98 protein-coding genes, 2 tRNA genes and 1 pseudogene (2 of these 101 running past the window's edge) are annotated in these 115,343 nt (G+C 35.9%); 40 read left to right on the top strand and 61 right to left on the bottom strand.

Annotation, left to right across the window (positions count from 1 at the left end):
• On the bottom strand, window positions 1–860 hold the 5' portion of the coding sequence (gene pepN / locus RICGR_RS01050; protein WP_006034845.1) for an aminopeptidase N. It extends 1,780 nt beyond the left edge of the window; only the first 860 of its 2,640 coding nucleotides appear in the window; the start codon lies at window positions 858–860; the stop codon falls past the left edge of the window.
• A 286-nt stretch (window positions 861–1,146) separates the two neighbouring features.
• Here pepN and dapB point away from each other — a divergent pair, with 286 nt between their 5' ends.
• The 3 genes from dapB to RICGR_RS01035 all read left to right on the top strand — a co-directional run bounded on the left by dapB (window position 1,147) and on the right by RICGR_RS01035 (window position 3,907).
• Window positions 1,147–1,878: a 4-hydroxy-tetrahydrodipicolinate reductase gene (dapB, locus tag RICGR_RS01045; protein WP_006034747.1), complete on the top strand. Its 732-nt coding sequence runs from the start codon at window positions 1,147–1,149 to the stop codon at window positions 1,876–1,878.
• 30 nt (window positions 1,879–1,908) lie between these two features.
• Window positions 1,909–2,553, top strand: coding sequence for a 16S rRNA (guanine(527)-N(7))-methyltransferase RsmG (gene rsmG, locus RICGR_RS01040; RefSeq protein WP_006035348.1), 645 nt, complete (start codon window positions 1,909–1,911; stop codon window positions 2,551–2,553).
• 106 nt (window positions 2,554–2,659) lie between these two features.
• Complete coding sequence (locus tag RICGR_RS01035) at window positions 2,660–3,907, top strand: hypothetical protein (protein WP_006034742.1); 1,248 nt, start codon at window positions 2,660–2,662, stop codon at window positions 3,905–3,907.
• Between the two features lie 255 nt (window positions 3,908–4,162).
• On the opposite strand, the gene RICGR_RS01030 is transcribed toward RICGR_RS01035, so the two are convergent.
• The 5 genes from RICGR_RS01030 to RICGR_RS01015 form a co-directional block, all read right to left on the bottom strand.
• Window positions 4,163–4,459, bottom strand: coding sequence for an integrase core domain-containing protein (locus tag RICGR_RS01030; RefSeq protein WP_240992173.1), 297 nt, complete (start codon window positions 4,457–4,459; stop codon window positions 4,163–4,165).
• 21 nt (window positions 4,460–4,480) lie between these two features.
• Entirely contained in the window at window positions 4,481–4,627 is a 147-nt protein-coding gene (locus RICGR_RS07825) for a hypothetical protein (RefSeq protein ID WP_240992172.1), read from the bottom strand.
• A 306-nt stretch (window positions 4,628–4,933) separates the two neighbouring features.
• Entirely contained in the window at window positions 4,934–6,238 is a 1,305-nt protein-coding gene (locus RICGR_RS07370) for an MFS transporter (RefSeq protein WP_006035062.1), read from the bottom strand.
• A 272-nt stretch (window positions 6,239–6,510) separates the two neighbouring features.
• Window positions 6,511–7,734, bottom strand: coding sequence for an IS256 family transposase (locus RICGR_RS01020; protein ID WP_006034850.1), 1,224 nt, complete (start codon window positions 7,732–7,734; stop codon window positions 6,511–6,513).
• Window positions 7,735–7,751: 17 nt separating this feature from the next.
• Entirely contained in the window at window positions 7,752–8,765 is a 1,014-nt protein-coding gene (locus tag RICGR_RS01015) for a formyltransferase family protein (RefSeq protein WP_006034701.1), read from the bottom strand.
• 371 nt (window positions 8,766–9,136) lie between these two features.
• On the opposite strand from RICGR_RS01015, the gene RICGR_RS01010 reads away from it, so the two are divergent.
• The 7 genes from RICGR_RS01010 to asnB all read left to right on the top strand — a co-directional run bounded on the left by RICGR_RS01010 (window position 9,137) and on the right by asnB (window position 18,069).
• Window positions 9,137–10,465 (top strand): PLP-dependent aminotransferase family protein, encoded by a 1,329-nt coding sequence (locus tag RICGR_RS01010; RefSeq protein ID WP_006035675.1) that lies wholly within the window; start codon window positions 9,137–9,139, stop codon window positions 10,463–10,465.
• Window positions 10,452–11,831, top strand: a complete 1,380-nt coding sequence (locus RICGR_RS01005) for a hypothetical protein (RefSeq protein ID WP_050763957.1) — start codon at window positions 10,452–10,454, stop codon at window positions 11,829–11,831. Before RICGR_RS01010 ends, RICGR_RS01005 begins: the two co-directional genes overlap by 14 nt.
• Entirely contained in the window at window positions 11,809–13,554 is a 1,746-nt protein-coding gene (locus tag RICGR_RS01000) for a carbamoyltransferase family protein (protein ID WP_006035058.1), read from the top strand. Before RICGR_RS01005 ends, RICGR_RS01000 begins: the two co-directional genes overlap by 23 nt.
• Window positions 13,544–14,338: a class I SAM-dependent methyltransferase gene (locus tag RICGR_RS00995; protein WP_006035827.1), complete on the top strand. Its 795-nt coding sequence runs from the start codon at window positions 13,544–13,546 to the stop codon at window positions 14,336–14,338. The genes RICGR_RS01000 and RICGR_RS00995 overlap by 11 nt, the downstream gene beginning before the upstream one ends.
• Before the next feature lie 7 nt (window positions 14,339–14,345).
• Window positions 14,346–15,410 carry a pyridoxal-phosphate dependent enzyme gene (locus tag RICGR_RS00990; protein WP_006034936.1) on the top strand — a complete coding sequence of 355 codons (1,065 nt, stop codon included), beginning with the start codon at window positions 14,346–14,348 and terminating at the stop codon, window positions 15,408–15,410.
• A gap of 148 nt (window positions 15,411–15,558) precedes the next feature.
• The gene (locus RICGR_RS00985; RefSeq protein ID WP_240992174.1) at window positions 15,559–16,176 is read left to right on the top strand and encodes a hypothetical protein; all 618 of its coding nucleotides are present in this window, start codon (window positions 15,559–15,561) and stop codon (window positions 16,174–16,176) included.
• A gap of 6 nt (window positions 16,177–16,182) precedes the next feature.
• The gene (asnB, locus tag RICGR_RS00980) at window positions 16,183–18,069 is read left to right on the top strand and encodes an asparagine synthase (glutamine-hydrolyzing) (RefSeq protein ID WP_006035178.1); all 1,887 of its coding nucleotides are present in this window, start codon (window positions 16,183–16,185) and stop codon (window positions 18,067–18,069) included.
• Here asnB and RICGR_RS00975 read toward each other — a convergent pair.
• From RICGR_RS00975 to RICGR_RS00955, 7 genes are all read right to left on the bottom strand, one after another.
• Window positions 18,041–18,814, bottom strand: a complete 774-nt coding sequence (locus tag RICGR_RS00975) for an aldo/keto reductase family protein (protein WP_006034737.1) — start codon at window positions 18,812–18,814, stop codon at window positions 18,041–18,043. The genes asnB and RICGR_RS00975 overlap by 29 nt on opposite strands.
• Window positions 18,815–18,830: 16 nt before the next feature.
• Window positions 18,831–19,589, bottom strand: coding sequence for a phytanoyl-CoA dioxygenase family protein (locus tag RICGR_RS00970; protein WP_006035881.1), 759 nt, complete (start codon window positions 19,587–19,589; stop codon window positions 18,831–18,833).
• Window positions 19,590–19,883: 294 nt separating this feature from the next.
• Window positions 19,884–20,297, bottom strand: coding sequence for a group II intron maturase-specific domain-containing protein (locus tag RICGR_RS08105; protein ID WP_420806099.1), 414 nt, complete (start codon window positions 20,295–20,297; stop codon window positions 19,884–19,886).
• Window positions 20,298–20,357: 60 nt separating this feature from the next.
• Window positions 20,358–20,654, bottom strand: coding sequence for an integrase core domain-containing protein (locus tag RICGR_RS00965; protein WP_240992173.1), 297 nt, complete (start codon window positions 20,652–20,654; stop codon window positions 20,358–20,360).
• Window positions 20,655–20,675: 21 nt separating this feature from the next.
• The gene (locus tag RICGR_RS07820) at window positions 20,676–20,822 is read right to left on the bottom strand and encodes a hypothetical protein (protein WP_240992172.1); all 147 of its coding nucleotides are present in this window, start codon (window positions 20,820–20,822) and stop codon (window positions 20,676–20,678) included.
• Between the two features lie 166 nt (window positions 20,823–20,988).
• Complete coding sequence (locus tag RICGR_RS00960; RefSeq protein ID WP_040615070.1) at window positions 20,989–21,201, bottom strand: hypothetical protein; 213 nt, start codon at window positions 21,199–21,201, stop codon at window positions 20,989–20,991.
• Entirely contained in the window at window positions 21,176–21,451 is a 276-nt protein-coding gene (locus RICGR_RS00955; protein ID WP_006034714.1) for a transposase, read from the bottom strand. The genes RICGR_RS00960 and RICGR_RS00955 overlap by 26 nt, the downstream gene beginning before the upstream one ends.
• 830 nt (window positions 21,452–22,281) lie before the next feature.
• Here RICGR_RS00955 and RICGR_RS00950 point away from each other — a divergent pair.
• On the top strand, window positions 22,282–23,157 hold the full coding sequence (locus RICGR_RS00950; RefSeq protein ID WP_006034886.1) for a DUF4351 domain-containing protein: 876 nt from the start codon (window positions 22,282–22,284) through the stop codon (window positions 23,155–23,157).
• A gap of 13 nt (window positions 23,158–23,170) precedes the next feature.
• Here the strand turns inward: RICGR_RS00950 and RICGR_RS00945 are convergent, their stop codons facing one another.
• Window positions 23,171–23,431 carry a P-loop NTPase family protein gene (locus tag RICGR_RS00945; RefSeq protein ID WP_040615068.1) on the bottom strand — a complete coding sequence of 87 codons (261 nt, stop codon included), beginning with the start codon at window positions 23,429–23,431 and terminating at the stop codon, window positions 23,171–23,173.
• Between the two features lie 242 nt (window positions 23,432–23,673).
• Between RICGR_RS00945 and RICGR_RS00940 the strand changes: the two genes are divergently transcribed.
• Window positions 23,674–23,750, top strand: a tRNA-Arg gene (locus RICGR_RS00940).
• Between the two features lie 403 nt (window positions 23,751–24,153).
• Here the strand turns inward: RICGR_RS00940 and RICGR_RS00935 are convergent.
• A complete protein-coding gene (locus RICGR_RS00935) occupies window positions 24,154–24,858 on the bottom strand; it encodes a beta/gamma crystallin domain-containing protein (RefSeq protein ID WP_006034688.1) in 705 nt (234 codons plus the stop codon).
• 428 nt (window positions 24,859–25,286) lie between these two features.
• On the opposite strand from RICGR_RS00935, the gene RICGR_RS00930 reads away from it, so the two are divergent.
• The 3 genes from RICGR_RS00930 (at window position 25,287) to RICGR_RS00920 (ending at window position 34,410) form a co-directional block, all read left to right on the top strand.
• Window positions 25,287–32,528: an NB-ARC domain-containing protein gene (locus tag RICGR_RS00930; protein WP_006035667.1), complete on the top strand. Its 7,242-nt coding sequence runs from the start codon at window positions 25,287–25,289 to the stop codon at window positions 32,526–32,528.
• A gap of 118 nt (window positions 32,529–32,646) precedes the next feature.
• Window positions 32,647–33,609: a hypothetical protein gene (locus RICGR_RS00925; RefSeq protein ID WP_006035623.1), complete on the top strand. Its 963-nt coding sequence runs from the start codon at window positions 32,647–32,649 to the stop codon at window positions 33,607–33,609.
• Window positions 33,610–33,747: 138 nt separating this feature from the next.
• The gene (locus RICGR_RS00920) at window positions 33,748–34,410 is read left to right on the top strand and encodes an HAD family hydrolase (RefSeq protein WP_006035462.1); all 663 of its coding nucleotides are present in this window, start codon (window positions 33,748–33,750) and stop codon (window positions 34,408–34,410) included.
• On the opposite strand, the gene RICGR_RS00915 is transcribed toward RICGR_RS00920, so the two are convergent.
• On the bottom strand, window positions 34,402–35,082 hold the full coding sequence (locus tag RICGR_RS00915) for a riboflavin synthase (RefSeq protein WP_006035856.1): 681 nt from the start codon (window positions 35,080–35,082) through the stop codon (window positions 34,402–34,404). The genes RICGR_RS00920 and RICGR_RS00915 overlap by 9 nt on opposite strands.
• A gap of 7 nt (window positions 35,083–35,089) precedes the next feature.
• Window positions 35,090–36,361: a lipid IV(A) 3-deoxy-D-manno-octulosonic acid transferase gene (gene waaA, locus RICGR_RS00910; protein WP_006036016.1), complete on the bottom strand. Its 1,272-nt coding sequence runs from the start codon at window positions 36,359–36,361 to the stop codon at window positions 35,090–35,092.
• Between the two features lie 262 nt (window positions 36,362–36,623).
• Between waaA and djlA the strand changes: the two genes are divergently transcribed.
• From djlA to RICGR_RS00885, 5 genes are all read left to right on the top strand, one after another.
• Window positions 36,624–37,439 carry a co-chaperone DjlA gene (gene djlA, locus RICGR_RS00905; RefSeq protein ID WP_006035047.1) on the top strand — a complete coding sequence of 272 codons (816 nt, stop codon included), beginning with the start codon at window positions 36,624–36,626 and terminating at the stop codon, window positions 37,437–37,439.
• The gene (gene rpe / locus RICGR_RS00900) at window positions 37,439–38,101 is read left to right on the top strand and encodes a ribulose-phosphate 3-epimerase (RefSeq protein ID WP_006035783.1); all 663 of its coding nucleotides are present in this window, start codon (window positions 37,439–37,441) and stop codon (window positions 38,099–38,101) included. The genes djlA and rpe overlap by 1 nt, the downstream gene beginning before the upstream one ends.
• A gap of 9 nt (window positions 38,102–38,110) precedes the next feature.
• Window positions 38,111–38,497: a hypothetical protein gene (locus RICGR_RS00895; RefSeq protein ID WP_006034854.1), complete on the top strand. Its 387-nt coding sequence runs from the start codon at window positions 38,111–38,113 to the stop codon at window positions 38,495–38,497.
• A gap of 177 nt (window positions 38,498–38,674) precedes the next feature.
• The gene (locus RICGR_RS00890) at window positions 38,675–41,167 is read left to right on the top strand and encodes an LPS-assembly protein LptD (protein WP_240992171.1); all 2,493 of its coding nucleotides are present in this window, start codon (window positions 38,675–38,677) and stop codon (window positions 41,165–41,167) included.
• Between the two features lie 21 nt (window positions 41,168–41,188).
• Window positions 41,189–42,484 carry a peptidylprolyl isomerase gene (locus RICGR_RS00885; RefSeq protein WP_006035502.1) on the top strand — a complete coding sequence of 432 codons (1,296 nt, stop codon included), beginning with the start codon at window positions 41,189–41,191 and terminating at the stop codon, window positions 42,482–42,484.
• On the opposite strand, the gene mfd is transcribed toward RICGR_RS00885, so the two are convergent.
• Both mfd and mnmG read right to left on the bottom strand, forming a co-directional pair.
• Entirely contained in the window at window positions 42,477–45,926 is a 3,450-nt protein-coding gene (mfd, locus tag RICGR_RS00880) for a transcription-repair coupling factor (RefSeq protein ID WP_006034804.1), read from the bottom strand. The genes RICGR_RS00885 and mfd overlap by 8 nt on opposite strands.
• 16 nt (window positions 45,927–45,942) lie before the next feature.
• Window positions 45,943–47,811, bottom strand: a complete 1,869-nt coding sequence (gene mnmG, locus RICGR_RS00875) for a tRNA uridine-5-carboxymethylaminomethyl(34) synthesis enzyme MnmG (protein ID WP_420806098.1) — start codon at window positions 47,809–47,811, stop codon at window positions 45,943–45,945.
• An 89-nt stretch (window positions 47,812–47,900) separates the two neighbouring features.
• On the opposite strand from mnmG, the gene RICGR_RS00870 reads away from it, so the two are divergent.
• Window positions 47,901–48,656 carry an FKBP-type peptidyl-prolyl cis-trans isomerase gene (locus RICGR_RS00870; RefSeq protein ID WP_006035020.1) on the top strand — a complete coding sequence of 252 codons (756 nt, stop codon included), beginning with the start codon at window positions 47,901–47,903 and terminating at the stop codon, window positions 48,654–48,656.
• A 142-nt stretch (window positions 48,657–48,798) separates the two neighbouring features.
• Window positions 48,799–49,008, top strand: coding sequence for a CsbD family protein (locus RICGR_RS00865; protein WP_006035401.1), 210 nt, complete (start codon window positions 48,799–48,801; stop codon window positions 49,006–49,008).
• A gap of 63 nt (window positions 49,009–49,071) precedes the next feature.
• Here RICGR_RS00865 and rsmA read toward each other — a convergent pair whose 3' ends face one another.
• The 9 genes from rsmA to RICGR_RS00820 all read right to left on the bottom strand — a co-directional run bounded on the left by rsmA (window position 49,072) and on the right by RICGR_RS00820 (window position 61,467).
• Complete coding sequence (gene rsmA, locus RICGR_RS00860; protein WP_006034715.1) at window positions 49,072–49,881, bottom strand: 16S rRNA (adenine(1518)-N(6)/adenine(1519)-N(6))-dimethyltransferase RsmA; 810 nt, start codon at window positions 49,879–49,881, stop codon at window positions 49,072–49,074.
• A 6-nt stretch (window positions 49,882–49,887) separates the two neighbouring features.
• Window positions 49,888–51,048, bottom strand: coding sequence for a dihydrolipoamide acetyltransferase family protein (locus tag RICGR_RS00855; protein ID WP_006035454.1), 1,161 nt, complete (start codon window positions 51,046–51,048; stop codon window positions 49,888–49,890).
• Window positions 51,045–52,028 (bottom strand): alpha-ketoacid dehydrogenase subunit beta, encoded by a 984-nt coding sequence (locus RICGR_RS00850; protein ID WP_006035235.1) that lies wholly within the window; start codon window positions 52,026–52,028, stop codon window positions 51,045–51,047. Before RICGR_RS00850 ends, RICGR_RS00855 begins: the two co-directional genes overlap by 4 nt.
• Complete coding sequence (gene pdhA, locus RICGR_RS00845) at window positions 52,021–53,115, bottom strand: pyruvate dehydrogenase (acetyl-transferring) E1 component subunit alpha (protein ID WP_006035952.1); 1,095 nt, start codon at window positions 53,113–53,115, stop codon at window positions 52,021–52,023. The genes RICGR_RS00850 and pdhA overlap by 8 nt, the downstream gene beginning before the upstream one ends.
• A gap of 44 nt (window positions 53,116–53,159) precedes the next feature.
• Entirely contained in the window at window positions 53,160–54,203 is a 1,044-nt protein-coding gene (locus RICGR_RS00840; RefSeq protein WP_006035013.1) for a Glu/Leu/Phe/Val dehydrogenase family protein, read from the bottom strand.
• Window positions 54,204–54,387: 184 nt separating this feature from the next.
• On the bottom strand, window positions 54,388–55,587 hold the full coding sequence (locus RICGR_RS00835) for a multifunctional CCA addition/repair protein (RefSeq protein ID WP_006035810.1): 1,200 nt from the start codon (window positions 55,585–55,587) through the stop codon (window positions 54,388–54,390).
• Between the two features lie 92 nt (window positions 55,588–55,679).
• Window positions 55,680–57,860: a hypothetical protein gene (locus RICGR_RS00830; protein ID WP_006035520.1), complete on the bottom strand. Its 2,181-nt coding sequence runs from the start codon at window positions 57,858–57,860 to the stop codon at window positions 55,680–55,682.
• 77 nt (window positions 57,861–57,937) lie between these two features.
• Window positions 57,938–59,857: a glycoside hydrolase gene (locus RICGR_RS00825; RefSeq protein ID WP_006034933.1), complete on the bottom strand. Its 1,920-nt coding sequence runs from the start codon at window positions 59,855–59,857 to the stop codon at window positions 57,938–57,940.
• A gap of 14 nt (window positions 59,858–59,871) precedes the next feature.
• Window positions 59,872–61,467 (bottom strand): FAD-dependent monooxygenase, encoded by a 1,596-nt coding sequence (locus RICGR_RS00820; RefSeq protein WP_006035482.1) that lies wholly within the window; start codon window positions 61,465–61,467, stop codon window positions 59,872–59,874.
• Window positions 61,468–61,558: 91 nt separating this feature from the next.
• Between RICGR_RS00820 and asd the strand changes: the two genes are divergently transcribed.
• From asd to pssA, 6 genes are all read left to right on the top strand, one after another.
• Entirely contained in the window at window positions 61,559–62,395 is an 837-nt protein-coding gene (gene asd, locus RICGR_RS00815; RefSeq protein WP_006034772.1) for an archaetidylserine decarboxylase, read from the top strand.
• Between the two features lie 61 nt (window positions 62,396–62,456).
• Window positions 62,457–62,954, top strand: a complete 498-nt coding sequence (locus tag RICGR_RS00810; protein ID WP_006034986.1) for an acyl-CoA thioesterase — start codon at window positions 62,457–62,459, stop codon at window positions 62,952–62,954.
• Window positions 62,955–63,020: 66 nt separating this feature from the next.
• Window positions 63,021–63,794 carry a hydroxyacylglutathione hydrolase gene (gene gloB / locus RICGR_RS00805; protein WP_006035715.1) on the top strand — a complete coding sequence of 258 codons (774 nt, stop codon included), beginning with the start codon at window positions 63,021–63,023 and terminating at the stop codon, window positions 63,792–63,794.
• A gap of 196 nt (window positions 63,795–63,990) precedes the next feature.
• Complete coding sequence (locus RICGR_RS00800) at window positions 63,991–64,356, top strand: dihydroneopterin aldolase (RefSeq protein ID WP_006035215.1); 366 nt, start codon at window positions 63,991–63,993, stop codon at window positions 64,354–64,356.
• A 176-nt stretch (window positions 64,357–64,532) separates the two neighbouring features.
• A complete protein-coding gene (gene mutS / locus RICGR_RS00795; RefSeq protein WP_006035962.1) occupies window positions 64,533–67,127 on the top strand; it encodes a DNA mismatch repair protein MutS in 2,595 nt (864 codons plus the stop codon).
• Window positions 67,124–67,966, top strand: a complete 843-nt coding sequence (pssA, locus tag RICGR_RS00790) for a CDP-diacylglycerol--serine O-phosphatidyltransferase (RefSeq protein WP_006035427.1) — start codon at window positions 67,124–67,126, stop codon at window positions 67,964–67,966. The genes mutS and pssA overlap by 4 nt, the downstream gene beginning before the upstream one ends.
• Window positions 67,967–68,037: 71 nt before the next feature.
• Here the strand turns inward: pssA and RICGR_RS00785 are convergent, their stop codons facing one another.
• The 8 genes from RICGR_RS00785 to RICGR_RS08010 all read right to left on the bottom strand — a co-directional run bounded on the left by RICGR_RS00785 (window position 68,038) and on the right by RICGR_RS08010 (window position 78,512).
• Entirely contained in the window at window positions 68,038–69,429 is a 1,392-nt protein-coding gene (locus RICGR_RS00785; RefSeq protein ID WP_006034844.1) for an L-serine ammonia-lyase, read from the bottom strand.
• 73 nt (window positions 69,430–69,502) lie between these two features.
• Window positions 69,503–71,557, bottom strand: a complete 2,055-nt coding sequence (locus RICGR_RS00780; protein WP_006035651.1) for a primosomal protein N' — start codon at window positions 71,555–71,557, stop codon at window positions 69,503–69,505.
• Between the two features lie 74 nt (window positions 71,558–71,631).
• Complete coding sequence (gene waaC, locus RICGR_RS00775; RefSeq protein ID WP_006035050.1) at window positions 71,632–72,609, bottom strand: lipopolysaccharide heptosyltransferase I; 978 nt, start codon at window positions 72,607–72,609, stop codon at window positions 71,632–71,634.
• A gap of 33 nt (window positions 72,610–72,642) precedes the next feature.
• Entirely contained in the window at window positions 72,643–73,098 is a 456-nt protein-coding gene (locus RICGR_RS00770) for a lytic transglycosylase domain-containing protein (protein ID WP_240992170.1), read from the bottom strand.
• Window positions 73,073–74,530 (bottom strand): amino acid permease, encoded by a 1,458-nt coding sequence (locus RICGR_RS00765; RefSeq protein ID WP_006035194.1) that lies wholly within the window; start codon window positions 74,528–74,530, stop codon window positions 73,073–73,075. Before RICGR_RS00765 ends, RICGR_RS00770 begins: the two co-directional genes overlap by 26 nt.
• Window positions 74,530–75,051, bottom strand: coding sequence for a signal peptidase II (lspA, locus tag RICGR_RS00760; protein WP_006035327.1), 522 nt, complete (start codon window positions 75,049–75,051; stop codon window positions 74,530–74,532). The genes RICGR_RS00765 and lspA overlap by 1 nt, the downstream gene beginning before the upstream one ends.
• Complete coding sequence (ileS, locus tag RICGR_RS00755; protein ID WP_006035621.1) at window positions 75,044–77,890, bottom strand: isoleucine--tRNA ligase; 2,847 nt, start codon at window positions 77,888–77,890, stop codon at window positions 75,044–75,046. Before ileS ends, lspA begins: the two co-directional genes overlap by 8 nt.
• Before the next feature lie 172 nt (window positions 77,891–78,062).
• A complete protein-coding gene (locus RICGR_RS08010; protein ID WP_006034654.1) occupies window positions 78,063–78,512 on the bottom strand; it encodes a pilin in 450 nt (149 codons plus the stop codon).
• A 297-nt stretch (window positions 78,513–78,809) separates the two neighbouring features.
• Between RICGR_RS08010 and RICGR_RS00745 the strand changes: the two genes are divergently transcribed.
• The 5 genes and pseudogenes from RICGR_RS00745 to RICGR_RS00725 all read left to right on the top strand — a co-directional run.
• Window positions 78,810–80,198 carry an ankyrin repeat domain-containing protein gene (locus RICGR_RS00745; protein ID WP_006034906.1) on the top strand — a complete coding sequence of 463 codons (1,389 nt, stop codon included), beginning with the start codon at window positions 78,810–78,812 and terminating at the stop codon, window positions 80,196–80,198.
• 242 nt (window positions 80,199–80,440) lie between these two features.
• Window positions 80,441–81,691: an HBL/NHE enterotoxin family protein gene (locus RICGR_RS00740; protein WP_006035665.1), complete on the top strand. Its 1,251-nt coding sequence runs from the start codon at window positions 80,441–80,443 to the stop codon at window positions 81,689–81,691.
• Between the two features lie 47 nt (window positions 81,692–81,738).
• Window positions 81,739–83,073, top strand: coding sequence for an HBL/NHE enterotoxin family protein (locus RICGR_RS00735; protein ID WP_006035943.1), 1,335 nt, complete (start codon window positions 81,739–81,741; stop codon window positions 83,071–83,073).
• Between the two features lie 11 nt (window positions 83,074–83,084).
• Window positions 83,085–83,858, top strand: a complete 774-nt coding sequence (locus RICGR_RS00730) for a hypothetical protein (protein ID WP_006035025.1) — start codon at window positions 83,085–83,087, stop codon at window positions 83,856–83,858.
• 316 nt (window positions 83,859–84,174) lie between these two features.
• A pseudogene (locus RICGR_RS00725) lies at window positions 84,175–84,619 on the top strand (transposase); the annotation flags it as partial.
• A 44-nt stretch (window positions 84,620–84,663) separates the two neighbouring features.
• Here the strand turns inward: RICGR_RS00725 and RICGR_RS00720 are convergent.
• From RICGR_RS00720 to RICGR_RS00665, 12 genes are all read right to left on the bottom strand, one after another.
• Window positions 84,664–84,739 (bottom strand) — tRNA-Thr (locus RICGR_RS00720).
• Between the two features lie 545 nt (window positions 84,740–85,284).
• The gene (locus RICGR_RS00715; protein ID WP_006035464.1) at window positions 85,285–86,502 is read right to left on the bottom strand and encodes an aminotransferase class I/II-fold pyridoxal phosphate-dependent enzyme; all 1,218 of its coding nucleotides are present in this window, start codon (window positions 86,500–86,502) and stop codon (window positions 85,285–85,287) included.
• Between the two features lie 19 nt (window positions 86,503–86,521).
• A complete protein-coding gene (locus RICGR_RS00710; protein ID WP_050763953.1) occupies window positions 86,522–87,328 on the bottom strand; it encodes a methyltransferase in 807 nt (268 codons plus the stop codon).
• A 208-nt stretch (window positions 87,329–87,536) separates the two neighbouring features.
• The gene (locus tag RICGR_RS00705) at window positions 87,537–87,920 is read right to left on the bottom strand and encodes a response regulator (protein ID WP_050763951.1); all 384 of its coding nucleotides are present in this window, start codon (window positions 87,918–87,920) and stop codon (window positions 87,537–87,539) included.
• Window positions 87,921–87,940: 20 nt separating this feature from the next.
• Window positions 87,941–89,194 carry a PAS domain-containing sensor histidine kinase gene (locus tag RICGR_RS00700; RefSeq protein WP_081441652.1) on the bottom strand — a complete coding sequence of 418 codons (1,254 nt, stop codon included), beginning with the start codon at window positions 89,192–89,194 and terminating at the stop codon, window positions 87,941–87,943.
• A gap of 233 nt (window positions 89,195–89,427) precedes the next feature.
• On the bottom strand, window positions 89,428–89,808 hold the full coding sequence (locus RICGR_RS00695) for a hypothetical protein (protein WP_240992169.1): 381 nt from the start codon (window positions 89,806–89,808) through the stop codon (window positions 89,428–89,430).
• Between the two features lie 11 nt (window positions 89,809–89,819).
• On the bottom strand, window positions 89,820–90,053 hold the full coding sequence (locus RICGR_RS00690) for a response regulator (RefSeq protein WP_040615060.1): 234 nt from the start codon (window positions 90,051–90,053) through the stop codon (window positions 89,820–89,822).
• Between the two features lie 291 nt (window positions 90,054–90,344).
• Window positions 90,345–91,229, bottom strand: a complete 885-nt coding sequence (locus tag RICGR_RS00685; RefSeq protein WP_006034672.1) for a hypothetical protein — start codon at window positions 91,227–91,229, stop codon at window positions 90,345–90,347.
• 109 nt (window positions 91,230–91,338) lie between these two features.
• Window positions 91,339–92,118, bottom strand: a complete 780-nt coding sequence (locus RICGR_RS00680) for a DUF4304 domain-containing protein (protein WP_006035484.1) — start codon at window positions 92,116–92,118, stop codon at window positions 91,339–91,341.
• Between the two features lie 26 nt (window positions 92,119–92,144).
• The gene (locus RICGR_RS00675; RefSeq protein WP_006034725.1) at window positions 92,145–92,552 is read right to left on the bottom strand and encodes a hypothetical protein; all 408 of its coding nucleotides are present in this window, start codon (window positions 92,550–92,552) and stop codon (window positions 92,145–92,147) included.
• The gene (locus tag RICGR_RS00670) at window positions 92,515–93,126 is read right to left on the bottom strand and encodes a hypothetical protein (RefSeq protein ID WP_006035649.1); all 612 of its coding nucleotides are present in this window, start codon (window positions 93,124–93,126) and stop codon (window positions 92,515–92,517) included. Before RICGR_RS00670 ends, RICGR_RS00675 begins: the two co-directional genes overlap by 38 nt.
• Window positions 93,127–94,437, bottom strand: a complete 1,311-nt coding sequence (locus RICGR_RS00665; protein ID WP_240992168.1) for a hypothetical protein — start codon at window positions 94,435–94,437, stop codon at window positions 93,127–93,129.
• A gap of 33 nt (window positions 94,438–94,470) precedes the next feature.
• Between RICGR_RS00665 and RICGR_RS00660 the strand changes: the two genes are divergently transcribed.
• The gene (locus tag RICGR_RS00660; RefSeq protein WP_006034785.1) at window positions 94,471–95,691 is read left to right on the top strand and encodes an IS256 family transposase; all 1,221 of its coding nucleotides are present in this window, start codon (window positions 94,471–94,473) and stop codon (window positions 95,689–95,691) included.
• Window positions 95,692–95,696: 5 nt separating this feature from the next.
• Here the strand turns inward: RICGR_RS00660 and RICGR_RS00655 are convergent, their stop codons facing one another.
• On the bottom strand, window positions 95,697–96,476 hold the full coding sequence (locus RICGR_RS00655; protein ID WP_006034752.1) for a PAS domain-containing protein: 780 nt from the start codon (window positions 96,474–96,476) through the stop codon (window positions 95,697–95,699).
• Window positions 96,477–96,526: 50 nt separating this feature from the next.
• Window positions 96,527–97,432: a tRNA-dependent cyclodipeptide synthase gene (locus RICGR_RS00650; RefSeq protein WP_240992167.1), complete on the bottom strand. Its 906-nt coding sequence runs from the start codon at window positions 97,430–97,432 to the stop codon at window positions 96,527–96,529.
• Between the two features lie 561 nt (window positions 97,433–97,993).
• Here RICGR_RS00650 and RICGR_RS07805 point away from each other — a divergent pair.
• The gene (locus RICGR_RS07805; RefSeq protein ID WP_006035266.1) at window positions 97,994–98,146 is read left to right on the top strand and encodes a hypothetical protein; all 153 of its coding nucleotides are present in this window, start codon (window positions 97,994–97,996) and stop codon (window positions 98,144–98,146) included.
• Window positions 98,147–98,162: 16 nt separating this feature from the next.
• Here RICGR_RS07805 and RICGR_RS00645 read toward each other — a convergent pair whose 3' ends face one another.
• The 3 genes from RICGR_RS00645 to RICGR_RS00635 are packed head-to-tail and all read right to left on the bottom strand — an operon-like array spanning window position 98,163 to window position 101,664.
• Window positions 98,163–98,543, bottom strand: coding sequence for a GtrA family protein (locus RICGR_RS00645; RefSeq protein WP_006035704.1), 381 nt, complete (start codon window positions 98,541–98,543; stop codon window positions 98,163–98,165).
• A 41-nt stretch (window positions 98,544–98,584) separates the two neighbouring features.
• Window positions 98,585–99,727: an MFS transporter gene (locus RICGR_RS00640; protein WP_006035712.1), complete on the bottom strand. Its 1,143-nt coding sequence runs from the start codon at window positions 99,725–99,727 to the stop codon at window positions 98,585–98,587.
• 53 nt (window positions 99,728–99,780) lie between these two features.
• Complete coding sequence (locus RICGR_RS00635; RefSeq protein ID WP_006035577.1) at window positions 99,781–101,664, bottom strand: IucA/IucC family protein; 1,884 nt, start codon at window positions 101,662–101,664, stop codon at window positions 99,781–99,783.
• A 179-nt stretch (window positions 101,665–101,843) separates the two neighbouring features.
• Between RICGR_RS00635 and RICGR_RS00630 the strand changes: the two genes are divergently transcribed.
• A complete protein-coding gene (locus RICGR_RS00630) occupies window positions 101,844–102,599 on the top strand; it encodes a YdcF family protein (protein ID WP_050763949.1) in 756 nt (251 codons plus the stop codon).
• Here RICGR_RS00630 and RICGR_RS00625 read toward each other — a convergent pair.
• Complete coding sequence (locus tag RICGR_RS00625; protein WP_006034836.1) at window positions 102,596–103,387, bottom strand: type III pantothenate kinase; 792 nt, start codon at window positions 103,385–103,387, stop codon at window positions 102,596–102,598. The two genes, RICGR_RS00630 and RICGR_RS00625, sit on opposite strands and share 4 nt — an antisense overlap.
• Before the next feature lie 63 nt (window positions 103,388–103,450).
• On the opposite strand from RICGR_RS00625, the gene hisC reads away from it, so the two are divergent.
• From hisC to RICGR_RS00610, 3 genes are all read left to right on the top strand, one after another.
• Entirely contained in the window at window positions 103,451–104,512 is a 1,062-nt protein-coding gene (hisC, locus tag RICGR_RS00620) for a histidinol-phosphate transaminase (protein ID WP_050763947.1), read from the top strand.
• A gap of 65 nt (window positions 104,513–104,577) precedes the next feature.
• Complete coding sequence (locus RICGR_RS00615; protein WP_006035461.1) at window positions 104,578–105,135, top strand: class I SAM-dependent methyltransferase; 558 nt, start codon at window positions 104,578–104,580, stop codon at window positions 105,133–105,135.
• Window positions 105,132–105,923 (top strand): class I SAM-dependent methyltransferase, encoded by a 792-nt coding sequence (locus RICGR_RS00610; RefSeq protein WP_040615058.1) that lies wholly within the window; start codon window positions 105,132–105,134, stop codon window positions 105,921–105,923. Before RICGR_RS00615 ends, RICGR_RS00610 begins: the two co-directional genes overlap by 4 nt.
• Here RICGR_RS00610 and RICGR_RS00605 read toward each other — a convergent pair.
• Window positions 105,907–107,640 (bottom strand): hypothetical protein, encoded by a 1,734-nt coding sequence (locus RICGR_RS00605; protein ID WP_240992166.1) that lies wholly within the window; start codon window positions 107,638–107,640, stop codon window positions 105,907–105,909. The two genes, RICGR_RS00610 and RICGR_RS00605, sit on opposite strands and share 17 nt — an antisense overlap.
• Before the next feature lie 552 nt (window positions 107,641–108,192).
• Between RICGR_RS00605 and RICGR_RS00600 the strand changes: the two genes are divergently transcribed.
• Entirely contained in the window at window positions 108,193–108,993 is an 801-nt protein-coding gene (locus RICGR_RS00600; RefSeq protein WP_006035849.1) for a Dam family site-specific DNA-(adenine-N6)-methyltransferase, read from the top strand.
• 17 nt (window positions 108,994–109,010) lie between these two features.
• Here RICGR_RS00600 and der read toward each other — a convergent pair whose 3' ends face one another.
• The 6 genes in view from der to rlmN are tightly spaced (at most 22 nt apart) and all read right to left on the bottom strand, a layout consistent with a single transcriptional unit that may run on beyond the window.
• The gene (gene der, locus RICGR_RS00595) at window positions 109,011–110,354 is read right to left on the bottom strand and encodes a ribosome biogenesis GTPase Der (protein ID WP_040615056.1); all 1,344 of its coding nucleotides are present in this window, start codon (window positions 110,352–110,354) and stop codon (window positions 109,011–109,013) included.
• Entirely contained in the window at window positions 110,351–111,508 is a 1,158-nt protein-coding gene (bamB, locus tag RICGR_RS00590; RefSeq protein ID WP_006035261.1) for an outer membrane protein assembly factor BamB, read from the bottom strand. Before bamB ends, der begins: the two co-directional genes overlap by 4 nt.
• An 11-nt stretch (window positions 111,509–111,519) precedes the next feature.
• Window positions 111,520–112,146, bottom strand: coding sequence for a YfgM family protein (locus tag RICGR_RS00585; RefSeq protein ID WP_006034745.1), 627 nt, complete (start codon window positions 112,144–112,146; stop codon window positions 111,520–111,522).
• Window positions 112,139–113,422 carry a histidine--tRNA ligase gene (hisS, locus tag RICGR_RS00580; RefSeq protein WP_006035551.1) on the bottom strand — a complete coding sequence of 428 codons (1,284 nt, stop codon included), beginning with the start codon at window positions 113,420–113,422 and terminating at the stop codon, window positions 112,139–112,141. Before hisS ends, RICGR_RS00585 begins: the two co-directional genes overlap by 8 nt.
• Window positions 113,423–113,424: 2 nt before the next feature.
• A complete protein-coding gene (gene pilW / locus RICGR_RS00575) occupies window positions 113,425–114,222 on the bottom strand; it encodes a type IV pilus biogenesis/stability protein PilW (protein ID WP_006035080.1) in 798 nt (265 codons plus the stop codon).
• Window positions 114,223–114,244: 22 nt separating this feature from the next.
• Window positions 114,245–115,343: the 3' portion of a dual-specificity RNA methyltransferase RlmN gene (gene rlmN, locus RICGR_RS00570; protein WP_006034771.1), read on the bottom strand. Its footprint extends 20 nt past the window's final position; 1,099 of the gene's 1,119 nt are visible here — the last part of the coding sequence; its start codon lies beyond the right edge, outside the window; it ends in the stop codon at window positions 114,245–114,247.

Genomic DNA, 115,343 nt, shown 5'->3' with positions numbered 1-115,343 from the left:
GTCGCTGAATTCGGATCCGCTAAAAGCGTTTGTGCATTAAAAATATTAAGGCCTTTATTCTCCATAGCCCCCATATTGAAATCATCAATGACAGCAATCATAAATAGTTTTAAATCATATTCACGTCCGTACGCTTCTTCATCCCAACGCATTGCTTTTTTTAGAGAATTCATCGCATGATAGCATTTATTTTTTTGGCCTTTTTCAGAAAAAATTTGTAAACAAATTTTTCGTTGTGATTGGGTCACAAATTGATCTTGTAAATATTCTAAATCCCCTGCAACTAAGGCAAATAAGTAGCTTGGTTTTTTGAAGGGATCTTCCCACGTGACCGAATGTAGATTATTTTTCAAATCGTGTTCTGCCATTTTATTTCCATTGGACAACAAAATAGGGTATTTTGACTTGTCAGCAATGATCGTTGTGGTATAGCGGGCTAATATATCAGGTCTATCTAAAAAGTAAGTTATACGTCGGAATCCTTCGGCTTCACATTGTGTACAAAAAATCCCTCGTGAAACATATAAGCCACTGAGCGCGGCATTTTCTTTCGGTTTAATTGTATTTTCAATCTCAAGGCTAAATTGTTCAGGGACATCGAAAATAATTAACGTATTTTCTTTCAGTTGATACTCATTTTCTGATAGACGTCGGCCATCCCGTTTAATCGCTATCAATTCACACTGTTCACCTTGTAAAATCAACGGTTCCTGCTTATTTTCTACTGTCGCTCGATGAAATGTTATCCGTGTATTAACGCGCGTTAATGCCTCATCCAGCCGAAACGTAAGTTCTACGTGCTTTATTAAAAAATGAGGTGGCGTGTAATCTTTAAGAAAAGTTGTTTTGATATCAGTCATTTTTCACCTATTATTTTATAAAAACTATAAACAAGCTTTGCCCACTGTACAAGCCTCCTATCCCTGTCGTTTTGGGTGGGGCCTGTTTTTGACCGTTCCCGTTCATAATACGCCACAGGATTAGCAATGACCGGTGGAAAATATAATATCAACGTGGTTTTCCATTTAAAGTCATTGAAATCGACTTTATTACTAAAATGAACTCAAGAACAACTTTATTGGATCATTTCATAAAATATAGCGTATAGTCAGCTCAAAACCTTTGTAAAAACAGGAGAATTTTACAGTGTCCATCCAGGTTATTATTAATGGTGCTCTCGGTCGAATGGGTCAAGTCACTGTTAAAACGATCCAACAAGAACCTCATTTTAATTTAATCGCAGAAACACAAACCACCCACGAATTAAAAAATGCCATGCTATCGAATAAAGTGGATATTGCTATAGACTTTACGCATGCGCGGGCTGTTTATAAAAATACGAAAAGTATTATACTCGCGGACGTACACCCTGTCATCGGAACCAGTGGTTTACATCCTCAACAAATTAAAGAATTGCAAACACTTTGTGCTGAAAAAAAACTAGGAGGAATTATTGCACCTAATTTTTGTATCGGTGCTTTGTTAATGATGCGACTTGCAGAACAAGCGGCACACTATTTTTCAGAATGTGAAATTATAGAAACGCATCATGAAAAAAAATTAGATGCGCCTTCCGCAACGGCGTTAAAAACGGCAGAATTACTGAGTGCCGCTCGAAAAACACAACCGAGTACAAAAAAAATTCACGAAACAATACCCCGTGCACGGGGTGCACTTAAGAATAAAATTCCAATACATGCCTTACGTTTACCTGGGTTTCTTGCTAAACAAGAGATTCTTTTTGGTCATCCTGGTGGAAACTTAACCATCTCGCATGAAACCATTGATCGTAATGCGTATATGCCTGGAGTACTATTGGCCTGTAAAAAAGTGATGGCATTGAAAAAACTAGTTTATGGCTTAGAAACTTTTTTATAAAAAGTTAATTTTATACAAAACCCAAACACGATGATCGATTTTAAATCCTTACATACTCAACTTTTGAAACTACTCAGCGGAAATCGGTTCGAGGTTTCTAAAAAAACAAGTCAACAGCTCGTCGATTATGTCTTATTACTGCATAAATGGAATCAAATTCATAATTTAACGAGCATACGTAATCCTTTGCAGATGCTTTCCAAACATATTATGGATAGCCTTGCTATTAGTCCCTATTTGCGAGGTCCTCATATTCTCGATGTGGGAACCGGGGCAGGCCTACCGGGCTTACCTTTAGCACTGACCCATCCCCACTATCATTTCACATTATTAGACAGTAATGGAAAAAAAACGCGCTTTTTAACCTACATTTTACAAACGCTCATGATATCTAACGTTGATATCATCTCACTACGCGTCGAAAAATATGACGTTAAAAAATGTTTTAATAGCATTGTCAGTCGTGCCTTTAGCCAACTCAATAATTTTTTACATAAAACGCAACATTTATGTTGTAAAGATGGTGTATTTTTAGCGATGAAAGGACGATATCCTATCGAAGAAATTAATAACCTTGACAATCAGTTTCAATTAATAGATACCCCCGCTTTACGTATCACAGGGCTTGATGAAAAAAGACACTTACTCATCATTGGTTTTAATCGCTCGTTATAAAATTTAGAACTTATTTTTTTATCCATTCCTTGTTAATTTCAAAAAGATTAACTATTCTAGTTATTTAAAAAATCGGATAGGATACCTTTTGTCTAAGGATAATAAAATGCTTGATAATACAGAAAATTTGCCTTTAATTGCACCAACGAATTCTTTCAATTTTTTTCAAAAATCAATTCAATCCGCTAAACAGATTACTTTTAAAACGGTTGCTATCGTTTCCGTCTCTTTAGTCAGTGTTGTCACGTATTATACCCCGGCCTACCAAGCAGGCGCTTCGGTTTCCAATGGATTAAAAGAAATTGCAGCCCTCAGTGGTATCGGAACTAATTTTATTTTTAATCTACAAGCTTATCGAGATTTTTTCGATCAGTTACCTCAATTGTTTAAGATGCCCTACCGACTTTCAGTCGCACTTTTTTTTTCCATGATGTGTGTTGCACCCAATCTATTAATGAACCTCGTCGATAAAGAGGGAAATTATAATGATACATCAACTATCTTATTACAAACTATTTCTGCTTTTTTTAATATTGGTGTTAATGTGATAGGATCCATAGAATTAATTAATTACATCACTTCTTTTCTAAAAAATAAAATCGATTTGCAAAAAGAAAAACTGATTGAAGAAATTAATTTTATGATTGAAAAAATTTCACGATCATCTACCCAACATCATGACAGTGAATTATTCGCTAACTCTCAAATTAATTTATGTCAAAAATTAAGCTATTATTTTTTAAATAGTACTATTGCTTTATTCAGTATTCCGCAATTGAGTGCTTATTTATTGATTAATTATTTTGGAATGCGCGATTTAGTAGAACAAAAATTATCTACTTCCCAATCTATCAGTTGTTTATTCGGTGTCTTCGCTGCACTAGGTAATGGAATACCCGGCGCAGGGTTTTCAATAAAAGGGGTAAATAGCATCAGTAAAAAGCTTATACGCTTTAAACGACCTTCTTTATTGACGGTATTGATGCTCATCCCCGCTTTATTTTCAGGTTTTACTACACACAAAGCCATGGCAGATAGTTTAAAAAAAATGGACTATTCGGGAGACATTGCTGAAGCATTAAAATGGATAGCCAATCTCGGCGCGGCATTGATTTATAATTTACCTCAAATGCTTGCTTTAACAAATGTGGATACGCCTCAATTAAGTCCTGAACTTACTGTTCTTAAGCAAACACTCGAAGATCATGTTCAACATTTAGATACGTCCACGTTAGAGGATTTTAAAACTAACTTATCAAGCAAACTTAGTCATTTTTTTAACACGTCTATTGAAGAAAATAACTTATCCGATCATTTGTCATTGCACACGGATAGTATTGATTTAAAACTTTAAACTTGTCATAAAAAATTCTAAGAAGTTTTGGATAATTTTAGACGTCAATGAATACTATCCGTTCAGAAAACGAGCGTTAAAAAATAAGGTGTTTTCCAAATGCTTACAAATTCCTAACTTTGCAAACTTAATAACCTACTAAAAACCACGATAGTTTACGTAGATTAAATCTCAGTCTGGTAATTCTGGTACACAATTTTCTAGCAATACTTTCGGTGTATTTCAGATGTAAACCTCCCAAACTTCCCCCAGTTTTTAAATAGAGTAGTTTTTGTTTAGGGATTGAAAATAGTATAGGGGTGTTTGATTATTTAAAGCTTCATGGGGTCTTTCCTCGTTGTAATGTTTAAGCCAGTTATCAGTTATGTTCTGTATTTCTTGTATATTTCGAAATAAATACCTATCTAAAACAGCTTCACGATAAGTTCGGTTAAATCTTTCGATAAATGCATTCTGTGCGGGTTTTCCAGGTTGGATATATTGAATTTCAATCCCCTGTATTTTCGCCCATTGCTGGAAGTGACGTGAAATATTTTCTGGGCCGTTATCCACTCGAATACGCTGAGGGTAGCCCTATTTCATGGCGAGTTGATCCAACCATCGGGTAATCCGCTTGGAAGGTAAACCATAAGCCACTAATATTCCTAATCCACCGCGATGATAATCATCAATGATATTTGCTGTACGAATGCGTCGCCCATTGACTAAAGCGTCGCTCATGTCGTCTAACGACCAGCATTGATTGATACCCTCAGGTTGCTGTAATTTAATAGCGGTTCGAGGGGGTCGTCCAGTTTATAAAAATATTGTTTTTTCAATTACTTATGATTTAAGTGTGCGACTGAAAATCTTTGTGTCGGTGGTTCGATTCCACCTTCGGCCACCAGATCAAGCACACTTACACCCTTTCAAACCATCACTTCTTTGTTTATTTGCATACTAAACTCTAGCTCAACTAGCACAAAAAGTTGATGTGGACGTATTATTTATTTGCATGAAAAAGTTGTTCTTAATCAATTAGCGCTCTTAAGAAGAATTTCTATTTATAATTAATTGGAACGACTTTGCTGTTTTAATGTATTTTAATAACTGATAAAAAGCACAAACGCAGAATGCCATCATCAATATGAAACAAAAGCTGTAATTTGCAGAAAAAATACTACTCAATATTAACGCTATCAACCAACCTGCTGACGTAAATGATAAAGTAAGTCCTATTATTTGTCCTTGAGCACTTTGATCTGTTGCATTTGAAATTAATACCAATATCGTATTGGAAGATATCCCAACTCCTATTGCTATCATGATGCAAGCATAATAAAAAGTATGGTAATTTTTAGCCATAATCAAAATTGAGGCGGACAATATTATCGAAACTAGTCCAACTATAATTAAATAGTTTGAACTTAAGTACTGCATTGCTACTCGTATGAGTATCGTGAATGTAAGTGCAAAGGTAAACGCCATAACTAAGAAAAAAAAACTAATTGCAACAGGAGGGGGTATGAATACATTGACAAAGTATGCAGAAGCTGACTGAAAATAAATTCCCCATGCCACTTGTATACAAAAGAGTATGCTAATCATCGATCTAAGCTGCCTTGACTTAATCGCAATTAAGCAAGCTTGAATAAAATTCGAAACTATCTTTTTCTGATTATTCCTTCTTTGTGTTTTGGGGATTTTCAGAAAACATAAAATAAATATAAACCCAAAAAAAAGTATTAATGTGGACATATAAAATGGTAGGGATGGCTCCATCAAAAAAAATGGTTGTCTGATTCGATTTAAAATAGTAGAAGCTAAAGGGCCTAATATGAATCCTAGTGAAATCGCTAGCGAAACATAGCTCATGTTGATTGCTTTTTCTTTATTATTGCTGAGATCTGCCATGCAGGCTTGAGCAACTGCTTCATTTCCGTCCATAATTCCCATCAACACTCGTCCAATTAGAAACAATATAATGTTGTGTGTTTTAACTCCTATAGCAGAAAAAAGACAAGCTATTGCGACTCCGAGCAAGCCAATCAGTAAAACCATTTTTCTACCGATCAAATCTGATAGGGCTCCTAGGATTAATGCACCCATACAAACAAATATAGTGGGCAAACTAATTGCCAAATTATAATAAAAATGTCTTAAGAGCAAAGAGGTCTGTATTTTAAGAAATGATTTTTCTGGATTCAATAAAAGATCAGCTAATGAAGGCATGATGCAGCCAATGCAAAAAGAGTCAATGAAAAGTACAAGGCATAGTGAAAACTTTGTTAAGATATATTTTCTATTAATGCTATCTATTGACTTTCTGATTAAAGTCGCAGCTCTTATCATGTTTGTAAAATTTTATTTGTATTGGTCAGAATCAGATAAGTCTTGGATATCGTTTGCATAAATTCCATCTGTTGCTTAGATCAAGTCAAAGAAAGTTTTGATCCTATAATCTTTGGTTAAATCAGATTCAGAAACCAACAGTTAAGGTGTATATAATATTGAACAAAGCTTTTTCATAAGTTTTATTAAGATTTTAGATTATTTTGTAAGTAACCGTTGAAATCTGAAGCTTTTAAATTTGAGAGTGTTCACCAAACTGTGTCATTAATAATTTATCGTAACTGTAAATTTAGCCTGCCATCAAAAAATATCTGCAGTTGAGAAGCAATTAAAGCCCAATTATGCAGGGGCTGGCACCACTTTTCTAGTATTTTTTGACAGGCACAGTAAATTAATTTAAGTAAGGCATTTTCACTGGTAAAAGCCCCTTTATTTTTTGTATATTTGCGTACTTGCCGGTGAAACCCTTCAATAATGTTGGTTGTGTAGATAATACGCCTTAATTCTTCAGGATACTTAAAATACTGGGAAAGCTTATCCCATTGAGTTTGCCAAGACTTAATCACAGCAGGATATTTTTTACCCCATTTTTCATCGAGTTCTAATAGGTGATGCTCGGCTAAGTCCTTGGAACTCGCACGATAAACCAATTTTAAATCAGCCATAAAGGATTTTTGATCTTTGCTGGTCACATACTTTAATGAATGACGGATTTGATGAATCACACAAAGCTGAATTTCTGTCTGGGGGAAAACCTCAGCAATGGCTTCGGGAAAACCTTTTAATCCATCGATGCTGGCAATGAGAATATCCTCAACTCCCCGAGCACGTAAATCATTTAAGACACTTAACCAGAAACGAGAACCTTCATTTTCAGAAAGATACAGCCCTAAAATTTCTTTACGACCCTGGTTGTTAACCCCTAAAACCGAATAAAAAGCACGGCTACTGACTTTACCTTCAATACGTACCTTAAAATGCATGGCATCGAGAAATACGATCGGGTACACAGATTCTAGCGGTCTATTTCGCCATTCCGTTATAACCGGCATTAACTTATCGCTTATCAGGCTTATTTTAGCCGCTGAAACCTCAAGACCATACATATCCGCCAGATGGTCTTGGATCGCCTCATAGCTCATCCCAAGTGCATACAGCGATAGTATTTTGTTATCCAAGGATTCGTTTAAAACCGTTTGACGTTTTTTTACCATTTGCGGTTCAAACGTTCCTAGACGGTCTCGGGGTGTTTCCAGCTCAAAACTTTCTGTCTCCGTTTTTAATACTTTACTTGTTTTTCCATTGCGTCGGTTCGATAACTCAGGCGTTTTCGATTCTGATAATAAATGGGATTCTAATTCACCTTCTAACGACGCTTCGATAATTTGTTTTATTAACGGCGTTAATATTCCGTCTTTTCCTGTTAACGATTCTCCTGATTTTAGTCGGGCTATCGCTTCAGCTTCAAATTCTTTACTCAGTATCGCTTGTTTCATGTCAACTCCTAAAATTCTTAATTTAGTTTAGCGTTGACACAGTTCCTTGAATACTCCCTTAAATTTTCCTTAAGTGAAAAATGATCTTGATAAAGTTTATATATTTTTTTAATCGAAATGTTGTTTGGTAGATTGGGTTCGAATCTAGGTGACACAGGCGACATGCTTGTATCGAAAATACTAATGAACCTATCGGCGCTAATGTAACCATAAGATTCAACATGCAATACATTAATTTGTAGTTTATAATCGACGGTATTTAATATTAATTTATTATCTATTATTTCAATAAAGCCTGGGGGTTTGGTTGAGGTTTTTGGCAATGCTATAGACTCAAGTAGTATAACTTGATACTCTTTAAATCTTACAATAACGCTAATTTCATCGTTACAGGCACGAATAAGTCTATCAATAAAAATTGCACTTTCATCAAGATTCAAATAGAAGTGTTTTGTTTTTGGTTTCGGATAGTACTTTCCATTAGTTTGAAAAATTATTTTTCTATTTTTACTTTCTAGTGCTGCTTGAAATCGATCGGCATTATCTCTCATATAATAGCGAAAATCATCAATCATAGAAGATTTTGTCGCATAAGATTGAAGTTTGCGTTTATCTGAGAAAATAATATCACCACTATCCCAGTGTTCAGTTAATTTATGCATGGTTACTGTATAGGTTTCACTTTCTAAAAGAATATTCCAAAATGATGAATCTCCCGTTCTAATTTCCGGCAGTGCCGAAGGGTGAATATTAACCGCTAAAATCTTAGCTTGTTGAATATGCTCATTGGGTATTTTCTCACTAAATACACAGGAGACTATAAAATCCGGTTGAAACGCGTTTATGGTGCCCCATAAAGTGGGATCTTTGATATCCGAGAATAAATATAATTTATCTTTAAATTTATGTTTATAGAGTTGTTTAAAAGGTGAATTACAGGGCGAAAGAATTAGTATTTCCCTTTTTTTTCTGATTTTACATGCAAATTCAAAACCTGCTGAGTAAGACGAATAAATGATATATTTATACATATTCCCTTTCTCTCTTTCTCATCATTCAGTATTAAATTGAGAAGTTAATTCCATATATTTAAGATTAAGATTCTGTTTAATGACTTTAAACCAGGTAAATATTACCATAAATATTACCATGATTTTATTTTCTATCTAAGTCATTCAATCAATAGTTGTTCATGATGTTATTTGTATTCTATTTATATTTTTGAATCGTGATATTAAGATTGCAAAGTTTATGTCAGATATGTAATAATAGTTCTTCATGGGTGTTAAAAGTCATGTTGCTATCAATAATTAGATTAAGGATATATACAAATTGTGTAATTAAAAATCCTAATAAGACTGTTTTCTAAGTACGCATTTTAATCTCAAGGAATAGAGAAATCATGGATAAGCACTTATTAAACATCAATAAACTTTTAGAACTTTTGCTTGAGCATGAAAAATACACAAAGCAAACCATTAGTTTAGTTCCGAGCGAAAATGTTCTTTCGCCACTAGCTCGTATACCTTACCTTTTGGACAATCAATCGCGTTACTTTCTTGATGATTTACGACTATTTGGTAAATGGGTTTTCCCCAGCGGTCAACATTTAGCTAGCATCGAACAAACTATCTTGAAACCTCTACTTATCGAATTAGCTAAAGCAAAATATATAAATGTTCGACCCATTTCAGGTATTAATTGTATGACGGTAACACTTGCTGCTTTAACCAAACGAGGAGATTCAATTCTTACTGTTCCATTGACTTGCGGTGGACATCCAAGTAGTAGTGTAGTTGCAGAAAGGCTTGCTCTAAAAGTAAATGATATTCCAATGTCTAACTGCCATGAAATAAACTACATTGCATTTGAAGATATATTGAAAAAAGTTAAACCTTCGTTAGTTTATATCGATCAAGCTACTTTCTTATTTCCAATTTCTGTAAAAAAAATGCGTGAAATTATTGATATAGTTTCACCATCAACCATCATTCACTATGATTCTAGTCATATTAATGGACTTATTTTCGGTGGTGTATGTAATAACCCTCTTGATGAGGGCGCACATTGCTTTGGCGGTTCAACCCATAAGACCTTCCCTGGCCCTCATAAAGGTTTTTTGGCCACGAACGATCCTATACTTTCAAAAAAAATTGAGTCGGCAACGGATCACTTCGTCAGTCATCATCATGCGGCAAGTGTCATTTCGTTAGCTATTACGCTGATTGAATTTAAATTTTGCAAAGGAAAAAAATATGCAGAAAACATTGTCATTAATACTCGCTATATGGGAGAGTTATTAAATAAATTTGGCTATCATGTAGTAAAGCATGGTAAAAAATATACAGAATGCCATCAACTATGGGTGGCTTTTGAAAGTGAGAAAGAAGCTTGCATTTTATTTAGCAAGCTTTGTGAAGCAGGTTTGTATCTAAATTATTTTCAAGAATTACCAGGCATTCATTCTCCAGGTTTCCGATTATCATTATCTGAATTTACGCGTTATGGGGCATCAATGAATGATGTTGAGGAGCTTTGCCAAGCATTTATTGCTATTGATAATGAGGCACTTGATGTGGGTAAATCAAAAATAAGGAAAATCAGACAACTTAGGAATCAACCCAATTTCTGTTTTAAATTTGAATCTTTACCTAATGGGCAAATAAGCGAATTTTTAAGAACATATATTAATGCTACTTCAGCCGAAGCTTTTATTTATGATATCTGCTGAAGCATTAAATTTGATCAATCAGTTTGACTTAGAAAATTTCAAATTAGCCAAACGTATAAAAGCTAGTTTAAATTTATCATTAAGGCAATATTTAAAAAACCTAATCCCTTCGCCTAATAAAAAAAACAATCGTTATTTTTCATATCTTCAAAAAGCAATTGCCATTTATCTGCATCAGCATGCACAAACTAACATTGATAATCAATGTGCTTTATTAGAAAAAACGCCCGTAATACAGCAAGCCGATCATGCGAGTCTACTTTTAGATTCAGAGACATTTTTAAATAATTTTATGTATGCGATTGCTTGCCAAGAAAATGACATTGACAAAATGTTTACATCGCAATGTACAACCGTAAGTTGTTTGTCGAAACGTAATCCTATTCAAGGCCCTACTTTTTTACGTACTATGAGCTCTCTTTTTTCTATACTTCCATTTTCAAAGCGCACGCTTAAAAACTCAAATTTTTGCTGTCTTCCAAAACCAACTAAAGTTCAGATTAAATTAATTTCAGGTGAACAACTATTCGCAAAATCTTCTCTGTTAAATAGCATAAATGACAGAAATTATCCAAGTCCTTCTTTTGGCTATCATCAAAGTAATAAAATATTATGGGATTTATTAAAGATACCCGGAAAAGTAGAACGGATAGCCTTTGACGAAAGTATGGTTTCCCGTTTGACAGAAATTCATTTGAGGGATACTTATAGCCCTGTTTATACCTTACTTTTTGATCCCAACGTAAGAGACGCATTTATAGATGTAAAACGTAGTTTTGTTAACTCAAATGAAAATAAGGTTATCAATAAATCAACACCAGATTTTTTTTGGTACAGAAAAAATACGCGTCTTTATCCATTAAAGCTCGTTGGGTTTGGTAATAATGCAAAATATCATATTGAGGACATAGATATTCCACTTCCGTTTGTTTTCTCGGTTGAATCATTAACAAACGCACTAAGAAATGAAGATATTTTTGCCGATAAATTTTTGGCCTATTTAATGCGTTGTTTGCTTCCTGGAGTAGTAGCAGTAGGAGGCACTTCACAACAAGATTATGTAGATCATTATCAAAAAATAATTGCCCTAACCAATACAAGAGCTCCTTTTTTATCATCTGCGGATTTAGCAGTAATTATAGACGATAAATTGAGTCAATTAGGTGGTAGTCCGTTGCTAGAAATGAATATAGAACAAAAAAATCTTATTGCCTATTTAAATGAAAAAACTGATTTAGATGCGTTTGCAACTCAATTTCTTGACTTACCTTTGTCAGAAACAATTGGTACATTGCATTGTTCGCGTTACATAATTGATTGTAAACCGAAAGAGATAAGGAAAAATGAATATTTTAGGAATAAATAGCTTCTTTGAACATCCCGCTGTTGCTTTAATCGCAAATGGGAAGTTGCTATTTGCAATGGAAGACGAACGCTTAACTCGGATTAAACATGGCAGAAAATACAGTCCATATCAAACCTATGTGCCATTTCAAGCAATATATTCTGCCTTAAACTCTCAAAACATGACCTTTAAAGATATTCATGAGATTGCCTACTCGTATGATAGATGGGCTCATTTGAAAAGTCTATGGGGTTGTTTAATTAACCGCAGACGCTCCTCACTCAAACAGGAGATTTCAGCATTTCGAACTGCATCGAATGTATTTCCATCGATAAAAAGTGGCTTTGAAATACCACATCGCACAAAACAGATTATGTCCCCTAAGTATTTATTAAATGTGCGTTACAAAGAATGGGATCACCATTTGTCACACGCTGCATCCGCATTTTTTTGTTCAGGTTTTTCTGAATCACTCGTGATTGTTTCAGATGGTAGTGGCGAAAATGCGACTACATCCATCTATTTAGGAAAAGAGGGTTATTTAAAAAAAATAGCGTCAACAATTTTGCCACACTCGTTGGGATTTTTTTATTCATGTATGACACAACACTTGGGGTTTGAACCTTTCTCTGATGAATATAAAGTCATGGGAATGTCTGCTTATGGAAAAGATTTATATCGTCAACAAATGCAACAGCTTGTTTTAATAAAGCCTAATGGGTTATACGCTATTGATGCTAAGAAGCTGTTTAATTTAAGCTCATTTTTAGGTACTGAACGTAAATACAATTCTGTTTTGGATCAAAAGCATTTCGATATGGCACGATCGGCTCAAATCAGACTTGAAGAAATCCTAGAGCATATAATGCTGCATTTTATGAAAAAATATCACGCTGCCAATCTTTGTTTAGCGGGTGGAACATTTCTCAACATACTCGCTAATAGCCGCTTAGTAAGTAACCCTGTTGTGAAAAATTATTTTATTCAGCCCGCATCACATGACGCAGGGACAGCCATTGGAGCTGCGGCGTTAAGTTGGGTGCAATCAGGTGGTTGTCCACAGTTATCTTGGGAATCAATGTTTTTGGGCACTGAGTATTCAGATAATGAAATTGAAACATCGCTAAAACAAGCAAACTTATCCTATAAAAAACTTTCATTATCTGAGTCTATTCAGACGTTAGCCAAGTTACTCTCTAATGAGAAAATTGTTGCACTTCATCGGGGTAGAATGGAGTTTGGTCCTCGCGCGCTTGGCAATCGCAGTTTGTTAGCTTCCCCTCGATCAGAAAAAACTCGCACTAAACTAAATTCATTAAAAGTGAGAGAACAATTTAGACCTTTAGCACCTTTGGTGACCTCTGATTCTTTTGAAACCTATTTTGAAGGCTTACCCAATCGATATATGATGTTAATTGTAAAAGCTCGAGATATTGCAAAGGCTAAAATACCTGCTGTCGTGCATCATGATGGAACTGCAAGAGCACAAGTTATATATAAAGAACAGGATAGTTATCTTTATGACCTGCTTAAAGCATTTGAAGCATATTCGCAAGTACCTGTTTTGATCAACACGTCATTAAATGTTCGTGGAAAACCTATTGATGAAAGCCCTTACGATTCGCTTTCTTCATTCTTTATATCGGGAATTGATTATCTCATGATGGGTAGTTATTTGGTTAAAAATCCTGTTCATGCAACACAAAGTGCATCCTTAAAAAAGGTGTTTGAATATGAAATTTGAAATTAAAACAAATCAACATGGATGGAATCTTAGGACAAGTGTTCACATCAACTCTAGTTTTTATGATGTTGAAGGTTTTTTGAAAGGAAAATCGACTTTAAATTTTCCAGAGCGGGAATTTTTATCAGATGTTTTTCGTAAAAAATTACTTCATCTCCAATGTCATTTCGGGCTAGATACATTATCATTTTCTCGAATGGGAGCTGAGACTGTTGGGGTTGACTTATCATCAGAAGCAATAAATTATGCTAAAATCTTGTGTAAAAAGTCCAATATTAACTCTCAATTTATTATTGGAGACGTCCATCAGTTAAGTCAATATATAGCAGCAAATACATTTGATATTATCTATTCATCTTATGGTGTTATTTGCTGGTTATATGATTTGGATATCTGGGCAAAAGAAATTTTTAAAGTTTTAAAAAAAAACGGAGAATTTGTTTTAATTGAGTTTCACCCTATACTAGACTATGTCTACAATGGAAATATAAGCGGCAAACTGCAATACTTTTCAGACGGTCAAACAGTGTGTGAAGAGACAACCGGAACTTATACTGATCGTGAATCACCTATTAAATATTCTGAATATAGATGGAAACATAATCTTGCTGATGTGGTAAGTGCATTGCTGAACACTACCATGAAGCTTGAAAAGATGAAAGAATACCCCTACACACCATTTAAGCTGTTCGAGGATTTAGATATAAATAATAAATTTGGTTGGTCTAACTCATCAAATAAAAATCAATACCCATATTTATATGCTCTAAAATTTAGAAAATGAGTTCGTTGTGAATTATTATCTAAAAATTTTCAACAAATTGATTTCTGATTATGCTAATAAATTTTCAGGATATAATAAGAATCGTTTAACACCCCTCCTTTACAATCATCAAATGTCCATGGATTTTAATATTAATTTATATATTAAGCGTGAAGATACTATTGACAATATAGGATCAGGTAATAAATATCGAAAAATATCCTATATCATTGATGATGCCGTTTCTAAAAAATCAACCGTTTTGGTTACGACGGGTAGCGTGGCATCTAATCAGTGTAAAGCGGTTTCTTATTTTGCAGCCGCAAACCAACTGAAAGCTCATGTGGTTTATGGTGGTGATACTCAAAAGAAGCCTCACCATGCACAAGGGAATTATTTGCTAACGAGTTTGTTTAATCCTTCAGTAACATGGTTCGAAGAAAGTAAATGGGAAGATATCTCCAATAAGATGGATGAAATAGTCGATGCGCTTTTAGATAGAGGCGAGTCTGTTTATAGAATAAATTCAGGAGCTTCTGAATGGCCCGGTATAGTAGGCAGTATTGAGCTAGGTTTTGAACTTGCGGGTCAATGTTTTGAAAACAATATTGATGGTGAAGTGAATATTGTCCTTCCATTTGGCTCAGGTGGTACTTGTTTAGGACTACATGTCGCAGCAGATATTCTAGGCTTGTCTTGGAATATTTATGGCATGTGTATTGGTGATGAGCCCGATATAGGGATGAAACGATTAGAAAATATGAAGTTTGATCTATTAAAAAGAATACCTTTTCTTTCTAATAACATTCAAAATGTATTTCTTTTAAAACTTCCGTCTAATGGTAAATACGATGAGCCGAGCAAAATTGAGCTAGATGCAATGCAAAAAGCTTTGCAAAATTATGCTTTATTACTAGATACCAATTATATGATAAAAGCATATCTTGGTTTAAATTTTTTAACTTCATTAGATCAATCCACTAGAAAAAAAGTAACCATTCTGCTGCATACGGGTGGTTCAATAGGGATTTTTAATCTAAATAATAATATGATGAATTGGCATGCGAACCAATTCAAGGATTGGGTAGTTTGAATGTATGAATAGATAAATCTAAACGTTGACAGGGAGCATAAAGTTAATGGAGATTATTCAAGCGTCAAATGGGGTTTCGGGGTCTTTGATGAGTCTCTCATCTGATATTTATCAACTATTTTATACATTTAATAGTACGGAATTGCTTATGAACAATCTTGCTATTTATTTGAAAAAATTTGGTAGAAGCGGCATCATCAAAATGATTCATGATATAATGAATAATCCTAATGAGCTTAAAAGAATTGCTTCAGATTCCTATTTTCAAGGTAATGGTTTCTACAAAATTGTTCTTTTAAAGAATGAATATTTTACTTTACGGTTTCATATCTGGTTTCCAGATAACTCATCGCAAGAAAATCTACATAGCCATCGGTGGCATCTTGCCTCAACTATATTAAATGGTAATCTATATTATGAATTATGGAAAGACTCTGCTGTTTTTAACGCCATGGATTATGATGAATATCATTATAGAAATAAATACACTCAAACGACTCTAATTGGTAAAACCAAAATGGAACTTTACGAAAAAAAACATTATAAAACGGGTGATTACTATTATTTAGAGCCGGATGTGCTTCATCGTATTGTTCAAAATGCAAAAGAAATGGTCGCAACACTCATGTGTCATCCGTCAAAATCTCGTGACTGGTCAAGAAATATAGCGCTCAATGATAGAGCACCCGAAGTAATGCCTGAGAAATATATGTCTAATGATGAACTTAGAGGCGTTTTAAACAAATATTTAAATTTTATCGTTTGAGCAAACATGTGTGGCATTGTAGGGATACTTAGTAATTTAGACAAATCATTTCATATAAGCAATTTATTAAATAGCATGAGTGGAACCTTAACCCACAGAGGACCTGATGGCAGTGGTGTTTATTTGGATGATAACATTGCGATGGCTCACCGTAGATTAAGCATTATCGATCTTTCATCCAATGCAAATCAACCGTTTTCAAGTTATGATAAGTCACTCGTACTTATTTTCAATGGTGAAATTTACAATTATAGTAAAATTAAAAACTTAGTATATAACTATCCTTTCAAAAGCACTTCTGACGGAGAAATTATTTTACCCCTATATCAGAAATTTGGTCCCGATTTCATAAAACATTTAGAAGGAATGTTTGCATTTGCACTTTATGATAAAAAACAAAAACTATTATTTTTAGTGAGAGATCGGGTTGGTGAAAAACCTCTTTATTATACATGGTATAAAAATTGTTTATTTTTTTCTTCTGAACTTAAATCATTTTGGGAAATTACAGATTTTAGACCACCGTTATCAAAAATAGCAATTTTGAATTACTTAGCCTACACGCAATCACCCGCACCCTATTCTATGTATGAAAATATTTATAAGGTTATACCTGGACATTATTTAATAATTGATTGCAAAAATAAAGTCACGCAAAAAAATTACTGGAATATTGATTTTACAAACAAAACCAAAATTACAGCGTACGAGGCAACTGAACAGCTAGATACATTATTACGCGATACCATGAAGAAAACATTAGTAAGTGATGTTTCTATTGGTATTACCTTATCTGGAGGAATTGATTCATCTGTTTTATTGGGACATATGTCCGGTATCTATTCTGAAGCTATAAATAGCTTTACGCTGGGTTCTAATCATCAACCTAACTCAATAGACCCTGAGTTAGATCGGGCTAAAATTGTGGCAAAATTATATCAAACTCACGAACATTTCTGCGATTTTAAAGATATTTCCTTCAAAGATTTTCTAAAGGCTAATAGTTATTATGACGAGCCCGTAGGCATATTAGATACAGTTCATTCAATGTTCTTGAGTCAATATATAAGTCAATACCACAAAGTCGTAATAACAGGTAATGGGGCTGATGAGGTTTTCGGGGGTTATAAGTCATATAGCAATTTTCTTAGGAAAAATTTCTTGAAGCAATGTCTTATCCAAGCTTCTAGGAAATATGCAATAAAAAATATCCAATCTTTTTTTACCAAAACTGTGCTAAAGACAATTTCAAATTATAGCTTAAAGTTTTTGACCAATGATATGATTTTATTTTCTAATAATCCCTATTTAATTGAATATCTAGATGTATATTACAAGATGTCAAACTTTGATAATTTGCTTGATGGAAAGTTATTTTTTGAATTATTGGTTACATTAAATCATTGTGCTTCAATGTCAGACACATTAGGAATGACACATTCACTCGAGATAAGATCGCCTTTTTTGAACCATCATATTGTCGAGTTTGCAGCATCGTTACCGGTTTATTATAAGGTTAAATTTTTTTCACCTAGCAATAGAAATAAATATATTCTCAAACGTCTGGCATTAAAATATATGCCAAAAGAATTAATTTTTATAAAAAAATATGGCTGTGGTAGCTTTATTAATTATCACGGTAAATTTAAGACTTCGTGGAGAGCTGATATTGAACAAATCTTATTTCATTCAGCTGCGGGAATATATGAATTTTTCTCAAAAGAAAAAACAAGGTGTTTATGGATAAAATTTTTATCGGGCGTATTGTCTCCAAATGAAAAAATGCTTTTAAACAAGCTTATCATACTTTTTGCATGGTATAATTCTGTTTTTTTAAAAAGAAAAAGCTCTTTTCAGCTTGCTTCTAATCAAATTCAGCCCAATCTTCACTGAAGCAAATTCTACTGTTAGAATTAAATCCATCAAGTAATTTTATTGTTTTATCCTCAAGCGATATTAATTTACTTTCACTATTTTTTTTAAGATGTTCCTTTTTAAGCGTGCTAATTATTGGTAAATATTTACGATGCAAGGCCCATGAAAGGACCAGTTGGGAAATCGAACAGTGATTATCCCTAGCAATTTGTAAAAGATTTTTATCTTTAAATACTTTACCGTGTGCAAATGCACTGTGTGCCATTAATTCAATCTGATTATTATGGCAATATTGAACGAGCTTATCTTCATTCAAGTAAGGATGTACTTCAACCTGTAATGTATCTGGTAAAAGATAATCCGATTTAAGTTTCTCAAGATGTTTTATCGTGTAATTACTTAAACCCCATTTAATAATTTTTTTTTGATCTTTTAATTTTAGCATTTCCGGTATAGTCGTATGATGGTTAATACCTTTTGGTGCGTGAATAAATAAGTAGTCTAAATAATCAACTTTTAGTTCTCTTAAAATCAATTCAAAACAAGCACTAAATGAGTATTTTTCAATGAACGGCTTTGATACTTTTGAGGTAATCTGTATCGTTTCTCTCTTTTGCAGTTTCTTAAAAGCCCTTCCTAATAGAGTTAAGTTGTTGTATGCCTGAGCAGTATCAAATTTCCGATAGCCTAAATCATAGCTGTAATAAATTAGATTAATTAAAGATGTATTTGTTAAGCGCTCAGTACCGAAAATAACGTTCATTAGATATTTCAACAAGCTAATTATCGGTATTTAAGTTAGAAAAGAGTGGCTGCAACATTGAATTAATATTTTTTATTTTTATGGCATCATATTCTGTCACTGGATGCAATGGGGCAGCCCATCTTGGTCGATAGGTCATTGCTAAAACGCGTCTACTCATTTTAGTTTTGTTTGGACCCACTCCATGGAATACTTTTGTATTCAATATCACAAGATCTCCCGCTTTGCGGGTGACTTCAATATACCCTTTGGGCGGATGAACAAATTCAGTAGAAGGTCTTAGTGATTTATTTAGAGAATTGTGTGATCTTGGAAGCACCCATAGCGGGGCTTTATCTGGTGTGAGATCATCAAGGTAATAGAGTATTCGAATAGCAACTGGATTACTTGGTCTATAAAGGTTGTTAGAATAGGGATCGTAATCAGTATGCATAGGAATTCCAGGATACCCTGGTTTACAACTCGCATAGGTGCAACTTATACAAATAAGCGCATCACCCGTCCATTCTTTTAACGACTTAACGGCTACTCCTGAATGAATAAGCTCATGTATAGTAGGACAATTTTCAAACATCAGGTCATGAATCATAAAACGCGTGTCGTTCATCACTACATGCGAATATTGACTCAAGAATTTAACGGTATAAAATTTTTCGATTTTGGTTAATTCTTTTTTAATTTTTAGCAGAGTGTTTCTAGATAATTTATTAGAAGGAAGACAAAAGCCATCGATTTGAAACTTGTTAAGTAACTCGTTTTTTGTTGCAATTTCCATGCAATGCCTCTAAGAGTAAGTTTAAAACTTTCAGTGGTAGAATTAATCTTCTATAAGTCGCTTTATCAATATTTAAGTGATGAGAATTGATTTTAAAAAATTGATATTTTAAATAAGCTTTCCTGATTATAATAATATTGAACTAATTTTATGGGAAGATCTATCTGCTAAATTCAGTTTATCGAATTTTAGTATTAAAAAAATCCATGTCGAGTAAGAGAGGGCCATTACTGACCCTCCCTCCTCTCAGAACCGAACAGGCAAGTTACCCTGCATTCGGCTCAAGCAGTTTGCTTACTTACAGAGTCTTTTACGTTTCTTCCAGTAATACCGTAGTGCAGGGTTGTCTGGTGAGGCATTGCCTTTTACCAGCACATGTCGCTTGATCGAAATCCAGGATAATTTTAACAGGTAACGACCCGAAATCTTATCGTTGAACACCCATCGGTCTTTTCGTCCTGGTATTTGTCCCCAATAACGTGTGTATCGCCATCGCCAGTTTTTATTGGGATGACGTCTTAACACAAAACGCTTCTGCTTGATCCACATCCATTGATCAAGTGACGCGAATGTCTTTGTTGCTACACCGCTCCGAAAGTAATAACTCCAACCCCGTATTATAGGATTAAGGAAGCTAATTACTGATTGGATAGACCAAGCTTGCACACGTTTTAAAGCGTGTCTGACAAGATGACGAAAGTGTTGTATTGAAGACTTTGATGGCTTTGCTAGAAATATATTGTAAACCTCCCAAACTTCCCCCAGTTTTTAAATAGAGTAGTTTTTGTTTAGGGATTGAAAATAGTATAGGGGTGTTTGATTATTTAAAGCTTCATGGGGTCTTTCCTCGTTGTAATGTTTAAGCCAGTTATCAGTTATGTTCTGTATTTCTTGTATATTTCGAAATAAATACCTATCTAAAACAGCTTCACGATAAGTTCGGTTAAATCTTTCGATAAATGCATTCTGTGCGGGTTTTCCAGGTTGGATATATTGAATTTCAATCCCCTGTATTTTCGCCCATTGCTGGAAGTGACGTGAAATATTTTCTGGGCCGTTATCCACTCGAATACGCTGAGGGTAGCCCTATTTCATGGCGAGTTGATCCAACCATCGGGTAATCCGCTTGGAAGGTAAACCATAAGCCACTAATATTCCTAATCCACCGCGATGATAATCATCAATGATATTTGCTGTACGAATGCGTCGCCCATTGACTAAAGCGTCGCTCATGTCGTCTAACGACCAGCATTGATTGATACCCTCAGGTTGCTGTAATTTAATAGCGGTTCGAGGGGCTAAACGCTTTTTTGGTTTTATCTTTAAATTAAGCTTTAATTCACAGTAAATTCGATAAACTCGTTTATGATTAAAGGGATAATTTTTAAGCCGAATTAAATTAAATAATTTCCCAAATCCGTAGGTATTCAGCAGAATAATTTTTTAATAATGACTCAATCATTTGGTCACCTGATTTTTTCTTAGGTTTATAACGATAAGTTTTACGATCCATCGTGATAACACGACACGCTTGACTGATGCTCACGCTATAGTTAACTATCAACTCATCTACGATTTCACGCCGCTCAGATCCACGTGGTACTTTTTTCAAGCACTTCCTTAAGTAACTCATGATCCCTACTCAAGGTCGCATACATTTTTTTTAAACGGGTATTTTCATCTTCTAGCTGACGTAGGCGCTTCAATTCCGATAGCTCCATATCCCCGTATTTTGTTTGCCACGTATAAATTGTGCTTTCTCCAATTCCATATTTACGGGCTAATTCAACCGCTGGAACTCCCGCTCCATACTCTTTCAGCACGGTGATAATTTGTGATTCACTAAACTTTTTCTTCTTCATTTGTTAACTCTCCTGGTCAGTAATTTACCAAAAAACTCTATTTAATGGTTGGGGTATTTTACGGGAGGGTTACCAGTGGATTGCCATTCATCACGTAATTTTTTCTGTAAAGTTAAAGGATTACCTGAGAAATTTATAGATTTTTTCAGTTTTCCAGCAAGAGATAACAAATTTGAATGACTAGGTTTAGGCGGTAGATTTGAGGCAATTCCTGGATAAATTCACTTACTGCGCTGGCGTCCTATGTCAGCGCAGCGAAAAGTTAAGGAATCAAAAATCTTTATTGATTGGTAACATTATGCAGGAGGTATCTCATGCCTAATACCTCTACAGATAAAATACATTGTAAAATGGTACCAACTGTATCAAATCAATTTTTTCAAGTGGAGGATTACATAGAACGACAAACACTACTATTAGAATTCCCTCAAAAAGGCCAAAGCACAAGCTTGCATCACGCTCAGTGATGATTTTCTGGATTATGATACTAACATTATCCATTACTACTTATGGGCCTTAAGTGATAGTTTAGAATTAACTACTACTATGCTCGAAAATTTAATTGATGATTTTGTAGAAATCAAAAAAATGTATCTTATAAATTATTTAAATAGCGTTTAAATTTTTAATGAGAAAAATAAATTTAAAAATTATTTACTAGACTGACAAACAAAATAACAGATATAATATTATCTGTTTTGGGCAAGTAGATAACAATAAGGAACTACCATGTCTTTTGTTGACACTGAATGTGAAATTAAAACCAAGACAAAAACTGAAAACGAAACAGGCTCCCACCCAGTGAGAGTGATGCCGCCTGGAAGAGTATTTTGGACCCTTACTTCCAACACGCCATGGCGTTTTTGTATCCACATTTACATGAAAAAATTGATTGGTCTTTTGGTTACCACGCCTTAGAGAATGAGTTGCAAGCAATTACTGCTAAAGCTGCCGTTGGTAAGCAACTAGTTGATAAATTAATGCAAGTTCATTCTTGTATGGGCCAGAGTTTAGTTCATCTGGAAATTCAAGGATCTCGTCAAGCCGATTTCCCTGAACGAGTCTATGACTACTACAGTCGACTCCGTTTACATTACAAACAGCCGATTATCGTATTAGTGATTTTGACTGATGATAATTCAAAATGGAGACCAGAACACTATCGAAACACAATGTGGGATCAACTCATCGTTGATTTTCGCTTTTATCCAGTGAAACTGCTCGATTATCGTAACAAAAAACAGCTGTTAATAGAGAGTAAGAATCCCGTTGCCTGGATGATATTAGTGCAACTAGCAGCAACAGAAACCCATCAGAATCCTGATAAACGCTTCCATCAAAAAAATAGATTGATGTGTCTTCTCTATGATCGAAGTTATCCGCGTAAGGCGATTATTGAGCTGTATACCTTTAGTGACCGAATTCTTCCTTTGCCGGAAGCCCTAGAAATTAGTTATAATGAGCAAATTAAGCAATTTGAAGAGGAATACAATATGCGCTATGTGACCAGCATTGAACGTCAAGGCATCAAACAAGGAATGCAGCAAGGAGAGTGTGTCATGCTGCAACGTCAATTGCAACGTAAATTTAAGCAGATACCGCAACGCTATCTGGATAAACTACAACAAGCTGATTCTGAAGCTTTACTCCGATGGAGTGAAACCATTTTAGAAGCTAGAAGCTTAGCTGATGTCTTTGAAGAGTAATGCTCACGTTAGCTTATTTGGTATCAAAATAAATCTCTGCTATCTCTACAAATCGTTTCGAGTTAGTGCTACGCTTTAATTGGATAACAATTGGAATAATCGATTGAATATAAGTCCGTAGTTTTTCTTCAGTCGAATTTGAACCGGCTTGTTGCATCATAAATACGAGTTGATCAAAACAACCTGCCGGTGTGTCAGCATGCACCGTACTGATGCTTTCCGGATGGCCACTGTTTGCTGCTCTCAGAAATGACCATGCTTCCGCACCGTGCAATTCAGATGCAGTATCCTATCGGCTCTTGACTTCGTCTAAATTTCGACGAAGTTCTAGATCAGATCGTTCACCTTGGGGATTTCCTAAACATTTTTTTGTAGCAATTCCGATAGCTGCACGCTCACAGATTAAAGCAGCAGGGAGAATTGTTACAAATTCCCTACATCACTATCAAATTGCTTCAGCAGGAGGCTAGCTGGATGGGTGATAAACTGTTAGAATGCCGGGCTTCTTAGGGTTATGCGCCCGTAGCTCAGTTGGATAGAGTACCAGGCTTCGAACTTGGTGGTCGGGAGTTCGAATCTCTCCGGGCGCGCCACTAAAATCAAACACTTACATCGTTTTTAAAAAGTTTCAAAAAGTTCTTGCGCGACTTTTGCGCGACTTAGAAACTTATGCAGCCCTCCTTAGTACCGTTAAGGTAGGTTTATGGCTATCTGAGTCACAAACTTTATTGGCTGCTTGAATTAAGTTAATTAATTCGACTTGCGAATAGTGAGTTGTAATTCGTCCATTTTTATGCCCTAGCAAATCTTGTCTACTCATCTTACCACGAAGCTTCTCCTGAATATTTTTGTAAATTTTCCCAATAGCTTTTCCTGAAGCTAAAATCTCCTTGATTTTTTTGTGCCGCCATCTGCATCAAAACTAGAATAAAAATAACTCCTCTAGTAACTTTCTTTCTCGCCTCGAGCATTCAATTAAAACCGCTGTGAATCACATTATAAATCATTATCGTCGTTCCATATAAAGTTTACTAATCGACCTGAGCTAGGAAATGTTAAATCTCCATAATTATAATCAGCGTATTTCTTTATTTTTACTATTTTAACATTTGAGTTTCTCTTACTGTCTGCAAGATAAACTGAAATTAACGCACCTATATCTTCGTATACTCCATCGTTTCTTCTAACATATAGGCCTACAGTTGCTGGAAGATTTTCTGTATTACTTTCATCTAATATGGTGAAAACTCGAGGAAGATTGGGATTTTCTCCTGAAGCGGGATTTGGGTTAGGGATTGTTACACCATCACCTGTTGGGTTAAAATTACTAGTTTTCAGAATTATACTGCGGTCTTCTTTTGTTTTATCCAAAAAGTTAGCTCGGACGACATATTTTCCTTCTTTCTGCAAAACAATAAAGCTACTGAGTCCACTTCCAGGACCACCTAAGGCTATACTTGAAACATCTTTATTAGTCTCTTGTGTAGGTCCGGAAAAACCATCATCCCTAATGAGAGTTACTTGTGCCGCTGAACCCACTTTTACAGAGTAAAGCTGATCATTTAGCGGGTTAAAATTTTTATAAAGGTCAATATTATCTCCTATGATGGCAGAATAAGCATTTCCAGTATAGTTTTTTTCTGTGAAAAGAATAATTTCATTCACATCGGGAGTGATTTTAGTTGTGGGTTTAAATGCCATGTTTATCTCCTGATAATTTAATAATTTAGTATTCATACAGTTAAAGTATAAGTTGAAAAAGAAAATAAAAAAAATACAAAATGTCCTGTAAAAATAGTGATTTTCCTATTGAATACAACATTTATAATGAGTTTTTTCGTTCGTGCAATGGATCATGCTGATATTCTTTTTGTGAATTTATGTAGCATATTCTATATTTTTTTATTGTATGTCCTGTAAATACTAAACCCCATGATGAACTTTAAAAAATTTCGATATCACTCCAATAAATATCTCTTTGTAGCTGAAATTAACCAACTTTAACTATCGCCTAGATTTTTATTTAGTCAATTAATTATTCGTGTATTTTAACTGAATACTTTATATTATTAAAATAATAGTTTATCCTTGGTATGCTACATAATAAATAAATGGAAAAGGAATAATAAATGGAAATCGAAAAAAAAGGAAATTCAAATGTTAAGCGCTTAACAAAAATAGAGTCTTTCAATACGATTTATTTAAAGACTAATAAAGTAAACACAACGACGCTTTCGCCAGAATCAACTCTAAATCCTTTCAATAACATTTACGTTAATCCAAAAAAATTACTTAAATTACGCGTTAAACGTTTTGATCATGATGAAACGCTTGTCACAGCAACATTAAAAAAAAATTTTAATTATTGGTTAACTCAAAAAGATATTGTGGACATTGCCCAAATAGAATATAACTATTTTGGCGGAGTTCCAGGAACTCCCATTCAATTTGAAGTCATCGGGTCCCTTACCCATTTTTCGCGTGCTTTAGAAGCATTTATAGAAAAAATTACGGCAACTCATTATCCCAGCGCTCGACTGACTCTCATTATTAATTTAAATAATAATCATTGGGTCAGTTTAGTTATTTCTTATCAAGCTGAAAATTTTGTGGGTTATTTTTCCGACTCAAAAAATAATTTTCTTCCAGAAGAATATGCTCAAATATCAAATAAATTACACATCGCTTTAGTTAATTTAAGCCCAGGATTTATTCAGCAGCAAGATGGTTTTAATTGTGGTTTATGGGCGCTCGAAAATGCTTATGATCTTAACCAAATGATTGATCAAAATCAATCGATTCATTGGGTTATTAATACATTGAAACGCCCTCGCAATACTCAATATTTTATTGGAAAAAGAATATATTTTTCTGAAAAATTGACAAATCAACCCGTTTTTAATAAAAACAATTGGTCGCCTTTTCAAGATCCGAATATGCTCATAGAATTTTCACCTCAGTCTACTTCTTTATCCAGTAATTTTAATCCTAAACGAATAAAAACGTTACCCGATCACGATAAAAAAGAAAAAGTAAATTTTTTATTATCACATTATGTAGAAACCTTTATGAGTTTTTTCACAAAAGAGTTAGGTAATTATCATCTACTTGCTAAAAATCGTTTATTAACGGAGGACGCATTAAAAGCCGAATTAAAAACAGGATTAACCGGTGCATTGGTGGGCATAACGATTGCTCAAAGTCTTATGGGCTCCATTCCTTCATTAACCGCTTCGGCGAGATCAATGAGTAGTAAATATTACGGATCAGAAAATAAAATATTAAAAATTACTCGAATTTTTTCAGAAGTAAGACCTGAGACATTAAGTATTATGCTGGCTGAAGCAGCTGTTGACATTTTTTACAGCTTAGAATCTCAGTTTATGCAAATAACCGACAAGGCCGGTGAAAAGATAGCCATTGAAAAACTAGCTGAAGACGCTGTAGGTCGAGTGTTTAATGCGCTCAATGATAATTTTGAGTTTAATAGGCCTATTTCCAAGGAACTCATCGAAGTGAGTATATTGATAGGCCCATCAGAAAAATATTTTAAACCCAATATTAAAAAAGCAAGATTGAAAGTTCCAGGATATACATTAAAAAATAAATTTAATATTGATATTAATACAAGTGATTTATATGAAAAAACAGATTTAATTAATTTCGAAACCGATAATTTGGGTCATAAATTTTATGTGAAGTGGAAATATCCCGGTAATCAATTTGGATACCGGCGATTATTGTATTGGGAAAAAGATAGTCATGGCCTCTTAAAAGAAAATTATAAGCGTTTTTATCAGGTGGATCTTCGAACTATTCAAGCTAAACAACTAGATCCACTTATTTCAACAAAATATAACTATATTCTAAAAAATATAGAGGAAAATCAAGCGGAAGCACAACGCATTCTCAATAAAATTAGTACGCGTTATTCTTCTGTAGTTTCTATTCAGCATACAGAAAAAAAACCTATTTATTTTAATTTACGAAGTCCAGTAAAAAATTTTAGCGGTAGAATCGAAATACTTAAACAATTGCATGATATCTTAATGTCGGAAAGAAAACCTGCCATTGTGTCTTCGTATTCTCAACTTTCTATTTCGCCTGGATTTCATTCGACAGATGATCTTTCTTTATCACACGGTTCAAGTGGCTCCCAACTGTCAATTAGTGGCTTAGGGGGAATAGGAAAAACCCAATTAGCGTTACGCTACGCTGAACTTTATGCAGAACATTACGATCATAATGTTTTATGGATTGACGCGGAAACGAAAGAAAACTTAATCTCTTCATTTCATCAACTTGCAAAAAAGTTAACGATTGCTATTCACGATCAATATGATCAAAAAAAAGATATACACGAAATTATCGAAGAAATTTATGATTATTTTTCGGATAGAAAAAGTTTATTTATTTTTGATAATGTTGACGATTATGAAATGATTAACGCTTATTTACCAAAACCACGGCCTGATAATAAGCCGACTGTGTTAATGACCTCACGTTTTAGTCACTGGGAAGGAGTCGCTAACGTGCTTAAACTTAAGCTTTTTACTGAACATGAAGCTGAAGAATTGATTAAAAAATCATTCCATCTTCAAAAAATTTTTGGACCCATCCATGTAAAAACATTAAATGATTTACTTCAAGGTTTACCTTTAGCTTTACAACAAGCACTTGCTTATATCAAATTGAGAAGAATAACCGATCCAACTTTTTCGTTTGATGACTATATAACACTCTATAAAGAAAAAATGGATGAATTATTAACGTTTGATTTTTCACACTATTCCAATGACCCTTATGTCAAAACAATTTTTACAACCTGGAGCATTACATTAGAAAAAATAAAACAAGCTGAATTTGGTGAGGAAGCAATAACTATTTTAACAATTATGGCCTATTTATGGCCTGATCATATTTCAACACATAAACTCCATTATTTTTGTTATTCCGTCAAAAATTTGAATAGAGATGCCTTAAATAAAAGTATGTATTTACTAACAAGCTATTCCATGATTAGTTTTGATAGAGACACACAACAGTCCATTACTGAAAACACACAGTATTCAATTCATCGACTTGTTCAAGAAGTTTTAAGATTTAAACTAGAACAGAATCCAACTCAGTTTCAATCTATAGTAATTAAAATTAATTTAATCATGCTTCAATGGGAAAAATATTTTAAAAAAAGCAAAGAAAGAATTTTTCATTCTCTTCATTTTCTTATCAATATATTAGAGCATAAAGAATTAATTACTGACGCTGTATATAAATATCCAGAAAAAAGGTTATTTCAGCTTTTAATAGTAACCCAAGGAAGATATTGTGATGTTTTAATGGACCTCGCTTATAGAAAATTAACTACAAAAAAATTTTTAGAATTTTTAGGGACTGCAACGGCTTACTATATCAAAGAAGGGGTCCATTATATATTAAATGATATATTTTCATATATTGATAATAAACAGCGTACAGGAATTTTTTCTGAAATAGATATTCATTTTTTTTTAAATTACTATAATTCTTTAACTCATCCTGTATTTAAATTAAAAAAACTGTCGACTGTTCCTTCAAAAAAAGCGAATCAACTTTACGCAAAAAGTTTATTCTCTCGATTTCAGGAAACAATAGTGGAAAATGTTTGGAAATTGAATTGCCCTGTGCATACTTTAAAACGAAGTATTTGTTCGTTTGAGACTCAAAAAAAATTTAAAGAAATTAAAAAACAACAGCTTCAATCTCATTTAAAGAAAATAAATCAGGTATCTCGCTATGTCAGTTCAGGCATGATGACCAAAGATATTTTATCGGCTTTGTCTCAAGGTCATTTTGATGAAGTTGCTATTAACTTTGGATTAATAAGCAGTAGTATTTTTTTGGGAACCTTATCGAACAGCTTACTGACTGAAGGAAAAAAATTAGCTTCGGGCATCCATTTATTTGAAACCTATTTAGGTCTGGAGAATAAAAATATACTTCATATGTTGTCGAATAAAGACGTCTTATTGAGCGTGAAAAGGAAATTTTTAGGCAAAGCAATGCAAATGGCTTCGCCTTTTGTTGCGAAAGCCACCTCAATTTATTTTGCTTATAATCTTAACAATGAAATAGACGCTTATAAAATGGGAAATAAAGAGATTCTTCCGAATATTATTTCCAATAGTATTATTGTGAGCATTGACGGCATCGAAGCCACTATCGAGGGCGCTGAATTTTTTGGGATCATTACTGGCTTATCGGCTGTCACCGGTCCGCTTGGAGAAGGCATTGCTTTACTTGCGTGGTTGGGTGCTGAAGGCTATGCCACCAAACAGCACGTCGAAGCCATTGAGAAATATGTACATCTTTCAAGAAGTGAAAAATTTTTTGAATTTTTATTAGGTCTACTCCACCAAGATCCTTTAGAATATGTACAACTTAAAGCTCAAAATGGGCAGCTGCTAAGCCAAGCAATTCATTTTTTAAAAAATAATACCGCTATTCAGTGGTATATTTTCTCTGCACTCAGTTTTGAAGAAGATCGATGTAATATTCGTAAAGTTTATTTAGATAGAAAAATAAATTTTACGCTTGAAGAGAGTAATCCAGATCAACCCGATGAGGGTAATTTATTTTGCAAAGTCGCAGCCCCGCCTCCCTTTGACTCTAAAAATGCAAAAACGACGAGCTATGTCTGCCACAAAGCCTTAGGCGCTACTTATACGTTAAATAGAACCGGAAATATGACGTTAGTCGATTTAGGTGAAGGCGAGGACGAAGTCATTGCCTTTCGACACTCTCCGAATCTATTTATGGTGAACAATGGTAAAAAACAATACGTAGGCGGTGATTTTGGCAATATCTTTGATTTGCAAGGAACGTCTATCACGGGCCAACTGCAAGGAGGTAGAGGAACGGATATCCTTCTTTTAGATCATTTTTATCCTGAAAACAGTCATTATGTGTTGCTTGATGCCGATAGATTTTTATGCGGGAAAAATAACCTTATACAATCGGTTCCATCCTTTTGTTCTTCGGATGAGCGTAGAATCCAAATCAATTTTATCAATAAAATTTATGGACGAAAAAATAAATCAGATAGTTTCTATCTCAATCAACATATTTGTTTTATCGACGGCTATGGCGGGGAAAACCAAGACTATCCGGATAGTTTTTTTATCACAGACAATGCCTCTAAAAATCTAACTATTGTATTAAGAAATAATACATTCATCTCCGTTTTACCCGATTCAAAAATAAGCGCGATAGATTATCGAATTCCTTCTGGAGAAATAGGTCACTCACAGATTCAGTATTATTTTGAATCCGCTACTCGGCATCAGCTATTTTTTGAAACTTCTTTTCAGGATATCAATACACTAACATTTGAAAATAATACTGCCTTTGTTTCGGTACGCGTTCATAACGCAATGGATAAAAAAACATTTTCAATTGTTTTTTTAATTAATATAAGTAATTCTGATAGTCATAAAACAAAAAATAGCGATCAGTTTTACAAAAAAATCTATTTTCGTTTTAACGATCTAAAAATAACATTAACGAATAGTAACTGTTTATATGGACAAGAAACTTTAGATAACCCTAACACGTTAGATGAAAAAATTAGCTTATATAGCACATTAGCCACGCGTTTAGAAAAATCTTTTTCTATACAATTAATAAATAATGCAACATTATCTATTGGACAAAAAAATAAACATGAAATTTTTTATATCAACAGTGCCTATGAAAGTCATCTCGTAGGGAATGGGGGTGAAAATGTGTATACCCTTTTAGCTAACAACAACACACGATTTCCACTGCCTAAAATGACTTTGTACGATATTCCAGATAAAGATTCAAATGAGTTTATTGAACTTATTAATAGCTTAGATTTACGTAAAATTATAAAGAAATATAAGCAAATTTACTCCGATGCAGTCATTACTTCTCATGTCGTTGCTTCTGAAAATGACTTGATCTTAACCGTCAGTAATGCGGTCTATTTTAATACCGTTGCATATCCTAATGATACAACCTCTTTTCTGCCTTGGATAACCATTCAACTAAAAAATGCATTACTCAATGATACGAATTGGTATCAGAGAATCCATGTTTTCTTAGACAATAACCCCAAAAATATAGTCCCTCTTAAAAATAATTTTTGGGCGTTAACTCGATCACCGCTTGTTTTTAGTGATGATAAAAAAATTATTTTCCTTACCCATTTTGATCTAGAAGACGAAACGATTGTTTATGTATTGAAAAACAGTGGAGACTTTTCTTTTTTTCGCCATGCGACAGACCTTATCTTAACGAATATTTTTACGTCCTCTATTGATTATTGGACAATAATCTATTATCAGTTCTATCAGGACAAGGCAATGAAAAGAAAAGCATTATCAGCCTATTTTAAATTTCTTAATCAAGAAATTTGTCTAAAAAATTATCAAAAAGAAATTGAACACGCTCCTTCATTTCAAAATTCATCTGAATTATTTTTAAATAATAAAAACGAAATAGAAACGCTTGACTATTTCAAATCCATTCAAGTAAGTCCCTCTTTTCAAGAAAATCAACAAACACAACGACACGCTCTATTACGCCATAAACGACATCTTATTCGTGAAGAAAAAATACTCGTAAATACCTATAAAAAAGCAATTAATGCTCAGAAAATACCTACTAAAAATAATGATTATTTGCAATCGCAAATTAATGAGGAAGATCGCATTTTAGCGATTGCGGACAATTATTTCAAAAAATATGATTACGCTGACTCTAAACGCACAGCCTATTACAATAAGTCAAAAATCAATATAAACCGAAAAAAAATTAAACAACAGAAAACAGGTTATTTTAAGGCTATTCAAGAAAAAAATGTGACGGTTATAAAACAAAATAACCATCATTTGACTCGATCGGAAAATAATAATTTTAATCGTAATAAAAAAAATACATTGGAATTAAAAAAAGTAAATAATCCACCGCATAAGTTACCGACTCATTCAAATTTATCTAAACTTAAAAAAGAAAGTTTCTTTAAAATCACTTCATTAAAAAAAGAAAAAATATCTACCACACAAAAATATTTAAGCGCTCCAGAAAACTTTACACCGACCATTAAAACAAACGCAATATCACGTCAATTAACTTATAAAAAAAATCAATCACGCTCAAAAAAATCGACTTTACATTCCTTATCTTCTTCTATTGAACAGCCTAATCTTCATAATACACTTGTATTCATTGATTTTATTGTTAACGCGTATAAAGGCGGATCGCTACCTATCTCTTACAATAAAAAAGCCGCTAAAATGATTAAAAAATCTGAAAAAATTAAAAATAAAATAAATACTAACGTTTTTGGCATAAGCAATTCTAACTGAAGTATTATCGTTAATTTCTAAGTCAGTGTATTTTATTAAAAAAATAAATACTAATAACTTTTTGATCCTATTTATGCTATGATTAGCTGCAATAATAATTATTTAATTTTCTAACACAATGCCTAATTCAACGCTAAAATTAATTTTTTCTACTCAAAGTTACAAAATTTTCGATACTCAATCGTTTGTCATCTGTGACGTTACTGACAAGCAAGATAAAGATTTTCATGTTCAGATTCGTTTCCTTCAAAAAGATTTACCTAAAATAAATTTAAGTTTTTTACTCACTAAATTAAAATCGCATATAACTAAACTAACAATCAATAATAAATTATTTTTTAAGGATGATAATAAAATAGCTTTTTTAAATGATTTAAAAAAACTCGATTTCGATTTAGATTTAACTGAGATCATTCACAATAAGTGTTTATATAAAATTAATAATAATCGACTCGTTAAAGAATATAATGAAAATCAAATCAACTTATTTTGTATTGATAGATTCTCTAATTATAGATTGGGCTATGAAATTCCTAAAACACTTTCAAAAGATTACAACCCTTTATGTTGTGCGCAATTTTACAACAAAAAACAATTAATAAAAAAAGTATATTTATTCCCCTTTAATGAAGCTTCATTGAAGCGCTCAACGTCGATACTTAAAAATAATAACTCTTATCAAGTCAGTTTAGAAATCCCTTATGTAGAATATTATCTCTCTTTATCAGAATTTAATACCGACTATAACAATGAAATTCAAACGCGGATTAATCTACAAGTTATTATTTCTGAAGCCCTTGTGCATCTTAGAAAACAAAATTATTTTCGGAAAAATGGATCAAGAAAAGCGGCGTTTTTTAACACGCTTGCTCAAGATATTGCAAACAATACATCTTTAGACGTTATCTCTAACCAATTAAACCACTATGATGTTTGGAGACTTCTCGCCCAACATAGAGATCCCTGGGGGTTTTTTTCATTTTTCAAAGGTAAAACTTACTCATTAATGACTTGGGAAGCATTAAGGGAAGAAATAGCACAATTTAACCGCGTTTCCTCTCCGCCAACACTTTCTCCTTAATGATTTAAAAAAAAATTCAGTCGACTCCTGTTGAAAAATAGTGCGTACTGTTTCATTTTCTTTACCTATTAAACTGATGAAGCTACACTTTTATGAGGCTTTATCGAAGCGTTATCTTTTTTACATGAATAGCCTGTTATGCATCACTATAAGTTACTTATTCTGGATTTTGATGGCACGCTTTGTGCAACACATGAAGCCATATTATTTTGCATCAAGCGTACCTATCAAACACTTCACATGACGATACCAAACCATAATTTCATTGATGAGACCATCCGCGCGGGTCTTGGTATGGAAAAAACGCTAAAAGTGTTGAGTCCCGATCTCACTCAACAACACATTGAACGTTTATTATTGACTTATGAAACTATTTATTTAACAGAAGGGGAAGACAAAAGTTTCCTTTTTCCTAACGTCGCTGAAACGTTAGCGGTGCTTTATGCAGCAAACTTTATTCTCACTGTCGTTAGCAACAAAGCGGTTAATGCGGTGAATATTGCTTTAACCCGTTTTCAGTTAAATAACTATATGGCTATCGTGGTTGGCGACACAAAAGCACTGAAAAAAAAACCCGATCCTATGGCTTATACGGATTATATCAAACCGAAATTTAAGCACATCAATCCAAAACAAATCTTAATGGTCGGTGATACACCTGCGGATTTACTTTTTGCAAAAAATATTGGAGCGAAATCCTGTTGGGCAGGCTATGGCTATGGTGATAAAAAAGCTTGCTTAGCACTCCACCCAACCTATATCATCAAACAGTTCGCTGATCTTTTAGCGATTTTATTCTAGGTTTATGTTTTTTTCGTTCATTATTTCTTTGAACTGTTTCTCAAGGTTTGTTAACCGCGCGTTTATATTCGAAAAATAATTTTGTATTGACTCAACGAGCATCATTGTTTTCATATCGGGTTCGATATTAACCTTATCACCGCAGTCTTTATTCGAAAAATTAGTTTTGCGCAATGTTTCTGGAATTAAATAAACCTCAAAACAATACTCTTTTTTATCGGTTAAACCGACCGTTAAGCTTGAACCATCGAGAGCAATATAGGCTTTCGGCTTAATAAAAGCAAAACACGCTTTTGAACAGTGGATAGTTAACGCTAAATTATTTTCAGAAATTTTTTTATCTATAATTTGACCTGTTTCAAAAATATGTCCGCTCAGCTCATGACCTCCCATTTCCTCACCATAACGCACACTTCTTTCTATACTCACCTTTCTTCCAACAAAAAGATCGTTTAATGTCGTTCGGGTTAACGTTTCTTGTATGGCATCAAAACTCACTTCAATCCCATTTATTGCGACAACGGTTTGACAAACACCATCAACCGCAATACTAGCGCCTACTTGCAAATCCTTGACCAGTTTTTCATTGAGTACCACGCAATAATGAAATAAATTTTTGTGTTTGATAACCGACTTCACCACAAATAAACCTTGTGTAATACCCGAATACATACTTCACCTATACTGTCATTAAATTTTCAATTAATTGCATTTGTTTTAACACGGATCCTTTATTTTCTTCGACAAATTTTTTTGCCTCTTGACCCATTTGACGACACTGCATAGGATTCGATAATAAGAAAATTACCTGTTCTGCGAGTTCTGTCACATCATTGACCTGTATTTCTGCATTTCGCTGTTTAAGTTGCTCCGTAATGGTTGAAAAATTAAATGTATAAGGTCCCGTTAAGATAGGCAACCCCACCGCAGCAGGCTCAAGAGGATTCTGACCTCCTTTTTTAACAAAGCTTCCACCCACAAAGGCAAGATCAGCGGAAGCATAAAAAGTAAATAATTCACCCATCGTATCGCCAATTAAAATATCCGTGTCACTCAAATCGAGTAGATAATGACTGCGTTTGCTCACACTATAATTTCGGCGGCGATAAAGTTGTTCTAGTTGAGCGGCGCGATCCACATGTCGAGGAACAGAAATTAATAATAGATCGGGGAAAAATTGACGCACGTGGCTAAACGCGCGAAGCACTAATGCTTCTTCACCCCCATGTGTACTCGCGGCAATCCAAACCAAACGATTTTCCCCCCATGTTTTACGAAGCGCTTGTGCTTTTTCAATTAAATTTGCCGGTAACGTTATATCAAATTTCAGACTCCCTGTAATATGTATTTTTTGAGAAGGGAATCCCAGATCAATAAAGCGATCGGCGTCCTTTTGAAATTGAGCCGCGATAACATTAATATTCTGCAACATGGCTCGCACGAGAGGACCAATACGTCGGTAGGAGTTGGCACTTTGTCTCGACAAACGGGCATTGATAAGCGCCACGGGCACTTTATAGCGCCTGCAGGCCGCAAGGAGATTGGGCCAAAGCTCTGTTTCCAACAAAATCAGTAATTGAGGCTGAAGTAATTTAAAAAAATTCTTTAAAATTAAGGGTAAATCATAAGGAAAATACAATTGAGTGACGCTATTTCCGAATACACGTCGAATACGCTCTGCGCCCGTTGCTGTCTCGTTCGTTACAATAATGGGAATGAATGGGTAACGATGCTGGATCTGCTTTATTAAGGGGATGGCGGTCAAGGACTCACCCACTGAAACCGCATGTACCCAAATACCACCGGGGGGAGGTAAAGGGCATCTTAGGCCTAAACCTAAGCGTTCATGCCAAAATTGCAGCCCTTGAGGATTTTTACGATTTTTTATCCATAAACGCACCAAAATAAAGGGTAAGGCTAAATAAAAAATGACTGTGTAAATGAACCGCATGACAACAACAAGATAATTATCTGGTTTTACTCGAGCTTATCGCTTATTCGACTTTAAGACAAGGTCATATCCTGTTAGTCTTTACCTCTTGGTAAAAAATATCCTATTACCTTTATTTTACCCTATTATTTTTTATTTTCTCAAAATAGAATCTTAGGAGAAACAGATATTATTAAAAAACTTATTTAAAATAGGAAGTCGTTACGCAGATCGATCAAATAATGTTAAAAAATAGTTATTACATTTTAAATCAGGTTTAATCATGAATATATGGGGCAAACTTGTCGGAGGCTTTTTTGGCTTTCTTCTTGCGGGACCATTGGGGCTTATATTCGGTATCCTCATTGGGCATCTCTTTGATCGGGGTCTTCATCAGAATCAAGCCTGGACATTTTCTTCGACCAATAGCGTCGCACAACAGGTTTTTTTTGACAGTACTTTTTTGGTGATGGGCCATATCGCAAAATTAGATGGACGTGTTTCTGAGGCAGAAATTCAAGCAGCGAGAGCGATAATGAACCGCTTAGGCCTTACAGAGACCATGCGTCAAAAAGCAATCGATCTTTTTAACCAAGGTAAATCTGCTTCTTTTAACCTTGAAAATTCACTCCAAAAACTAGCCCATGCATGTCATCGTAACAAAGTATTGCTCCGACTTTTTGTAGAAATACAGATGCAAACGGCATTCGCCGAAGGACATCTGACATCCAAAAAACAACACGTATTACAAAAAATATGCCACTATTTAGGGTTTGCACCGCTCAACTTCGCTTTTTTTGAACATCTATTCAATTTCGAGCATGCTTTTCGACAGCAATCATCACATCAGAGACAAGGTTATTATCATACACCACCCTCCTCTCAGCTAAACCTAAAAGATGCTTACGCTATCTTAGGTATTTCTGAACAGGCCTCCACTCTGGAAATTAAAAAAGCGTATCGAAAACAAATGAGCCAACATCATCCTGATAAATTACTCTCTAAAGGTTTACCCGAAGAAATGATAAAACTAGCCACTGAAAAGACTCAAAAGATCAAGGCTGCCTATGATCGTATCTGTGCAGCGAAGGGGATATAATGCGTCGCTTCATTATTTCAGCATCTGTATTATCTGCCGATATGGGATGTTTAGCGCGAGAATCCTCTGCTGTATTACAAGCCGGTGCGGATCAGTTGCATATTGATGTCATGGATAATCATTTTGTACCGAATTTGACATTCGGCCCTTTAATCTGTCGTGCTTTACGCAAACACCTTCCGAACGTTTTCCTTGATGTGCATTTAATGGTAAATCCCGTTGACGCGTTAATCAGTGCCTTTGCAGCAGCCGGCGCCAACCAAATGACCTTTCATCCTGAGGCCAGTAATGATATTGTTAAAAATTTAAATCAAATTCGTCGTTTAGGCTGTAAAGCGGGATTAGCCATTAACCCTCAAACTGAATTAACACTTTTAAATAATTATTGGGATCATTTAGATTTTGTATTGATGATGTCTGTTCATCCAGGCTTTGCTGAACAACCGTTCATTCCTGAAGTTTTAAATAAAATTTCAACCGCTAAGCAGTTACTCTCTTTACATAAACCCAGTGCTCGTTTAGGTGTGGATGGTGGTGTAAAAAAAAATAATATAGCCGAAATCGCTAAAGCGGGTGCAGATACTTTTATTTTAGGATCTGGTATTTTTAATACGGCGAATTATTCTAACACTTTAAATGAACTCCGATCACAATTACGATAAGGAATAGCTATGCGTCTTTTTTTAATCAGTTGTTTATTTTTTTTATTAGGGGCGTGTGCAAGCACGGCAAACTACCAAAAGCAAATGAATCAATGGCAAGGAGAAAACATTCAAACGCTCATTTCTAAATGGGGAGAACCGGATGCAGGAATTCAATTACCCAATGGACATAAAGTTTATCAATATACTCGAAAAACGATGTATGCCCTTCCTCATCCACGCTATTCGCCATTACGCGCATCGAGTGGGAATCGTTTTTCGAATTATGATGAACCGTGGAACAGGCAACAAACCATCATCCGTTCTTGTCAAACCTCGTTTGAAACAACCCCTGATGGGGAGATTATCGATGTCCGTTTTAAAGGAGATAATTGTATATCCAGTACTCCCTTTTAATTTTACTTCACTTAAAACGTGCTATGAATAATTAGATTTTAGTTCCACACAGGTTTGTTTTTACTGCTGTAAAATAGGGATTAACCGTGTAAAAAACTAAAAAAACAATGAACAATAGAAAAAAAGAATTCAATGTACCCAAGAAAATTTTTGACCCACATTCGATGGTTTTATTGTGTGCTGTGCTTTATCTGGCCAAGTTTCACTGTCGAATTAACGATAGCAGAGCAACTGGGGTGGGTCCCAAATAAGCTCGATATTTGTAAAGGACATTATTTAGATCCCCTACAGGCTTATACTCAAACAACGTTAACGAAACTGGGTCAATCCTTTACACACATTGATGCTGCGCAATCTCATTTTTCATTTGAAGGAACGTCCACGTTAAGTGGTCATGTCGTTATTAACCAACCAGGCCGTCTTTTACAGGCTGAAAAAGCTTATTTCTATCGCGATCCAAACACTGGGAAAATAACCACCATGGATCTACTGGGCGGAATTCAATTTGAAGAGCCTAACCTTTTAATTAAAGCACAAAAAGCCCATTTCAATTTAAACAACCAAAGTGGTTATTTGACCGCTATTATTTATCGCATTTTATTAAGAAATTCGATGCTATTCAAAGGTATTCATGAAGGTATGCCGATTAACGCCTGGGGCTTAGCCGATGCAGTAGAAAAAACTTATTCCGGGTTAATTATACTTCATAATAGTACTTATTCAACCTGCTCACCTGTTCATCCAACCTGGAAACTTTCTGCAAAAAAAATAATATTGAACCGCGATACAGGCCGCGGTAAAGCGTATAATACGTGGCTCGGTCTTCAGGGTATACCTATTTTATATAGTCCTTATCTTGCTTTCCCGATTGATAATCGACGTGAATCAGGCTTCTTATTTCCAAATATTGGAACTTCGTCACAATCGGGATTGGGCATCGGATTTCCTTATTATTGGAATATAGCGAGCAATTATGATTTTTTATTGACGCCTACGTTATTCAGTAAACGAGGAATACAACTCACCGGCCAACTCCGTTATTTAACACCACAGAGTCAAGGCGTCATGGTGGCTAATTATCTTCCTTATGACCGCGCTGCTGCGCGTCTTGCTGAGGCAATCCCTTTTCTTTATCCCAATATTCACCCACTCACTACCCCAACCACAGCGAGAACATCGTTTAGTTGGCAAGAACAACGTCACTTTACGCCGCGTTGGTCAAGCTCAATCAATTTCAATTGGGTGGGTGATGATTATTATTTAGAGGATTTTAATACCCCTCCCAGTATCGCGATTAATCAACTGGCACAACAAGCCCAATTAAATTACACCGGCGATATTTGGAATTTTACAGCGCGTATCAATCGATATCAAACCGTGCATCCTTTAAATCAATCACCCGTCAATAACCCCTATAATAGCTTGCCTGAGATTGATCTAAAGAGTACTACACAAAATTTTCATGGGTTTAATGTTCAAATAAGCAATCAATTCAATTATTTTCAACGCTTAAATGATCCGGGTGAACAGGTACCCCCCCCAAAAGCCTTACGACTTTCAATTTTTCCTTCAGTGAGTTATCCCCTACGGAGTAAAGAAGCGTATCTTATTCCACGAATTCAATTGAGCTTGACACACTACACGATCATGAATCCAGTCGCTGGATATCCACGTGAGATCCAGCGAACGATACCACTCTTTAGTGTAGATAGTGGTTTATATTTTGATAGGAAAATACAGTGGGGAAAGCATTCGTTTTTACAAACATTGGAACCTCGACTTTTCTATTTAAATGTTCCTTACCGTGACCAAAGTAACATTCCTATTTTTGATAGTGCACTTATCCCCTTTACTTACGATAGACTTTTCATGACGAACCGTTTTAGTGGTTTTGATCGGATTGGTGATGCCAATCAGATGAGTTTTGCGCTGACGACCCGATTATTTGATCCAAACACTGGAGAAGAAAAATTAAACGCAAGTATTGGTGAAATCTATTATTTCAAAAATAGACAGGTTGTTTTATGTAGCCCTTTAGAAAGACAATTAAGCATACCTGGAACCTTGTGCGCGAATCCATTTACAATACCTGGCAGCACTTCACCCACTGAAAAATTTTCACCCATTGCCGCTCAGATCAACTATCATGTCAATTCGCAATGGCGTACAACAGCAAACATTGCCTGGGATCCCGAAAGTGGGGATATCATTAATGCCGCTGCAAATATACAATATCACCCTGAACCTGATCGATTGTTTAATATCAATTACGGACGCGTCCGCTTTGGTGATTTATTGGTCACGACACCCCCTACTCCATCCGATAGCCATCAAAACGATTTTAATCGACTGGGTTTTTCTTTCGCAACGCCGCTTGGGCATCAATGGAGTACAGTGGGTGGCTGGAATTATAATTTGAGTCACCATTATTCCCAAAGTTTTTTCTATGGATTGCAATATGATAGTTGTTGTTGGGCATTTCGAATTGTTGCCGGCCGCACTTTTTTTGCCTTAAATCAAAATAATAACCCCCTATTTAATAACGTTGTTTATTTCCAATTTCAACTGAAAGGCTTGAGTACCGTAGGTATCAGTGATATAACCCGTTTTTTAACAAATAATATCCCAGGCTATGTCGATCATTTTCAGTCGGGATCAACCTCTTTTTAATACTGATAATACTGAGTGATTATGGATTACCTTAAAAAAATTTTTTCATTCATTGTTTTATGGACGAGTTTAGTGACTCCCTCATTGCTGTATGCGATTGAAACATTGGATCGTATCGAGGCTGTCGTTAACCATCATGCGATTACCGCGCAACAATTAGATAATCAAATGGAAGTCAAGCGTCAACAATGGCTATCTGAGAATAAATCGATTCCCAATACAACCACTTTTCGTAAACAAGTACTCAATGAAATGATCGATCAGGAGTTACAATTACAATTAGCGGCGACGATCGGATTAAAAATTAACGACGACACCTTAGATAAAACTATTTTGAGTATTGCACAACACAATGGGCTTACATTGGAACAACTCCGTGAAAAATTGCAACAAGCCAATATGCCTTTTGCACGCTACCGAGAGCAAATTCGTCATCAGCTGTTGATCAATCGCCTGCAACAAAATGAAGTCGCCGCGAAAATTACGGTAACAGACCAAGAAATTAAAGATATGTTGACTCATTTACCGAAAATAATTTCAAAAAAAGCGGTTTATCATGTTGAAGACCTGTTGATTCCATTTTCAAATAACCCGTCCTCTACGGATATTGCGCGTACGAAAGAAACCGCCTTATCCTTGTTGCAAAAAGCGAAACAAGGCACTTCTTTTTCAGCGTTAATAGAGCACGCTAACGCGTCTACGATTCCTTTATCGGGTGGTGATTTAGGCTGGCGACCACTCAATGATTTACCGGATATTTTTCAAACATCTGTACAAACACTGAAGCCCGGTGAGGTAGCGGGTCCTATTCGGGCTGATAATGGTTTTCATCTTATTCGTTTATTAGAATTACGGGGAATAGCTCCAGCCCCTCATGATGTCATTTCGACACATGCGCGCCATATTTTAATTAAAACCTCCCCTTTGTTAAATAACCAACAAGCCGAAAATCGACTAAGAGAAATCCGTGCAGATATTCTACATGGCGGAGATTTTGCATCACTTGCCAAAAAATACTCACAAGATCCGGGGTCAAGTTACAAGGGCGGAGATCTAGGATGGACTTTACCAGGCTTTTTCGATCCGACGTTCGAAGAACACCTGAAAAAATTAGCGGTTAATCAAATTAGTTTACCGTTTCAAACGCAATATGGCTGGCATATTGTACAAGTTTTAGGTCGTGCGAAAAAATTACAAACTGCTCAGAACACTTTACATAAACAAGCGGCTCAATTGGTTTATCAGAAAAAATTTCAAAAAGCCTTAAAGAATTGGTTACGTCAACTGCGTAATCAGTCCTATGTAAAAATTATGTAAATTTTTTCAATAACGCTTCAAGGTTTTTTATTCTTAATTCAGGTGTGGGTTGATCAACACTAAACCGTAAACGCGTGGCTCCTTCCAACTGATAGCGCGCTGGATTTTCCTGAATCAGCTGAATAACCACCGCTGGATTAAGATGAGGTTTTTCGTTAAATTCAATTCGCCCTCCCTTGGGGCCCGCTATAATCTTCTTTATACCTATTTTTTGTGCCTGTAATTTTAGTTCGCTTAATCGGAATAAATTTTTCAACGTTTCTGGCAATAATCCGAAACGATCGATCATTTCTACTTGCAAGTGCTCTAATTCTTGTTCAGTTTTGGCATGCGCGATCCGTTTATAGAGCACTAAACGCATATGCACATCGGGTAAATAATTTTCTGGAATCAATGCAGCAACCTGCAAATCCATTTCTAACGTTTGATTGAGCGATTTAAGCGAAGGTTCTTTTCCAGATTTTAATGCATCAACCGTCTGTTCGAGCAATTCCATATACAGTGAAAACCCGATGGATTGCATATTACCACTTTGTTGTTCACCTAATACTTCACCTGCCCCTCGAATCTCCAGATCATGCATCGCTAAACTAAACCCTGCACCCAAATCTTCTAAAGAAATAAACGCTTCTAAACGTTTCATTGCATCAGCGGTTATCATTTCTGGAGGGGGAGTCATTAAATACGCATACGCTTGATGATGAGATCGTCCTACACGACCCCGTAATTGATGAAGTTGTGCTAAACCAAATTTATCGGCACGATCAATGATAATGGTGTTCGCCGATGGGACATCGATTCCACTCTCAATAATAGTGGTACAGAGTAATACGTTAAAACGTTGATGATAAAAATCAGCCATCACTCGCTCAAGTTGGCTTTCACGTAATTGGCCATGCGCGACTTGAATACGTGCTTCAGGCACTAACGCTTCTAATTCCCTTGCCACTTTTTCAATACTATCGACTTGGTTATGTAAAAAATAAACTTGTCCTCCGCGAAATAATTCACGTAAAATCGCTTCACGAATTAATCGGGTATTACGCTGCTGCACAAACGTTTTGATCGATAAACGTCGCGCAGGAGGCGTCGCAATAATCGATAATTCACGTAATCCTGACAAAGCCATATTTAAAGTACGCGGAATAGGTGTGGCTGTTAAACTTAAAATATCGACTTGAGCACGCAATGCTTTTAAACGTTCTTTTTGTTGTACACCAAAACGATGTTCTTCATCGATAATCAATAATCCCAATCGAGGAAATTTTAATTCTTTGCTTAACAATTTGTGTGTCCCCACCAAAATATCAATTTTTCCCTGTTGCAAACGTTCTAAAATTTTTTTCTGTGATGCGATACTCCGAAAACGAGAAATCATTTCAACGTGTACAGGCCATTCAGCAAAACGATCGCAAAAATTTTGATAATGTTGTTGTGCTAATAAAGTCGTCGGTACTAATAGTGCGACTTGCTTGTTAGAATGAACTGCTAAAAACGCTGCGCGCATAGCAACTTCCGTTTTACCGAAACCAACGTCGCCACACACTAATCGATCCATAGCACGTTCTGAAGTCATATCCTGAATAACCTGTTGAATGGCTTGTGCTTGATCCTGTGTTTCTGTAAAGGGAAATTGTGCAGCAAATGCTTGGTAATCCTCCTCTGGCATATGAAAAGCGTAACCCTTACTGGCTGCGCGCCGAGCATAACTATCCAGTAATTCACACGCGACATCCCGTAATGCTTCGGCCGCTTTACGCTTCGCTTTTTCCCATTGTTCAGAACCTAATTGATGTAAAGGAGCCTGCTCACTATCATTCCCACTATAACGACTAATTAAATGAAGCGAAGAAACAGGAACATATAATTTAGCCTTTGCAGCATACTCCACGATCAAAAATTCATTTTCCTTGTCATCTATTTTAAGATGTTGTAACCCTCGATAACGTCCTACACCATGATCGGTATGAACAACGGGACTTCCTTCTGTTAATTCTGCTAAATTTCGAATAATGGTCCGTGAATCGAGGGCTTTTGATCGAGTGCGGCGCTTTTGGATAACGTGATTACCCAATAATAACCCTTCCGTCATCAATGCCCAGGGGGGGGTATCCAGATAAAAACCCTCTTCTAAGGGTGCAACAATGATATTCACTCGGCTTGAAGAATGGATAAATTCTTTCCACGTTCCACAACGATGGACTTGAATAGGTAATTGATTGAGCAAATCGAATAGGACTTCTCTACGACCTGCACTCTCTGCGCAAAATAAAACACGTGCCTCTGGATTCTTTAGAAATTCATTTAAAAAAGTATTTAAACGCTCTAAAGGTTCTTCACGCCGATGATCAATCATTAAATTCGGAAACTTCTTAACGGCTGCATGATAAGGATCCGCTCGTTCTTTCGATTTTTGATCCAACGAAACCTTTGGAAATTCCTTTAATCGAGCGAACAATGCATGAACATCGACATAAATATCGTGTGGTGGTAATAGGGGGCGTTCTCTATCATATCTCAGTTGTTCATAACGCTCATTTATTTCTTTCCAAAAATTTTCAGCCGCATCATGAACTTCATTAACCGATAAGATGAACGCTTTATTTGGTAAATAATCGAGTAATAATGCTGTTTTTTGAAAAAATAATGGCAAATAATATTCTATCCCAGCCAGTACACGTCCTTCGCTGACCGCTTCATACAAAGGGCAGTTTAAAGGATTACCGACAAAATTTTCTCGCCACTGTTGACGAAAAAAGTGGATTGCAGACGCGGATAAAGGAAATTCACGCGCAGGAAGTAACTGTATTTTTTCTATTTTTTTTATAGAACGTTGTGTATCCGGATCAAAATAACGAAGGCTATCAATCTCATCGTCAACAAAATCAATCCGGTAAGGTAACTCACTACCCATCGGAAAAATATCTAAAATCGATCCACGACTTGCAAATTCACCGCGCGCACCCACTTGCGATACGCTGTGATAACCTCCTAATTGTAAATTTTTACGTATGATTTCTATCGATTTTTTTTCACCGCAAGCCAGAGAGAGAGTCGTCGCTTGAATATAGTTTAAAGGCGCAATGCGTTGCATTAAGGTCGTCACAGGCACCAAGAGTATCGCGCGCGCCACATCCTGCAGTTTCGCTAAGGTGAGAAGTCTTTGTGAAATAATATCTTCATGTGGCGAAAAATGATCATACGGTAATGTTTCCCAATCTGGAAAATGCAGAATCGTTTCATCCGGTGAGAAAAATTTTAAAGCCGCTGCTAACCGGTTTGTCATTGGATTGTCTGGTGTCAGCACTAAAATCACACCATCATAACGTTCAGCGAATTGATGAACAGCAAACGCCAAACTGTCGTCTTGTAGACCGCTTAAATACAGCTGTTGACCCGGCTCGGTCGGTACGGATAACTTTAAAAATTGAGAAATAGACATAAAGAATTAGTGTATTTTACTTTTTTATATGAACCAACAATAAGGAAATGGCGGCCGGTGTAATCCCAGGAATACGTGAAGCTTGACCTAAGGTTAAGGGTCTACATTGAATGAGTTTCTCTCTCACTTCATTTGAAAGCCCTTTAACCGCGTTATAATCTAAATGAAGCGGTAAAGTAATATTTTCATAACGCGACTGTCGTTGAATTTCAGCACACTGCCTATCAATGTAGCCTTGGTATTTCGCTTGAATGTCGATTTGTTTTGAAATCGCATCATCCATAACGCCTGGGCCTAAACCTTCAATATTCATTAAATGACTGTAATTTAACTCAGGTCGTGTTAATAATTCTGAAAGACGATAATGACGTGTTATCGTTTGACCTAACTGGGCTTCTATTGCTGTACTTAAGGGGGTATGGGGTTTAATTAAAATTTGTTTTAACCGTTGTTGTTCTTGTTCTAAAATAGAGCGTTTATCATCCATTTTTTTCCAACGAGATTCATCGATTAATCCTAATTTATAGGCTGCCTCACTTAAACGTAAATCAGCATTATCTTCACGCAATAGTAAACGATATTCGGCGCGACTCGTAAACATTCGATAAGGTTCGAGTGTGCCTTGTGTAATTAAATCATCAATTAATACCCCCATATAAGCCTCACTACGACGTGGATACCACATTGACTTTTCCTGGGCTTTTAAAGCCGCATTTAAACCAGCAATCAGCCCCTGTGCAGCGGCCTCCTCATAACCTGTTGTTCCATTCACTTGGCCCGCGCAAAATAAATTTTCTATTAATCGTGATTCTAAAGAAGGAAACAGATCGCGTGGATCAAAAAAATCATATTCTATCGCATAACCTGGGCGTGTAATATGTGCCTGTTCTAATCCTTCGATGCTATGAATTAAATCATATTGGACGTCAAAAGGAAGGCTGGTCGAAATACCATTCGGGTAAATCTCATGTGTATCCAGACCCTCCGGTTCAAGAAAAATTTGATGCGCAGATTTATCTGCAAAACGAACCACTTTATCCTCAATAGAGGGACAATAACGAGGCCCTACTCCAGCGATGAGACCACTATAAAGAGGCGAACGATCTAAACCGTGACGAATGATAGTATGTGTGGTTTCATTCGTATAGGTAATAAAACAACTCCGCTGTTCCGGATGTTGTTTGACATTTCCTAAGTCAGAAAATACAGGCAATGGCGTATCGCTAGGCTGCTCGACTAAAACCTGATAATTAATGGTTCGACCATCGAGACGCGGAGGCGTCCCTGTTTTTAAACGTTTAACCCGAAAGGGTAATTGACGTAATTTTTCAGCGAGCGTATTTGCTGCCGGTTCACCCGCACGCCCTCCGTTGGCCTGTTGCAAACCGATATGAATTTTTCCTGCTAAAAAGGTGCCTGCTGTCAGTACCACAGACTGGGCATAAAATTGCAATCCCATCTGTGTAACCACACCCACAATGCGATCCGATTGAAGGATGATATTATCCACACTTTGCTGAAAAATAAATAAATTAGCTTGATTTTCTAAAGCGTTACGTATCGCTTGCTTATAGAGGTTGCGGTCCATCTGTGCTCGGGTTGCACGAACGGCAGGACCTTTGCTCGCATTCAATGTCCGCCATTGTATTCCCGCTAAATCAGCGGCCTGCGCCATAATCCCACCTAACGCATCCACTTCTTTTACTAAATGGCTTTTTCCAATTCCGCCAATAGAAGGGTTACACGATAATTGTCCTAATGTTTCAATATTATGTGTTAATAGTAAAGTCGAGGCGCCCACACGTGCTGCAGCTAAAGCCGCTTCAGTCCCCGCATGACCTCCACCGACGATAATGACATCATATTTTGTTGAAAATGGCATAATTTTTAAATTATTTTCAATAAACTATAGTTTTCCAATAAAAATTCGGGCAATATACTGGGTTCTAATACCGTCTTTTAAGAGGAAATCCAATGACAAGATTACCACTATTGACTGTCCTGGCTGGCATACTTATCAGTCCAAACTTATTGGCTGCACAGAGTACCCCTCCCCTTACGGTTAATCAACAGAAATCCCCTATAAACTTTCCAAAGATAGTCAGTCATTCCCCGCTATTAAAAACGGCAAAAGGCCAAATTAGTTATAGTATCGGCGCCGATTTAGCGGTCAATTTTAAAGAACAGGGTATCCAGGTTGATCCCATCGCTCTCGAAAAAGGGTTAGCAGATGGTATGAATGGAAAATTTTTATTAACTCAAGCACAGATGGCGGATATTTTGAAAAATTTTCAACAAGAATTAATGAATAAGCGACATGCTGAATTTAAAAATCTTAGTCTTAAAAATAAACAGCAAGGTGATGCTTTCTTGGCTGCTAATAAAATCAAACCCGGCGTTATCACCTTGAAAAGTGGAATCCAATATAAAATAATACAAGCCGGTAGTGGCGAGCGTCCCACAGATACATCCCTGGTCAAAGTAGAATATACAGGAAGCGATATTCATGGTACTGTTTTTGAAAAATCAAAAGAACCGGTCACGTTTCCTTTAAATAATGTCATTCCAGGATGGATAGAAGTTTTAAAGATAATGAAGCCTGGAGCGACCTATCAAGTTGTTATCCCACCACAATTTGCTTATGGCGAACATGGTATTGATAAAGCCATTGGACCGAATCAAACACTTGTATTTACGATTCACCTGATTGACGTAAAGAAAAACACTTAAAATTGAGAATAAATTTCTATCCAGTTCATTGGACTACAATTTAATGATGGATTTTACAGGCTTGATTGTCTACGGGCTTAGGCTATACTGAGCAATAAAAAATGATCGTGGCTTTTTAATTTTTATCTCAAGGAGAGTAACGATGAATTCTGAAGAGCTTAAAGGGAAATGGAATCAGATCAAAGGCCAACTCCGCGAAAAATGGGCAAAATTAACTGCGGATGATTGGGAACAATTACATGGCGATAAAGAAAAATTAATTGGAAAAATTCAAGAGCGTTACGGTATTAGTAAAGAACAAGCTCAAAGGGAGCTACATGAATTTTTAAATAAGCATAAAGACCATCACTAATTTCTATTTAAATCAATCCCATTTCATTTTTTTGAGCTGGGATTGGTTATTTTTAACAAAACGTTAATTATTTTTTTCGAGTTCGTTTTTGATTATCACAAAATTAGCTAATTTAACATAATCATTGACTGCCAATTGCTCGGGCCGCACACTTGAACGAATACCTAGTTGTTCGAAATCGTGTTCTTGCAAGCAATACGATAGATTATTACGTAACATTTTTCGTCGATGATTAAATGCATTTTTAACGATTTCTGCAAATAGTAACGACGATTTGGCTTTGTGGGGCAATTTTCGATAAGGTATTAGCCGAATCACAGCAGAATCTACTTTGGGTGGTGGTCGAAAAGCGCCTGGTTTTACATTAAACAATTTTTCAACCTGACAATAATATTGAATCATGACACTCAAGCGGCCATAACTGGATTGTCCGGGCTGTGCGTTAATTCTGTCAGCGACTTCTTTTTGCAGCATAAAATGCATGTCTTGAATGTTACTCACGTGATTAATACAATGAAACAATAGAGGCGTCGAAATATTGTAAGGAAGATTTCCTACCACACGCCATCGACATTTAATTTTTGTTAACGTACGAAAATCAACGTTTAACACATCCCCTTGGAGAATCATGAATTCGCCCAAGCCTACGCATTTTTCCTCTAATAAAGGAATGAGATTTTTATCCAGTTCGATTGCTATTAAATAGTGAACAAGAGGTACGAGTTGTTCGGTTAAAGCGCCCAAACCAGGACCTATCTCAATCATAGAATCCGTTTTTTTGGGTGCTATCGCGTGTATAATTTTGTCAATAATCGTGCGTTCATGCAGAAAATGTTGACCAAATCGTTTACGTGTTTTGAATGATAAGCTCATTTCAATTCACGCAGCTTGTAAATCAATCAATAAAGCTGACAAAAATCGGGCAGCCTCACCTCCTGTAATCACCCGATGATCCACCGTTAATGACAAAGGCAATTGTTTATGGGTGCTGATTTTCCCTTGCAGAGAAACAACTTTTTCATTCATTCGTCCAACGGCTAAAATAGCCACCAAAGGCGGAATAATAATCGGTGTGGCATAACGGCCTGCAAAAATGCCTATATTAGAAAGTACGAAGGTTGGCCCTATTAACGCATCCGGTGAAATCGTACGATTTTTTACTTCAGCTTTCAATTTATCAATTGTTTTTCTGAGATTAACAGCACTTTCTTGTGCAATATTTTTTATAACGGGAACAAATAAACCCTCCGGCGCATCCATTGCAATCCCTAAATCAATCTGATGATGCTGACGTAATGCGAACTGTGATTCATCAAACCATGCATTCAGTCGCGGTTCACGTTGACAAGCCGTCATAATCGCACGAATAAGTCGTAAGGTAATATCCGTTTTTTCTGGCCAAGCATGGATATCCGCATCGTCAACGAGGGTTACAGGTACAATAGAGTGATGCGATTGTTTCATGACGATTGCCATTGTGCGACGAACACCACGCAACGGTTCATAACCGGGGTCGCCTACATTCGCTGATGAAACGTTTTGATCCGATTTTTCTTTGATTTTTCTTTCAATATCATCGACAAGAATCTGTCCATCCGGACCTGTTCCTTTTACGTCATTTAAGTTAATTTTAAATTTTTTTGCTAATGCCCGAATAGCAGGCGTTGCTTTAATGACTTTTAAGTGTGACCCCGATTGTTGTTTCGTATGGCTCGAAAGGGATTCTTCAAGAATGGTGTCTCTCTGTTGCAAATGACCAACCACCGTCGCTTGATTTTTTTCAACGTTTTTTTTTGTTTTTGAACTTTCCTCGCCTATATCAATTAAGGCATCTCCTGTTTTAATAATATCCCCCACTTGACCATAAAGTTGAGTCACCCTGCCGCCAAAAGGCGCAGGAATATCCACCACTGCCTTTGCAGTTTCCATCGCAACCATCGGTTCCCCGATGTTAATCCAATCATTACGCTTCACGTACCATTCTCGAATTTCTGCATCAGGCAAGCCCTCACCTAGATCAGGTAAATGAAACGTCGTCATGTAAACTCCACGGTTTGCTCAACCACATTATAAATTCGCGTTACGCTGGGTAAATAGTATTCTTCTAACTGTGCATAAGGAACCGTTACATCATAACCAGTCACGCGCTGTAACGGTGCTTGTAAAAAAAGAAACGCTTTTTCGCTCAATTGAGCAACAATCTCTGCGCCTACACCACAATAACGTGCTGCCTCATGGATCACGATACATCGTCCTGTTTTTTCTATAGATGCTAAAAGTGTATTAATATCTAATGGTTTAATCGTAGCGACGTCAATAACTTCGGCGTGCAATCCTTTTTCTTGGTGTAATTTATTCGCAACGAGTAAAGTCTCATGTAACATGGCCCCCCAACTAATCAACGTTATTGCATCCCCTTCTCTTAAAATAAAACTTTGATTTAAGGGTAACGCTTTTCCTGTATCGGGGACTTTTTGCTTGTTTAAACGATAAAGTCGTGTGGGCTCGAGGAAAATTACCGGGTCAGGATCACGAATCGAAGCTAATAATAAACCATAAGCGCGTGCCGGCGAGGAAGGGATCACCACACGTAACCCAGGAATATGTGCATAGAGTGCTTCAGTGCTTTCAGAGTGATGTTCAGGCGCATGAATACCCGCGCCATAAGGCATACGAAATACTAAAGGACAATGCAATCGCCCACGCGTGCGATTACGAAACCGAGCCGCGTGATTGATAATGTGATTCAGCGCAGGATAACTAAATCCCATAAATTGAAATTCAGCAACCGGTTTTAAACCTTGTGTTGCCATACCGATGGTAAGACCCGCTATCATGGACTCTGCCAAAGGTGTATCTAAAACACGATCTTCACCAAATTTTTTAAACAATTCCGCCGTTGCTCTAAATACTCCGCCATTTTGCCCAATATCTTCACCCAATAAAACAACGTCTCTATCAACCGACATTTCATAGGCTAACGCTTGTGTAATCGCTTCGATTAACGATATTTCAGACATTGACGCGATCCTTGTTTAACAGCATTAATAGTGCTTCCGCTTCAACGCGTTGTTCGATTAAATCCTGAGATAATTGAGCGTAATGATAATCAAACATATCCGTCACCGCAGGTTTTGGTAAAGAAAGATAGTCCGTTACAGCATTTTCAATGTGTTCTTTGCATTCTTTTTTAAATTTTTCTTCAGCCGCGTCAGACCACATTTTTTGATTCATTAAATAATTTTTCAAACGTTTTAAAGGTTCTTTTTGCCACGCGTCGTGCAATTCTTCTTCGCGACGATAACGGCTGGAATCATCCGCTGTGGTGTGATCACTGAGTCGATAACTTAAGGCTTCAATAAGACTCGGGCCCTGTCCTTCACGTGCTTTGGCCAACGCTCTATCCATCACCCATTTCACGGCAATTAAATCGTTTCCATCAATCTGTTCACCCTGTATTCCTGCAGCAATCGCTTTTTGTGCTAACGTTTGTGCATGAGATTGTTTTTTTCGTGGCATAGAAATAGCCCATTGATTATTATTAATCACAATGACGAGCGGCAACTTCCAAACACCGGCAATATTTAATGCTTCATAAAAATCGCCTTCAGAAGTCGCCCCATCACCACAGGTTGTGACCACCACTCTTTTTTGTTTGCGTAGTTTAAAAGCAGTCGCGACGCCTGCGGCGTGTAATAATTGGGTTGCTATCGGAACGCAGATAGGGAAATCGAAATAACATTCACTAAAATGATTCGCCCATTCATTTCCTTTCCAAAAACTAAGAATTTCACTCATTTTTACACCGCGCATCAATTGCGCACCATAATCCCGATAGAAAGGGCATAAAACGTCTTCTTTATGCATACTCGCCCCTATTCCAACAGAAATAGCTTCTTGTCCGAGTATCGACGCATACGTGTTTAGTCTCCCTGTTCTTTGTAAAGCAATCGCCTTCTCATCAAAAAGACGAATCAGTAACATTTGTTGATATAATGTTAACAATTCATGAACGTGATGTGTAAACTCAGGTAAATTTTGCTGAACGTTGCCTTCAGGATCCAGAAAACCAGTATACTGAATAGCAAACTTCGCAATCTCGTTCATAGTGGACCTCTTTTAGTAAATGTCATCCTTAACCTCATTTACTTTTACAGTTGATTTAATCTTGCTTCAGCCAAACGGTCGGCAACCTCGCTCGGTAATTTATTTTCCTCATCGGCACATTTAAATATCCCCAAAAGCGTACTATAAATAGTTCGTATCTGTTGCGCGACATGTTCCCGATTCAAACGATTTTGATATTCCGCATAAGCGTAAATTAATCCGCCTGAATTAATCACATAATCAGGCGCGTATAAAATATTTTTTTTATGTAATAAATCTGCATGACGAGGCTCAGCTAATTGATTATTAGCCGCACCCGCGACAATGGCTGTATTGAGTTTGGCAATCACTTCGTCATTTAAAATACCCCCTAAAGCACAAGGAGAAAAAACATCGCAGTGAACCGCATAAATATCGTTAGGATCCACAAGTGTAGCCCGTAAATCTTTTGCGTAACGTTCTATTAATGACGTATTGTTATCACAAATGGTTAAACGCGCCCCTTTTTTTTGTAATGCGTTCGCTAAAGCAAACCCCACATGCCCAACGCCTTGGATAGCAATATGGATACCTTCTAAATTATCACGGTGAAGTTTAAACTTAACCGCTGCTTCGATGCCATACAGTACGCTTAAGGCAGTATACGGTGCAGGATTGCCTTTATGCTTAGATGTCGTGACCACATAGGGCGTTTCAAGCGCAATGCTATCCATATCTTCAATTACAACACCACTATCCATCGCGATAATGTAACGTCCCTTTAACTCATTCACAAAACGACCCAATGAGCGAAAATAAGCGGTGCGATCAGAAATGGATTGGGGCCGCATTAATACCGTTTTACCACCTCCCAACGGTAAATTGGCTAATGCTGCTTTATAACTCATTCCCTGCGCTAAACGTAACGCATCACAGATAGCAAGATTAATAGAAGTATATTCAATAAAACGGCAGCCACCTAAAGCGGGACCTAAACGCGTACTATGTATTGCTACGATGGCACACAGTTGATGAATCTCATCAATTTTAAAAAAAAGCTCGCCAAAGCCAAGTTTTTTTGCATAGCTTAATAACGCATCACTTAACATAAATAAACGCAGAATCCTTAAATAGCAATCGAGTCCTTGGTAATCGTTAATTTATTAGACCAGGTCCCATAAAAAATGCTTATGCGCGGACGTTCCACATTCTAAGAGAGTCTGCTAGCGGTTGCAATGACTACTTTAGTCTAGCCAATCAAAGAAGAGCGACTATTTTCTTGTAACAGAAGATTTATACTGTTTGCAAAAAATCTGATAACGCTTGAATACGATGTTCACGTAATTTTTTTCCTAATGCTGCGCCCATTAATCCTGATTTTTTTAACTCGCTGGCGGATATTTTTTTAACGATTTCAACTGCCGCTAATACTCTCTCTCGTTGTAAATAAACACGGTGATCTAATCCCGAATACGCTCGAAAGTCTGCCTCACACACTAATAAAAACTGATCTAAACAGGATGATTGCTTCAATGCATTCGTTTTCTCGAGTAAATGATACAGTGAGGATGCCTCCAACGCTAACGCACGGTGACAAAGCAAATGATAGGCAGCAGCCATCATCGCCAAGGAAGCATACGCATGAGGAATACGATAACGTTGGCATAAGCTTCGTATTTTTTGAACCCCTTTTTGGGTTTCTTCGTTTGCTACACCCTTCCCTAAATCACATAATAATGCGGCAAAACGTACTTCTGGATCAGAAGTCAATAGAACTGCTTTTTCTAAAACCGATAAATAATGAGGGGGTGATAATTGCTGACTGTGAACCTTTATAGATGCGTCGTGTGTGTGTAATTCGTATAACTCAGGAAATAAAACCGCTAACGCACCACAATCCTCTAATGTTTTAATGAACGCCTGAGGTGAAGGCTCAGTAAGCGCAATAGAAAATTCTTGCCAAACACGTTCAGGCACTAAAGCGTGTACTTCTCCCATAGAAACCATCATTTTCATAAGCGCCATCGTTTCTTTCGCGACACGAAAACCGAAGGAGGAAAATCGCGCCATAAAACGAGCGACACGTAAAATACGGACGGGATCTTCACTAAAAGCAGGTGAAACATGGCGCAATAATTTATTTTCAATGTCTTTTTGTCCCTGAAAAGGATCAATAATTTCACCGTTGTTTGTTTGTGCCAGCGCATTAATCGTCAAATCTCGTCGTTTCAAATCTTCTTCTAAAGTAACATCCGGTGCGGCATAGCAAGAAAAACCTTTATAGCCTGGTCCAATTTTTCGCTCTGTGCGTGCTAAAGCATATTCTTCGTGCGTTTGAGGATGAAGAAATACCGGAAAATCTTTACCAATCAAACGAAATCCTTGTTTGAGCATTTCAGCTGGACTTGCACCCACCACAACATAGTCACGTTCTTTTATGGGGAAGCCTAATAATTGATCACGTACTGCACCACCGACTAAATAAATTTCCAAAATAACTTCCTTCAACATATTAACAATGAATAAAAAACAAATAACAAAATAGACGAAACGAGGCTATTTGCCAAACTCAATAATGATTTCAGTCAAGCCACCTTTACATCTATGTGAGGTGATTTTATTTCAGATATTGTTTTAGTTTTTAATTTTTTACTAAAAAACGGAAAATAATCTATTTCTTTAAGTAAACGTGTCGTTGATCGTTTTTCTAATGGGGCCGGCTTCATTATGGGCGTGCTCAACCGTTTAATTTCAAGACTTAAAAGCGTTGCTAAATATAAAAGTTTTTTATTCGTTTGTTCTAAAATTTCTAATTTATTATCTAAATTTTTAGCCATTTCAAACCGATTACACTGTCTATGATGAAGATGGTATGTAATAAGATTAGCAAAACCATTTAAAATCATTAATGGTAAAAAAATGAGCTTGAAAGGGAAGGTACAGGATTGAATGAAGAAATGGAGTCCCCACTTATTTTGAGTAATGATTTGCTGACTCAGACTATAACCATAAAAACTACCGCCAGAAAGAGCGAAAAAACGATTCACTATTTTTTTGATACGCATCGTTGTGGAGGATTCGGCAGGTATTTTATCGGGATCACCTCCCTTAAAAATATTTTTTTTCAAATATGTATCAAATAGATCATAAAATTTATCATGCGCACAAATTAATTTGTTTTGTTTAAAAAAATTTTTAAATTCTGATTCTAAAAAACTAATATTATCTTTCAAATATTCAAATTTTTTCCATTTTTCTAATTGAATAACTCGTTCTTTTCCATATTTATCCTTATAGTGATATTCACATTTTTCATTCATTCGAGTTAAGATAGTTCGCTGATAAAATGCTTCTCGCGATAAGAATTCAAAAAAATGATTCATCAAAAAAATACTTGAAAAAATTAAAATCAAAAGACCCATTGCAATCGGAGAAGAAAAAATAAGGGCTAAATGAGCAGCGCCTAAAACAGTGAAGCAGCTATGAATCGCCCACGTCAGCAAATAGGTATAAAGCACCACGCCGGACAGATTAATGGTTAACGAAGCCACAAACTGTGTTTTCGGATATACTTCGAATAAGTATCGAAAAAGTGTAGACTGTTCTATGCTAAAGGACGGGCAATAAATGGGATCAAAATTTTTTTGAATCGCTAAAATAGACTTTAAAAACGCATTAAGATTTAATTTTTTCCTGGATAAATCAAAAACTATTTCGTGAATTAATTTAAATTCATATTTGTTTTTTTCTTCATTCAGTATCTCTTTTTTTATAATTTCGCGCACTTCATCCGCTTCCTCTCGGTTGATTTGGAAGGGAATTATTGTATTTTTTTTAATCAAAAAAACAAAATGAATACCCAAATAACCGATTAAGGATATACCTAACATTAAAAAAATAATAGGGTAGGTATAAACGGATAAAGAAAAAAATACAAATAAGAGGCTCACCCAATTTAATAGGCTAGCATGGCTAATAAAACCCGTCCATAGTAAACAAAAAAATTTTGTTATTTTACTTTTAATTACAAATTGGTTGATTCTTTCCCAAATAGAAATTGCAGGATACATTCCAACTAAATCTTCCTGTAAAAAAAAATCGGGTATTTCTTTAGAATTATCCTTGAGATATTTTTTTATTTTCTTTTGCGTAGTCGTATCATTGAGATCAAGCGCGTTCAATGTTATAAATTGGTTATAAAATGTATTCCAATCTAAATGGGCTATCGCTTCTGCATTCCATTTATCAATCCCTTCTTGTTTTAATAAGGTTGTCACTAATTGGGCCAGTCTTTTTTTTTCTACGCGAATAGATTTTTTCGTTAATTTTTTAATGACACATTTTTTTTCTAATTCTTTGATAATGATAGCATTTAATTTTTTTTCGAGGTCCAGATATATTTTCTTATGGAGAATAAGTCTGCTATTTTTTCTATCGTCAACAACCCATGGATTCGTTTTATTCTTGGAGAACATGAATAGGCGTTCGTTATATTTTTTTATTAAATAAAATCGTTTACAGGCTAAATTTTCATCGTAAAATTTTATAACGTTGCCCGCATGATTAAAGTCATGAAGAGAAATTAAATAATTCCAATCATTACTTTTACATTTTTTATAGTCATTGAAAAAATTCTTAGAGAAAATAATAAACCATGGGAAAACGGTGGTATCATTTAACTGCTCAACGACAACCTTTTTCCGCATGAAATCAGGAATTTTTTTAATAACCTCATAAATTAAACTAAATCTACTATGGTTGTCCATTTAGTATTTTTTGTTCTTTGAGTAAACTTAAAATAACGTAGAGTAAATGAGATACTCAAAAAAATCTAGCTCAAAAACTAATTTTTTAGACAAAAGAGGGAACCGCTACCATCTTCTTTCCATTCGGATCGGATACAATAAGGTTCTATATTTTCATAAATTCTATCCGAAAAATTGGCTGTTAATGTTAATCGATTTCCAAACTGGGTTTGTTGAACTAAATGATCTTCTGTGAGCCATTCAAACAGGGTCAATGGTTCGATACCTGCCATTTGATGAAGCGGAGAAAAAAAATTATAATAATCCATAAAATATTTTTTATTTTTTTGTAACGTTTCTTGATTCAGCGCCCAAATAGGCGGAACATTATAAAGACTTTGTAGCAACATTTTAACTTTTCGCGCCGCAGGAATTTTTAATTCATTCAACTCCAACCGATCGGTGCTAATCACTGCGTCATGGAATACGGCCTCATAGAGTGGTAATCGGTAGCGTGGATTGTATACTGCACGAAGAAATTCCGAAGAAGCATTATAAATTTGAAATAAAATCGTGGGCGTATTATCCTGGGAGCGCCACGCTCCAAAATGCTTTTTATCCTGAGAAACAAACCAAAAAATTTCTGGAAATGTTAAAAACGCGCCATTATTGTAAGCGATTATTGAATTTGCCCAGGATAATCCGGTTTCAGAACCTAATACTACTTTTTCATCACTACAAATAAACCGCATCCGCTCTAACCGATTATTTAAATCTTGGTCGCGCGTCATGGGATGATGTCGTGAATAATCATTATACAGCGGATAAGCTGCATCACTACTTAAATAAATTGCATTGCCCCCTTTCTCCAACACGTTATCGATTTGTTTTTCAATGTTTTTTTCTCTTGGCTCTCTTAACCGAAGTGCTTCAGAGCTTAAATAACAACCCTGATTTTCGAATCCGGTGAGAATGGTTCCATTAAAATTTCGAATACACGCTTCTGGACGTAAATGATTAAGCAAAACTGAACTTATACTCAATGAATTTTTTGAATCTTGTGCGCTATCAAAACGAACAGAAGGCCCTATTAAATAACCTCGACTTTCAGCACTATTAATATAGTTCTTTTCAATATTAAAAGGCATCTTGACAGAACTCGGACTTCTCTCATAATTAATTAAGGCATGCTTAATACCACATTGCTCAAGTTGATCTAACATACTTAACGCTTTACCATCCCCCCATACCCAAATATGAAAAGCGCCCAATAGTTTATTGACATTCGCATTTTCGAGTATTTTTTGTTTAAGAGAAACAAATTTATTTTGATTGATCAGTAAGTTGCGATAATCAATCGCAGGGCTTATGGGTGAATCGCCTGCTAAATGAATGAATACCGTATATTCTGGAAATTGCGATCGTTTTAAAAATTGATGCTCATTCATCACATAAAGTTTCGCTTGTTTTTCGTGCACTTGCACATCCGTATCCACATCGGAATCATCCCAAATATAACTGACATAATTTCCATTTGCATATTCTATTGCCCAAAACGGAATACTTAAGGACAAGCTTGGAAATTTTTTAAATTCTTTTCGCCAAAAAGAATCATTATTAGGAATATATAATCCTTCTCCATCCGGAAGAATTAATGCTTTTGCAGAGGGGGTTAAACCGGCCATCGGCCATTGAAAAATTTGCTCTTTATTCGTTTTAAAGGAAAATTTTAAACCGTGTTCGTCAACACGAACGTTAACTTCTATTTTAAGATGAGGGTAATACCATTGTGCGCTCTTATTATCGATTTTAAGATCGCTGACCTTATCGAATACAATCGCTTTAGTGGTTAGATTAAGGATTGATGACGTGTCAGAGCGATATAAAATACTTAACGTTTCCGGATCAATCGTAAATTCACCTCTTTTTGCTTTCAATGTCAGATTTTCTTTAGCCGATACTATTGCAATATGCAATACCATCACTAAAAAAATAGGCAAAAATTTTTTAAATGACATTTAAAAATACCACGCTAAATTAAATTTTTATTAAGAAAACGACTTAGATAATGTTCTACCTGTAAATAATGATCGGAGTTCACTCGAAATCCTACATAACCGTCCGGTCTTATGACATAGATAGCAGAAGAAACCACACCATAACGTTTAAAAAGTAGTTTATTCGCAGAAGATAAACGAAACGCATGGACACCGACTAAATCTTCATAATCTTTTACAACAAAATTTATTTTTTTCAAACACATTTCGGATTTTTTTTGGGTATAAAAAAAAAGCACATTAAATGGTTTATGCCTGAGCAATAAAAATAAAGAGGTCGTATTCACTGGCGCATTCGGCGCCCGATACCCTGGGGAAGGACCTGATTTAAACGATGGATATTCTGCCTCGTTGATCTCAATAGTGAACTCATTTTGAGAATAATGAATATTGAGCTGCGATATAAACCGAAATACACGTTTCTCTAAATTTTTTTTTGAAAAAAGAAATCGAATAACAAAAGGTAATAACCCATTTTGAAGCTGACGGACGATAAAACCTTTGGCTGTGAGAAAAGAAAAAAATCGATCCGTTGTTTTTAATAAAATTTTTCCAATAGGATGTCGTTCTGTCTCGTAGGTGGCTAACAGTTTAATGTCTGTATTTTTCTTTACTACGAAAGCGAGCTTCCATGCTAAATTAGTCGCGTCTTGTAAACCTGTATTCATTCCTTGACCACCGACGGGACTATGGATATGCGCAGCATCCCCTACCAGAAAAACTCTGTTTTGATAATATCGGCTAACACCACGATGATGCAACCGAAAATGGGATATCCACATGGGATTCAGAAATTTAACCGGTGCTTGGATTAACGTACGCGCCCATTTTTCCAGCGCATGCACGCTCGGCCTTTCTGGTTTAGCTTCGTTGCACGATGTCGAACGTTTTGCAAGCATCATTCGACTTATTCTTTTTGTTAGTGGAATGTGTACTACTATTCCTTTTTTCTCTAGAAAAAAAATAAATTTATTTCGTGGATAAGACCATTCAATCGTAGCATCTACTAAATAAAAGGATTGAGCATAGGTATTCCCTTCAAACGAAAAATTTAAACTCTGACGCACATCACTCTGCGCTCCATCACACCCGATACTATACGCGCAAACAATTTTCTCTCTACTTCCTGTGACATTGTTTTTGATCGTCGCACAAACCCTTTGATGCGTTTGAGTCAATGTCACTAACTCTTTTTGACGCTCGATGGTTACCCCGTGTTGTTCTAAAAATTCAATAAAAATACGTTCTGTTTCCGATTGCGGAAGAAAATAAACGGAAGGAAATGGAGTATCCTGATGTTTAAATTGATCGAAATGGACGTCGATTTGCTTTTTACCGTTAATAAAAAAGACAACATCTATCGTAGAACGTGCACATTTAAGAAATTCATCAACAAAACCCAAATTTTGAAATATTTCCATTGATTTGGCTTGGATGGCGAAAGCACGCGATTCGTGTACTCGATCGCTTTGTTTATCTATAATTCTGAACTGAATACCAAACCGTAACAACTGACAAGCCATCATCAGACCACTAGGCCCTGCTCCAATAATCAAGACGTCGGTATCCATAAAAAAACTATAGTTCAGACTTTCCCGAATTAAAATGACCAGGCTATAATGGTCAAATATTTCACTCGTTACTCTGCTGAAGGAGAATTATTTGCACATCCGCTGTCAATCGTTTCTGCCCCAACACAGCCTCTCGCGCTTCGCTGGGCGAATAGCCAATTGTAAACAACGTTGGATAAAAAACACATTAATTCATGGGTTTATACGTCATTATAACGTTGATATGACGCTCGCTGTGGAAGAAAATCCGCATCGTTATGTTCATTTTAATCATTTTTTTACACGCGCCTTAAAACCCGAAATGCGACCCATCTCAAATAATACACGAGATATTGTTTCTCCTGTTGATGGGACAATAAGCCAAATCGGCGACATTCGAAAAAACCAACTTATCCAAGCCAAAAAAATAAACTTTAACTTACAGGAATTATTAGGGGGGGTAACAAAAATAGCGACACCCTTTCAAGGCGGAAAATTTGCCACATTTTATCTGGCGCCTCAGGATTATCATCGTGTCCATATCCCCTATGGAGGTGAATTAAAAGAAATGGTTTATGTTCCAGGATGTTTATTTTCAGTCGATGATCACACTACAAAAAAACTACCTAATTTATTTGTTCGAAATGAACGTGTCATCATTTTATTCTCCACCCCCGTTGGCCCAATGGCCGTTATCCTTATCGGCGCTATGCTGGTTGGAAATATTCATATTACCTGGGAAGGGAATATAATCCCTGCAACGAAAAGACATATTTATCATTGGCATTATTTAGATAACAAGATTTCCTTCTCTAAAGGACAAGAAATAGGACAGTTTCAACTCGGTTCTACTGTTATTATTTTGTTCTCAGCACATCGTATAACCTGGTTAACTGAATTATTAGGAAGAAAAGTAATCTATGGTCAAAAAATTGGTTTTACCTTATAAAGTGTGTTTACACTTTATAAGCGTTATAATAACATTTTTTGGTGATAAACGATGAGGACTCATGTCTATACCACAAGAAAAAACAGTTTCAGCTTCAGCGGTACATGATCATACCTATAAAATTTTTCCGAATGATTTGAACTCAACAGAAACGGTTTTCGGAGGTTTAGTCATGTCAACGCTCGACAGAGTGGCGTCTGTGGTTGCCGAAAGGCATAGTCAACGACCGTGTGTCACTGCATCGGTTGATGCGATGCATTTTTTACAACCTGCAACGCGTGGCGATATTCTCATATTCCAAGCGGCCATTAATCGGAGTTGGACAAGTTCAATGGAAATTGGCGTACGGGTTCTTGCTGAAGATTATCGTACAGGGACTCGACGCCATATCGTCTCCGCCTATTTTACTTTTGTAGGCACAGATGAACATGGGCGCCCTTCTAAAGTCCCGCGCGTTATCCCTGAAACAGCTGATGAAATAAGACGCTATGAAGAAGCAGGGAAACGGCGTGAACAACGTTATCGGGAATCCAGAAAACAGGTCAACAATAAAAATTAACTACGCTTAAAACTGATTTTAATAACAACACTTTTCAAGGCCATTAATAAAAAGAATGGAGGGTTTATGACAATACAACTATTACCTATTTTAGCGTTTAAAGATAATTATATCTGGTGTCTTATCAATGAAGAAACGAAACATTGCCTCATTGTCGATCCAGGCGAAGCAAAACCGGTTTTGGCTCAATTAAAACAACTCAACCTTACACTGGACGCCTTATTAATTACGCACCATCATTGGGATCATACGAATGGTATTCGTTCTATTTTAAATCATTATCCTGTTCCTGTCTTTGGACCTTCAAAAGAAAAAATAGTCGGTGTTACCCATCCCGTTAATGAAACGGATAAAATCGAACTAACCCATTGGCCATCATTTGAAATCCTGGCTATTCCAGGCCATACATTAGGGCATATTGCCTATTACGGGAATCATCTTTTATTCTGTGGTGATACTTTATTTACCGCCGGATGCGGTCGATTGTTTGAAGGAACGCCCGATCAAATGTTAAACTCACTGGAAAAATTAGCTCAACTTCCCGATGAAACCCAGATTTATTGTGGCCACGAATATACGTTGGCTAATTTAAATTTTGCTCAGACCATAGAGCCTGATAATACGCATATTAAAAAACGTTTAGAAAAAACGAGAGAATTACGTCAAAAAAACCTTCCTTGCGTCCCCAGTTTGCTTGCCGAAGAACGTTTAAGTAATCCTTTTTTACGTTGCAACAATCCAAAAATAAAAAAGTGTATCGAAAAGCGAACGGGGAAAAAACTAATAACACCTGTTGAAATCTTTGCTTACTTACGTCAGTGGAAAAATAATTTTAAATGAGCGTTACCATCCTGTGTTCATACCGCAACGCTATCTCACTCTATCTCTTACAGATAAAGTCACCTCATACGGATAACCACTTCGCTTCGAATTATTCGAATAACAATTATCTAAAGCATTTCCAGAACATCGATCAATCCTTAATAAAAGATTCGATCAATAGCCAAACCCGTGTCAATTTGTTATCTTTTTACGCATGAAATCACAATTAACAATCAAAAAACTTACTTTATCGGTTAAATTAGGCCATTCAGTCGAAGAACGACTATACCCTCAAAAGGTTTCTATACGAATAAAGCTTACGTTTAATGGTTTGCTTGACGCGTGTATGAACGATGATTTAGCGAGTACCCTTTGTTACGCCCGTCTCGCTCGTGCGATGCAACAATTTTGTGATGATCGTTCTTTTAAACTGATTGAAGCCTTCGCATATCAACTTTATCAATTTATTAAAACACAATTATCTGACTTCCTAAACGATAAAATAACTATTTTCTTATGTGTCACGAAGAATCCTCCCTTGTCTCAGTTAAAGCACGCTAGTTTTTCAATTCGTGATTAATACCATAGAAAAAATTTAACGAGAAAGGCTATAATAAATTAGTGTTCGGTTATATGATCGATTATTACCAAAAAATTTTTATCTTTAATTTTTAACGTTTTCAATAATCAAACACTGCACACTTAAAATAATAAAGCGCGTTAACAATAAGCGATAAAGGTTTTGCTGGAGGTCTTATGAAAAATAGCAACGATCTAAACGGTCAGCACACGCCGATGATTCGACAATATTTGCAAATAAAAGCCCAACATAATGATAAATTATTGTTTTATCGTATGGGCGACTTTTATGAATTATTTTATGACGATGCGATTAAAGCGGCTCATTTACTAAATATTACGTTAACCAAACGCGGTCAATCTGCCAATCAAGCAATTCCTATGGCGGGTGTCCCCTTTCATAGTGTAGAAAGTTATTTAGCGAAATTAGTCAAGTTAGGTGAATCTGTCGCTATCTGTGAACAAATCGGGGACCCCCACCACGCTAAAGGCCCTATGAAAAGGGAAGTAACACGCATTATTACACCGGGTACACTCAGTGATGAAGCCTTATTAGAAAAAAATCAACGCTTGTTACTGGCACTCTATAATCAACATGAACACTTTGGAATTTCTTACTTTGACATGGGAAGCGGTCAAATTCATATTTTACAAGTCAATGGCGAAGACGCATTGGCTAGTGAATTAGTCCGTCTTAACCCTGCAGAATTATTAATTAGTGAAGAATTTAAAAAAGAACACTTATTAGCCGCTTATCAAAAAACAATCCGACACCGTCCCGCTTGGGAGTTCGATTACCATACCGCAACCCATTTATTAACCCAGCAATTTAAAACGCGGGACCTCAGCGGTTTTGGCTGCCAGGACTTACACTTGGCGATACAAGCCACCGGTTGTTTATTAAATTATGTCAAAGACACACAACGCACCCAATTACAACATATCCAACCAATTCGCATAGAACGACGCGAAGAAAATGTCCTGTTAGACGCCATTACTCAACGTAATTTAGAATTAACACTTAATTTACAAGGCGAAAAAAGCAATACCTTACTGTCTATTTTAGACAACACCGCAACACCAATGGGAAGTCGTTTATTGCATCGATGGCTGCATCGGCCTTTACGGAAGCGATTAACTATAAAATCGCGGCAAACCGCTATTCATCACTTATTAACGACGGAATCCTTTATCAGTTTACAGGCTTTATTAAAACTTTTAGGTGATCTTGAACGCATTATTTCACGCATTGGATTACGATCGGCCAGACCGCGTGATTTAAGTCAACTTCGGTTGGCTTTGTCTATTCTTCCTGAACTTCATAATAAATTGAGCACTTGTTTTAATGTGCCTACATTTAAAAAAAATTCAGCATTACTTGTCTCATTACATCAAGAAATAAAAACCTTTCCTCAATTATTTCGCTTATTACAAGAAGCGCTTGTTGAAGACCCTCCAGCAATGACGCGTGAAGGTGGAATGATTGCGAAAGGGTATCATTGTGAACTTGATGAGCTCAAAAATTTAAGTGCACATACCGGACAATTTTTAATTGATTTAGAAAAAAAAGAACGTGCGCTTTCCGGGATTAGCACACTTAAAATTGGCTTCAATCGCGTTTCAGGATACTACATCGAAATAAGCCGTGGACAATCCAAACTGGCTCCCTCTCACTATATCCGTCGACAAACATTGACCAACGTTGAACGTTTTATTACTCCTGAGCTCAAAGAATTTGAAGATAAAATTCTAAGCGCTCATTCTAAAGCGCTCCATTTAGAAAAAACACTTTATGATGAACTACTCGATAAAATAAGCTTTTATCTGGCTGATTTACAAAAAACCACGAATGCGCTCGCCGAACTAGATATATTAGTTTGCTTTGCAGAACGGGCTGCAACACTCCATTTGATCTGCCCTTCATTAACTAAAAAACCAGGTATTTATATCGAAGAGGGACGACATTTGGTGATCGAACACGCCTTAGATATTCCTTTTATCGCCAATAGCTGTCATTTAACGCCTAAACAACGTTTATTAATTATTACAGGGCCCAACATGGGCGGAAAATCGACTTATATGCGTCAAACGGCTTTAATTTGTTTATTAGCCATGATCGGTTGTTTTGTGCCTGCAAAAAGCGCTACGATAGGCCCAATTGATCGAATTTTTACTCGAATTGGAGCCGCAGATGATCTTGCGAGTGGCCGCTCAACCTTTATGGTCGAAATGACAGAAACAGCGTCCATTTTACATAATGCAACGGAAGAAAGCTTAGTCATTATGGATGAAATTGGGCGCGGTACCAGTACTTTTGATGGTCTTGCCTTAGCGTTTTCTTGTGCTGAATATCTCGCTCAGCATATTAAAGCTTACACTTTATTTGCAACGCACTATTTTGAATTAACTCGATTAACGGAAGAAAATACATTTATAACGAACTGTCATGTTAATGCGAGAGAGCATAACGATACTATTATTTTTTTATATACCATCGAAAAGGGGCCTGCCAATCAAAGCTATGGATTACACGTCGCTCAGTTAGCTGGTGTTCCCAAGCCCGTTATTCAACGGGCCAAACAAAAATTAACAGAACTTGAACAAAATACAATCGTCACGAATAAGCCATGTCCAAGCACCACTTCACCGAAGGTGTCTATCAATCCTGATATTATAAAGCTTCTTGAACAAGTCGATCCGGATCAATTAGCACCCAAAGAGGCGCTTGAAATCATTTATCGATTAAAATCCTTACAAGGAATTCCTGTATGAACAACCCCAATGAGAAAAACCCTTTTATTCAAACGTTTATTGAAGAAGAATTAACGGTTTCTGAAACGAAACCCAACCATTTAGGCGATCAGGATGAGAAAGAACGATTAGCCTATCGTCGCCGTGGAATTTACTTGTTGCCGAATTTATTTACCATCGCCGGTTTATTTGCAGGATTTTACGCGATCATCACTGCCATGGAAGGTTATTTTAATGATGCGGCCATCGCTATTTTTGTTGCGATGATTATGGATTTTTTTGATGGTCGCGTTGCTCGATTGACGCATACGCAAAGTGCATTTGGTGCCGAATTAGATAGTTTATCGGACATGGTTTCTTTTGGCATTGCACCCGCGCTTGTTATTTATAGTTGGTCTTTAGAAGGGTTAGGTAAATTAGGTTGGTTAGCTGCATTCGTCTTTGCCGCCTCTGGCGCACTGCGTTTAGCCCGTTTTAATACACAAGTATTACTGAGTGATAAACGTTATTTTAAAGGATTACCTATTCCTGCAGCAGCCGGTGTTTTAGCCAGTATGGTCTGGTTATGTGTTGATTCAGAAATTTTAGGTGATACGATGAGTCTGATAACCGCCGTAATAGCAGTCATTATTGCAGCGCTCATGGTCAGTAATATCCGTTATTATTCCTTTAAAGAAATTGATCTGAAAGGACGCGTTCCTTTTGTGGCTATCCTATTGGTTGTCGTGGCTTTTGTGAGTATTTCACTTGATCCTCCTAAAATATTATTTTTGGTCTTTTTCTGTTATGCGCTATCAGGCCCTCTTCTCAGTTTGTATCACCTCTATAAAAAACGCGCTTTACGAAAAAAAAATCACTAGAAGGCTTGACGATTTCTTTTACCACCAAGAAAATCGTTTACAATAAATGGAAAAAATGTTGAAGATTTTAATTAACACTCGGGTATATTAACCGCAAGGGACTTTGCTAAACCACCTAAAGCGGTTTCCTTATAAAGTGACATCATATCTTTTCCGGTGGCAAACATGGTTTCAATGATTTTATCTAAAGATACTTTTTTATTCTTCCCATTTTCCATTAACGCTAAATGAGCCAATTTAATCGCTTTTTCTGCACCGACGCCATTACGTTCAATGCAAGGAATTTGAACCAACCCTGCAACCGGATCACACGTTAACCCCAAATGATGTTCCATCGCCATTTCAGCGGCATTTTCAATTTGTGCTAATGTACCTCCTAAAACAGCGGTTAGCGCGCCTGCAGCCATTGAACACGCAACACCAACCTCTCCCTGACAACCGACCTCTGCGCCCGATATGGAAGCGTTTATTTTATAAAGTAATGCGATAGCGCCCGCTACGAGTAAAAAATCAATAATGGATTGTTGACTCACGTTGTCATAGAAACGACGATAATAGGTTAAAACAGCAGGAACAATACCCGCGGCGCCATTCGTGGGAGCCGTGACAATGCGACCACCTGCTGCATTTTCTTCATTAACAGCCATCGCATAAATGGTGGGCCATAATAAGGCGTTTGGAATCATCTTTTGTGTTGGAAGCGCTTTATTATGCATTTTATTATAAAGATCGGACGCTCGACGTTTCACATGAAGCGCTCCGGGTAATGTTCCTTTCGTCTGGCAGCCTTTATCAACACACGTTTGCATGATATCTGCAATGTTCAGTAAATCAGCAGATACATCTCTATGGGGGGATAAATGCTGTTCATTGGCAAACATAAGTTTAGGAATCGTTAAGTGATTCTGCTCACAGAGGCTAAATAGCTCCATTGCATTAGAAAAAGAATAAGGTATTGAAATAACGTTATCTGATTGAGAACCCAATGTATGTTCCGTCACAATAAAGCCGCCTCCAATAGAATAATAAACTTGACAGCTTACAACACACTCTTTTGTATTGAACGCAGTAAAACGCATACCATTGGTATGTAACGGCAATTGTTCTTTTTGTTGAAACAATAAATCGGTTTTTTCTGAAAATGAAATATCTTTTTTTCCTGCCAATTTAATTTTACATCGTTTAATAATGCGTTGAGCACGTGGGACAACTTCATTGGGATTGACATTATCTGGAAGCCATCCCTCTAGTCCATTTAAAATGGCATTATCCGTGCCATGACCACGACCGGTGAGTGCCAATGAGCCAAACAATTCAACCTGTATACGGCTTGTTTGATTCAATAAATCACGATTGAACGTTAACTTTTCAATAAACGCGTAGGCGGCTTTCATAGGGCCATTGGTATGTGAGCTCGATGGGCCTATACCAATGGAAAACAGATCAAATAGACTAATAGCCATACATACCAATTATTTTTTAATTCATTGTTTGGGATATTTTAACGTTTTATTTAACACAAAAGAAGCATTGCACTCAAAAAAGCTCAATAGGATCGACATCCAATGACCAACGAACACGACGACTACTGTTTAGCAGACTAACCGGTTTAATGATTTGTGCTAATACGCGTTGTAAAACATAACGGCTTTTTGCTTGTAATAGTAATTGACTACGAAAATAACCCGCACAACGAGGCCGCAATGAAGGAACTGGACCCAGTACATTAACCTCCTTTTTAATACATTCAGCTTGGATTTTTACTTCATTTAAAAAATTAAATGGATAGGCTGCATTGAAAGCCTCGGCATGAATGAGGGCTAAATAGCTATAGGGTGGTAATAATGATCGTTGCCTTTCTTGTAATAAAATTTCACTAAAACTAAAATAACCTTGTTCTATCAAATGATTAAATAACGGGTGTTCCGGGTGATGGGTTTGGATTAATACCTCCCCGCATTTATCTGCACGCCCTGACCGGCCGGCAACTTGCGTTAATAATTGGCCTGTGCGCTCGAGCGCTCGAAAATCTGCACTAAATAAACCACTGTCTGCCTCTAAAATACCGACCAACGTGACATTAGGAAAATGATGTCCTTTTGCTAACATTTGAGTTCCAATCAAAATTTGGCCTTTATTGTCATGAATCGTTTTCAATAGTTCATTGAAGCTTCCTTTCCGTTGAGTGTTATCTCTATCCACACGAACGATGCCTATATGAGGAAAATATTTTTGTAATGTTTGCTCTAAACGCTGCGTCCCTTGACCCAAGGGAAGTAATTGTTGTCCTTGGCACCCCAAACAATACCTATCTAAAGGACGTCGATAGCCACAATAATGACAGAGTAAATGAGCGGGGTTTTTATGAAAGCTCATTTTTTGCTCACATCGTTGACAATCTGCGGTCCAGCCACAATCTTGACACCGAATAACCGGCGAAAACCCACGCCGATTTAAAAATAAAAGCACTTGCGATTGTTTTTGCAAATGCTTTTTCATGGTTTGTAATAACGAAGAGGAAAAACCGTGATCCATTTTTTCATGACGTAAATCAATAAAACGAAAAGAAGGTTGCCGTGCCATCCCTGCTCGCTGAGGTAAATGTATTATTTGATACCTTTTTTGATGCGCATTAAAAATGCTCTCTAAAGAAGCGGTTGCTGAGCCTAAGATAACTGGAATATTTTCTAAACGTCCTCGTACTAATGCCAAATCTCGCGCGTGATAACGTAATCCTTTTTGTTGTTTAAATGAACTATCGTGTTCTTCATCGACAATAATCACTCCAGGACGTAATAAAGGCGTAAATAATGCGGAACGCGTCCCAATAACGATGGATGCCTTCCCTACTTTAGAAAGTAACCAATTTTCTAAACGTTGCGTGTCGGTTAACTTCGAATGAAATAATATCAAGGGAACTGAAAAACACGTTTGAAAGCGTGCCAACATTTGTGGTGTTAAACCAATTTCTGGAACTAATACTAAGGCTTGCTCGCCTCGATTCAGTACCGCCTCTATAACCTCTAAATAAACTTCAGTTTTTCCACTTCCTGTTACACCATTTAAAAGAAACGTTTTAAATTGACCAAGTGAATGAATAATGGTTGCAACAGCCTGTTGTTGATGATTATTTAAAGGCAGCGCTTTACGGGATTTAGAAGAAATTGACGTGTCAGTGTCTTTATGGGTTTTATTTTCTTTTAAAAATTTTTTAAGTTTTTTGCTCATTTTTTCTGACCGTAAAGCATTCGGTAACGCATTTGCAAAAACTTCCCCGATAGGACAATGGTAATAACGACTTGTCCATTCTATTAATTGTTGTAATGAATCCGGTAAAAGAGGAAAATCATCAAGAATAGTGATTACTTGTTTGAGTTTATTTTTTGGCCAAACGGATGATTCACTGGTTTCCATTAAAAAACCAATTTTTTTCCGTTTCCCAAAAGGAACCAACACCCGTAAACCTTTTTTTAACTTCATCCGTGGAAAATGGCTTGGCGCCAGATATTCAAAATATTGGTGTAGGGGCGCCGGAATAGCAATTTTTAATATATTTTTTGAATTTGAAACGTTGTCTACCGTATTACTCACATGCAATCCCCTGTTGTTGGATACCCCAAAGGCATATCATCTCTCATGGGTAAATGTTAAAAACAAAAACGGCGTTATTGCGTCAAAAAATGCTGTACTGTGTCGATTATTTTTTTTAGAACAATGCTATCCGATCGACTTGTTCTATGAAGGTCCATTTTGATATGGAATTGTTGAGGACCCACGGTTCCTATCCACAACGGATTGGTGGGTCCGTATAACACAATCGAAGGAACCCTTAAGGCTGCTGCCAAATGACTCAAACCGGTATCGACTGCAATGATCATTTTAGCATCTGCTATCACTGCTGCTATTTCATTCAAACTGAGGAAAGGCAAAACGTGTGATAAAACACTTTTCTGTGTCAGCCGTTGAGCGTTTTCTTTTTCGACTGCATTACCCCAGGGAATAAAAACATTCATCCCCCATTGAGTCACTTCTTTTATTAGTAAACACCATGAATGATAAGACCATTGTTTCGTCAAACAGCTTGTATTGGGTATCAATAAAATATAATCTTTGGGTAATTCGAGTTTAGATTGACACCATTTTTCTTTATCAATGCCGTAATGAGGGGGTGTTGATGGTAAAGGATAGTTTAAGGCTTGGGAAAATAACTGTCGTAACCGTGTCATGGCATGTTGCTGCCAAGGCACAGAAAAAGTTTGCTGATAAGCAAGGCAGGCTAAATTTTCCCGGACTGAGTGTTTATCCATGCCGAGGCGATAACCGCGACTTAACCGTGTTGTAATAGCGCTTTTGATTAACCCTTGGGCATCTAAAACAAAATCGTACGATCGTTCGCGTAATTGTTTACAAAAACGTTTTAGTTCTCCTGTTTGAATCGCTGAAGGAAGTTTTTTTCGCCATCGTCTTAGACCAATAGGAATAACCTGTTGGACTTGCCTATGCCATTTAGGAATTTCAGTAAATGCTTCTTCGACCACCCAATCAAACTGAATATGAGGAAACGCAAGGGTTGCGTCCGTCACGGCAGGTAAGGTATGAATAATATCACCCATTGAAGACATTTTTATCAGTAAAATTCGCATTAGAAAATGAGGTTTCGAGTAAGTTTATAAATTTTAAGTGACTGATGATGGTGAATGAATGGGAGATAAATAATTCACCAATAGATGGTATACCTTAAAAACCTTTAATTGATAAATTTGATTGAGTTGCGGCGTAGACGAATGATAATGACCGACGCCTTCCCATAAATTTGAAGGATACCGAGCCATTGCATGGCCCAGTATCCAAGTGCCCACATTCACATTCACACACGGATCATATTGTAATTGGCGCCGCGTATACCCATACAAACGAATCTTCGGCAACCAAATTGAATTAATTTGCATCGGTCCATAATCGAACGTTCCGTTTTGATTGGGTGAGGCGGTGCCTTTCTTCCCTTTTTCCACAATTAAAACGGAAAGAATTATAGTCGCGGGGACATGATACCTCACTGCTGCCTGATTAATACATTCGATGGGAACCCCTTGAATTTCTAAAGCACTAATCATACGCGTCTTGTTTATCATTGCTGTTCGACATTATGCTCATTTTTTTGGGTAATAAATCCCATCGTCTGCTGATCACAGCGGGCAAGCAAAATAATAAAAGTCCGCTCAACAAAATCAGATCAAATTTTAATAGATTATGAACTTTTATACCATGAGGGGGAAAAAAACCAAGGATGAACGTCAAAAAGCAACCAATTAAACCCACCACCGTCACACTTCCAATACCCCAATGACCTCCTGGAATACGATAGGCGTACTTTCTATCGGTTACTTTAAACCGTAATCGCCAGGCACTTAAAAATAAAAAAATATAAAATAAAACGGCTAACTGTGCTGTCATAACACTTAACAACCAATACACATCATTCACACTTGGGATTAATATAAAAAGGCTCGTCAACAACGAAACGAGAAGTCCTTGAATAAGTAATAAACGAATGGGAACTCCCCATCGATTAAGCTTAAGTAGTCCCTTTAAACTCGCAATTCGACTTTCTAACGTGGCTATCCATAACCCACGTGTAGGGCCTATAGCCCAGGTTGAAATACTGCATAAACTCCCCATAATCATAAACACTATCATAATGGGGATAAAAAATGGCAGGTGATAATTCGTGAAAAAAACGACATAAGCATCCATTAAGCCAGATAATAGACTCTGTTCACTGTTTGGAACAACAATCGCAATGGCTAACGACCCCAGTATTAAGGTTATCAATATTAAACTTGCCGACAAAACCAGTGCACGCGGGAAATCTTTTTGTGGATTGCGGACGTCACCTGCATGTATTGCAGACATCTCAAGGCCCATCAAACCAAAAATAATGGTCGTTAAAAATGCTAAATTATCCACGTTATGGAGGTTAGGGAAAAGTGCATCCGGAGAAAAATGGATTGCGAGCGCATGTGAATTTTTAATCCAAAAGAACGCTAAACCAATGACAAAAAGTATAGGAATCAGCGTACCGACTAAAGCACCGACGCAGCTCAACCCATTCGAAACCGATAAACCCAAACAACTTAATGCAATAACCAACCACCAAATAATTAATATCGCCGTTAAAAGATAAACTCTATTGTGTCCTAATTGGGGATCAATTAAATACGCAAATGTACCCATCACAAAAGACAGAATCGTTGGATACCACACCACGTTATATATCCATTGCAACCAAATCGCAAACCATCCCCATCGCACGCCAAATGCCGTTCGAATCCAGATATAGGCACCTCCTGTACTAGGCCAAGCAGTCGCTAGTTCAGCCGTCACTAACGCCACGGGGATAAAAAAGAATACGGCTGCGAGAATGTAAAAGAAAATTAAGGAATAACCAAATTGGGCCGCAATAGGCAATGAGCGCAAACTATTCACGGCAATGACATTCATCATCGCGAGACTAAACACACCCAAAGGCTTTTTAATACGCTTATCCCCAGTTTCTGCTATCATTATTTTTTATCGTGTTTATAGCTTGAAACAATCCAAAGAACAGCGCCAATAGAAATGGCGGTATCGGCCAAATTAAACGTCGCGAAATGCCAATAACCGAGACAAAAATCAATAAAATCGATGACATAGCCCAAACTCAGCCGATCGTATAAATTACCAATAGCCCCCCCCAATATCAGCGAAACCGCACACGCAACCCCGTTGTTGAGTCCTCCACGATAAAGTAGACGTATAAGATAAATACTCACAATCCCGCTTATCGCTGAAAAAACCCAGCGTTGCCAGCCAGACGCTTGACCCAAAAAACTAAATGCGGCCCCAAAATTATGGGTCAAAATAAAATTCAAACAAGGGAATACCGAGACGATACGGGTTTTATCTAACCACAGTGTCATCCACCATTTACTTAAATAATCCAAAACAATAATGAAAGCACTGAGCCACAGCCATGATAATTGAGATGTTTTTTTTCTTTCTTGCATAATGTCAAATAGATTAGAAAAAAATTGAATGTTAGGCATAAATTCGTCGTTCACCCTGTCCATCAGGAAGGTTCTGTACGCAGCGCAGACAAATTTCAGGATACTCTGGATTTTTTCCCACATCAGAACGTCGATGCCAACACCGCGCGCATTTTATTTTTTTTCCTACAATAGAAATAACCTGTATTCCTAACTTTTCATCATGAATCGTAACGAATACAGACTGCTCGGGTGGCATCGCCGTTACTATTTGTGCACCGGATGTTATCAACACAAATCTAAGCTCGTCGTCTAATGCGGAAAGCATCTTAAAAAGTCGAGAATTTTTTTGGACATACAGTGTCACTTCTGCTTCCAATGAAGAACCTAATTCTCCATTTATCCGTGATTTTTCAATCATTTTATTAACTTCGTTGCGAAGTTGAATCAGTATATTCCAATACGTTTGTCGATCAGAGGGCGCATAAATCGCTTGTAATGGATCCTTTGATAAAGAAAACGACAATGGATACCATTCATTTAAAAACACACTCTTCTCGCGTTTTCCTGGAAGATAGCACCAAATTTCTTCTGCTGTAAAACTAAGAATAGGCGCTAACCACCGCACCATGGCTTCAGCAATGTAAAAAAGCGCCGTTTGCGCAGAGCGGCGTGCAACACTGTTTTTTTGTAATGTATATTGTCGATCTTTGATAATATCTAAATAAAATCCACCTAAATCATTAATGCAAAAATGCTGTACTTTTTGGTAAATGAGATGAAATTGAAACCCTTCATAAGCATTGATAATCTCCTGTTGCAATCGGTTTGCGCGTTCTAGAATCCACATATCTAAAGACAGCAACGTGCTTGGTGGAATACAATCTGTTGAATCAAAATCATGTAAATTGGCTAATAAAAAGCGAATTGTATTTCGAATTCGTCGGTAAGCGTCTACGGTATGTTTTAAAATTTCATCCGAAACAACCATTTCTTTCCGATAATCCGTTGAAGAAATCCACAAACGCAAAATATCAGCACCTAAACGTTGGATCACTTTTTCAGGGGCAATCACATTCCCCAATGATTTAGACATTTTGTGGCCCTTTTCATCGACAGTAAATCCATGCGTCAAAACAGATTTATACGGTGCTTGGCTGTTCATGGCGATTGAAGTTAATAATGAAGATTGAAACCATCCCCGATACTGATCGGATCCCTCTAAACAAAGAGAGGCAGGATAGGCGAGCTGTGAATCTTTCATTAAAACGGCATAATGACTAACACCGGAATCGAACCAAACGTCTAAGCAATCCGTTAATTTTTCATACTCTTTGGCTTCTTTCCCCAATACCGCTTCAATGTCTAATTCGTACCACGCTTCTATACCTATTTCCGATACACGACGGGCAATCTGCTCTAACAAATGAAGACTACGGGGATGGAGATCACGGGTTAAACGATGAACAAATAAAGGAATAGGAACCCCCCAGCTCCGTTGTCTTGAAATACACCAGTCAGGTCGATTGTGAATCATTGTGCGCATCCGGGTTTTTCCCCAGGGCGGAATCCAATGAACGTCCTGAACAGCTGCTAAACTATCTTCTTTTAACCCTTGTTTTTCCATGCTAATAAACCATTGAGGTGTTGCACGAAAAATGAGAGGAGTCTTATGACGCCAACAATGGGGATAACTATGTCTAATACGTTCTTCTTTCAATAAATTATTCGATTCGCTTAACGTTTTGACAACCAACGGATTGACTTTAAATACATGCTCGCCTTCAAAAAGTGCCGTCCCCGGTAAGAAACAGCCTTGACTATCCACTGGATTTATTAATGGCAATCCATACTGTTGGGCCATACGATAGTCCTCTAAACCATGTGCGGGCGCCGTATGTACAGCCCCTGTACCCGCTTCTAAAGTGACATGATCTCCTAAAACAATGGGTATTTGCCGATGATAAAAAGGATGTTGCAAGACCACTTTTTCAAAAACCTTGCCCACAGATACGCCTAAAGGTTTATAATTCGTTCGTTGATAACGTTGCATACACGATGCCAACAAAGATTTTGCGATGAGTAAACGTTCAGATTCTGTTTGTACTAACACATATTCAATTTCTGGATTCAAAGCAACTGCTTCATTCGCAGGTAATGTCCAGGGTGTTGTCGTCCATATCGGAATAACGATAGGCCCGTGGCCTGCTTCAGCATGAATTCGGCTTAAAAAATCCTCTTCATCAATGACTCTAAAACGTACATCGATTGCGGATGAAACTTTATCCGCATATTCAACTTCAGCCTCAGCGAGTGCTGATCGACAATTGACGCACCAATGCACCGGCTTAAAACCTTGTTGTAAATGTCCTCGACTGATAATTTTACCTAATGCGCGAATAATATTGGCCTCAAATCGAAAATCCATCGTCAAGTAAGGGTGCTCCCAATCGCCCAGCACGCCTAGTCGTTTAAATTCCTCACGCTGAATCGTCACTTGTTGAGCCGCATATTCACGACAGGTCTGTCGAAAGGTTTTTGCTGTCAATTGAGCGCCGACTTGACCGATTTTTTTTTCAACATTGAGCTCAATGGGTAACCCATGACAATCCCAGCCTGGAACAAAAGGTGCATCGAAACCACTGAAGGTTTTTGATTTCAAAACAATGTCTTTCAAAATTTTATTAACCGCATGCCCCATATGAATATGCCCATTGGCATAGGGTGGCCCATCATGAAGGATATATTGAGCTTTCCCCCGATTTTTTTTGCGTAATCTTTCATAAAGCGATAGATTACTCCAGCGTTTTAAAATCGTAGGCTCTGCCTGCGGCAAGTTGGCCTTCATTGGAAATTGAGTATGCGGAAGATTTAAGGTTTTTTTATAGTCAATTGTCATATTCACACTGCGGTTAAGCTAAGCTCGCTAAATTGTATTAAAATATAAAACGCTTAGCATAACAGCTTAAGAGACCGACAGTATAGTTTAAGATCAAAGAAAACCTAAATCTTAGAATGTGTAATCCTTTCGATTAATGCAATTTAAGAAAAAATGACTGTACGCGTAGAATTTATTCTCCCTTACATAAACCAGCTAATAGACAGGTTCCACTAACCTCCCAACGTAACTGACCGTTTGTTTGAAGAATAGGCGATAAAATATAGGTAAAATGATCAACCTTATTAATACGAATCCGCTGTGAGGTTGCTGTGATTTTCCCATCTTTACCCACTTCCACCGTTGCAATATATCCTTTATTCTGATTTTCTGCTTTAAAATTACTGGGGATCCCATTTTGACCCGGGGTACTGCATGCGGCCAAATTATCATTTTCATGCATACACGTTGTCACTGCCAATTTAAATGGGCCTGTCGCTTGAAGAACCTCGGCAAACTTAGCACGATTACTATAATTTTGATAACTGGGTATGGCGATGGCCGCTAAAATACCAATAATCGCAATAACAATCATGAGCTCAAGTAACGTAAGGCCTTTTTGCTTTCCTTTTGCTAAATACATATATCACGCCTTTGTAAAAAACTGATCTATTTAGTTTAACAAGCTACGCCCATTTAAACTAGCTTCTCATCAATAAAAATTGAAACGCTTCGATTACTCAGTAACAAACCTACCCAAAAAAAATAGACTGGTGCATTTTTCTCTACTTCATTCAGACCAGAAAATATCTTAAAAAATATTATTTTTATTTATTATAAAATAAATAGATATAATCTACTCAATTCAATTATTATTTAATATTTCATTAATATTTAAAAAATATAATTCATGGATAAAAACTAAGTAAGAAGGGTGGATATGCCATTACATTTTTATAAAACATTTAAAGAAAACTGTCTAAAATTAGTTAGACGTTTAAAAATAATTGGAATGGATGTGCATGCCACTGATGCGAATGGATACACCCCGTTAGATAGAGCCTGTTATGCAGGCCATACTGAAATGGCAGAAATTTTGATAGAAAACGGCGCCGACGTTAACACCGCCAACATTTATGGAATCACCCCCTTATTTTGGGTCAGTGAAAAGAGTCATATTGAACTAGCGCAACTGCTGATAAAAAACGGCGCTCATGTGAATGCCATTAATGTTTATGGACATACCCCGTTATTTTGGGCTTGTAAAAAAGACTATATTGAATTCGCAAAATTACTGATAGAAAATGGAGCCGACATTAATATCACAGCCCATAATGGGGCGACCGCATTTCATTTAGCCTGTAGCAGAGGTTATATTGAACTCGCAAAACTATTAATAGAAAAAGGTGCCGATGTGAATAGCACCGACATTAATGGGTACACATCTTTAGATAGAGCCTGTTATGTAGGCCATCTTAAAATGGCAAAAATGTTAATAGAACACGGTGCTCATATTAATACCACTGATATCAATGGATTCACGCCACTATTTTGGCCCTGTGAAAATGGTCATGTTGAAATAGCAAAACTGCTCATAAGAAACGGTGCCCAGGTTAATGCCACGAATACCAATGGGTTCACACCATTATTTTGGCTCTGTGGAAATGGTTATGTTGAATTAGCAAAATTGCTGATAGAAAACGGCGCTCATATTAACCTCACTAGTGTTAATGGGTATACACCACTTTCTTTGACGTGTAAAAAAGGGTATACGGAACTCGCAAAATTACTGATAGAAAATGGCGCTCATGTCATGATAACAGATATTCATCAACGTACGCCCCTTTATTTATCCTGTGAGGAAGGTCATATTGAACTAACGAAATGGCTTATTATTTACCATCTTTCATTAAAAAATATAAAAATAGAAAAACCTGATTTTATCAAAAAAAATCAGGATCTATCTGCCTATTGGGATGAAATTTTATCTTTAAAACAAATCATTTTTTGCCAAATATCTCTGTTTGATTTTTATTTTATAAAAGATATCGGGAAATTAGAAATAATATCCTGTAATAAAGAAGTACGCGCTATAATAATGGCAGAAAATTTTATAGACCACTATCCAAATTTTGGAAAAAAAATTAAAGAAAATTTTAAAAAAGGATTATTAGCAAATAATGCTTTAAAAATTCTATCCACTATTCATGATCGTCGTGATAAACAAAAATGCTTACCGCCCGAAATATGGAAAAAAATATCAGAAAACCTTGATGAAAAAGACTTAAAAAATATAATCGAAAGTAAAAAACTTTCCTATAAATTTTAATCTTTTGAAACCAGAAAGTTTCTAAAATTAATTTTTAACTTTAATAATTCCCATAATACTTTGACATCGTCTGAAAACGTTCAAACAAAAGTAGAAAATGCAGTAATGAAAAATAAAAGATCGACTCCTACATTATGTTGATTTAAATAGTATTTAATTAAATTATTATTTTATAATAATAAATTGTACTGTATTGGTTATAACAACCATGGATAGATCAACGTCACACAAGGAAGGGACTTATGACTGCACTCAATAGAACAATTATTTATTCAAATTCAGAATTTTATCAACCCATGCTACGTTCCTACGCTGAAGCGGATGAGGATGTCATTGCTTCCGCTCTCATAAAAGAAAATATGGGGAATGTTCATACCAATTCTTCGTTAGTACAAACCTATATTGCGGCTTGTCTAACACAAAAAAATATTAAGCTCGATAAAATCAAATCGATAGAAAAAACTCAAGAAGAAACCCGTGAACATGCTCGATACTGGCTCAATTCGCTGGTCCCCAAGATTAATGCAACCTATACCGATGTTTCTGGATTTTGTAATCTATCCAGTTCGTATTGGGAAGACTTAATTAAATTAGCTGCGGAGATACAAAACGCCCACGATGAAAATGCAGAAAATTTTAAATTGGGTATTTCCGAACTCAAAGACAACATTCAAGATAAAGAGAATAAAACGCAATCACTTATCAATAAGCTCGCTTTATTTAGAACTGATTTGGAATCAGATAATCGTAACTTTCAAGCCATCGTCACTGATGCGGATCGCATCTATGCGGGTAGCGAAGGTGAACTCCAAATGACTCGAAAAAATATTGATGCGCTATCAAGTGCGATAGATAAAGATATAGGGATTATTGCAGGCGGTGCCGTTGCCACGGTAGGGGGGATCGTCATGATAGGTGTCGGTGCTATCGGAACTGTCGTCACGGGCGGAGCCGCAGCAAAATTAATTGTAGCGGGTGTCTTTACTACGTTAACCGGCGTCGCCATGATAACAGCAGCCAGTATCGATCTGAAAAACAAACAACGCGACTATGGTGAAGCTTTACAAAAAATAAAACAACTTGAAGATGAAATGGCGGCACTCGAAAATGCTAAAAATCAATTTACTTCACTCAAAAATAATAACGACAATGCTCATACTGCAGTAGAAGGTATGCGGAAAACGTGGATTACACTGAATAACAACTTTCAGGAGCTAGAAAATTTAGTGAATATTATTAACCCTGAAAGACGTTTTATGCTCGTCAATAAACTTAAAGCCGCACAGAAAAATTTTGATGATTTGAAGCAATTAGCCATCAATGCCCAAAAAAATGGAAGCTTAGAAGTAGTCGTAAATTCTGAATTAGCCAATTCGCTTCGATTTACCAAAACATTCTACTCCTTCCCTACATTAAATATCTCCACGAAGCGACTCAATAGTCCTAACGCTTGGACAGTACCGCTCATAGAGTTAGCCAATCTCAGTTATTAAAACCACTGTTAAAACGATTTCACTACTATTTAATAAGGATTAAAAAAATGAATCATTTTATTTTCAAAGATACTCAAGAACCTGCTAATGCCATCGTACAGAAGGTAAAGTCATTATCTCCTGCTGACTTTCCAATTGCCTTAGATCAACTCATGTCTACACAATGTTTAAGTCAGGCTAAATCCATTGTTTTACTGTTACAAAAAAATGTTGAATTAAATAAATTGATAGCAATAAAAACGCTACAAACTAAAATGCGTGATATTGCTCGCTCCTATCTTGATGAATATATACCTCAAATTTTATCGCTTTTAACCGATATCAGCGGTTTTTATAATTTTTTTTCGAGTTATTATCAAGACATTTATGAACTCATTCATTCACTCAATGAAACCAGTGATGAAAATGAGAAAAACGGATCGATAACCGACATCTCAGAAGCCATTCACGATTTACATTCTTTCACGATAAAGAAACAAGATAAAGCAAATGCACTCGTGACCGATTTAGAACAATACCGCGATGATCCACAGAAATTGGAAGATACTCTAAACAATACGCAAAAAACAGCCGAGCAACTTTATGTGGGCGAATCTACTGAAATTAAGGCCCTAGAAGCTTCACTGCATGAACTCAGCAAAGAAATCAATGTAATTAATGCACAAATTGCTAGTGGCGCATTACACTCAGTAAAAAATATTTTAAAAATATCTACCTCATTAGTGACAGAATATAGCCCGGAAAAACCACTCACAAAATCTGATCAATCAAAATCAGAAAAGCTAGAAAGCAAAGTTAAAATAACTGAAGGAGTTAAAGAAGAAGTTACAGCAGAACCGATACCCGTTATTAACGGTAATATCCAAGCCTTTTCTGATAATAAACCTATCCCCTCCCTACACCAAGAAAAATTGAAAACAACGTTAACACGCTATCGTGAATCCATTGAAAACCTAAAAAAATACAGCATTGAATCCAGTGTGTATTTCGCTTTAATACAAGAATGGAAAAATTTTGTTAAAAGTATTTGCTTGATTGAAGGATGCATAAAATATCTTGCGATAGCTTGGAAAGGATTAGCAGAAAATTTTGAGGCATTCAAACAAAAACTCATTTCTCAAACAGGCATGGATAATAATGACATTGATTATATGAAGCAGCAATGGTCATTAACCCATGATGATTTGACAGCGCTTTATCAAAAATCGATTTATTTTCAAAACTCAACTTATTTAGAGGTGATTAACTCAATAGAAACGTATGATCGTACTGCGGTAGGTATCCCTCGAGTCAAAAATGGACGCTTCATGCAAAAAATTATTGCCGAAAATTCTAAGGATAAATTACAGCATGAAAATTCATCAACTGAAACTATAAAATAAGGAGTCCTATCATGTCTAATTTAGCGCTCCATTCTAACCCAAGCATCATTTTTTCCGCATATTCATCCTTAGATTTATCGAAAGATATCATTCTACCACTCACTGAAAATATTCATGATTACGATCCGATTTTTAAAGAGAACTATCAGATCTTATTGAATTATTTACCGGATGTATTAAAACAAGACGCGTTAGTCATTCAACAATTTACCAGTACATTGAACTCAATCTGCAATAAAGTGCTTGAGATTAAAAATAAAACGTTCATCATTCGCAATGAACTTGGTACTATCCGTGATGGCTTAGCACAATCGATTCGGGATACACAAAGCAAACTGGATGAATTGAGTGCAGAAAAAGAGTCACTGATAGGCCAAAAACAAGTTCTTGAGAAACAAATTAAGGCTAAAAAAGCCGAAATTGATGGTTATCGGATCGCATTTTGGCTATTTAACTGGATCATTGCGATCATTTTAGAAAGTATAAAACCATTCGATGCGGCATTAAATGAAATTAAAAGAGAACTCGCTGCCAAGCAACGCGAGATAGAAAATCTCAATGACAATGAAAAACGGTCGCAACAATTATTAAATCAATCCGTCGATTTATTTAACGTCAATCTCCAACTCTTAACGCAATGCGATACCATAAAAGGTAATATTGAAAATATTCAAAGCTCGTTAAAACGATTGGATGTCGAATCTCATTTTTTAAAAGCCAAATTAACCACACTTGAGAAAGATTGGTCCAACTTAATGGAGATTGTGACACAGCATCCTCGCTGAGAGTTTGTCTATTAAAGCAATTATTTATAGAACTAATCGTAAATTATAACGGAGAAAGAAGGGTAATAACGTTGATAAGTGTGCAGACTATAACGAAGTTTGACCGCATAATTTTAAAAAGAAATGAAGTGAAATGAAACGCGCGAAAAATATCAAAAGGCGAGTGTTCATTAAACTGTGTCACAGATGATTTAACGCTTGCAACAATTTTGTAGACATTAAAAAGCAAGACGCTGATAAAACTGCGTTCAAATTCAACGGGAGATAAATAACCTCCTGTTGAATGAACGCAGTGATTGTTATAAAAGACTTCGATAGGGAAATTAATCCTGCGATGAAATATCAACGTGGCTTATTGTCGGCTTTACGGACTAAGCCGAATAACTTAAGTGCAAAACAGCTTAATAAACGCAATGAATATTCAAAACAACAGCCTGCCATTGATGCAATTTATCAATTTGAGCAAAGACTTTATCGAGTATTGATGAAGAAAACCATGACGGCTAAACGCTGCCAACGAATTATTCCCTTATTTTTAAACATGATAAAAGAACTTAAGCAAAGTCCTTTTCACTCCTTAATGAAGCTAGGAAAAACACTGTATCAATGGCGTGATGAAGTCGTACGGATGTGGCGATTGAGTAAAAGTAATGGAATAACGGAAGGGTTTCATCGTAAACTGAAATTGATTCAACGTCGCGCTTTATGGCTTTAAAAATTTTGAAAATTACCGCTTAAGCGTTAAAGTTTTATGTGCTTAATCTGCCCCCTTAAGTGGGAAAGACCCGAAAGACCCTGATTTAATTGGTGCCAACGAGACGAATCGAACGTCCGACCTACTGATTACGAATCAGTTGCTCTACCGACTGAGCTACGTTGGCAATTTTATAGAAAGAGCCGAATTGTAGTCAATTTGAGTTGGATTAGCAATTTAGTCTTTGAGTTATTCATGCCAGATGTACCAATTTTGTACCAACTATACGTTCAGAGGCCGCTTTGAGGTGATCGCTACTTAATAGAGTAATTTTTGTTTAGGGATTGAGAATAGTATAGGGGGTTGATTATTTAAAGCTTCGTGGGGTCTTTCCTTGCGCTCTCCCATTAAGACGGGTCATTCCACAGTGTACACCGGACTCATCGATAAAAATGAGTTGTGAGGGATCTAAAATGTCGAGTTTTTTAAACTGCTTACGCTTTTCTTAAACTTCTGGTTTTTTTTGCCCAGCTGGATAAAATGTTTTTTTATAGCTTAATTTTAGACGCTTGCAGACACGGTGCACTGCCATGAGACTCACAGAAATACCTCGCTTTGTTTTGTATGGTATTTCAGGGGTTTATTATAATCTTAATTTTTCGCCTAATACGGGCGATAGAGGTCAATCAGAATCCCACCTGTCAATTTTTCCGCTAATTTTGTGATGAAATATTAAATAATATCTTTAATAGTCTGACAAAGTGCATAAATATCCCGTTTGCTATGTGTTGTTGAAATTGCAATCCTTAATAAACTTTGACCCTTAGCCACGGTAGGATACATCGCTGCTGTTACAGCAAAGCCTCTTTTTTTAAGCGTTTTTGTATATTCAATGGCTTTTAATTCATCGCCTACAAGAATTCCACGAAAAGGCACTGAGCTATCTGCTTTGACACTATTTTTTATCAGTAGTGAATCAAAATAATTGACATTATCCCACAAAGCAGCTTGCAGGTGATGTATTTCTTCCGATAAATGAATTTTAGCTGAAGCAACAGCTGCATTAACAACCGAAAGCGCTAAGGGACCAGAAAAAACATACGTTGGTGCAAAACGTTTTATAAAATCGGCATCTTCTTTACTATTAAATAATAATACACCGCCTAACACCCCAAAACCTTTACCTAATGAATTAACAAGAATTAAACGGGGAGGGAATTTATAATCTAAACATTTTAGCGTATATCCAGCCCCGTGTGTACCATGTATAGAGGTTCCATGTGCATCATCGAGATAAACATAACCATTATATTGCTCTGCTAATTCAAGTAAAAATTTAATAGGTACAATACCCCCCATAGAACCGATACCATCAGCAATAATAACAGCTGTATAATCGTCTTGTTGAATTTTCTTGCAGGTATCCTCCAAATGTTGCTGATCTTTGCAGTCCACTATAATAACCCTGCCAAATTGTTCTAGTAGGCCGCGATTAATTTGGATAGAAGAATGAGCCGTTTTGTCAATTAAAAAAGTAAAGCCCTTTCCACGCACTGGAAAGCTCGGCATTTGACCCGATCCTAAAACAGGAAAAAGTCCCAAATGGGCCATATGAATCGTAGGAAATATAACAGGATAGGCACCGCAGTAAATTTTTTTTAGAAGAAATTCAAGCTCAACACAAATAACAGGCTGCATACGCGTACGCGCCGCAGCAAAAATAACACCTAATTTCTCTAAATGATCATTACTGTGCTTGACAAGCCTTTTATCTTGATCCAAACCCAAGTAAGAACAAGATACAAATTCAATTAAACAATCTCCACAGGCTAATTTAACCCTTTTTCCTTCTCTTGCTATGATCAATAAGTTATTGATTTCATCAAATGCTTTACTTTGAAAATAATTAGACTGTGCAATCTTAGCTTGCATCCAGTTTTTATCGCCCATTAAATTAACCTTTTTATACTTATAATTTTTCTCCCATCATAATACACCAGTCAGCAAAAGTATTTAACGTCATTATATTTTTAAAACCAGCTTTTGTAAGCATGATTTCTAGTTCACCTTTAGAAAACTGCTGTCCTTCAGTCCATAACAACATATTTAAATTATATGCAACCACATTTTGTGGCCCTGTTTTATCTTCATTTAACAGCATTTCGTGAATAATTATTTTTCCATTTTTTGACAAAGAAAAAAAACTTTTTTCTAATAAAAAATAGCAGCGTTCTATTGACCAATCGTGCAAGATGTCTGAATAAAAATGAAGGTCAGCTTCAGGATAAGCATCTAGCCACATATCACCTGGGTGAATAGATATCTTCTCATCCAGCTTATATTTTTGGATATAACGTTGGCTCAATTGACAAACGGAGGGCATGTCATACACGATACCCTGTAAATTATTTGATTGTAAACAAGCGTAAATAGCATGGGTACCGGCACCTCCCCCAATATCCAATAAAATTTTATGATCACTAAAAGAAAACTTATTTACCCAAGCTTGAGCAGGCCCTTTACTTTTAGCATGCATAGCCTTAGTAAAAACTTCAAGTAAAGTAGGATCGCTGCGATGCTTCTCAAATAAAGCTTGTCCCGCATAGATTTGTGGTTTTCCTTTAAGAAGGGCTTGCTTTATCGCTGAGGTAGAGCGAACCTCTTCTTGTCGAATGAGCAGATCAAACACTGCGCCAAAATAATAAGCGCCGTCTTCTAATAAGTAGTCTTTCCCATAGGGAGTTAAACTATAAAGATCATCTTCTTTAATAATCAACTTAATAGAAACACATACTGACAATATAGCCTGAGCAGATCGATAAGGCAGAGAAAGCGTTTCAGAAATAGAGACTATACTTTTTTTTTATGACCTATAGCCTCAAAAAATCCAATATCATAGGCCGCTAATAGCGTTTGTGAAATTAGGGTATGATTAATCAATTGTCTTATTAAATGGTCATCGTTAGAAATATTTAAGTTCATTATTATTCTTTATTTACATATTTATTTATAGTTGCTTGCGCCACTTCTTTGCTTAAAGGTTTCAGTATAAATTCTTGCATACCAACCGCTAATCCGCGATCTTTATCTTCCTCAGTATGATGCGCAGTAAGTGCGACAATAGGAATTATTGAACTTCCACGTTCTTTTTCTAGTTTTCGTAATTTCTTAGTCACTTCAATACCATTCATATCAGGCAGTCCTAAATCCATAAAAACGAAATCATAGCTATTTTCTGTGAATAATTTAATAGCTTCTTTACCATCAACTGTCATATCAATGGAATAACCTAACGGTGCAAGTGTAACCTGGATTATTTTTCTAGCGATCGCTGTATCTTCAACCACTAATAATTTAATACTTGTCATTTTTATTATCTCTTAGTAGATTATACAAAATCATCCGTTAATGGAATTTTAAAAGGTATAGTACAAACAAAATCAGTACCTTCTCCTAATTTACTCTTTAAATCGATCTCACCTTTCATCTCCTCTATAAACTGCTTCACAATAATCAAACCTAAACCAGAACCTTTATATAAACCCTTATTAGAAGGCGACAAACGAGAAAATTTTTCAAAAATGATATTTTGTTGCTCGAGTGATATTCCCTCTCCCGTATCTCTGATAATAAAACGAACCAGGTAGGTGTCGTCTGTTTTATCAAGCAACTCCACATGAATGGAAACTTCCCCTACCTTAGTAAATTTAATTGCGTTACTTACGAGATTGATAAGTAATCTACGCAAGCGATAGCGGTCACCAACAACAATTTTTGGTAGATCAGTAGATAAATGAGAAGTAAAAGTCAATTTTTTATTTTTAGCTGCTGGCATCTCAATTTTTACCACGCTTTCTATGATATTTAATAAGTTAAATTTTTTCTCTGTGATTGAAAATAAACCCAAGGAAATTTTAGAGAAATCTAAAATTCCATTACAGTAATCTAATAATTCTTTCGCGCATTGCGTAATGTCACCTAAATACTCTTTTTTAAGCGGATCCGTTTCTTGTTCCCATAAAAAACTAGCCATCCCCCAAACTCCATGAAAGGGCGTTCTAATATCGTGCTCCATATTTCTAATAAATTCGGTTTTTAACAAATTAGCCTGTTCAGAAATGGCTTTTTGTTCGTTTAATTTTTCTTCCAATAATTTTTGATCAGTAATATCAACGGCTACGGCTAGTACTCCTATAATTTTTCCATTTTCATATAAGGGCATTTTTTCAGTCCTTACATAATAATAATGCCCATCGGGTCTTTTGTGTGTCATTTTATTTTCAAAAACCTTTGTAACCTGATCGCGCATAACCTCCAAATCGTCTTTCCTAAACTGCTCAGCTAAGTCTTTTCCCCATTCAAAGTCGCCATCTGTTTTTCCTACAATCTCAGTCCTATCATTGAAACCAGAAACCTTAGCCAAATTATTATTAGCGCCCATATACCGTCCTTCTTCATTTTTCCAATAGATATATCCTGGTAAATTAGCAATAATATTTGCAGCAATGGGATCCGCTTCAACCATGGGAATAGAAGCATCTTTTGAGTTTGTTAGATAGTTAACTGTTTGCTCCAACAAAACCATCTGTCCTTTTTGCTGTTCAATAACGTTTTTTAGCAAACTGACTAAATCCATTGACATAGGTGCCTCTTTAGTTTTCCAAAATTTTATTGTTTATTTTTTTAATGCTTTCACTCACTTCAGAACCTAAGCCTTTATCACGAATATCCAAGCCGTATAATATAAGGTTATTGCATATATAACCCTAAGAAACGCGCGCACTGCCAAACTCTCGAACCAACCGTCATCAGAATCTCGGCTTGCCATTTTTTCTTCATGTTAATTACTCCTAGGGTATAAAATGAGGTTTTGTATTATTCCTCATAGAAAAAGCCTCTGCTTGTTAAGGACCACTGTAGATATTCGTCCATAATTTTCACAAATTGCTGTGCAATGGAACATAATTGGTAAGCGAGCTTCCTTTCCTCAATTTCTGAAATAAAAGATTTTTCTTCCTGTTGTAGAAACGTTTCTATCTGCTTCTTCAACATTCTTAGCTGGAATTTATATTTTCTTCGATAACCTGGCAGTAAAAGACATTCATTAATTGTCTGTTGAAGATTTTTAGATAAAATGGGTTTTATTAAGACAAGGTCTGCTCCTAAAGCTAAACATTCTTGTTCTAGTTGCTGGGCAGCATGGGCTGTATACACAATCAACGGTGCGGGCTGATTAAAGTCACATTCTCTAGCCACTTGAATTACCATTACAAACCATTGCACCAGACTAATCCGGCAGCTAGATCCATGAAAATTAAGTTGTAAGCTTTACTATTTATTAAATTAATAGCAGTCTTAGCGTCTTTTGCTATTTCAATTTGATAACCTAATTTAGATAAATGATTTTTTAATAATTTACGACAAAGTCCATCATCTTCTACTAATAAAGCATTACAGATAATTTGTTTACTTACTTGTTCTTTTTGTTTATTGTTTTCCAATTTATTTCCTTTATTAGCCTGGTGGAAAATAAAAAAATCCCTAAAATTTCAGGGATTCCTATTTAAAATTTATAAATATTTAAATAATATTAACATTTGTTTTGTTATTTTTTATTTAATAAAAAATACAAATACAATATTTTTAGTGTATTTTCTTTAAAACACATAGTCAAGACAGGAATAAAAAATAAATATGTTGGGTAATAAAATATTTACCTATATAGAAAAGACTAAACTAAAATTCAAGGAGTGCTGATCCAAATCATAAGCGCATTACAAACTACATCTTCTTTAATTTTCTACAATCACTACAGGATCTGAATTGCGATCCCAGTGATTATTCCAAAATTCAAACCCTTTAGTATGAGCAGAAGCTCCATCCTTTAAATTATTTAAAAACAAGTCTCTCTCTGGATTGGAAAAATCTCTCGGAAGAACAATTTTAATTTGACCAATGACCAAATCTTTTCCGCTGCACGCTGAACGGTACGGAACGGTTAAGAAATAGGTTCCTCCCTCTCGTTCTCGGTTTTCAAATGCTTGAATGATTAGCGCTTCCTTATACTCATCCGGTTGCGTTAAAAAAGCATCAAAGGCAAGTAATGCATATTCACCACTATAAAGAGGAATCGTGTCATAACGTTCTCGCGCTTTGGCGGCTGCACATTCATAGGAGGAGCTTTCAAAACGCTCAATCCACGCTTCGTCTGTTTTTTGAATAGCAAGCAATGGTGAAACATTCCCACCATTTAGACCTTCTAGAGACCAAACCATATGTGCTGTATAGAAGCCAACAAACTGAAAAAAATTATACTTATTATGACCGACCATTGTTTTATGAATCTGAACAGAAGCTTTCAAATTATTTTGTGATGGATCGCGGATATAGCGTGACGTCTCACCCTCTGAACATTCCCATTCAAGATGGTCATCATCGGTAATTTGGAAGTAAGTTTTTTCTTCCCGGGGAGCTGAAGGCTGATCGGTAATCAGTATATTATTTTCAACGCGATAGGTAAGAAACATTTTTTGCTTCTTCTGTTCGCTAAGAAGACTATAAATAAGTTGGCCATCCTCTGTAAAATGAAGCTTCACATTTCCAAATTTTCGGATTGATTCGATATCCTCTGGATCACTTATCCAAGTGCCCAGCAATAATTCACTACTCGTTTTCATTATTTTTTCTCTTAATTTTTTGTAATTAAATCGATTAAGTGCATTTTTGTGATTTTATAGTATAGGTAATTTTCTCAATGAGAATCAGCTTAAAAATAATATTAAGATTTCATTTTTTTGATGAATTCCCCTCTTCGTCATCTTCAAATTTTCTTTTTGAATTAGAATCAAATCTAAAATTTTTATCCATATCTTTCTTAAGTCGATCGTAATCCCTTTTTAATCCAATATACTCTGGATGATGTTGCAGATATTCATGAAATTCAGACATCATTATTTGGAATTTTTCTTTTTCTCCAGAATCTAATAACAAAATTAAAAGTTTTCTTAATATTTGTGCTCTGACACGTTTTATTCCAGCATGTAATTCACCAACCTCTATTTCTGCATTCTTTTTTCTGCTTTCTGCTGCTTCTAACCAATATTCTTTTAACTGTCCATCAGTGATATGTTTATCAATCGCTGGAATAGCAAATTCAGCAATCAATTCGCTGATTTCGTGAAACAGTGCGTCCACATCTGTTTTATCGTCGTAATGCCACCACTTATCATCACCATTTAACCATTTTTTATCTTTTTGCCGGTAAATATTATGTTTAGGTACCACATCGCCAATCCTTGCTTGCCAGTGATATTCGCCAAGTAAAGGATATTCTCTGATTTGTTTTTGGTTAAATTCAGCTAAAAAAAACTTTGCGAGGATTATCGAATAGATACCGATGTTCATTGTAAATTTAGGAAATCCTTCTCTATTTCTTTGGAAATTAATGATGCCTATATTACCTTGCGGGTGTCGTTTATAATAATTATTTCCTCTTGAAGTAAAACCCTGTTGTTTCATAAAAGGTCTCATTAGCTTCATTAAGCGATTAAATATTTCATGATACATGTGCATTCTCCTAATAAATTAATTTATTATTGTACGCGACAATTGGTATAGTTACTTAAATTAACAGGGCACCCTGGATAGCGTACTACTTCGACAGTATACCCTTGCTCTCTTATCCAAGCAGTTTTCCATTGTTGGGCACGTGAACCATCTGTAATACATGTTTTCACCTCATACCCTTTTTCAAATTTTCTATCTGAAATAACAGCGCCATCTAAGAAACGGGCACCACGAGGGGTACGCATATGAAATTCAGATTTTACCTCAGAACCAGGATATTGTTGTTTTAATAAAGAAATATGGTAATCACGCGCGGCATCGCCCCATACCTTATTTCGCCAAACACGTTGTCCGGCTTGAGTAGTTTGCCTTGCTAGAACCTTCATATAAGCCGGATTAATATGTCGTGCAATCCCTAAAATGCACGCCCCCATAAACAACTCGTCTATGATTCGCATTGACATCGTGCCGTATGCTAGCTGGCACCCATAAACAGCTTCCGTCAAGGTTAATCTCTGCTTTCGTTGCACCAAATTTCAGCTCAACAAAGGAATTTTCTAATTTTTCACCGTTACTCATTTTTTCTTTTAAATGATCTTTATGCTTTTCAAGCGCTTTTTTAGTTTCAATTTTAACGATTTCATCTGAATGAGCAGATGGATGAGTAAAAATCCGATTTAAATGGTCGAGGGTGTGTTCCGGATAGACCTTCTTAATTTCTCTGATCACTGTTCGATGCTGATATTCCATTAATTCTTCGAGTAAAGGTTTATCATCTCCTTTTAAAAATTTTTCAAGTAATTGTGTTCGCGCAACATTCCATAAATGACTTAATTGATCTTTAAATAAAGTTTCAAGTTGCTCAAGACACGCCTCCTTTTTTTTCTTGGTTAATTCAGTAATAATTTCTGGAATTTTTGGACGAATGGATTCTTCCCATAGTTTTTTGGAAACGCTTTCCGTCCATTTTTTTAATCCCCATTGTGCAGTAAAATGCTGATTGAGCAATTACGCATGAAATTTTTGACAAAAATCTTTGACTTCTTTGGATTTTGCTGTAAATCTCAACGATCCTATCTGTTTTCGCACATCATTGAGTATTTGTTGTTGCTTCTGACGCACATTTTCCTTAGAAAATTGTTTTCGCCATCGCTCAAAATTCTTACTCATATTGTCTTTAATTAAAACGCTGATTTCTTGTTCAGTCTCCTGCCAATAACGATGCTCTTTTTCACTCCAAAGGGTTTTATCTTTCAAATAGTCTCGATAATCCGACATATTTTTCTTATTGAGATCACGCTGGCTGGCCATGATATTGACTAAAACGGTGGCTTTACTCAGCTCGCGTAAACGACCTAATTCAGGAAAATAAATCGCAAACTCGTTGTAATGCGCTGTAAACTCCTGAGCAAAAATAAACTCAGGAGAAAAACGATGAGAAATACCGGCTTGGGTTGCCGCTTTACGTGTTATTCGATAGATTAAACGCAACGATTGAGAATCATCGATTAAAACCTTTTCTTGGTCGTCACGTTTCCTCTTGCTTAAACGAATGAAGTGATGGCGATCCGCTTTGGGAAAGACACAGCGCTGCTCTATTTTTTGATTTTCCCAAAAAATAATTTCGCCCGTCTTCTTAATAACAATCATGGCTGAATCAGAAATCAATCGAGTTCCCGCTTCAACTTCTTGTAATTGTTCAGGCGTCAATAGATAACAGTCCCATCCTTCACCGTCACCTTCTTTATCGACGAGATTGCCATCGGCATCCCTGACCATTCTCTGATGTTTGACGATCATCTTCATCTCATCAAAAGCAAACAATACACGACCCGTTGTATTGAATTCCTCATCGTCAATGGCATAAGGAACAGCGTCTGATTCAATCCAAAAACGATGTACAGCCTCTTGATGATTATCTTCATGGAAATTATCAATAATCTTTTTTAAATAAAGCGGTAGTTTCTGAGTGACTTCGTCGAGGGATCTTAAATCATAAGGATGTTGACACTGCACCTCCTGACCTACCGTTAAGAATTTTAATAGGTAATCCGTCAGCAACATTGTATGCAGTAACTGTGAATGACATAACGTCGATGGTGCGAAACGCATTTGATTGAAGGGATGATAAGGCATGTCAGGATCAACCGAATCCAAGCTAAAATAAGCCGATGTCATCTGATTTTGAAACATTTCGTCCAGATCAAACAAAGTCAATAACCGATTAAAACCAGGTTCATCCGCTTGACAAGAATCCAGAATAAACGCCATTTTTCCGGTTGTATAATTGATTTGGGAGTATTCAATTAACTGTGTCAACGCTAAACTAAATCAACAATTTTAGGAGTTGACATGAAACAAGCCATACTCAGTAAAGAATTTGAAGCTGAAGCGATAGCACGGCTAAAATCAGGAGAATCGTTAACAGGAAAAGATGGAATATTAACGCCGTTAATAAAACAAATTATCGAAGCATCGTTAGAGGGGGAAATAGACGCTCATTTATCAGAATCTAAAGCAACGGATATCTCAAATCGACGCAATGGAAAAACCAGTAAGTTATTAAAAACGGGGACAGAAAGTTTTGAGCTAGAAACACCCCGAGACCGTTTAGGAACGTTTGAACCACAAATGGTTAAGAAACGTCAAACGGTTTTAAACGAGTCCTTAGATAACAAAATACTGTCATTGTATGCACTTGGGATGAGCTATGAGGCGATCCAAGAACATCTGGCGGATATGTATGGTCTTGAGGTTTCAGCCGCTAAAATTAGCTTGATAAGCGATAAATTAATGCCGGTTATAACGGAATGGCGAAATAGACCGTTAGAATCTGTGTATCCCATCGTATTTCTCGATGCCATGCATTTTAAGGTGCGTATTGAAGGAAAAGTCAGTAGTCGTGCTTTTTATTCGGTTTTGGGTGTTAACAATCAGGGTCGTAAAGAAATTTTAGGGCTGTATCTTTCTGAAAATGAAGGTTCTCGTTTCTGGCTACACGTTTTAAATGATTTGTGCGCTCGCGGAGTTGAGGATATTCTCATTGCTAGCATTGACGGATTAAAGGGTTTTCCTGAAGCCATTGCTGAGGTTTTCCCCCAGACAGAAATTCAGCTTTGTGTGATTCATCAAATCCGTAACTCATTAAAGTACGTGACCAGCAAAGATCAAAAATCCTTTATGGCTGATTTAAAATTGGTTTATCGTGCGAGCTCCAAGGATTTAGCCGAGCATCGCCTATTGGAGCTTGATGAAAAATGGGGTAAAAAATACCCTGCTGTGATTAAGTCTTGGCAAACTCAATGGGAGCGTTTGTCTCAGTATTTTAAGTACCCAGAAGAGCTACGACGTATTGTTTACACAACGAATATAGTGGAGGGGTTTCATCGGCAAGTGCGTAAATATACCAAAAATAAAGGCGCTTTTACTAGTGAAAATGCCTTACTTAAATTAATTTACTGTGCCTGTCAAAAAATACTAGAAAAGTGGTACCAGCCCCTGCATAATTGGGCCTTAATTGCCTCTCAACTACAGATATTTTTTGATGGCAGATTAAATTTACAGTTACGATAAAATTATTAATGACACAGTTTTGTGAACACTCTCAAACTTAATACCAATCCTTTTACAATAGCTTGCGATTTATTCAGTCGTACAATTTGTTCTAATGCTGCTTTTAAACTAAATCGCTTCTTCAACAATGGCATTTCGCCCGACGCTACTTTCAGACTTTCTAATATTTTATTTAAAAACTCCAATAATGCATTGCTGGATTGAATCAAGTCGCTCGTATATTCCTTTACTTTTTTTGGATTATTTGATTGCATTTGAATTAAATGCGCACACCCAACAATTCCTGATAACGGAGTCCTGATGTCATGTCGCATGTTTTCTAAAAACTCGGTCTTCGCCTGATTCGCGACTTCGGCTTTCTCTTTTGCAAGAATTAAGTCCATTGCACTTTTTTTCAATGGAGTAATATCAATTGAGGAGCCAATAATACCGATTATCTTGTCTTCCTTATTGACTAACGGCATTTTATTAGTAATCATTGTTTGAATAGTACCATCACTTAACTTTCCAGTTTCCTCAAAGTGATGTAACTTCCTAGATTGAATTACTTTTTCGTCATTTCTTCGTAGTGTGTCGGCTGATTCTTTCCAAGATAAATCGTAATCGGTTTTGCCAATGATATCTTCAAAAAAAGAAACTCCTATCATCTTCAGCATCGCTAAATTACAACCTAAATAGATACCATCAAGATTTTTCCAATAAACACTGCTAGGAGTAAGGCTCAATAAATGATCAAAATACTTATCTTTAGCGAATTTATTATTTTGGGAATTAGTATGCTGCATAATAATAGAAATCCATGTTATTAAAATAGAAATAAATTTTCAATCAAGCGCTATGTATGTTTAAAAATAGTTTGATCAGAAACAATACTGTCTTCTAAAGGTACAGGGGAGTTCATAGAATCCGCTTTAGTAAAGAACCCATAGGAAGACTTCCCTTCTTCCGGTTGGCCAGAGGAGGAAAAATACTCTTTTGGTTCACTATCCGGTAGAGGTAAAACATCGCCTTTTAATTGCATTATTTTTTTAAACCGAAAATTAACCCATTTAAAGAGATTTTTTTGTGATACGACTTGTTTGTAAACGTATTCAAGTGCCTCAGTCATTTTTTCAGGGTAAAGTATATACTGGGAATGTTCTTGTTTATATAGCGGCCACATTTTCATGATAATCGCGCATTCCTCTAGTAAATAATCACGGCAACTTTTTTGTAAAACGTCGTCATTGATAGGAGCGCTAATGCCTAGTTCTTGATATCGCTTATTAAACCGAGATGAGAAAACCTGAATGGAATTGTCCATCGTTTTTTGAAAAGCATAATCCTGAGCAAGCAAATTAGAAATTTCTAAAAAAGCTTCGCGGTATCGTTTTTCATCCTTTAACCACGTATCCCATCGAACTATCGTATAATCAACATTTAAATGCTTTAGTGTTTCAATGTTGGCTTCTATCCACTCAGCACCCGCCTTCTTTGACATAGAAAGCGCTTTTTCTTCATCCGTTTTCCCATCAATTCTGTAATTATGTCTTTGTAAACTATCACAAACAGCAATTGTACAGTTTGTTATTCTTACCGATTTATGTAATCTGTTTATAGCCTCTACAAGCGCTGCTAAAGCTTCCCCATCATGTTTTTTTGAACCTACACTAACACCAATAATTAAAGAAGCCTCTTGCACGAATGGAGTTTTAAAATCTTTTTTAATAGTATTAAGTCCGCTGATTTTATGATGTTTCATTGAATGCATATAATTTCCTCTGATAAGTTTTTTTGTTTTAATATAATAAGTAATTTACTATCGCAGCTCATCATCAATCAATAAAAAACTATTGAGCGATAAGTTAAGCTCTTCTGCTATTTCAGCTATATTAACCGCTTTTAATGACAACCCAACCTCCCGATTCAGAAGGTAAGCAATCTTCAAAACAAATCAAAATAATAGTACCTGGGTTCTGTCTCAATAGACTGTCTGGATCAAGTCGTTGCTGAAATAGATGCGGATAAGGAGAATTTTTACTTCAGTAAGCATTTTTTATTATTTTTTAATTTTCGGTTTAGACTGAATTAAATCATTTTTTATAAAATATAACAAGTCGGTAAATTCATTAATTTTTTCTTCGATAAATCTCCGTTAATTGATTGAGAAACAAAATATAATGGAAAATCAATTCAACAGCAACGAATTTATTAATCAAATTTATCCTACTTTTTTAGGGCCGTAAGCTTTGCATTTTGTGAGATTGAATTATTTTTATTTTTTTACTACACTAAATAGATAATCTATCTTCAGGAATTTATTATGCCTCTTATTAAAGGAAAGGCTGCAAAAACGCCAAAAGGCATTTCAGCGAATATCAAACAAGAAATCAAAGCGGGAAAACCTCAAAAACAAGCGGTCGCTATTGCTTATCGTTTGGCTAAAAAAAACAGGGGTTCTAAAAGAAAAAAATAATTATAATGACTACTTGTTACCGTTGGGAACAAAAAGTCCAATAACGATGGACTAAGAAGTTCCAACCTAAAATTATCGCCGAGGAGAAAATTTGGCTTAAAATATAGGTATACTTGATTAAAAAAATCTTCATTAATAAAAAATTTAGAGAAAGTCCAAACACTGCATTGACTGAAAACCGGACTAAACTTTTTTTATGTGATAAATTACTTTTAAACGCAAAATAATGATTCAAACTATAATTGAGGATAGCCGCAACAATATAGCCAACGGTGGAGGACCCAATAGGATTAAGCCGAAGAAATTCAACCAAGCTAATTAAAATTGAAAACTGGATGAAGGCTGAAATAGCGCCCACTAAAAAAAAACGAGAAAATTGTTTCGTTATCGCTTTCATAAAATCAACAAGGTTAACACAACATTAACCGCTTTATTTTTTCAATAATCAATTTGTTTGTAATGCAAAGAAACGAAGGCTAAGGAAAAATAAAAAATTCCAATAAAAATAAAACTTGTCATAAATCGACCTTCTGCTTGAACGATAGTTCCAATAAGAATACCTAATAAATTACCTAATTTTAATGAAGTATTACTTATACCCACTATTTGTGAACGGCTATCCTCTTTTATCCCTTTTAGTAAAAAGGTAAAAAGTATCAACGGAATAGCACCAAAACTTATCCCTAAAAATAAACTGAGTATAAGTGCTAAATAAACTTTAGAAATAAATGCATAACACCAGTAAACGAAGCCACTCACAAACAAAACAACAACGAGAATTTCTTTACCCAATAAAAAATAATTAGTCTTTTTATCGAGCACTTGGCCAAGGGCAGGTGCTGTTATTGACATCATTAAAGCCATTAATGCATAAATAATACCTACTGTTATAGTATTGGAATGGAGTTGCTCTACAATATATAAAGAAAAAAACGGGGTCGACATCCAACGTGCGGCTTGTGTAAAACAAATAAGCAATAGCAACAAACTTTGTTTTGAAGTATTTTTTTTACTTTTAAGTTCAATTTTTTTATTTTCAAAAAGAAAAGGATTCTCCGTCAAAAATTGCGCTAAAAATACTGAAACTAAAGCACACACTAATCCGGCCATCATAAAAATAGAAAAATAGCCGTAATAATTTGCTAAAAATCCACCGCAAATAGGGCCCAAAATACTCCCCAATGCGGTAGCCGATTGCAAACGTCCCACAATTTGACTATGCATCTTTGGAGAGGTTATTTTAAGTGCCCACGCTTGTGCGGCTGCCGTAAAACCAGCCATGGCGCCCTGTGATAACCTCACTAATAAAATCCACCCTGGGTTTTTTAAAAAAATAAGCATCCACTGGCTAATCGCTAATGCAGCTCCTGCACGTAATATCATTTTTTTATACCCGAAGCGCTCACCCATTTTCGTCCATATTAACGTTGTAAAAATGGTGGTTAATAGAGGCGCCATATAAAGAGCCCCACTCCAATATTGTAACGTTTTAGGGTCAAAAGAACGATAGGAAGCGATAATTAACGGCCAGTAAGGATCGCTCATATCCAGCATAGCGATAATAATTAGCTGACTCAACATGATATAATGTATCTGAGGAAAGCTTCTGGTATTAACTATCCTGTTATCCATCGTTATAAATTTAAAGGATTCACGATCTGAAAAAATAATCCCCCATCACGTAAATAATTTTTTTCTAGTCTCATGCGAAGTAATGCCTTTACTGGCCAATGTGTATTTAAAATTGCATTAAATTCATTTTTCCAACTCATTGGACACATTCGATTTTTTAATGCGTAAAATCTCTGTTCAGTTATTTTTCTAATAATTTTCCAAAAAGGTTTTTCTTCACAATTAAAATAATTTGCTAAAAGTAATACAATCTCCCCTAAATGCAATTGATAGACGGTATATAAAAGTTGGTTTCTAACGGTATCTTTATTTTTTAAATAAGGTGAATGTTCAGTAGTACTATCTAAAGTAATTCCCGTCGCTTTTAAACTATCTGCATGAATTTCAATACCATCAAAATCTCTCGCAATAAATCTTTTAATTTTACCTTCTTTAAGAATAGCTAACGTATTTTGCTGATGTCCTTCTAACGCAATACCATAGAGTAAAAATAAATCTAAATAACTACCTAATACAAGATCCGTATAATGAGCAAAGTAAGTTAATGCTTCCCGAAAGTTTAAACAACCTGCTAATTGCATAATTTCAATAAATAAACTCGTTTCACTCTTTGATGATTTTTCAAAAAGCGCAGCAACAACAATAGCAACTTCATTATCAGCAAGATGATTTGTTATATTTTCGCGAAAAATAGCCGTAAAATGTTTCGCCTCATCAATATCTAACTTTTTTAAATGTAATCCATAAGATTCCGGCAATAAATCTAAACGATTCGAAAAATAATTTTCTATTAGTAAAATTTTTTGCAAAATATTACTAATTTTAGGCATATTTTTTGTAGAAATAGGTGATAAGGTTCTTACAATACTCGTCGCTTGAACCGCTACTGGCAATTTAATATAAGGTGCATTAATATTTTCCAATGGAGAAAGTGTACGAAAAGATAAGGTTGGGCTTGCCATAATTTTAGATTTATCAAAAATAACAATAATCTTATTTTCAATATATTCTTTAAATAAAGGGGATATGAAAGTAAAATAATTAACTTGCCAAGGGTGTACGGGAAACGGAATATAATTTTTAACGTCTAAGTTATTTTCCTTCAATTCCTCCAGCCAACATGACCAGGCTTTGGGATAACACTCGGTAAACCATTCCGTAAAATCCGTATTTTTTTTCATAGATTCAATATGTACATAATTTTTTTGTACTGCTGTAATATAAATTCCTACTTTAGACTTAAATTCAGGTGAATAATTAATCGTATCTTCGTTTGTAAACCCTAGTTTGGTTTTAGCACAAGGATGGTAAGGATGCCCGTTAAACACAGATTGTTCAAATTGTAAAGAATTATTTGTTATTTGTGATGATTTTAATAAACGATTCAGTTGAAGTCGAGACCCTGTTTGAGTTCTTTCAGCCAGTCTATTAATACTGTATTTTCTACAGGTAGAAAGTAATGCATTCTGCAAATGATTCGCTATTTCCTTGTAAAATTTTAACCATTGATCCATATTTAAAATATTTTCTAATTCATTTTTCACAATATCTAACAATTTTAAAGGATCAGTAATGGTCTGTTTTAAAGAAGTCAATTTATGTTTCAAAATTAAGCTGTCAAAATGAGTAAATCTTAACAACGAAAATAATTTCACGCGAGTAACATACATAAAATAATTAGATCGTTGAAGATCAAAAATGACAGTGGCGTTTTGATAGTGATAAGGTAAAATATCTTCACGTAAAAACGCTAATAGCAACTGTTTTAAGGAATGTTTGTTAACCTCAGAAATACATTCATTTATTGAAAAATGAAGAGAATTTAAATAATTATGTTGTTCGCCGAAGCGCATCTCTTGAGTGGCTACTCTATCTATGACATGCATAATTCTTTCCTTATAATTCAAATCAACTTATGAGTAGCATTGAGCTACTAAATATTTCAATGATATATTAAGGTAGCTATTTATTCATGGTTTTAGAATTGAGTCAAGAATTCTCAATAAAGTATTTTTTCTGTTTAATCTCTGCTTTACACGATTGCTCACTAACTGAAAGACTGAATATGTCAACTTTTTTCGTATTTCTATTATTATTAATGTTTATTCTCGCTTGCTTATTCAATTTAAAAAAAACAAGTTTGATGATAGGATCCATTGTAATTTTAAGTTATTTTTTCATAGGTAATGGCGTTATTCCTGCCTATCTATTACACAATTTACAATCCGCTTATAATTTGTCTACACCTATCCACTGGAAACAAAAAAATACTATTATTTTATTAGGCGCAGGCACCAGTAAAGATCCTAAATCTAATAAAATCAGACCGAGTCTATTCGCGTTTTCTAGAATTATACAAACAGTGCTACTGTATCATAAATGTAAAAAAGCGAACACCATCTGCACTATTTTAATCAGTGGCGGCGATCCTTTAAATAATGGAAATACCGAAGCAACAATTTATCAGGAGGCTTTATTATCCTTAGGCATTAACGCGAAAGATATTCAATTAGAAACGCAAAGCAACAATACTTACCAAAACGCTAAATTTTCGAGTTTCCTTTTAAAAAAACAGGATAGTAGCCAATTATTGTTAGTAAACTCAGCATTCACGTTAAAACGTTCACTTCTATATTTTTCATTTTTTAATATTTACCCAACGCCTATTGCTTCTGATTTTATTACGATTCCTTTTACTCGTTATCCTATTGGTTACAATTTTGCTATGAATGATTTTGTCATTCATGAATATGTTGGGATTTTTCGTTTTTATCTCTATGATTTTTTTAGAAATAGAATTTCTCTCTATGCAACCCATTAGTTTTTTTTAAATTCTAAACAGCTATATTCATAGGCTCTACGTAAACCTTGTAAGACTAAATCTGGAATAATAGTATCAAATAGGTGGGTCTTTTCATAAAGCTGAGAGAATCCCCCTGTACCAATGACTTTCACTATTTGATGAGGAAAAACTTCTCGCTTAAATCCTGAAATAATCTCTTTCAATGCACCTAAATGACCATAATAAAGTCCACTTTGAATACTTTCACGCGTTGTTCTGCCCATAACAGTGCTGGGTATTTCTATATCGACCGCCATCAATTTAGCGGTATTATTTTTCAAGGTCTCCATGCAAAGCCGTAACCCGGGCAAAATAGCGCCCCCCAAATAATTTCGATCGGCACTAATCGCGCATAAAGTTGTCGCTGTACCCATATCAACAAGAATTAAAGCTATTTTTGGAAAAGCCGCGATTGCACCAATCGCGTTGGCAATTCTATCCGCACCGACTTCATTGGGACTTTTACAACGAATATTTAAGCCCGTTTTAACACCGGGCTGTAACATAAAATAATCAGCATTTTTAAAATACTGAAAAAAGGTATGTCGTAATGTATAATCATAATTGGGAACAACCGAGGCGATGGAAATGGCATTAATTTTTAATGGATCTAACCGATTGAGCTTTAATATATTGATTAAAAAAATTCCGAATTGATCGGCTGTCCCCAATAATGGCGTTGCATATCGAAAACGTAAAATAAGTTCATCTTTGATGAATACACCACATAATATATGTGTATTTCCCACGTCCAAACATAACAGCATAAATTAAACCAAGTAATCTATTAATAATTAAATTACTATACTTAAAATATCGTTAAAATGGCAATGTTTTCAAAGAAAAACCTCGCTTTTCACAAAAAGCCTACGGAAATTATAAAACTTGATCTTAACGAAAACCCACTGGGCGCTAGTCCACTTGCAATAGCTGCAGGACAAAAAGCCCTGCTTAATTGCCATCGTTATCCAGACAGTCATGGAAACACTTTAAAAAAGTCTCTATCAACCCACCTCAATATTGCTCCTGAAAATATTACATTGGGAAATGGATCAGAAAGTTTATTAGAGCTCATTGTCCATACTACTTTAAATCCATTAAATTCGGCTGTTATTCCTCGTTTTTGCTTTGCGGGCATTTCAAAAGTATTAAAAAAAGCCCATATAAAAATTAAACACGCTAAAAACGAATTATTTTCTATTTCAGCGCAATGTTTACTTGACGCCATTGATCCTTGGACCAAAATCATCTTTATTGTCAACCCCAATAACCCCACGGGTAGTTACATGAATAAATTTGAGCTGCATTATCTATTTGAAAATATTTCAAAAGATATATTAGTCGTCCTTGATGAAGCCTATAATGAATATGTCGAAATAGCTGATTATCCGAATAGTATCTCTTTGCTCAGTCAGTATTCTAATTTAATCATTCTGAGGACTTTTTCCAAGTTCTATGGTCTAGCCGGTTTAAGACTAGGGTATGCGATGAGTCATCCCAAAATAGCTTCCATTTTAAATAGAAATTCTTTACCTTTCAGAATAAATGCAGTTGCATTAGCCGCCGCAGAAGCCAGCCTTAAAGATAAAAAACATATCCATTTAAGTCGATTATTAAATCGGCAAGAACACGCTAAACTATCAAAAGGCTTACAAAATTTGGGTTTAACGATATTACCTTCTCATGCAAATTTTTTATGCATCGATTTAAAATCACCGAGCTGGCCCATCCATCAGCAACTTTTATTAGCAGGCATATCGGTTAGACCTTTACTTGATTATGGACTGCCTCATTTTTTACGTATTTCAATTGGGATGCCTCAACAAAATCAATATTTTTTAACGATATTAAAAAAAATATTAATTCAGACGGATTCAAATAAATCGTGCTAGACAACGTGTTTTGATTTAAACTATATACGTTTAGCTCATTAAAATAATAGATTTGAAGGTAAACTATGAGAGCTTTTACGTTATTTTTTTACGAAGCCGTCATGCACCCTAGTAAAATAGGCGCATTATTTCCAAGCTCGAAAAGACTAGCCTATTGCTTAACTGAACAAATAATAGGAAGCCCACCGGGTGTCATTGTAGAATTAGGCGCTGGAACAGGAGCTATCACAGCAGCGTTGATGAGCCAAAAAAAATTTTTTCATCAGCTTATCGTTATTGAACGATCGGTTAAGCTTTCTTCCCATTTAATGCAGCGTTTTCCTCAACTAAATATTATTCAAGGGGATGCCTGCGAATTACATCGTTTAATTCGTCATTCCATTTCAGATCCCATACAAGCCATTGTCTCAAGCCTCCCTTTACGTACATTATCATCTTCTTTTTTAAAAAAAATGGGGGATGAAATTAATCAAGTGTTGTCAAAAGGAGGTCTCTATATTCAATATACCTATAATTTGTGGGGAAAACCTTTATTTCCTTCTACGCAATTAAAGCTGGTTCACCAGCGGCGTGTGTGGAAAAATTTACCCCCGGCTCGCATTGATGTATTTCGTCACGAATGAATACCTTTTTCTCTGTCGCTATAACAAGCAACGAAACAGATCTATTGTCTCAGGCTCGCCTTTTAGCTCAAAAAAATTTACTCCCTTATGTCAATTACGTTGATAGGGATCAATTTGATTATGTTTTTGTTTTAACTTCTTCCGGTTTATATCTCGAAGCTATCAAAAATAAACAAGGAAAATTAAAAATTGACTTTCTACATGGGAAACTAGCCTTTAGAATACGTCATTTACAAAATCAAAAGCAGTTATTAGCGAAAGCCATTGGACTAAAACCAAATTTTAAACCCATCGTCTTAGATGTGACAGCGGGGCTTGGACGTGACGGTTTTATCTTAGCCAAGCTAGGTTGCGCAGTTACTTTACTCGAACGTTCACCATTCATTTTTATTTTATTAGAAGATGGCTTAAAACGCGCTTTAAAATTTTCAGACTCTAGAACTCTATCAATAACCTTAATAAATATCGACGCCCATATTTATTTAGAAAAAATAAAGAGGCGCATCTATTCAGCACCTGATGTCATCTATCTTGATCCGATGTATCCTCATTCGAACAAAACAGCATTCGCTAAACGAGAGATGCGCTTACTTCGCTTTTTGGTAGGCAATGATAGTGATGCCTTTCATTTGTTAAAATTAGCAATGACTTATGCGAAAAAACGCGTTGTAGTAAAAAGACCACGTTCATCAATCTATTTAGCAGAAATAAAACCCAACTATAGCCTATTCGGCAAACAGCATCGTTTAGATGTTTATCTAACCTGCTCTTTTAATAATGAGCGTTAACGTTAACAATAGCTTGGCTGGTTCCTATTTTTTCATCACGACCACTTGACTGATGTTTCGTTGTAACAAATAAACCACTATGCAATGTTGAATGATTATTAATTTTTTCTAGATCTGATTTATTTTGAATTTTTTCCATGTCTTTATGAAAAGAATTTCTTCTGTGCGCTGTACCTAATACCGCTACACCAAAACCTTCTTCTACTAATTCAACATCAACACAATTTAACTGCTCAGTTTGTGTCAAATGTTCAACGAGTCTTCCTGCTTGCCTCATTTTACTTTCAAGATTATAAGCATAAAGGCACCACCCCATAAAAACAACGGCACTGAAAGCAATTCCCATGATTAAGATTATCGGAAAAAAACCAAGATTTATCGGAGCGGACGCTGTAGTAATCACGGTTATAGGGGTCCATAAAATCAACCGAAAAAATAAGCTTCCAGTCCCCAAGCGTTTACCACACACCATAAACCGATTTAAAAATTTTTTAACCTTAGTCCATAGCGGTTGTTCATCAGCAAAGCGGCGGAGTAATCTATCGTAATCACATAATGACTTATTCAGTACTTTTCTATTTGGTACTTCATCACATAAAACTTTAACTTTATTCCTAATGTTATTAAATTTTAGTTCATAGTCTTGATTTGCTTTATAGGATGAATAAATACCATACATTATGCCTATTAAAAGACTGACTCCAATGATGACCGCTGTTCCTACTAACCCGATAGGAGTAAAACTAGTTAAAGCCATACCTGCAGGACATAATAGATACGTTAAAATAATTTTGATTCCATCGAAAAGTAACCATCCCGCAAAAAAAGGAAAAAAGCAACCATTTATAAAACTGATAAACAATGCATTAAACCTACTAAAAGAACGATTTTTAAGTACATCTTTTAAATCAGCTATTAAAGGAGAGTTTTTTAATGAGACTAAATCTACTTCTTTTATTTTCAAGTCATTTAAAAAAATTTTTTCTTTATTTAATAAGACCATCTTTTCCCTCAATTGAGCTTTATTTTCTTCTTCTATATTTTCCAAAGTCATTTCTTTTTCAGTTTTAAACGTTTTATATGTTTTGTAAGTATTTAAAAAAAATAAAAGCGGGAAAACACCTACTAAAACAACAAGCACAGGGATAATTGAAATACACGCGGTCGTGATAACTGGTGCCATAGGAATAAAATAAAAAATAAACGTTAAAATCCAATAGACAAAACTAGATTGACCTATTGCGAAAACAAAAATAGAAAAAAAATTTTTTTTAATTTCATCCTTATTTTTTTTATCTATTATAGAATTTTTTTTAATTTCATCATGAAATCTATAGAAAATTTTTTCCGCATACCGATCAGTCAAATCAATAATCCATTCTTTTTTAACTGTTTTTTTAAGCTCAAATTTTTTAAATTTACTTTTTTTATTTAAATATAAACACGTTTTTTCTAAAATTTTTTTATGTAATTTCCCAAGAACCTCTTCTTTTGAATAGTTTTCAAAAAGTAATTTTAGGTCTTTTAAATGTTTTCTTTTTTTTCCAGAGGAAAAAACTCGACGACGCCAACATGCAATTTTTGATATGTCTGGTGAATAAAAATAAGCCGCCGCGAACAAATGTTCATAATTTATATATCTATCAAAGTTAAAATCTTCCTGATTAATGTTTCCCATTTTTTCTTCAATAACTGTAGCGTTTTTTGTTTTTAACAATCGAGTAAAATAAAAAAAATTACTTTTTCGTTCTTCTTCACGTAATTTACAGTATTCAACACTATAAATTCCAATCAACACTGTAAATACACCTAAGATAATCAACGAAACATCAGCATAAGCGGCATATTTACTTTTATTAATTTTATCAAAAAAACTATAATCTTTATTATACGCGCTTTTAATCACATTGACATTGAATAAAGGTGTAGCGATAGTTTCATCTAAAAAACTCAGTGAAGTTTCAAAAATTTTATTTTTTGCTTTAGGATTTATTAACCACGCAGGATTTTTTCTTAATAAGGATTTTTCTCCTTCGGAACTAAGATTCAAAGTGTTTGTTTTATTACTATTTGATCCGGTATCTTCTTTAATTGCTATTTTTTCTACTTGATCCGGTTCTTTTTTAGAAAAAACAATATTTTTCATAAAAATTCCTTTTTGAGAAATGGTAAACTATTATAATTTTTTTTAAGTATAGCACTTTCTTAAAAATTAAATTATTATAGTTAAGAAAATTTTTTAATTCATTCGCTTAATTTTTTGTTCGGCATGAAACCTTTTTTAAAATGGGCGGGAAATAAACATCGAATTTTTCATAAAATAAAACCTTATTTACTCAAAAGCAACCGGTTAATTGAGCCTTTTTTAGGTTCTGCTGCTGTATTTCTTAATACTTCTTACCAAAGCTATTTATTAGGCGATAATAATTTTGACTTAATTCAATTATACAAATATTTACAAAAAGAAGGACAATTTTTTATTGATTATTGTCGGTTTTTTTTTAAAAAAAAATTTAATACCACTGATGAATTTTATCGGTTAAGACGTGTATTTAACAATACAAAAAAATGTCGTCAACGTGCTGCTTTATTGCTCTATTTAAATAAGCATTGTTTCAATGGACTCGCGCGCTTTAACCAAAAAGGTGAATTCAATACACCTTTTAGTCCTTACAAAAATCCTTATTTCCCTGAAAAAGAGATGCAGTATTTTTACAAACATGCGAATAAAGCAACCTTTATCCATGGAGATTTTTTGTCTACCTTGGCGTCTGTAAAACAAGGTGACATTGTCTATTGCGATCCACCTTATGTGGGTTTATCTAACACTGCAAATTTTACTCAATATACCTCTCAAGGGTTTAGTCGATCACAACAGCTCAGTTTGGCAAAAACTGCAAAATATTTGGCTTCAAAGGGTATTCGCGTCATCATTTCCAATCATGACACTGAATTTACACGTTACATTTATCGAGAAGCCAGGCTTATTTCATTCAGTGTACAACGTAACATCAGTAGCAAAAGTGTAACTCGAAAAAAAACGAAAGAAATTTTAGCCATCTTTTCATAAAAAACATTGCATACTTTTCATTTATCTCTAAATTCAATCCGAATAGGACTGCCAACAATCTTCAGCGCTTTGCGATAAAAATTTTCAAGATATCGGCGGTAAGATTCTGGTAAAAAGCTCGCATACTGTCCATGAATAAGGATTATTGGCGGGTTATAACCACCCGGATGGGCATAACGTAACTTAACCTGACGACCATGGCTCAATGGTGGTTGATGCGTATTAACGGCTTGTTCTAATAAACGTGTTAATTGCGAAGTCGATAAATTACGCGTTGCAGACTGATAAGCCTGTCGAATTAATGTAAATAAATGACCAACGCCTGTTCCATGAAGTGCTGAAATAAAAATAACTTGAGCAAATGAAATAAATTGTAAACGTCGATCCAAATCTTTTTTTATTTGATCCCGTTGATCTTTAGAAAGACCATCCCACTTGTTTACTGCAATAATTACTGCTTTACCACTTTCTAAAATAAATCCTAAAAGATGTAAATCTTGCTCACTAATACCTTCTTGGGCATCGATAAGCAATAAAACAACATGACTTGCTTCAATAGCCTGTAAACTTTTAATGACAGAAAATTTATCAATCGCTTCCCATGTTTTTGATTTTCTACGTATTCCTGCTGTATCAATAAAGATATAATGTTGACCTCGATATTCAATATCATTCGCAATACTATCCCGTGTAGTCCCCGGTTGGTCAAAAACGATAACACGTTCTTCACCTAAAATTCTGTTTAACAATGTAGATTTCCCTACATTCGGTTTCCCTACAATAGCGACTTTTATTTTTGGTTTAATCGCCTTTTCAGAAAGGATGTGTTCAGCGGTTAACGTTTTAATACAAGCGCCGTGAGTGAACACTTTTTCCATTAATGTTTGAAGGCCGTATCCATGGATTGCAGAAATAATAGAAAGGGATGATGTACGAAAACCTAATGGCGAAAACTCACTTTGTAAAAGTGCAGCATCTAAACCTTCGCTCTTATTAATAACGAGCGTAATCTTTTTATTAAATGGACGTAACTGTTGTATTAATTGCTGATCCAATAGAGAGAGTCCTTCCCTTGCATCGACTAAAAATAAAACGTGATCGGCTTCTTTAATTGCATTTCGCGCTTGCTGTTCCATTTGAAAAGCAATATTTTTTTCTTTACACCCCGTTAAACCACCCGTGTCTATGACTATAAAAGGTCGATTCCCTACAATCCCTCTCCCATAAAGTCGATCCCGGGTTAAACCAGGAATATCTCCTACTAAAGCTTGCCGAGTTTTTGTCAGTCGATTAAATAAACTCGACTTTCCTACATTAGGCCGTCCCACAAGAACTATACTCGGTAAAGAAGAAATAGTCATACCGGTAAAGCAGCGTGGGTCCACGCCGATAAACCACCTTCTCTAGTCAGAATACAAACGATCGGATAACGGACAACTGGATTAGCGATAATACTTGCATCATCATGAACAAGGTCTCTTGCTAAAGGATGACCATCGGATAACGCTAACCAATGAATATACCCTTCTTTATCGCCTACAATTAAACTATTTCCAAAAATAACGGGAGCCGTTAATACGCGATGCTTTAAATAGGATTGTTTCCAAAGCAAACGCCCTGTTATACGATTAAACGCCCAGATGTTACCTTCTGTATCGGTTACATACAAATGATGACTCACAGCGAGTCCAGAATAACTTGAAAAACTTCGTTGCCATAAAACGTGACCGGTTTGTAAAGAAACTGCTGCTAGCTGGCCTTGGTAAGTAACCACGTAAATGACATTGCAAGATAATATCGGGTTTGCTGCGATATCAATGAGTTGATCAGTGGCAGTAAAGCCTTGTGGAAACGCAATCGTTCGCTCCCAGAGTAAATTTCCATTTTTTAAATTTAATGCAACCAATTGACCATCAGAAAAACCAACCACTATTTTATTGTTAATAATTTGCGCGGCGCTACTGGGCCGTAATATTAACAATGGCGCGCCATGCGTGTAAGTCCATAAAACCTGACCGGTTTGTAATGCTAACGCAATAATTTGCCCATCTACTGTTTTTAAAATAATATGACCTTTTCCAACCGCGGGAGGCGCTAAAACTTGATTAGGTAATAATGCCCGCCATAAAATATCTCCAGAATCCGCTGATAATGCGATAGCCTGTCGTTTTTTGGTAACAATAATAACAAAACCGTTCGCGACTGCTGGACCACTCGTTATTGTTTGCTTCATTCTTTTTTGCCACAATTTACGACCGTGGGTTAATTCTAAAGCCGTTACAATACCCGACTTACTGGCAACAAAAATTTTGTTTTCATCAATAACAGGGCGTAGTCGTAAAAAGTCTTCATCCATACCTCTGCCAGTGGCAACCGACCATAACAATAAAGGCTGAAACTGATAAGGATAAGCCGTTAAAGGAGTAGGTTCAGGCGTATTATCATCACCCAAACCAACACACCCTACTAAGAGGAAAAAACATAAGATACCGCAATAAACACGAACTTTAGTCATTAGATTTCTCATCAAACGTCAGCTAAATTATTAATTTTCATTTCTAACAAAGGTTGTTTAATATTTCCAAAGGCCTGTTTAGCCGCTAAATAATTCAACAATGCTTTTCGGTTATAACCTAAATATTTAAAAATGTCCCCTTTTTCCTCCAAAAAAATCGGAGCGTAGGCTTTATCTTCATTTTGAGATACTCTTTTTAGAGCCTCTATGGGACGATTTTGAGCCAATAAAATGCGTACTAAACGCATTTTTGCAATCGATCGTAGCGTTTGATCATGACCGTGATCGACCACCCACGTTAATCGATTGGCGGCAAGAACTAAGTTATTTTGATTCACTGCTATTTTAGCTAACTGTAAAGCAGCCAATGAAGCATAAGGTGTATAGGCATAATTCTTGATTATCTCTTCAGCTCGTTTTTTTAAGGTAGTTATATTTTCGTTTGAGATTATTGCAACCACTAAATGCTCGTATTGCATAGAGGCGATAGATAGATTATTTTCTCTTGATTGATGCCAATAATTCCAACCCAAACTCACGAAAATAGCAAAAATAATCCCTAATACGATGCCCCCACCATAATCACGAAACCATTTTTTTACGTGTTCGGCTTGTTCTATTTCAATTAATTCATTCATGGATTAAACATTCTCGCAACTTTTGTATCACGTGATCTTGAGAAATGGTTTCTTGTGGATTTCTTTCTTTCAAATTTTTAATAATCAACGTATTTGATTTAACTTCATTCTCTCCTAAAATTAACGCAAAACGAGCTCCGCTTTTATCTGCACGTTTAAATTGAGTTTTAATGGCGTCTCGCGTTACATCGAGAATTAACCGGATCGTTATTAAATTTTCACGTAAATAATCTGACAAAATTATTCCCTTTTGTATCGCAATATCTCCCATTGTAATAAAATAAACGTCCGGTAAATGTGATGCAGTTGAACTTAATGGAGACAATAAGCTCACTAAACGTTCCATCCCAATAGCAAAACCCGCAGCAGGTGTTGGATGTCCTCCAAGTTGTTCGACAAGATAATCATAACGCCCTCCTGCGCACACTGTATTTTGTGCAGTATGCTGCTTATCGACAATAACCCATTCAAAAACAGTTTTATTGTAATAATCTAATCCTCTCACTAAACGAGGATTAATCGTAAAATTAATATCTGCGTTTTTAAGTATTTCTTGTAAACTATTAAAATCCTGTTGAGATTCTGCATCAAGATAATCCAGTAACTGCGGCGCTTTTTCAATAAGCGATTGCAAAGCAGGGTTTTTGCTATCTAATATACGCAACGGATTCGTTTGTAACCGCCGTTTTGAATCTTCATCTAAATCGTTGAGGTGCTGAGCAAAGTAATTTATCAAACTTTCTTTATGTGCCTTGCGCGCCTCTAATGAACCTAAGGAATTAATTTCTAAATGAAGTTGATGCATGAGTTTCAATTCTTTCCAAAACCTTGCTGTCATTAATATTAATTCAGCATCGATATAAGCCTGCGCGATGCCAAATACCTCGACACCCCATTGGTGAAATTGTCTATAACGTCCTTTCTGAGGTCGTTCATGTCGAAACATAGGACCTAAATACCACCAACGTTGAATTTGATTGTAAAATAAACCATGTTCCACGCCGGCACGAACACAGCCTGCAGTCCCTTCGGGTCTTAACGATAAACTCTCTCCATTACGATCGATAAACGTGTACATTTCTTTTTCAACGATATCGGTTACATGACCAATACACCGTTTAAATAAGTCCGTTTTCTCAAGAATAGGTAAGCGAATTTCTTGATAACCGTATTGGTTAACAAGGTTACGCAATACTTTTTCGACATTTTGCCAAATAAAATTTTGCGCAGGTAGAATATCATTCATACCACGAATTGCTTGTATTTTCTCTGTCATAATTAAAAGTAAAGTTGTTTATCTTTTTTTTGTTGAGCCTTTAATGTTGGTGTCCGTATTAATGCCTTATAAGCATCAGAGTTGGGAAATTTCGTTTGTAACATTAATGTATAATTCGCAGCTACCTCTTGATTTCCTAAAGCCCGTGCTAAAACAGCACCTAACCATAATGCATTCGCGGTAGGCGCTTTAACAAGTTGCATATAATGATCTAAATACTGCTGAGCCTGTTGATAATTTTTTGCTTGGTAATTTATTCGCCCTAATTCCAACCATGATAGTGCCAGTTTAGGATCTTGCGAAATTGCTTTCATAAAATAACCAATTGCTTTTTTAGTATTCGGTATTTGCATTGCACATAAACCTGCGTTTTCATTGACTTGAGCTGCATTAAGATAACTCGGATCCTGTAATGCTAATAAAAAGTGCTGATCTGCTTGGGAATAACGTCCACGACGACACAAAAATGTACCGTAGTTATTTTGCGCGGCACCGGATTTAGGGTTAAGCGCGATTGCTCTACGATAGTACGCATCTGCAGAAGAAAAATTTCCAGTAGATTCCAAAAAGTAGCCCATAGCACCTTGTGCTTGCAATGATCGAGGCGCTTGTTCTTCGGCCAGTAATAACTTTTGATGGGCTCGCTGAACATCCCCATGGTTTAAATAAGCTAACCCGAGCTGCACATTGGCATCCGATGCTGAAACGGGTAGCTGATTGTTGGGCCTTGAAAAAATACTGCATGCCGTCAACGTAACTATAAATAAAAGAATGATCGATTGTTTTACTATTGATATCATTTATTCCTCCATTATAAGCCTATTAAATGGGCACTATTGATTGAATCGAAGTAGAAACCGCTTTTTGATGTCGTTTATGATAACTCCTATCGTGAACATAACCCACTAACTGACCGCAGGCCGCATCGATATCCTCGCCTCTCGTTTTTCGAGTGATGGTATTAAGCCCTGCTTTTACTAAAATACTTTTAAAACGTTCTATTGTTATTTGAGAAGAACGTCGATAGCGCGCAAAAGGAAATGGATTAAATGGAATTAAATTTATTTTAACAGGAATACCTTCTAAAATTTTAATTAATTGTCGCGCATGCTCGGGTTGATCATTTATCCCTTCCAGCATGACATACTCCATGGTTACCCGTCTTCGATGCTCACTCCTAAAATAATTTCGACAAACTTCTAATAGTTCTGAAAGAGGGTATTTTTTATTGATAGGGACTAAACGATCTCTCAACTCATCGTTCGGTGCATGTAGCGATATTGCGAGTGAAACCTCACTCGCCTTAGACAAGCGTCGCAACGCAGGCACAACACCCGATGTGCTTAAAGTCACTCGTCGTTTAGAAAAACCATAACCAAAATCATCCATCATAAGATTCATTGCTTTAACAACCGAATCAAAATTAAGCAAAGGTTCGCCCATGCCCATCATCACAATATTACTCACCGTATGATCATGACGTAAAGAATCCCGAGATAAACAACGTACGGCTAACCATACTTGTCCTATAATTTCGGCCACCGTTAAATTCCGATTAAATCCTTGTTGTGCAGTGGAACAAAAACTGCAATTTAATGCGCACCCAACTTGTGAAGACACACATAACGTCCCTCGACCCCTCTCAGGTATAAACACTGTTTCGACACAGTTCGCATCGGTCAGTCGCAACAACCATTTTTTTGTTCCATCTTCAGATTTTTTTTCAATAATAATCTCCGGTAAATCGATCTGCGCGATTGTTTTCAACCGGCTACGTAAAGACTTACTGAAATTACTCATTTTGTCGATATCCGTGATTCCCTCTTGGTGGATCCATTTTAAAGCCTGCTGGGCTCGAAAGGACTTTTCTCCCAATTCTTGGAAAAAAAGCTCCATTTCTACTTTGTCGTAATCCAGTAAA

It is taken from the genome of Rickettsiella grylli (genome assembly GCF_000168295.1).
GTDB lineage: Bacteria > Pseudomonadota > Gammaproteobacteria > Diplorickettsiales > Diplorickettsiaceae > Aquirickettsiella > Aquirickettsiella grylli.
This window is presented reverse-complemented; position numbering and strand designations above follow the sequence as displayed.

Coding starts and splice junctions, on each gene's coding strand:
- RICGR_RS00885 (WP_006035502.1), top strand. CDS start 41,189: ATGGATTACCTTAAAAAAATTTTTTCATTCATTGTTTTATGGACGAGT.
- RICGR_RS00650 (WP_240992167.1), bottom strand. CDS start 97,432: ATGAAACATCATAAAATCAGCGGACTTAATACTATTAAAAAAGATTTT.
- rpe (WP_006035783.1), top strand. CDS start 37,439: ATGCGTCGCTTCATTATTTCAGCATCTGTATTATCTGCCGATATGGGA.
- djlA (WP_006035047.1), top strand. CDS start 36,624: ATGAATATATGGGGCAAACTTGTCGGAGGCTTTTTTGGCTTTCTTCTT.
- RICGR_RS08010 (WP_006034654.1), bottom strand. CDS start 78,512: ATGTATTTAGCAAAAGGAAAGCAAAAAGGCCTTACGTTACTTGAGCTC.
- RICGR_RS00865 (WP_006035401.1), top strand. CDS start 48,799: ATGAATTCTGAAGAGCTTAAAGGGAAATGGAATCAGATCAAAGGCCAA.
- RICGR_RS00680 (WP_006035484.1), bottom strand. CDS start 92,118: ATGTATCATGAAATATTTAATCGCTTAATGAAGCTAATGAGACCTTTT.
- pssA (WP_006035427.1), top strand. CDS start 67,124: ATGAACAACCCCAATGAGAAAAACCCTTTTATTCAAACGTTTATTGAA.
- bamB (WP_006035261.1), bottom strand. CDS start 111,508: ATGACTAAAGTTCGTGTTTATTGCGGTATCTTATGTTTTTTCCTCTTA.
- lspA (WP_006035327.1), bottom strand. CDS start 75,051: ATGCCTAACATTCAATTTTTTTCTAATCTATTTGACATTATGCAAGAA.
- waaC (WP_006035050.1), bottom strand. CDS start 72,609: ATGCGAATTTTACTGATAAAAATGTCTTCAATGGGTGATATTATTCAT.
- RICGR_RS07820 (WP_240992172.1), bottom strand. CDS start 20,822: ATGAGCGACGCTTTAGTCAATGGGCGACGCATTCGTACAGCAAATATC.
- RICGR_RS00975 (WP_006034737.1), bottom strand. CDS start 18,814: ATGAACGTTATTTTCGGTACTGAGCGCTTAACAAATACATCTTTAATT.
- RICGR_RS00820 (WP_006035482.1), bottom strand. CDS start 61,467: ATGGATACCGACGTCTTGATTATTGGAGCAGGGCCTAGTGGTCTGATG.
- RICGR_RS00840 (WP_006035013.1), bottom strand. CDS start 54,203: ATGTTAAGTGATGCGTTATTAAGCTATGCAAAAAAACTTGGCTTTGGC.
- rsmG (WP_006035348.1), top strand. CDS start 1,909: ATGATCGATTTTAAATCCTTACATACTCAACTTTTGAAACTACTCAGC.
- pilW (WP_006035080.1), bottom strand. CDS start 114,222: ATGATATCAATAGTAAAACAATCGATCATTCTTTTATTTATAGTTACG.
- RICGR_RS00630 (WP_050763949.1), top strand. CDS start 101,844: ATGTCAACTTTTTTCGTATTTCTATTATTATTAATGTTTATTCTCGCT.
- pdhA (WP_006035952.1), bottom strand. CDS start 53,115: ATGAACGAGATTGCGAAGTTTGCTATTCAGTATACTGGTTTTCTGGAT.
- RICGR_RS00730 (WP_006035025.1), top strand. CDS start 83,085: ATGTCTAATTTAGCGCTCCATTCTAACCCAAGCATCATTTTTTCCGCA.
- RICGR_RS00895 (WP_006034854.1), top strand. CDS start 38,111: ATGCGTCTTTTTTTAATCAGTTGTTTATTTTTTTTATTAGGGGCGTGT.
- RICGR_RS00715 (WP_006035464.1), bottom strand. CDS start 86,502: ATGGGCGATAAAAACTGGATGCAAGCTAAGATTGCACAGTCTAATTAT.
- RICGR_RS00635 (WP_006035577.1), bottom strand. CDS start 101,664: ATGCATGTCATAGATAGAGTAGCCACTCAAGAGATGCGCTTCGGCGAA.
- RICGR_RS01035 (WP_006034742.1), top strand. CDS start 2,660: ATGCTTGATAATACAGAAAATTTGCCTTTAATTGCACCAACGAATTCT.
- der (WP_040615056.1), bottom strand. CDS start 110,354: ATGACTATTTCTTCTTTACCGAGTATAGTTCTTGTGGGACGGCCTAAT.
- RICGR_RS00830 (WP_006035520.1), bottom strand. CDS start 57,860: ATGGACAACCATAGTAGATTTAGTTTAATTTATGAGGTTATTAAAAAA.
- RICGR_RS00745 (WP_006034906.1), top strand. CDS start 78,810: ATGCCATTACATTTTTATAAAACATTTAAAGAAAACTGTCTAAAATTA.
- RICGR_RS00645 (WP_006035704.1), bottom strand. CDS start 98,543: ATGAAAGCGATAACGAAACAATTTTCTCGTTTTTTTTTAGTGGGCGCT.
- RICGR_RS00685 (WP_006034672.1), bottom strand. CDS start 91,229: ATGAAAACGAGTAGTGAATTATTGCTGGGCACTTGGATAAGTGATCCA.
- RICGR_RS00625 (WP_006034836.1), bottom strand. CDS start 103,387: ATGCTGTTATGTTTGGACGTGGGAAATACACATATATTATGTGGTGTA.
- RICGR_RS00985 (WP_240992174.1), top strand. CDS start 15,559: ATGAACAATCTTGCTATTTATTTGAAAAAATTTGGTAGAAGCGGCATC.
- hisS (WP_006035551.1), bottom strand. CDS start 113,422: ATGACAGAGAAAATACAAGCAATTCGTGGTATGAATGATATTCTACCT.
- mfd (WP_006034804.1), bottom strand. CDS start 45,926: ATGTCTATTTCTCAATTTTTAAAGTTATCCGTACCGACCGAGCCGGGT.
- RICGR_RS00735 (WP_006035943.1), top strand. CDS start 81,739: ATGAATCATTTTATTTTCAAAGATACTCAAGAACCTGCTAATGCCATC.
- RICGR_RS07825 (WP_240992172.1), bottom strand. CDS start 4,627: ATGAGCGACGCTTTAGTCAATGGGCGACGCATTCGTACAGCAAATATC.
- RICGR_RS00770 (WP_240992170.1), bottom strand. CDS start 73,098: ATGATAAACAAGACGCGTATGATTAGTGCTTTAGAAATTCAAGGGGTT.
- RICGR_RS00825 (WP_006034933.1), bottom strand. CDS start 59,857: ATGTCATTTAAAAAATTTTTGCCTATTTTTTTAGTGATGGTATTGCAT.
- RICGR_RS00785 (WP_006034844.1), bottom strand. CDS start 69,429: ATGGCTATTAGTCTATTTGATCTGTTTTCCATTGGTATAGGCCCATCG.
- RICGR_RS07370 (WP_006035062.1), bottom strand. CDS start 6,238: ATGATAAGAGCTGCGACTTTAATCAGAAAGTCAATAGATAGCATTAAT.
- RICGR_RS00920 (WP_006035462.1), top strand. CDS start 33,748: ATGCATCACTATAAGTTACTTATTCTGGATTTTGATGGCACGCTTTGT.
- RICGR_RS01010 (WP_006035675.1), top strand. CDS start 9,137: ATGGATAAGCACTTATTAAACATCAATAAACTTTTAGAACTTTTGCTT.
- RICGR_RS01020 (WP_006034850.1), bottom strand. CDS start 7,734: ATGAAACAAGCGATACTGAGTAAAGAATTTGAAGCTGAAGCGATAGCC.
- RICGR_RS00810 (WP_006034986.1), top strand. CDS start 62,457: ATGTCTATACCACAAGAAAAAACAGTTTCAGCTTCAGCGGTACATGAT.
- RICGR_RS00700 (WP_081441652.1), bottom strand. CDS start 89,194: ATGTCAATGGATTTAGTCAGTTTGCTAAAAAACGTTATTGAACAGCAA.
- RICGR_RS00585 (WP_006034745.1), bottom strand. CDS start 112,146: ATGAATGAATTAATTGAAATAGAACAAGCCGAACACGTAAAAAAATGG.
- RICGR_RS00970 (WP_006035881.1), bottom strand. CDS start 19,589: ATGGAAATTGCAACAAAAAACGAGTTACTTAACAAGTTTCAAATCGAT.
- RICGR_RS00675 (WP_006034725.1), bottom strand. CDS start 92,552: ATGGGGGCGTGCATTTTAGGGATTGCACGACATATTAATCCGGCTTAT.
- RICGR_RS00615 (WP_006035461.1), top strand. CDS start 104,578: ATGAGAGCTTTTACGTTATTTTTTTACGAAGCCGTCATGCACCCTAGT.
- RICGR_RS00915 (WP_006035856.1), bottom strand. CDS start 35,082: ATGTATTCGGGTATTACACAAGGTTTATTTGTGGTGAAGTCGGTTATC.
- mutS (WP_006035962.1), top strand. CDS start 64,533: ATGAAAAATAGCAACGATCTAAACGGTCAGCACACGCCGATGATTCGA.
- RICGR_RS00935 (WP_006034688.1), bottom strand. CDS start 24,858: ATGGCATTTAAACCCACAACTAAAATCACTCCCGATGTGAATGAAATT.
- RICGR_RS01005 (WP_050763957.1), top strand. CDS start 10,452: ATGATATCTGCTGAAGCATTAAATTTGATCAATCAGTTTGACTTAGAA.
- RICGR_RS00740 (WP_006035665.1), top strand. CDS start 80,441: ATGACTGCACTCAATAGAACAATTATTTATTCAAATTCAGAATTTTAT.
- RICGR_RS00640 (WP_006035712.1), bottom strand. CDS start 99,727: ATGTTGAGTCAGCTAATTATTATCGCTATGCTGGATATGAGCGATCCT.
- hisC (WP_050763947.1), top strand. CDS start 103,451: ATGTTTTCAAAGAAAAACCTCGCTTTTCACAAAAAGCCTACGGAAATT.
- RICGR_RS00850 (WP_006035235.1), bottom strand. CDS start 52,028: ATGTCTGAAATATCGTTAATCGAAGCGATTACACAAGCGTTAGCCTAT.
- RICGR_RS00955 (WP_006034714.1), bottom strand. CDS start 21,451: ATGAAGAAGAAAAAGTTTAGTGAATCACAAATTATCACCGTGCTGAAA.
- rsmA (WP_006034715.1), bottom strand. CDS start 49,881: ATGAGCTTATCATTCAAAACACGTAAACGATTTGGTCAACATTTTCTG.
- RICGR_RS00660 (WP_006034785.1), top strand. CDS start 94,471: ATGAAACAAGCCATACTCAGTAAAGAATTTGAAGCTGAAGCGATAGCA.
- asnB (WP_006035178.1), top strand. CDS start 16,183: ATGTGTGGCATTGTAGGGATACTTAGTAATTTAGACAAATCATTTCAT.
- RICGR_RS00995 (WP_006035827.1), top strand. CDS start 13,544: ATGAAATTTGAAATTAAAACAAATCAACATGGATGGAATCTTAGGACA.
- gloB (WP_006035715.1), top strand. CDS start 63,021: ATGACAATACAACTATTACCTATTTTAGCGTTTAAAGATAATTATATC.
- ileS (WP_006035621.1), bottom strand. CDS start 77,890: ATGACAATTGACTATAAAAAAACCTTAAATCTTCCGCATACTCAATTT.
- RICGR_RS00705 (WP_050763951.1), bottom strand. CDS start 87,920: ATGACAAGTATTAAATTATTAGTGGTTGAAGATACAGCGATCGCTAGA.
- RICGR_RS00655 (WP_006034752.1), bottom strand. CDS start 96,476: ATGCAGCATACTAATTCCCAAAATAATAAATTCGCTAAAGATAAGTAT.
- RICGR_RS00855 (WP_006035454.1), bottom strand. CDS start 51,048: ATGACGACGTTTCATTTACCTGATCTAGGTGAGGGCTTGCCTGATGCA.
- RICGR_RS00930 (WP_006035667.1), top strand. CDS start 25,287: ATGGAAATCGAAAAAAAAGGAAATTCAAATGTTAAGCGCTTAACAAAA.
- RICGR_RS00600 (WP_006035849.1), top strand. CDS start 108,193: ATGAAACCTTTTTTAAAATGGGCGGGAAATAAACATCGAATTTTTCAT.
- RICGR_RS07805 (WP_006035266.1), top strand. CDS start 97,994: ATGCCTCTTATTAAAGGAAAGGCTGCAAAAACGCCAAAAGGCATTTCA.
- RICGR_RS00800 (WP_006035215.1), top strand. CDS start 63,991: ATGAAATCACAATTAACAATCAAAAAACTTACTTTATCGGTTAAATTA.
- RICGR_RS00870 (WP_006035020.1), top strand. CDS start 47,901: ATGACAAGATTACCACTATTGACTGTCCTGGCTGGCATACTTATCAGT.
- RICGR_RS01000 (WP_006035058.1), top strand. CDS start 11,809: ATGAATATTTTAGGAATAAATAGCTTCTTTGAACATCCCGCTGTTGCT.
- RICGR_RS00925 (WP_006035623.1), top strand. CDS start 32,647: ATGCCTAATTCAACGCTAAAATTAATTTTTTCTACTCAAAGTTACAAA.
- RICGR_RS00765 (WP_006035194.1), bottom strand. CDS start 74,530: ATGATAGCAGAAACTGGGGATAAGCGTATTAAAAAGCCTTTGGGTGTG.
- waaA (WP_006036016.1), bottom strand. CDS start 36,361: ATGCGGTTCATTTACACAGTCATTTTTTATTTAGCCTTACCCTTTATT.
- RICGR_RS00610 (WP_040615058.1), top strand. CDS start 105,132: ATGAATACCTTTTTCTCTGTCGCTATAACAAGCAACGAAACAGATCTA.
- RICGR_RS01015 (WP_006034701.1), bottom strand. CDS start 8,765: ATGTATAAATATATCATTTATTCGTCTTACTCAGCAGGTTTTGAATTT.